Here is a 114176-nt window from a genome sequence, read left to right as displayed (position 1 = left end):
CCACGGTTATGAAACCGGTGGCTGGTATCCGTTTAACAAGAAAGGATGCATTGACGATCCGAAATCGACAGCCGTTGTGGGGGCGATGCTGTGCCTGTTAGCGGAGAAATCCAGGCTCAACAACTTCTTCTTCCGCACTGCGAACTTTAAGCCTTATTCAACCATCCGCTATGTCGGGATGCTTGATGGAAACAATGTGATTAAAGACAGCAATGTCGCCTATCGCGACGTTGATTTGGACTCCGCTGATTTCCAGTTACCGGAAGGGAAAGGCTTTGAAGCACGGGGGAAGTGCGTATCGGTTTCCGCCAGCTTGATAACGAACGCTGGCCATCGACCGCACTTTACACCCTAAAAATTACCAGTGCGAACCTGGCAAGCGAGCTGTCGGGTGATGCTGTAATAAGCATCGGTTTAACCGCAGAACAGGGACGTGGACGTAGTAGCGAAGAACCGGTCAGTCCGGAGCGCTTCCAGATTGGCTCGATGGAAATGAAAAACGCACAGCGCGGCTATGGTCGTAGAGATGTTGCATTCCAGTTGAACACAATGGTCGGTAATGGGCTGAGTGAAACCCATTACTGGCTGGATAGCGGGAGTATTAAAAGCTAATGAGCACTATTCATCCCAACACCATTATCCAGGGCTGGAATGGCGTCGAACAAGGTGCAGGCCGGGCCATTGACTGGATCGCAAGCGTTCGTCAGGACGCGCCGCGCCTGAACACTGAAGCCGATCGCCTGACCATGAACTTGCGCCGCAGCCGTAACAAAGCACGCAGATTGGCGCAGGCCGCAGCGAAACCGATGACAATCGGCTTCTTTGGCTTGTCGCAGGCAGGCAAATCGTATCTCATTTCCGCGCTGGCTGCGGGTGAAAACGGAAAGCTGGAAACACGCCTCGGCGGCAATCAGCTCGATTTTCTGACCCACATCAACCCGCCTGGCGGCGGCAAAGAGGCGACGGGTCTTGTTACCCGGTTTAGCCGCAGTGCTCAGAGCTCAGACGACCGCTGGCCTGTCACGTTACAGCTCTTCAACGAAGTGGAAATGGGGAAGATCCTCGCCAACGCATTCATCCATGACTTCAACCAGGAAAAATTTGACTGGCAGTTCGATGAAAAACGCATCAGCGATCTGTTAACGTCCCTGTCGAAACGACGCCTGACCTCCCGCAGCCCTGGCGTGACCGAAGATGACGTAGTTTCTTTTTGGGATTACCTCATCCGCCATGCTGAGAAAACGCAAAGCCGTTTTGCCCTGACCTACTGGCCACAGGCAGTAAGCCTCGCACCATGGCTTTCTGTTGAAGATCGCGGCCAGCTTTTCTCCGTTTTATGGGGCGAAGTACCAGAACTAACCAATGCCTATATCCGTTTTGCCAACACGCTACAGCGTCTCGGTGGAGTGCAGGAGCTGCGTGCCCCGCTGAGCACGCTGGTTCGTAACGAAAACGGCCTGCTTATCCAGCGGGATAGCATCATGAACGTCGATATGCTGGAGCGGCTGAATACCCCGTCGGATCAGACTATTGAAGTCTGTCCTGTGGTAAATGGGCAAACGGGTGCGTCTATTTCGCTATCGCTGGCAGAGCTCACTGCGCTTACCGTTGAATTGCATATCCCGTTAATGTCTCCGCCTCGCGAAACAATCTTCGAAGCCGTCGACTTGCTTGATTTCCCGGGTTATCGCGGCCGTCTGGCGGTGGAGTCCATGAGTGATGTCACTCGCGAGGTTAAAAATGCAGAGAGCAACCCGCTAGCGCAGTTAATTTTGCGCGGAAAAGTGGCCTATCTTTTTGAACGCTACACCGAAAACCAGGAGATGAATGTCCTGGTGGTGTGTACGGCCTCAACAAAACAGTCCGATGTCAAAGAAGTGGGCGGCGTTCTGGACGAGTGGATCCGTTACACCCAGGGCGCCGATGCCGACGCGCGTGGTCGTCGCTTACCTGGCCTAGTCTGGGCATTAACCATGTTTGATCTGCGCATTAGCCAAAACCTTTCCCATGACGAAGCACTTCTTCGCCAGTCCTGGGGGCTTGGCGGGATGATCAAAATGGCGATGACCGAGCGTTTTGGCCAGTACAAATGGATGCAGGAATGGAGCCAGGGTCAGGCGTTCAATAACACGTTCCTGGTACGCAAACCGCGCCAGCAAACGCCCTTTATCCGCATGAACGCAGGTAGTGAAGCGGCTTTCAACGACGACAATGGCGGGCAGCTCGCACTGATGCGGAAAACCTTCCTTGAAGATGAAGCTGTCGCTCGCTACATCGCGAACCCTGCTGAAGCCTGGGATGCGATGCTCACCCTCAACGACGGTGGTATGCGCCGAATGGCCGATTATCTGGCCCGCGTCGCCCGCCCTGAACTGAAACTGGAGCGGATCGCAGAACAGCTCGACGAGATCCGCCACGAACTGGTCGAAGGGGGACTGGGGAACTGGTACCAGCCGGACGGCGAAGAAGAGCTGTCCAGAAAATCCCGAATTGCGCAAGAGATCCTTGCCACCCTGAAAAAACGCAGCGGCATGCACGGCGAACTGCTGGCGCGGTTGGTTCCGGCACGCCGCGATCTCCATGCACTTTACATGCAGCAAACGACCCTGTCTGCGCCTGAAGCAGAAGAAGAAGATGCAGGATTCTTTGATATCGGTGTGGAAGATGCTTTCGAAAGCAGCGCAACTGCGGTGACGACGCACAGCCATGAGATCGCTTTCGCGCACCAGAGCGTTCAGCTCTGGATTAACCATCTGCGCGGCCTGCCTGAAACCGCCGCCATGCTCAACTACATCAGTCTTCCGCGCCCGATTGCCGAAGCGCTGGTAGACGAATTGATCACGGGGTTATTGCGTTCACGTGTCGAGGACGCGCTGGTCAATGCAATGAAAAATACCGAGCAGGCTGGCGTTCGTCGCGAACGTATGGTCGAGCGTCAGGTTTCACGCGTGCTTCACGTGATGAGCGATTTCATCACCTGGCTGGGCTATCAAAATATGCCGGAATCGAAACGCCCGGCCCGTCTCAACCAGCCCGAACAGCCGATCTTTACCCGTCCACCAACGTGCGACAGCGTGGTCTGGAAAGGTGATGAACGCCTGGCACGCCTGACGCCGCAACAGCTGAACTACAGTGCCTTCTTTATCATCGACTGGCTGGTTGGCCTGGAAGCACTCATTACCGAAAACGCAGGTCATTCTGCCGGACGCGAGATTAGCGTCGCGCAGAACGAAAATCTGGGCGTCATTCTCCGCCAGATTAAATTGGCAAAGGAGTAACTGGACGTGATCAAACCTGAACTTAAGACGCTGACCCCTATACAACCAGGATTCGCATTGCTCTTGTTGAAAGGCTGGAAAGGCGATGCCGAGGGCGTCACAATCTCGGTAGTACGTAATCAGGATCGCCTGTATCTGGATAGCCACGGTGATTGGGTCAGTGGCGAGATTTTCCTCGCCCTTCCTCCACTGATACAAAATGAGGAGACGCCCTGCGTTCAGGTCGGCCCTTCTCTGATCGATCCACTACTCGCCAACCGCCAGGCGGCCTATCGCATCACCATCAAAGATGGAAGTAATAAGGATATGGGGATTCTGACCATCGCTGAAGGGCTACTCAGCTCCCAGGCCGGTGGTGAAAACCCACTCCCGGAAAATATACAGACGCTGAATGATACCCCCATCGTGCAGCCGATGTCCGTTCAAGAACCGGAACCTGTCGTTTTAGAACCTGTCGCAGAAAAGCCTGTATCTCAACAGCCGCATAAGCCGAAAAGTAAGCTGCCGTTATTTGCGGGATTAGCCATTCTATTGCTCCTGCTGGCCGCTGCTGGGTGGTGGTTTACCCGTAAGCCAGAGCCTGCAATTCCAGCGGCACCTCCCGCGCCCGTCGCGAAAACTACCGGGCCGTGTGGTGATGAACAAATGGCGAGCGGCAATGAAATGGCGTTCGTTAAAGGGTGCCTGCGTAGCCAGCCAAGTAGTGCACAACTGCTGGACGTCATCGCAAAAGCGAAAGCGGCAAAACATTGCGATATCGCTCAGCGCCTTTACGCCTATAAAGCCCAGTCCGGCGATACGCAGATAGCTGTTCGTTATGCACAAGAATATGACCCGAAAACCGCAAAACCAGGGGGATGCTTCAATCCTGACGCAGAGACAGCGGCGTATTGGTATGAATCGGTTGTAAATCAGGACCCGCAGAATAACGAGGCCAAAGCCCGTTTAGCTGAGCTGAAGAAATAGGATAAACAATGAAATACATGCATTGGTTCAGTAGCCTGGTGTGTGCCGCAACGCTGGCATCCCCCGCCTGTGCCGCGGGTAAACAGCCGCTTTTGCAGGAAGGTAAACATGCGTTATTCCAGCGGGTACTGACTTACCCAGGCTGCCAGCTGTCCGCCAAAGCAGGTGAAGCAGGTAAAGAGCAGCCGGCCTTTAGTCGATTCTATGTTTACCAAAGGACAACGCTGGGTCAGGACACGTGGCTGCAGGTTGGGCCGGACAGCTTTGGTCATACCGCTGGCTGGATGAAATCCTCCTGCACCGTTGACTGGAAAATGCAGCTGACGCTGGCGTTTACCAATCCTGCTGGCCGTCAACCGATGCTGTTCTTTAAAGAGAAATCCGACGTTGAGTCTCTTCTGAACAGCAAAAACCCTGCGGCAACATTGCAACCAATGCTCAACAGTTTGAGCAGCCATAAACCGGTCCCGCAGGTTCTGGCACGCGAGCCTGATTACATGGTGGATCAGTTAAAAAACTTTTATCTCTTACCTGTTCTTGGCTCAGATGATGTGTTTACCGATACCGGCTTCCAGGTACGTGTACTCAACGTTGCCTCCGTCAGCGAAAAGTCGCCCGCAAAAAAGGCCGCGTCCGCTGCTGATGAAAAGAACATGATGAAAGGGTTCTCCGCCTCGGTTGTCTTTGTGATCGACTCCACCATCTCGATGGGGCCGTATATCGATCGCACTAAAGAGGCGATCGATAAGATCTACAAGAGGATCGAGAAGGAACACTTACAGGATCAGGTCAAGTTTGGCCTGGTAGCTTTCCGCTCCAGCGTGAAAGCGGTTCCGGGTCTTGAATACGACAGCAAGATGTATGTCGACCCCAATACCGTTAAAGATGGTAAAGACTTCCTCGCTAAAGTACATGACCTGAAGCAGGCTACCGTTTCCAGCAGCAAGGTTGATGAAGATGCTTACGGCGGGGTCATGACAGCGCTGGACAAAGTGGACTGGACGCAGTTTGGCGCCCGCTACGTTGTACTGATTACTGACGCAGGCGCGCTTGATGGCACAGATAAGCTCTCGTCAACCCATCTGGATGCCGCCCAGGTGCGTCAGGAAGCCGCCTATCGTGGCGTTGCGCTGTATGCGTTACATCTGAAAACCTCTGATGGTAAGAAAAATCACAGTTCTGCTGAAGCCCAGTATCAGGAGCTGACGTTAAATCCATTCCTGCACAAACCGCTCTACTATCCTATTGATTCAGGTGATGTAAATAGCTTCGGTAGTATGGTCGATAACCTGGCGAATGCCATTACCGGCCAGATTAAAACAGCCTGGAGCGGCGAAGAAACGGCGGGGAGCGCGCTGGGGGCAAGCCCTAAATATGCCGGTAAGAAAGAAGATCCCCTGCTCAGTGATGCCGACAAGTTAAGTAAGGCAATGCGTCTTGCCTATCTGGGTGAAAAGCAAGGCACCACGGCACCACCGGTATTCAAGTCATGGATAAGCGACCGCGATCTGATTGACCAAAACATCCCGGCGACCGAGGTGCGCGTACTGCTCACGAAAAGCGAGCTCAGCGATCTGAGCGATGTCATGAAGAAGATCGTCAATGCCGCCAATGAGGGGATGATCTCTCCGGATGACATGTTTGCCAGCCTGCGTTCTCTGGCGGCAACCATGGGCAACGATCCAAACCAGGCGAAAGGGAAAAATGCGACCCGCCTAGGAGAGATGGGGCTGCTTGGTGAATATATCGAGAGCTTACCTTACCTCAGTGAAGTATTGAGCCTGGACGAAGAAACCTGGAAAAGCTGGGATGGCCTTGAGCAGGAGCGTTTCATCCGCAGGCTGAATACCAAGCTTAATTACTATCAACGCTACAACCAGGATGTAGACCGTTGGGTGGCATTAGCGCCCGATAGCGACCCACGCGATAACGTTTATCCGGTACCTCTGGAGAACCTGCCCTGATGTTGAGGATCCGCGATATGGAGATCAGCCGGGGCGGAACGCATGGCTATAGCGTCGCCCTCCCGCACCTCTCGTTGAAAAAGGGAGAGGTGGTCGCTCTAACCGGGCCTAGCGGGTGCGGTAAAAGCACGCTTCTGGAGATGATAGGGGCGATCCTCCGCCCAGCGCATCTTGCCGAATACCGGCTCGCCGGTCGCGATATTTCAATACCGCTCATGGCTGAAAACGAGCCTGTCCTGGCCGCGCTTCGCGCACGCGAGCTTGGGTTTATGCTACAGCACGGCGGCTTGTTGCCCTGGTTACCCGTGATAGAAAACATCACTCTGGTTCGCAGGCTGGCAGGACTTAGCCTACAGTCAGCCTGGCTCGATAAGGCCATCGACAGCCTGGGCGTGCGGCCGCTGCTGACAAGAATGCCTTCCCGGCTTTCTATCGGCGAGCGCCAGCGCGTTGCCTTCATCCGTGCGATTGCCCACCAGCCACGCTTACTCCTTGCCGATGAACCGACTGCGGCGCTGGATCCTGATAATGCAGACCGGCTGTTTGACCTGATGATCGGCATGGTGCGCTCACTGGATATGGCAGCCATTGTTGTGAGCCACGACTGGCAGCGCGTGACGCATTTTGGGATTGACCGATATCAGGCCGTGACCGGAGAGGGAAAAAGTGTCTTCTTACCCAGCTGATATGCCAGCGTCAGGCACCCTGCTATGCCGTATGGCTCTGCGCGATCTCATTCACGATCGCAAGGTCGCGCTGTGCATCATCTTCTCTTTGATTGCCGTTATCGCACCGTTATTGCTGCTGTTCGGATTGAAGAATGGCATTGTCAGCCAGCTTCGCCATCAGCTTCTCGACGACCCTCGCACCCGGGAAGTACGTATAACGGGTAATGGTAATTATGATTTTGCCTGGCTTGATAAGCTCGCCCGCCGTTCAGAAGTCGGATTTTCGATTCCGTTAACCCGTTCGCTGAACACTCAGGCCGATCTGGTCCGGGACGGGCAACACTTTGTCCCGGGTGCTGAAGTGATCCCGACGGCCAAAGGCGATCCTCTTTTGCAGGATGTCAGAGCACTGGTCAAAGACAGCGATACCGTACTCAGCGCCAGTGCGGCACGGCGCCTTGGCGTGCAGCCAGGAGATATCCTGCGCCTGATGGTGAGCCGAAAAAGCGAAGGGAAAAACCAACGCGCCACGTTCGCTTTAACCGTTACCGGCGTGCTGGATGACGCAAAATTTTCACGTCAAGGTGCCTTTATTACATTGCCTTTGCTTGTTGCTCTGGAAGACTACCGCGATGGCTTTCAGGTTCCCTTGCTGGGGGTCAGCGATGGCAAGCCGCCCAGAGAGAGAACCCGCTATTCAAGAGCACGTATCTATGCCAGTTCGATAGATGACGTTTCACTCCTCGCGCGGTGGCTGGAGACGCAGAACATTGAGGCTATCACTCAGTCAGCTCAAATTGAGTCTGTGCGTGCCATCGACCGTGTGCTGGGGATTATCTTTGGCGTGATTGCCTGGATCTCTGCATCAGGGTGCATCGCCTCGTTAGTCGGTGCCTTCATCGCCAACATTGATCGTAAGCGCAAAGATATGGCCGTGCTGCGCCTTCTGGGTTTTCGCCGTCGCGCTGTGACGCTTTTTATTATTATTCAGGCGCTGTGTTTGACCGGCGTCTCATACGGACTGGGTGTGATCATCTACCTGCTGGGCAGCGCATTGTTCAACCATGTGTTGGGCAGTTCTTTACCGGACCAGGCATTCGTCTGTCACCTTGACCCCCTTCATTTTATCGCCGCATTGCTCTGTGTCCTTGCCGTGGCGTTAGGCGTGGCCGCTATCGGAGCACTGCGCGCACTGAAAATCGAACCTGCGGAGAGTTTACGTGAAATCTAAACTGGCGATGAGCCTGGCTATCATTGGACTCGGGTACGCCTGCGCGGCGAATGCCACCTGGGATGAAAAGTTCTGGAACCCAAAACCTCTGGCCGATGACGTGATATTGCCTATGCCGTGCGACGGTGCCATGGCATTTCGCAAAGTCGCTATCCCGCTGAATAAACCGCTGGAAGATTACAACATCACGCTGGGGCAAGAAGGCGACGACTGGGGATACGTTGAACAATCTCGCCAGGAACACATTGCAGGCAGTTTCCCGGAGAAGGGTGGTAAGGGCCGTTATTACCTGATGGCCAAATATGAACTGAGCGACCTGCAGTATCGCGCGCTTTCTGGGGAATGCCCGACGACGGATATGAAAGGACGTTTACCGAAGGTGAGTATTGGCTGGATGGATGCCATGGTATTCGCAAATCAATACAACCTGTGGTTACGAAAAGAAAAACTTTCTGCACTGCCTGAAGATGATGGTCAGGCGGGATTTTTACGGCTTCCGACAGAAACCGAGTGGGAGTTTGCCGCACGCGGCGGGCTCGCGGTTTCCCCCGCAGAGTTCCGCGATCGCCACTTCCCCATGCCTGAAGGATTAAACGGTTATGTCTGGTTTGCGGGGGCACAGTCTGCAAATGGAAAACTTCAGCTTACCGGCCTGCTGAAACCTAACCCGCTCGGATTGCACGACATACTGGGCAACGCAGCAGAGATGATGTTTGACCCGTTCCGCCTGAACAAGCTCGATCGCCTGCATGGTAAGGCTGGGGGCTATGTCGTTCGGGGGGGCAGTTATATGACTCCTCAGGCGGATATCCGCAGTTCACTGCGTGGAGAGGAGCCGTACTATGCCAATGCGGGCGAGAATACAACCAAAAGCACCGGTGTTCGTCTGGTTTTAGTTTCCACAACCCTGACATCACGCGAGCGGGTGAAAGAGATTGAAAAAGAGTGGCAATCATTAGGCACGGGTAAAAAGGAGACACCTGCAGGCAAAGCTGATGATTCGCTAAAAAACCTGAATGCTATCTCGGCAAAAGTCCAGGATGACGCGCTGAAGAAACAACTTGAGCAACTGCGCGGTGAGCTGCGCGCAAATAGCCAGCTTCGGGATGAACAACGGGATCAGGCAATACGCACATCGTTACAGTTGGGCGCCTTTTTGTGCACAAAAATGAAAGATGACGGCGAGTTTTACGATCGTCTCAACCAGCTCTTCACCAAAACCTGTGCCGCAGGCAGCCAGCTTGATGCTAATTGCTCCCGCCGTCAGGAACAGCTTGGTCAACATCAAAAAGCCCTTGATTTTATTACCAGTTATTACGCTGACACCCTGGTAGACATGGGCACAACCTATGACAAACCCCTCATCGAACCGCAGGTCGCTGTCGTATTGCAACAGATGGCTGCACGCGGAAAAACCAACCTTAACGGTTATCTCGATACCTACTGGAAGAACCTTCAGGGGTACTGGAAAGATGGAAAAGTTGCGCGCGAGGCGTGGCTTAGTTCATGTAAAAAAAATAATTAAATAGTTCAGGAGATTGGAATGTTAAAGGTTATTCGCACAGCAGTGATAGCAGGAATGATGGTATTTCTGGCGGGGTGCCAGAATGGCAGTACGGGAAGTAGTGGCGGCGTCGACCCGCGCCTTGCCAATAATCAGGACGTTGAGTTTTTCAATAAATCAGGCTGGCAGGCCTGTGCTGGCGGCGCGGTAATCGGCGCACTGGCTTGCGCTGTCAGTAACTCCAGCAACAAAGCGGTATGTATGGCCGCCGCCGCTATCGCCGGTTGCGGTGTGGGTATGGGGGCTAACGCCTATCTGGATAATCAGCGCAAAAAATACGCCTCCCAAGAGCTGCAGTTAAACGCAACGATTAAGGATGTTGAAGCCGAAAACAAACGCATTCAGAACGCAACCAGCGTTGCAAAATCGGTTATCGACTCTGATAAAAAGACCCTCGCTCAAATAGAAAAAGATATGGCTGCAAACACGGTGAAAAAAGACGCCGTACAGAAGCAAATTAAAGGAGTGGATGCCAACATTGCTTACCTTCGCGGCACCATCACCGACATGAAAAAACATGAGAAGCAGTGGCAGGACGTTTCTGCAGACATGAGCAAATCCGGCAGTGATACCCAAAATCTGGATAGCGAGATTGCGTTGATGCGCGACAAAATTGGCTCTCTGCAGGGCGAGCTCGATAGCCTCTATACCCAGCGCACCGCGCTGAAAGTCGGTTGAGGGGAATAGCAATGCGTTATATTTTTCTTGCACTCAGCGCACTCATATTAGCCGGCTGTGCCACTAACGCGCGAGATTGTGACCCGACAACCGGTGATGTCAGCATTATTACCAAATTTAACTGCAACTACTCCGGCACCTGGGATAAGCGCGTTGAAGATAAACAAAAAACGCTGCAACACGATCAGGAACTGAATAAAGAGTTCAAAGCGGTGAATGATGCGATTGAAAAAGAGAAAGCACTGAGCAATGCCAACGTAGCCAGTAAACAAAAATCGCAGCAAGAACTGCAAAAGTCGATGAACAATCTGGTCGCCCAGTTGAAGAAAAAAACAGCTGGCCGGGCTGATGCTCAAAAGCAAGTTGCAGACCTGGAAAAAAGTATGAAGGAGGCGCAAAACAAACCAAGCGCTTCCGAATTGCAAAAACAGATGGAACTGCAGAAGCTGCAGGGACAGCTGAATGAATTACAAGAAACACTGGCTTCACAATAATAAAATAGCAGCCGGATTACCGGCTGCTTTACCTGCTAAGGAAAAATAACGTTGAAATCTCAATTACTCTCTGCTGGATTATTGACACTTCTGGCGACAACTCCAAGCGTTCATGCTGCACCGCCTGAGCCTGAACTTATTTTCAACTGCGAACTCACGAACGGAAAATACGTTATCGTCCGTCTGGATCACGATGTTCCTACTTATTATTACGGCTCACTTGAAAAAGTAGAAATGACTCTCCCCCAAAATGAGGGAGACAAAACGCAGGTTCGCCTGGGTGAAATGACGTTCTCAGGTGGAGGCGCTTATTATTATCGTTTCATCAATGGCAACTACAGCTATGTTGTTTATAGCGGTACGGGAAAAGGATGGGATTATACCGGCCTGAAAGTATATAAAAACCAAAAGCTCATCATGAAAAAAGAGTGCACTAATGGGGGGTTTTTACCTAATGAATATCGCGGTCAAGGCCTCGTAAAAGAAGCGGACACCGGTGATGATGCAACATACGGTTATGTTGATTAATACATCATTTTCAGGATGGTAAAATATGATGAGCCGTTACTTACACTGTAGCACAGTATTCGCATGTCTTTTATTCGCTGCTCCAACTCATGCGATTGAGATCTGGCACTCAAACACCGTCTGGGCAAATCAAGGGATGTGCAGCGCCACTTTCACGCTGGACAGTGGCATGGAAAGCGTTGGTTCGTTAGAGGTAGGCTTTGACCTCGTTGATGCAAAAAATAACCTTGTAGCTCATGATACTTTGCAGGTAGACCCATTCGGCGATTCTGATGCCACGCGATACCAAACGGCTTTCGCCGAAGGCGAGCATTATTGCGAAAGCAATCTCACGCTGCGCCTGACGTCACTGGCATTAGTTAACGGAAAGACCAAACAGCCTTTACCTCTCAGTTTGCTTACACCAAGGGCATTTATTCCATTCCCTATCATTAACCCACAGGCAGATCACTAATATGTCTATAGACGCTGAAGCAAACTCAACACCTGACAATAATGGACCTGGCCTTTGCTTTTTGTTATTACTTATCTTTGGCGGGTTCGTTTTCTTTATACCTGCAAGCGTTGTGGTCGCCTTCCCGGCCGTTCTCGCCGGTTCCTTCCTGTATTTTATCTGGTATCTTATTTCGGAAGGGCATTTAGGCAATATTCTTGGCAGTATGATCGTCAGCATGATACTAATGGCTATCGCCGCAGCTATTCCTGTCATTGGCTGGATATTGTTACTTCTATGGATCTTCTACAATATTGCGAAAGCCTTTGAGACGATAAAAACATTACTTCCCGATGCGCTCTTTAGCGCTGTTCTCTATGGATGTTTGCTCTTTCCCGTTATCCAGGAAATGGCAATGGACGGGGAGAGCAACATGGCTGCCACTATCGCTTGTGGTGTCGTGTACGTGATAACTGCAGGGCTTTATTGTTCCAGGTTAACGCAGCTGGCAACCAACACTAAGCAAAGTATTTTCTATTTTTCAATTATGTGGCTTTCGGTCCCACTTATCGCACTTCTGATCGTCTCGATTGTGGCATCCTTACGCGCGGCATTCAGAACCGTGCTGACCCCGGTGCAGACCGTGGTCAAAACCCCGCAAAACGTATCAGCGCATATGCGAGGCGGGAGCCATGTCAACGCTTACACCCGAACTGTGACCACCATTCAACATAGCGTGACCTCCCAGACGCTTCCGGGGATGGGAGCTGTTGGTGCCTCTATGGTTGGTTCCGTATCGGAGGCAACGATAACAACACCACAACAGCCACAGCAAACCTTGCCAGCGCTGGAACACAAACCAGCCGGGGGTGAATTAACACAGTATGCGACGAACAAAGACCACAACTTTTACCGCTACGACAATCTCAACGCGAAAAAAATAAGCAATTTCGTCCAGGCGGCCAGTCATCGTCAATCGCTGCCTCCTCTCACGGAAGATGCGATCCTGTTCTACTACGACGAAACGGTTTTCGGCCAAGGGGATCATGGTGTGGTATTAACCGATGACGGTGTTTATTGCGTGTTGGGAAAATTGTATGAAACTTTCTACGCCCGCTTCAACGAAGTCAGTAGCGTAGTCATAAAAGGATCCTTTAATAAAAAAATTGTCCTGCATATGAAGAATGGCCAGAAACATAATATTGAACTGACTCAATCAAATGCCGGGGCAAAAAAAATCTACGAACTTATCAGCATCGCAGCCCAGAATTAAGTAATCCTCCAGGCACCCGCTCAACGGGTGCCTTTCAGACTTCTGCATGACACATTCTGACAGTTTCACGCTTTATCGTGATCGCCATATTTACAGCGGCTTATATCGTTACGTTAAGAGAGAACTGTCATGAGGCCTGAAATGAGCGATTTCACTGAACTGCCGGTCACTGGCTTTGTTAAGACCAAAACAGCGGTCTACACGCGTAAACAGAACCCCTCGGTATTCTCGCCCGTGGCGCGTGAACTCCCTGCGGGAAGCCAGCTGACGGTGCAGGCTGCGGTGATGGGGGATGCTGTGGAAGGCAACGCGCACTGGTATCGCATTGATGAGGATACATACATCTGGGCGGGGGCATGTACACGGCTCGATCCTTACCCGGCGTTTCCGCCAGGCACGCGAACGAACTGGATGGCGGTGGTGTTCGAGGTACGCTAGGTCCGGCGTAGGTCGGGTTAGGCGAAGCCGTCACCCGACTCAAACACGCCGCGAAAACTTAATCCAGCTTCAGCTCGTCATAATGGGTAATCAGTTTACCCACGATGCCGTAGTCCAGCGCTTCTGCCGGAGACATCCAGAAGTTGCGGTCGGTGTCTTTTTTCACTTTTTCCAGCGGCTGGCCGGTGGCGTCAGCGATCAGCTTGTTCACGCGATCCAGCATGCGGATGATCTCGCGCGCTTCGATCTCAATATCCGTCGCCTGACCGCGCACGCCGCCCAGCGGCTGGTGGATCATAAAGCGGGTATTTGGCAGCGAGTAGCGGTGCTCTTTCTTCGCCGCCAGGAAGATGGTGATCCCGGCGCTCGCCACCCAGCCGGTGCCGATGACGTGCACTTCCGGGCGGATGAACTTGATGAAGTCGTGGATGGTATCGCCCGCTTCCACGTGGCCGCCCTGGCTGTTGATGTACAGCTTGATCGGATCGTTGCTGACGCTTTGCAGCAGGATCATCTGGGTGATGACCTTCTGCGCCAGCTCCTGGTTGATCTCACCGGAGATCACAATCGAACGAGACTCCAGCAGTTTTTGCTGCAGAGCGCCCGCGCCGTTTGACCCTTCCGCTTTTTCCTTGTCGCTATCTTTCAGTGTGTAGTGCATTGTTATTTCCTCAGCTTGTCGCGCTCAAAACCAGAGTGTAGCCTGTTTTACCGGTGAAAGTCCTCACAGACAAATAACGAGGGAGCTTATGAATATTGCCCATGTCGCACTCTGGACCCGCAGCCTGAACGCGCAGGTTCAGTTCTGGGAAACGGTGTTTGGTGGCCGCAGTAACGAACGCTACGTCAGTAAAAATCGTCCCGGTTTCGAATCACACTTTATTACGCTGGATGACGGGCCGACCATCGAGCTGATGACGCTACCGGATCTGCCCGACGCCCCTGCGCACCCGGAGTTTATCGGCTGGGCGCATATCGCCATCAACGTCGGCAGCAAAGCGCAGGTCGACAGCATGGCCGAGCGGGCACTGGCCAACGGCACGCTGCTCAGCGCCCCTCGCATGACCGGGGACGGCTTCTATGAAGCGGTAATTGCGGATCCGGACGGCAACCGCATCGAGCTTGTGGGTGCATAAAATCAGCGTTTCGTTGCTTAGCCGCCCCGGTCACGGATCGCTATACTTCATCTTCATACGGTTATCATATTGTTAAATGATAATGATAGTTAATGTGTTAAGATGAAAGTCAGCATAAACAGTCCCTTACGTAACCGGCGGGATTGTTTGCATCCTCGACATGTAAATCAGCACCGGGGCGGTGAATGGAACACATTGTGTATGTGGTTGATGACGATGACGCAGTCAGGCAGTCCGTGATCGGGCTGCTGGATTCGGCGGACCTGAACGCCGTCGGCTTTTCATCGGCAGAAGCGTTTCTTCAACACCGCTTTGAAGAGCTCCCGTCGTGCGTGGTCCTCGATATGCAAATGCCCGCCATCTCGGGCTTTGAGGTGGCTGACGCCCTAAAGGACAGCGGGCGCGAGATCCCGATTATTTTTCTTACCGGCCACGGCACTATCCCGATGTCGGTGCGCGCCATTAAAGGCGGCGCGTACGAATTTCTCACCAAGCCCGTCGAATCCACCGCGCTTATCGACGCCATCGAGTCCGCGCTTCAGCTGGCGGAACACAACGCCGTGCGCAATAAAGAGCACTACGCCCTGAAGCAGCGCCACATGTCCCTCACCCCGCGCGAGCACGAGGTGCTGACGCTGGCGATAAGCGGCATGCTGAACAAGCAGATTGCCGCCGAGCTGGGCGTCAGCGAGATCACGGTGAAGGTGCACCGCCGCCGCGTGATGGAGAAAATGCAGGTGCGCTCCGTGGCGGAGCTGGTCAGGGCCGTTGAGCGCCTGACCAATAGCCAGCCTGCGGAATAACCTTTACCCTTCCTGCGCCGCCAGCGGCAGCGCAAACGCAAACACCGTGCCGTACGGCTCCCGGCGGCGCGCGCTCAGCTTCCCGCAGTGGCGCTCAATGATGCTGGCGCTGATGGTCAGCCCCATACCCATCCCCTGCACCTTGGTGGAGTAGAACGAGTCAAAAATCTGCTCCAGCCGCTCGGGCTCAATGCCGCTCCCGGTATCGGCGATCTCGACGATCACTTTTCCGTCCGCGTTGGCGGTGCTGAGGGTTATGGTGCTGGCGCGATCCTTCACCTCGGCCATCGCCTCTACCGCATTCATCACCAGATTGAGCAGCACCTGCTGGATCTGCACGCTATCGCCGGTGATAAAGCTGTTCTGCGCCTGTAACAGATAATCAACGCTAATGTGTCTCTGCTCCAGCTCGCTGCGGGAGAGCGTGATGATATGGTGGATCAGGTAGTGCATGTCGATGCGCGAGAAGGTGGGATCCTGCTTGCGCGTCAGGGACTGGATGCTGCGAATGATCTCCCCCGCCCGCGCGCCTTCCGCGGCGATCTCCTCCAGCCCTTCGCGCACTTTATCCAGCCGGGCGGGCTCGCGGTTGAGCCAGCGCAGGCTCGCCCCGGCGTTCGAGACGATCGACATCAGCGGCTGGTTGATCTCGTGGGCGATGGAGGAGGTCAGCTGCCCGACGGTGGTGGCCCGGGACACCCGCGCCAGATCCGCCTGCGCGACCCGCATGGCATCCTCCGCCGCGCGCTGGCCGGTGATATCGGTGATGATGCCGTAATACTCGTTCACCTCGCTGCCCACGCCCACCGGATCGCCAATCCCGAGTATGTAGCGCGTTGAGCCGTCGGTACGCTTAACGCGAAACTCCGCGCGCATGGAGAGCCCGTCGCGCACGCTTTGGGTGACGATGGCGCTGATGCGGGCGTAATCGTCCTCATGGACGAAGGTCAAAAACTCCGCCATGGAGATCGTCTTTTGCTGCCCGGGCAGGCCGAGAATGCGGGCGTACTCTTCCGAGACAAACATCAGATCCTGCTCCAGCTCCCAGCGCCAGCTGCCGGTGTGGCTGATCTGCTCGCCGAGCATCAGCGAGGTCTGGCTGGATCGCAGCTCTTTCTCCACCCGTCGGCGCTGGATGTTCTCCGCCAGCAGCTCGGCGTACAGCCGCGCCGTCTCAAGGGATACCGCGGCCTGCGCGCCCAGCAGGCTCACCACGCGCGAGTGCTCGGCGGTGAAGACCTCCGGCATCAGGCGGTTTTCGAGGTAGAGCACGCCTACCAGCCGCGCCTGTTTGAACATCGGGACGCACATGACCGCCGCCCCCGAGGTCACCAGATAAGGGTCCTGGCTGAAGGGATGGAACTCCTCCGGCCTGCCGGTGCGGATCTCCTGCCCGGTGCGGATCACCGCCGCCAGCACCGACAGCGGCAGGTCGGTCGCCGTCGGCACGTCTTTCAGGATCCGCACCCGCACGCCCTCGGTGCTGGTCCAGGCGCTGGCCTCAATCTCCGGGATGAGGCTCTCGCTCACGCGCAGCAGCAGGCCGCGCTGCGCCCCGGCGCGTTCGAGCAGGATGGTCATCAGGTTTTCGATTAAGCGCTCCAGGTTAATCTCTTCCGACAGCGCGCGGGAGGCTTTGATGACGCTTTGCAGATCGCGGATGGTCTCATTCTGGGCGAACGCCACCGTGTCGTAGGCGCTGGCCTGCCCGGAGGCCAGCAGGTGCGGGAAATCCTGCTCCAGCTGGCGCACCTTGGCCTGCGCGCCCGCGCGGCCCCAGGCGGCAATCGAGCCGCGGAAGTGCGCGTCCGACGCTGTCGGGTAGCCGCAGGCCAGCGCAAAGCGCCCCGCCAGCTCGTGGGCCAGGGCGTTGATCGGGTTAAACCCGCCCTCGCGGGACAGCCGGACCGCCTTCTCATACTGCTCGAGCGCAATGCTGTTCATTCCGTCCAGACGCACGATTTCGGCGTAAATCAGCGCCTCTTTATCCGCGAACGTGCCGGGATTAACGCGCGCCCAGAGGGCGATTTTGTCGTAGTGGGCGTGAATGCTGCGGCGGTGATTCGCCGAGAAGGTCTCCGGCGTCAGCTGACGGGAGAGCGCCAGGGCGCTGTAGAGATGGTAATCCAGCAGATGGATGTGGCCCGGCGCAGACCACGCGTACCAGCCCGCCATCTCGAGATCCGCCTGCGCGTCGGCATATTCGCCGCAGGTAAAGTGCGCCATGCCGCGATACAGCCAGTACCAGAAGAGCATGGTGGAGTTCTTCTCCGGCGCCTGCTCCGGCGACGCGGGAAGCAGCGCCTCCGGCAGCACCTGCGACGCGGTCCAGGTGCCGATGACCGGCGTGCGCAGGAACTCAACGTAGCCGCGCTGGACCATCAAAATGGTTTCCACGTCCTGGAAGTGGGTTTTACGCACGAACGCCAGGCCGCGATCGATGCTGGTCAGCACCCCGTCCAGGTGATCGCCCCGCGAGAGGAAGTTAATCACCTGGTGGCAGGCCGCAAAGCAGGCCATCGTCATATCCCCGTGGGTCACCGCCGAGGTGAAGCAGGCCTTCGCGCACTCGATGGTAAACGATAAAGGCTGGGTCCAGACGCTGAGCTGGTCGAGCGGCAGCAGGGTTTTGGCTTCGAACGCGTCGTAGCCGTGGCGATTGACCAGCTCGCGGGCCAGCGTGCCGTACTGGAACCCAAGGCGATACTCGGCGTAGCGGTGGCCAATCAGCACGCCAAACCAGGCCATCGCCGTGGTGGAGGCGCCGGTAATGCCGTGGTCGAGAGTCAGGTGCATCATGCGGCAGAGCAGCAAAAAGTGCAGGCGCGGGCAGATGAAGCTGGCGCAAATGCTGGCGCTGTAAAGCAGGTTCATCACCGCTTCGGTTTCCGGGTTATCCATCCGCGACAGCTGGGCAAACAGGGTTTGCGGCGCGTCGGCCGTGCGGTTGCAAAACAGCGCCCAGGCCTCGTCGCAGTCGGCATCTTCCGGATAGCGGCTAATCTGGATCCCGAAAATCCCCAGCCAGCAGAGTGCCGCCTCCAGCGCCAGACGGCTGTCCGACTGGCGAATGTACACCTCCACCAGCAGGTTGGCCGCCAGCGCCTTTTCGGTCAGCCCGCCGGGGCAGCCGAGAATGGCGTCACACAGCTCGCGGGTGCGCTCCAGATGCCCCAGCGCAAACTCGCAGCCCGCCTCTTCGATATCGAGCATAAAGTCCGACACCGTCCCGGCGTTGCCCAGTGCTCTGGCGGTCTGGATATAGCCGAGCGCCGAAGGATAATCCCCCGAGCGCTTCGCGCGTCGCGCGGCCAGAAGGCTCAGCTCGCGGAACATCTCGCGCTGCGGGGCGGGCTGGATGCTGTCCAGCGCGGCCGTGACGTGGTGAACGGCGCGGAACAGCAGCTCGTTCCCCGCCGCCTGACGCGCGGCGTCGGCCAGCAGGCTGGCGGTGGTCAGGTGAATATGGCTTCTCTCATGCCGATCCAGCAGCGCAAAGGCGGCCTCCTGCACCCGGTCGTGGGTGAAGGCGTACTTTTTTTCCGCCAGCACGATGAGCTGGGCCATCACCGCCGGGTGCAGCGCATAGCGCATTTCCGCCATCGACATGCCGACCACGCGGCAGATCATCTCCATCTCGCCCGTGCCGCCGAGGCAGGCGATGCTGCCCAGCAGGCGGCGCGTCTCGTCGGGCAGCTCTTCAAGCTGCTCCAGCACCAGGGTGACGAGGTTTTCGGTGTAGTGCCTGGCGCGGATCGCCTGCAGATCGTAGTGCCACTTGTCCTGATATTTGTTGTGCACCACCAGGCCGTCATCCACGATGCGGCGGAAAAACTCGTGCACAAAGAGCGGGTTGCCGCCCGTCTTCTCGTGGATCAGCGTGGCGAGGTCGGTCGTCGCCGCGCTGCGGGTGCGAAATACCGTCGCCAGCCAGCGCGCCACTGCTTTCACGGAAAGCGCCTGCGGGACAATCTCGCTCGCGTTTTGCGCCGCCTCCGGCAGGCCCGCCAGCAGCGCCTGCAGGGCGGCGTCGGGCACGGCGCTGATATCCCGGTGGGCCGCCACCACCAGCAGCGGAACAGCGCCGCAGTTCATCAGCAGATATTTGAGCGTGTGCAGGCTGGCGGCGTCGCTCCACTGGAGATCGTCGAGCACCAGCACCAGCGGGCAGCCCTGCGAGGCAAAGGTTTTTACCAGCGCCAGCACCATATGGCTGAAGCGCGCCCGGGCATCTATGGAAAACGTATCGGCCGAGAAGCGCGGCTTGCTCTCCAGCAGCAGGCCCAGCTCGGGCACCAGGCTGACGGCCAGCGCCTCGTGCCCCTCCAGGGCGCGAGACAGGCGGATTTTCCACTTCGCCACCTCGTCTGCGGGCAGCCCCAGCAGGTGCAGCGTCAGGGTGCGGAACGCGGAGCTTAATACGCCGTAGGGCAGCGACGGCGAAAACTGGTCGACTTTGCCCACCGCCAGCAGCACCGTACGCTGCTGCAGCGTTTTGAGCGCCGTCGCGATGATCGAAGATTTGCCGATCCCCGACGGCCCGCCGATCGTCACCAGCTCCGGCACCAGGTTCTGACTCACCCGCTCAAACGCCGCAATAACGTCGTTCGCCTGCGGATGCGTCGCGAAGAGGGAGTCCGCCAGATGGATCGCCGGTGTGCGGTCCTGCTGGCCGGGGGTAAAAGCGACGATCTCGCCCTCGCAGGTCAGCGTCGCCTGGCAGCGGCGGAGGTCGGCAATCAGCCCGTCGACCGTCTGGTAGCGGTTATCGGGGTGCTTTTCCAGCAGCTTCAGGATGATGGTCGACAGCATCCCCGGCACGTCCGGGCGGATCGCGTCCGGAGCCAGCGGCGCGGAGGCAATATGGTAGTGCGCCCAGTTGGCCCGATCGTCCTCCCCCAGCTCAAACGGCAGGCGTCCGGTCAGGAGTTCATACAGCACCATGCCGAGGCTGTAGAGATCGCTGCGGCCGTCGACGGGGCGCTGGGTGCGGGTGGTGTGCTCCGGCGACATATACGCAGGCGTGCCCCCTGAAACGGCAAGCCGGGTCTGGGTGATGGCATCGGAAAGACTGCTGGAAAGGCCAAAGCTGCCCAGACGGCAGGTGCCGTCGTGATGAACAAAAATACTGCCGGGCTTGATATCGCCGTGGATCAGGTTTTGCAGATGCATCTGGCGCAGGGGAACGCAAATCTGGATCGCCATCTCGAGAAAGCGCGTGATGCCCGAGATCGCCCTGCCCGCGCGCCGCGCCAGCAGTTCAAACGAAAACGGGGCATACACCAGCGCGAAGCGCCCCCGGTACTGCGTTGACGCAACGGCGAGAATGGCCCAGCTGTCCTGCAGCACGTCGCGCAGCGCAAACTCGTTTTTGAGCAGCCGGGTGGCCCGCTCTTCCTCTTCGTCGCTCACCGCGGTGGCGATAATGAACGAGCCGCCGGAGTGAGGATGTCGCGCGTGCATCCAGGCGATTCCGCCCTCCTGCGCCAGCACGGTAAAAATCACATCCTCTTTAAGGACAAAAACCCGCCCCTGGTGAAGATTCACCTGGGCGGGCCAGAATGCAGGCTGCTCGTGTTCGTTCATCCGCGATCCTTATTGTCGGCGGGCCATCTCCCGCTGAATATGATCCAGCAGAATATCGATGTTAATAGGCTTACGCAAAAATGCAGCGGCGCCCAGATCAAGAGCGTACCGCTGCATATTTTCATCAGCATGACCGGAGATAAAGAGCACGGGCGGAGGCGGTACGGCCAGCAGCCGCAGCTTTTCAAACAGCTCCAGGCCGCTCATGCCCCGCAGCTTGATGTCGGTGATCACCAGCGCCGCGCCGGACAGGGCGAAAGGATGGCTCAGAAACACCTCTGCCGAATCAAACGTATCGGCGGCATAGCCTTCCGACTCCAGGAGATTACTCAGCCCGCTGCGGACGGATCGTTCGTCATCAATGATGGCAATGCGCCACGGCAGCGTCATGCTCTCTTTCCTCTCACAAATCATTAAACGTCGCGATCGTCCTTCGCGGGCGCAGGGGGCGCCGTGCCGCTGATTTTCGGCACGCATTCGTGACGAAACCAGGCGAGGGTAAGCGGTTCGCGACTCAGTAAACGCCGTCCCACCGGGATGAGCTGTTCGCCCACCAGCATGCCAAACAGGCCAAGCAGGGCGACAACCGGCGGCGCCGGGGAATGGACGTCGAGCAGAGCGTAAATTACCCCAGCAACCACGCCGCACACCAGCGAAATTATCCATGCTTTCATGACGACGCTCCCGTCTGCGAGTTGGCCTGCGGAACGGTCACCTGAGGAGGGGGCGCAGCGTCGCGGGATAACAGATGGCGCGTCGCCTGTTCGCCCGCCAGCATCCCCAGCAGGCCAATCAGCGCCAGCGCGGGCGGCGCGGGGGAGCGCACCTTCAGCACGGCATACATCAGGCCAATCAACACGCCTGCGGCAAGGGATATCAGCCCAGTACTCATTGTGAACTCCAGAGAAAGAGGCAGCGGCGAGCCGGATGAGGGACCAGCCCGCCAGCGGAACTTAGCGAGCCGGGACCGGCGCTAAGGTGCGGTGCTCGCTCTTCTGGCGAGACGGCGCTTTGTGCACCATGGTATAGGCGTAATCCACGCCCATGCCGTACGCGCCGGAGTGCTCGCGCACGATATCCATCACCGCGGTGTAGGTCTCTTTACGCGCCCAGTCGCGCTGCCACTCCAGCATCACCTGCTGCCAGGTCACCGGGATCACGCCCGCCTGGATCATGCGCTGCATCGCGTAGTCGTGGGCTTCTTTGGAGGTGCCGCCTGACGCGTCCGCCACCATATAAATTTCGTAGTCGCCTTCCAGCATCGCGCACAGGGCAAAGCTGTTGTTGCACACTTCGGTCCACAGGCCGGCCACCACCACCTTCTTCTTGCCGTTAGCCTTCAGCGCGTCGCGCACCTTCTGGTCGTCCCAGGAGTTCATGGAGGTACGCTCCAGGATGTCCTGGCCCGGGAACACGTCCAGCAGCTCCGGATAGGTATTACCGGAGAAGCTTTCGGTCTCAACGGTGGTGATGATGGTCGGGATGTTGAACACCTTAGCCGCTTTCGCCAGCGCCACGGTGTTGTTTTTCAGCACCTGACGGTCAATAGACTGCACGCCAAACGCCATCTGAGGCTGGTGATCGATAAAGATGATCTGACAGTTCGCAGGGGTTAACACTTCGAGCTTTGAAGAGGTCATAGCATTTTCCAGTGGTTAAGGGTGAAATCGCCGCGAGCGCCGCGACGATAAAGTCACCCTCATCCTGCGGTTTTCCGTCTTTGCGCGTAATTATCTCTTCGTATAGTTAACCTTAGGTATAGTTATACTTTGGTATACCTATCCTATTGTATAACTGGATCTTTGCCGAAACCGGTTCCCATAATCCTGACCATTCCCCTCTCAGTCAGGAGCACGTATGGTTACCCTCGGTAAAGCCGATCTCATTCTGGTTAACGGCCAGTTTCACACCGTCGATCGCGAGAACCCCGTCGCGGAAGCCGTTGCCGTGCGCGACGGAAAATTTCTGGAAGTGGGTACCGTCGCCGAGGTGATGCAGCACCACTGCGACGGCACCAAGGTGGTCGACTTAAAAGGCCACACCGCCATCCCCGGCCTGAACGACTCGCACCTGCACCTCATTCGCGGCGGGCTGAACTACAACCTCGAGCTGCGCTGGGAAGGCGTGCCGTCGCTGGCCGACGCCCTGCGGATGCTGAAAGAGCAGGCCCTGCGCACGCCGTCGCCTCAGTGGGTGCGCGTGGTGGGCGGCTGGACCGAGTTCCAGTTTGCCGAGCGCCGGATGCCGACCCTGGACGAGATCAACGACGCCGCGCCGGACACCCCGGTCTTCATCCTGCATCTGTACGACCGCGCGCTGCTCAACCGCGCCGCGCTGAAGGTGGTCGGCTACACCAAGGACACGCCAAACCCGCCGGGCGGAGAGATCCAGCGCGATGCCAACGGCAACCCGACCGGGATGCTGATTGCCCGTCCGAACGCCATGATCCTCTACGCCACGCTCGCTAAAGGGCCGAAGCTGCCGCTTGAGCAGCAGGTCAACTCCACGCGTCAGTTCATGCGCGAGCTGAACCGTCTGGGGCTGACCAGCGCCATCGACGCGGGCGGCGGCTTCCAGAACTACCCGGAAGATTACGAGGTGATTGCCGAGCTGCACGAGAAAAAGCAGATGACCATCCGCATCGCCTACAACCTGTTTACCCAGCGTCCGGGCCACGAGCTGGAAGACTTTGAAAAATGGACCGACATGCTCACGCCGGGCCAGGGCAGCGACTTCTTCCGCCACAACGGCGCGGGCGAGATGCTTGTCTTCTCCGCCGCCGATTTTGAAGACTTCCTCGAACCGCGCCCGGACCTCGCGCCGGGCATGGAGGACGAGCTGGAGCGCGTGGTGCGCCATCTGGTGGAGCACCGCTGGCCGTTCCGCCTGCACGCCACCTATAACGAATCCATCAGCCGCATGCTGGACGTCTTCGAGAAGGTGAACCGCGACATACCGTTCAACGGCCTGCACTGGTTCTTCGACCATGCGGAAACCGTTACCCAGGCCAACATCGACCGCATCAAAGCGCTCGGCGGCGGCATTGCCGTCCAGCACCGCATGGCGTTCCAGGGCGAGTACTTTGCCGAGCGCTACGGCATCGAAGCCACCCGCCACACGCCGCCGGTGGCGAAAATGCTCGAGACCGGCGTGCCGGTGGGCTTAGGGACGGACGCCACCCGCGTGGCGAGCTACAACCCGTGGACCGCGCTCTACTGGCTGGTCTCCGGCCGCACCGTCGGCGGGATGCAGATGTACGACCATAGCGCCCGTCTGGATCGCGATACCGCCCTGATGCTCTGGACCCAGGGCAGCGCGTGGTTCTCCAGCGAGCAGAACCAGAAGGGGCAGATCAAGGTCGGCCAGCTCGCCGACCTGGCAGTGCTCAGCAAAGACTTCTTCCGCGTGCCGGAAGAGGAGATCAAGGGCATCGAGTCCGTCCTCACCGTGGTCAACGGCGACATCGTTTACGCCGCTGGCAGCTTTGGCCCGCTCGCGCCGCCGGCCATTCCGGTCCTTCCCGAGTGGTCCCCGGTGGTCAAGGTGCCGGGCCACTACCGCAGCGCGCCGCCGCAGGCAGCCCGCGTCGGGATGAGCGCCGTTCATCACTGCAGCGGCCCGTGCGGGGTTCACAGCCACCAGCATGATTTCGCCCGCACGTCAGAGATGCCGGTGTCCGACGATAACGCTTTCTGGGGGGCGCTGGGCTGCAGCTGCTTTGCATTCTGATGAAAAACACCTTTGCTCTGCCCCGGGTCGACCTGGGGCTGTTCTTCCTGCGCCTGACCGGCAGCCTGCTGCTGCTCTACGTGCACGGCCTGCCGAAGGTGCTGCACTTCAGCGACGAGCTGACGCGCATTGAAGATCCGTTCGGCTTCGGGCCCTGGGCGAGCCTGATCCCGGCGATTGTCGCCGAGGTGATTTGCCCGCTGTTTATCATTGCGGGCGTGTACACCCGCCTGGCGTGCCTGCCGATTATCGCCGTGCTGCTGGTGGCGATGCTGGTGGTCCACCCGAACTGGTCGATTGCCGAAGGGCAGTTTGGCTGGCTGCTGCTGATTATCTTCACCACTCTCGCCCTCACCGGGCCGGGCCAGTGGCGGCTGCAGCGTAAGGCAGCGGAGAGGTTCGCATGACCCAGGTTAACGACGTTCGCGACGCACACGTCGAGACGACGCCCGCATCGACGGTTTCGCCCTGGCAGCCGCTGAGCCAGCCGGTGTTCCGCATGCTGTGGATCGCCACGGTGGTCTCTAACGTCGGCTCATGGATGAGCGACGTCGGCATCAACTGGAGCATGCTGACCCTGAGCGCCGACCCGCTGGACATCGCGCTGGTGCAGGCAGCCAGCAGCCTGCCGATGTTCCTCTTCGCCCTGCCGTCCGGGGTGATGGCGGACATCGTCGACCGACGTAAATACCTGCTCTTCTCCCAGCTGTGGGTGTTCATCGCCGCCGCCGGGCTGACGGTGCTCTCCTTCACCGGACACGTCACCCCCGCCGTTCTGCTGGTGGCGACGTTTCTGCTGAGCGTGGGCGCGGCGATGAGCTCGCCGCCGTTCCAGGCCGTGGTGCCCGATCTGGTGAGCAAGCCGGAGCTGGGCGCCGCCGTGGCCCTCAACTCGCTCGGGGTGAACATCAGCCGGGCGATAGGCCCCGCGCTGGGCGGTTTCCTGCTGTCGCTCGCCGGGCCGTGGATGGTGTTTGCCCTCAATGCGCTCTCCGTGGTCGGCGTGGCGTGGGTGCTGTGGCGCTGGCGTCCGGCGCCGTCCATTCAGCGTCTGCCGCCGGAGCACTTCTTCTCCGCGGTGCGCTCCGGGATTCGCTACGTGCATGCCGCCCCGGTGCTGCGCAACGTGCTGGTGCGCACGGTGGCCTTCTTCGTTTTCGGCAGCGCGGGCTGGGCGCTGCTGCCGCTGGTGGCGCGCCGCGAGCTGGGCTTAGGCCCGGCGGGCTACGGCGTGATGCTGGCGTGCATTGGCCTGGGGGCGATTGCCGGGGCCATCCTGCTGCCGCGCCTGCGCCAGCGGCTGAACGCCGACCGCCTGATGGTGGCCGCCAGCCTGACCTTTGCTCTCACCATGCTGGCGCTGGCGTTCGTGCGCCACGTCTGGCTGCTCAACCTGTTTGAGTTCTTCACCGGCTTCGCGTGGATTGCGGTGCTTTCAACGCTGAACCTCGGCGCGCAGCGCAGCGCCGCCCGCTGGGTGAAGGCCCGCGCGCTGGCGGTCTACCTGACGGTGTTCTTCGGCTCGATGACCGCGGGCAGCGCCATCTGGGGGCAGATCGCCTCCCGCTTCGGCACACCGACCTCGCTGGTTGTCGCCACGCTGGGGATGGTGCTGGCGAGCGCCACCGTGTTTCGCTGGAAGCTGGGGAAAGATCCGGACCTGAACCTCGACCTCAGCGGCCAGCCGCTGGACGGCGTGGAGATCGATCTGCCCAACGAGCGCGGCCCGGTGCTGGTATCGCACGAGTACATCATCGACCCGCAGAACACCAGGGCCTTCCTGGAAGCCGTACACGAGCTGCGCCGGGTGCGCCGCCGCGCCGGGGCAATGAGCTGGGCGGTATACGAGGATATTGAGCGCCCTGGCCTGTTTATCGAGACCTTCCTGATGGGCTCGTGGATCGAGCATCTGCGCCAGCAGGAGCGCCACACCATGAATGACCTCCTGCTGCAGAGCCGCGTTCTGGCTTTTCATCAGGGCACAACATCACCGGCAATACGCTACCTGGTCGCGCCGGTATAACCCTAACCATCACCTGCACAGGAACACACTATGGCAACGTTTAAGGCAAAAGACGGCACGCAGATTTACTACAAGGACGGCGGCGCGGGCAAACCGGTTCTCTTCAGCCACGGCTGGCCGCTGGACGGCGACATGTGGGATAGCCAGCTGAACTACCTGGCGGAGCGCGGCTTCCGCGCCATCGCCTTTGACCGCCGCGGCTTTGGCCGCTCGGATCAGCCGTGGAACGGCTACGACTACGACACCTTTGCGTCCGACATCAACGACCTGATTACCACCCTGGACCTGCAGGACGTGACGCTGGTGGGCTTCTCCATGGGCGGCGGCGACGTGACCCGCTACATCAACAACTACGGCAGCGCGCGCGTGGCCGGTCTGGCACTGCTGGGCGCGGTGACGCCGATCTTCGGTAAATCCGACTCCTTCCCGCAGGGTGTGGATCAGAGCGTGTTCGACGGCATTCGCGACGGACTGCGTAAAGATCGCGCCCAGTTCATCAGCGACTTCGCGACGCCGTTCTACGGCATCAACGCCGGGCAGACCGTCTCTGCCGGTGCCCTGACCCAGACGCTGAACATCGCCCTGCTGGCGTCTTTGAAGGGCACCATCGACTGCGTGACCGCGTTCGGCGAAACCGACTTCCGCCCGGATATGGCGAAAATCGACGTGCCGACGCTGGTGATCCACGGCAGCAACGACCAGATCGTGCCGTTTGAAAGCACCGGCAAGCTGGCGGCGGAGATGATCAAAAACGCCACGCTGAAGGTGTACGACAACGCGCCGCACGGCTTCGCGCTGACCCACCAGGACCAGCTTAACGAAGATCTGCTGGCGTTTGTGAAGTCGCTGTAATTTTTCCAGGCCGGGTAAGGCGCAGCCGCCACCCGGCGCTTTCGCTCCGCCAGCGGCACGTAGCCAGTGATCGCTGAGACAGGACCTGCAGGCTGAAGGTGCGCGCCTCAAGCCTCTTCTGAGGTAAACACCATGCCCGCATAGGGCTTCTCGCGACACGCCGCCAGCCGCGCGGCGAGACTACCCACGTGCAGCTCCAGCTTGTGCCCGTCCGGGTCGAGAAAGTAAAACGACGCCCCCTCGCTTTTGTTCTGCTTCCAGACGGTGACGCCCGCCTGCTCGAGCCTGTGCGAGAACGGTTCAAAATCCTCCTCCGCCACGGTAAACGCGTAGTGGGTGTAGTCGCTCTCCTGCGGCGGCACGTGCTGGCGCGCCTCGTCGTACGACAGGCAGACCCACAGTTCGCCGCAGGTGAGATAGGCCCCGGTATTCCAGCGGGCGTGCAGCGTCAGCCCCAGCAGCTCGTGCCAGAAGGTGACGCTTTTTTGCAGGTCGCTGACCGCGAGGGTCAGGTGGTTGAGTGATTGCAGCATGACGTGCCCTTTTGTTTTTCGCGCCGGACGTGGTACGGTAAAGAGATGAACATAAACCACGCAGTGCTCACCGTAAACCGCTGGTGGCTGCCTTCTTAAAGGCGGCACGGAGTAGTTTTCCCCATTTTCAGATTGCCGCCGAAAGGCGGCTTTCTCACATTTAAGACCCCTTTCGGCATTACAACGTTAAGGAGTCTTTATGAACGCACCAACCATCCTCACCGGCGACCGCCCAACCGGCCCGCTGCACCTCGGCCACTTCGTCGGATCGCTGCGCCAGCGCGTGGCGCTCCAGCAGACGCACAGCCAGTTTGTGCTGATTGCCGACCTGCAGGGGCTGACCGACAACGGCAGCAACCCGCAGAAAATTCGCGACAACATCCCCGAAGTGCTGGCCGACTACCTCGCCGCCGGCCTCGACCCGAACCTCACCACGATCTGCCTGCAGTCCGCCCTGCCCGCCCTCGCCGAGCTGACGATGCTGTATATGAACATCGTCACCGTCGCCCGCGTGGAGCGTAACCCGACGGTGAAAAACGAGATTGCGCAGAAGGGTTTAGCCCGCTCGCTGCCGGTCGGGTTTATGGCCTACCCCATCAGCCAAGCGGCGGACATCACCGCGTTTAAGGCCGAGTGCGTGCCCGTCGGCGACGACCAGCTGCCGATGATTGAGCAGACCAACGAGATTGTGCACAAGATGAACAGCCTCCTGCCCGCCCCGGTACTGCGCCACTGTAAGGCGATGCTGAGCGACACCAGCCGCCTGCCCGGCATCGACGGCAGCGCCAAGATGTCGAAATCGCTGGGCAACACGCTGCACCTTTCGGCCAGCGAAGAGACCATTCACCGTGCGGTGAGCGCCATGTACACCGACCCGAACCACCTGAAGGTGAGCGACCCGGGGCAGATTGAGGGGAACGTGGTGTTTACCTACCTCGACGCGTTTCATCCGGACAAGGAGAAAGTGGCGGCGATGAAGGCGCACTATCAGGCGGGCGGGCTGGGCGACCGGGCGTGCAAGAACGAGCTAGAGGCATGCCTGCTGGAGCTGATTGCGCCGATGCGGGAGCGGAGAGCGATGTATATGCAAGACAAGGGGGAGCTAATGGCGATGCTGAAGCGCGGGACGGAACGGGCGCAGGGGGTGACGCAGGCGACGTTGAGGGAGGTGAAGGTTGGGCTGGGGGTGCCGGTGTTTTGATAAAGTGAGTTGATTGAGATTGAGCGGTGGAGTGCGTGGGATAGGCATGAAGCCGCGTATTATCTCATTTAGATAATATTAATGCCGTTAATAATTCTTAATCTATCGTTTAGATAAAATAAATTGCTTTAATCGCATAAATATCACATTGATATTATCCTTTATAATACAATTAAAGGGATACTATGGCTGATGTAGAAGATATAGCCCGAAGGTTATGCAACATAATCGCTTCTCCTGATACAGTTACTGGGCTTATAAATGGAGGGCTATCTGTACCGTTAGATTATGGATATCTGGTTTATGGTATCTTTGACACGGATACAAGATATGCTCGTAAAACTCAAAGAATACGAATGTTCACTGCCATAAAAAACGACATCTTGAATTATGAGAATATAGTCAACGCTGTAAAAATCATATTTAAAGAATTCAATAGATATTTAACTGAAGCGGAGCAAGATAAATTATACAGAACTATAATAACTTCAATTGCAGGTAGAATATCAACAAATATTATCGCATCAACTATCGCGAAGCATGTTATTGAAAGAACGTCTTTTACGTTTGTTGTTTTTAAAGGGAAAGGCAACCCAATCACGGCACTGAGCACACTCCTTTTGTTTGGGGGGATGGCTGAACGATCAATTAGAACATCTGACAGACTCAAATCAGATGCACCGGAGGTATATGAACTTCTGAGACACAGAGACTATGACCTATTTTATTTTCTGTTCGCTGATGCCGTCCAACCCTTTGTAGATGCTATCCATGCAGGTTATTCAGAAGGGAAACCTGTATTTAATCAAATCATGAAGAAAGTTAATGAAAAACTAAATGCACACACTATGGCAGGTGTGTATGGATAAGTTTATCATCCCAATTATAAACCTGCTTCTTTGCTCATATTTAGTTTTAGCCTATACCCTTAGCTGGGTTGAATTCGAAACCTGGCATGATAAAACAATCGCCTTTTGCATCACTACCATAAGCTCCTACATTATTTCATTAGTAATGAATAAATTCCTGCCAGGAAGGATATATATTTTTGGTGGGATCCTTGATGTATTATCAGGCCCTTTGCTCGTCGTAGGTGCATTTGCTTGTATAGCTGTCCTTGAACCATGGCCTCTGAAACTTATTGGCTTGTTCATATGGGTCGTGGCGATGTTGCACCTACCTTCTTTTGTAAAAATAGATGAGGAATAATCATGTCAAATCCAGCATATCTTTGGTTAACCGATGCTAATGGCTCACCAGTCCCAGGAGGTTCCATGGTGTCCGGTAGGTTAGGCGCTATTGAATTAAAGGCGGTCGCTCATCACCTCACCATTCCTGTGAGTGGAAATACAGGCCGACTAACAGGTACCCGTGTACATACACCGATTGCCGTTCAGAAAGAATTTGATAAAACGACACCGATTCTCATCAAGGCACTGTGTGAAAACCAAACGCTAAAATCGGCTACGATCAAAATGTATCAAATTGATGATGCAGGAATCGAGAGAGAATATTTCAACATTATCCTGGAGAATGTAAAAATCACGGGTATCACGCCAAATCTGTTCCCCGGTTCTGGAACAGGAACACATACAGAGACGATCGAGCTAAGATATGAGGCAATCACCTGGAAACACTGTGACGGGAATATAGTTTACAGAGATGCCTGGAATCATATGGCGATAGCCTGAACTTACTTTAAAAATTCTCGGGCCGAGGTAACGTTGTGCTTGTCGGTCCGATCAAGCGGAGCACCGCCGGGAAGCACTGGAGATTATTTCCACCGCATTAAAGGAGAGGATCATGATGGAACCCACTCTCTCACAAGTCATTGAGGTTGTTCGAAACTCCTCAGGCGAGCATCGTAAACCTATCGATAGGAATACGTTGATTGAGGCCGATTTGCATATTTGCGGTATCGATGGCGAAGACCTACTGGAAGACTGCGAAGAAGCTTTTGGTGTTCAGCTTGCCACGGAAGAAAATGGCTATATGAAAACGTTCTCTCTTGCTGAGAACGAGTATCTGTTTACGGGTGAGGGTATAGATTTTTTTGGTATCTGTCGGTTTATGCGCTGGGTACGTGGCATACCCGAACCTGTTATACGTGATTTAACTGTGGGTGAACTTCACGCTGCGCTGGTTAACGCGGTGAAAGAGCAGGTTAAGCACGATTGATTTTTACTTAAAACGGGCATGGGATGACATGCCCGTATCGTTTTATTGCTTCAAGGATTACATGAGGTGGGAAGCACGGTTACTCCGAAATCGCCTGCCCTGTTCCACGCTTAACAGCCGGTATATCGCCGGTATCATTTAGCGCTCCCGGAAACGTTTTTAACCACTGCGCGACTTTCTGCTTATTGATATTCACCACGCTCATCCCTTCCAGGCACCCCCATAATTCTCTTGTATGCTGCGGCGTAATCACAATGCAGTCTTTCATGGCGCGAATTTTTACGGGCATGCCGTTGATAAAGCCTGCACGGGTTAACCAGTCGCCGCCCAGCAGAAGATATTTCATGTCTATGCGTGCATAGAGTTCGCAGCAGGCGGCACTGTCCTGCGGCGTTTCTGCGCGGGGATGAACGGGCGCGGTATCAGGCGGGTTGCCGTGCAGACGGCGGGCGCTGTTTTTGCGTACCAGCTCGCGGTTTTCAATCATGCCGGTGAAAGCATCTGATTCTGTTTTGCAAATAGTAAACTCTGGCTTAAAATTCGTCGCAGCCATTTTCAACTCCTTCATAGTTGTTTGTGGTTAGCGGTATGGGGGTGTTGCAGCACCTTCATATCGCGAATTCCTCGTTAAATTCTCTGTGGTACTTCTTTTGCCTTTCGGCGTAATTTCTGATGCTCATTATACAGGGCTGAATATAAATACAGCGGTTTGGGGTGGGGTAAATTTGGAATTTGCGAGGGAGGTTCAGGAAATAATGTTATGCACGGTAAGGTCATGTTTTTGTTAGTTGCGGGTTGATTGGTCTGGGTTTTGCGAGCATCATCGCAATTATTTACCTTCTTTCGTAATGCGATGGCTTCCAGCAAAACTCTCGAACAGGCAATTGCCGACATCACCATCTGGCGCAAAGGCGAGCAGCGTGCACCGCATAAGCCATTATTGCTTCTTTACGTGCTGGCGAACTATCAGCAGGGACATGCGCGCCTGTTTGATTACGGAACCGAGGTCCACGAGCAGTTGCTTAGCCTGTTAGAACGCTTTGGCCCGCAGCGGAAGGCGCATTATCCGAATATGCCCTTCTGGCGGCTCAAAGGGGATGGTTTTTGGGATTTAAAGAACACTGAGTTCTGTTCAACCACTGGCAGTAAGCAACCGCCTGTTAAAGAACTTGTGGAACATAACGTCGCAGGCGGGTTTGATAAAGAACATTTTGCGTTGTTGAGTAAGAACAAAAACCTGATCGGCTCGCTGGCGCAGCAGATCCTTGAAGGGCATTTTCCGGAAAGCATTCAGGAAGAGATCGCGGATGAGATGGGTTTTGATATCCGGCAGATCCGTAAGGTTCGCGATCCGCTGTTCCGCCAGCAGGTGCTGCGGGCTTATAACTATGAGTGTGCAATCTGCGGGTTTAACATGCGACATGATAACGCCTCTGTTGGACTTGAAGCCGCGCATATCAAGTGGAAGCAGTTTGGTGGACCGTGTGAAATCCCGAATGGACTGGCGCTGTGTGCGATTCATCATAAGGCGTTTGATAAAGGATCGATTGGGCTGGATGAGAGTATGCGGGTGCTGGTGTCTGAGGCGGTGAATGGGAATGGGATTGTTGGGAGGCTTTTTTGGGATTTTGCCGGGAGGCAGATTGCTTTGCCGATGGTGAAAGGGAATTATCCAAGGGAAGGGTTTGTGGAATGGCATCGGAGGGAGGTTTTTAGCGGATAAGTGCGAAGGCCGGACTCGAATTTCACACCTAATAGACTGATATAAATATTGTTTATAAACAGGAATGAATAGTTATACCCGAACTTGTACCCACAAGTTAAAATCCGTACAAAAAATAGACATTACAAGTGTGTATAAAGCCATACCAAAAGAACACCGATATGGCTATCAAAGCAAGATTCAGGCAGGAAGGAAAGTTTTCTTCAGAGGCACCAAAAGTTTGGTCTCGATATCGACTTGCTCATAGTTCTCAATAAGCGCACGGACGAGATCATCAAGCGTCCAGAGCGTCAGAGGTATCGTCGAACGGTCGGCTTCATAGCGAGCATCTTTCGTAAAGCCCCCCGTACTGACATAAAGCCCGCGATCGTCTTTATGGCGACCGCCGATAAAGCTGCGAATCTGCTGACTCCCCATTTGCTCCCTGCGATGTTTTACCTCAACGACGATACGTGGATTCTCAAATCCAAATCCATCAGGTGATGCGATGATATCCTTCCCACGATCTGGACCCACAGGAGACACCTGTGTTTTATATCCCATGCTGCGTAAAACTCCTGCAACCAGATACTCCATCTCCTTCGGATCGAGCCCATTAACTCGATCTTTAATACCTTCACGCGCCAACGACTCCACATCGCGAAGCGGATCAGAAACGACCTCATCTTCATCTGTCGCTGTTGGATTATGAGTAATAGCGTCTACAGTGGGTTTCTTATCCTGTAAAAGCTCTTCTGATGCATATTCCGGAAGCTGGAAAACCGTCAGCGTAGAGCCCAATGTGTTTTTGGTAGCAACAGACAATCGATCGCGATCGATTTCTTGAGTATTCCACTTGACCTGCCGAGCAATACCCATCCCCTCTTCCACCCATTCAGGATGATATTGGAAGTCGGATGTGACTTTGCCTAGCAAATAAGTACGGTTGGCTGGCGAATAGGTAATAACCCAATCACCCTTTTGGATCTCATTCACAAAACGCCAGACCTGCGATGCACCAGAACGCGCAGTTCCCAGCTTTGTTAAGGGATCTGCCTCCTGGTATAAGGCGAGCAACTGGGCTCGGGACAGGCCGGGTTTGACTAATGGAGCCAGCTGAGACCAACCGATGCCTACAATTTGCTTATCGCGAAAATCGTCATAGAGTTTGCCGCCGTCACCGCGAATCATCCACATTCTGTTGCCCATACCCGTCCCTTCATGAGGAAAAGAAATTATGCTGGATCATAAGCTTGTTAGCCGTAGGCGTCAAAATTATCCAAAATTACTTCGCTAACATTCCTGGGTAGTGTTTGGCGATAATATCGTTCATCCTCTCGACCAAATCCAGGCGCTTAAAAGTCAAGTGCGCAGTGCCCTTCTGAAAGTAGCGAATCAGGAAGAACTCATCTTCATAAACATCCTTATCCGAGTTATCTCGAATATGCGCCATCAGACAATTAGTGACATCTCCGCGGTTGTCAGGGATCGGTTTACCATCCAGCAAAAACAGCATTCGTTCCAGGTCCGCTAATTGATCCCTCCGCCAACCCCAGTTCAGACTAAATCCCCAGCGGTTGTGGCTCACCAGATTATTGATGATGATCTTCTTACCAAAGCTGCAGGGACTATTGGTTTTATAATCCCAAGACAGGCCTTTGAAGACGTTAATAATCCCGCGCTCAAAGACTTCCATTTTGTTAAGATGTAACAGTTCAAAAGTACTGAGAATGTTCGCCTCACTGATAGTAGGAAGATCCCCTTCCTCCAGGCTCTTGTGCCACTGGTCGCGAGCCTGTGCATCCATTAAGGCCATCATGCCGGATTTCAGCATCAAATCGCGCCAGATACTACTGTCGATATTGCGGGTGACGGCAGGCATCGCTTTATCTGCCTTCTCAGTTAGCCAACTATCGTAGCGGTGCCCTGGCTTCATCGCCCAGTCTTGCGCTGTACCACTGCCAATTTCTGAGGTTAACCGTGAAATGGCATCAAGCTGTTCAATGAGTTGTTCTATCTGTTTTAGTGCGGAATCGCGTCCAGTGACTACACGTTCGATACTGGTCGAAAGAATGAGCTCATTGTGTTCCGTCAACACTTCTGGTTCTGTTTGCATCGTTAATCGTCCATAAAAGCAAACACGCCTGCCGGGAGCGGCAGGCGCATTATGCGATGAATAAAAAAGGTGGGAAGTTCAGATGTAAAAATCAGTAATGGGGCTCGAAGAAATCAAGTATTTATTAATCCGGTAGCTCGCCTGGCTCTGAGAATATCGGTGGCGGTCAGGAATGGTGTTTGATCTTGCCAAGTGAATCCCTTACGGTCAGTGCGTACCAGTTCATAGCGTTCCACTAGGAAATTCACTGCATCAGCAAGTGTAATACCAGCTTCAATATGCTCTTGGATGGCCTCGTCGTCTTGAAATGGCGTGTCGTTAAGTGTCAGGCCGTAATGGTGTTCCAGCAGATACGTTAACAGTTGCTGCCAGACCTGTACGGGCGACAGGCGTGACGAAACCGGCACCGTGGCCGGTACAGTTGAAATGTGCATAATTTGGGTCCTGATAAAAGAAGAGAGAAGACGTTATTGGGCGGGATAAACAGTGAGGTAAACGTAGCCCCAGCTACTAAGAGTATCAGCTATACAAGTTAGACCTGTAAGCTGAATGGTCATCTGACGTTGCTGCTGTGGATTTAGCTCACCGGAACGCAACATATTTCCTAACTGCTCTATAAACAGTGGGAAAGCATTTTCCAGGCTTTGTAGCTGCTCTGGGCTAAAGCTTCCCGTCAAACTAGCCCTGTCAGCCAGGTAATGCAGCCGGTTGCCTTCCTGAACTAATCTTGCGCCAAATCGTTGGGTTATATCGCTTTGTATCCCCCATCCATGGGATAGTGTGAATGGCATGAAAACCTCCGTTTAAAGCAACCCCTGCTCAGCAAAAGAAACCACTTCATTCCCAACAACCAAATGATCCAACACTCGCACTTCTACCAGTGCTAACGCTTTCACTATCAGCTGAGTGATGTGTTTATCCTGCTGACTGATTTCTGTCGTACCTGACGGATGGTTATGAGCCAGAATGACTGCAGCAGCATTGTGCTTCAGTGCCAATTTAACCACTTCGCGGGGATGAACTTCGGTTTGGCTGAGTGTGCCGGTAAACAGTGTTTCGCATCCCAGCAGGCAGTGCTGATTGTCGAGATACAACACCATAAAAACTTCACGCTCCTGATGAGCCATCTGTAATTGCAGCCAGGTTTTAGTGAAGCTGGTGGAAGTAAATGACTCACTCGGTTGACGCTGATATTTCTCCAGCAGTCGTAACGCCCGACGAATGATGCGTTGCTCGTTTGCAGGAAATATCGGGGATAAATTGAATACAGACATATTTGCTCCTTAAAACAAAAAGCCTCGCCGGTTTATTGGCAAGGCCTAGCGGAAGGGATAATAAAAAGGTTCATGAAACAAGCTGCAGCATATTCTCAGCCATCACCCACAGAGCACGGTTGAGCTTTACATCACCGTCGATACCCTTAACAGCGCGTGTATGGGCGCGTTTACCTTTAGTGGTTCGTACAGACAGACCGCCTTTAATCAGGTTTTCCTGAATGCGCTGATAAGTGGTCCACAGGTCGTTACTTTCATCCTGCCAGCGGCGTGGGGATAGGATTTGCGATTCCGTCACCGGCTGATGCTCTTCACCAAAGCGATAGGTTAATGCTGCTTTCGCCATCGCCTGTTGTGCTGGCGGCGGTAACAAAAGCGACTGCATTGCATTGCGCTTCTCCTCCACCCGGTCAAATATCCCCAGTACCTCGTAAGCCCCTTCAATGACTTTCTCCACCACGTTACCCTTATGGGGAACACGCACTTCACCAAAACTCTCACCGCAAATCAGCCCATTTTGGCAAACCGATCTAAATAGCCCTGGCAGCATCTGGTATGAGCTGGAACCGTCATGGCTATTAAGCAGAATAATTTCCGGCACTTGCTTGCCAGTGATTTGGCCTTCGCGGCGCAGGCGCAGCATATGTTTAGTGTGTTCACGCTTGCTCTGATCCCGCACACGAGTCTGGCAGGCGAAGAACGGCTGGAAGCCTTCTCGCTGCAGGTTATCGAGAATGGTTATGGTTGGGATGTAGGTGTATCGGTCACTACGTGATTCATGCTTTTCTTCACTAAAGACACTCGGTACGTAATGCGCCAGTTCATCATGGGTTAGAGGACGGTCGCGGCGAACCAGGTTGACCGCACCAAAGCGGCTGGCTAATTTCATGATAATTTCCTTAGGTTTTGGGGCATAAAAACAAAAGCCCCTGCTCCGTAAGGAGGCAGGGGCGATATGCAGGTTCAGTGATCGTTGCAGCAGAAGGCGGCTCAGAAGTTGTCCAGGATCCGTAATATCTGCGCCATCAGGGCAGTTATCAGCGCGGTCACCAGCAGCGTGGCTGCTTCTCTGGCTGCATCTATGCTGTCGTCATCGCGACCGGCCTGACGAAAGCGGATTTCAATAAATTGTCGGGCTTGCTGACCGCCGTACCAGGTCAGAACCTGACCCAAAGCGGTCACCAGCATTTTCAGAAAAATCATAGGGTTTGCTCCGGACTGCCTGACGGCAGTCCGTTGGTGATGTGACATCTTTTATGGAGGGAGATGAAACATAGAGACTACTCAGTTATAGGTGTAGCGCCACGCCCCTCTGTCGGTGGTGACTACCACTTCAGAAGCCACGCACTCATTATAAAAATTCACTTTGACGGACTGCCCGTAGCGCAGAGTGATCGGCAGAATGGTTTCCTTGTTAACGGAGGACATAAACTTTTTGTTGTCGATGCGGCAGTTGCCCCGATTAACGTCAATGTTTTCAACTTTCACACTGTCATCCAGCGAGGTGACCACTACAGTGGCGTAGCGTGTTCCGGCAGGATGAACATAATCACTGGTCTCCACTTTTATTGGAGAAGCTGGCTCGGCCAGCGCCGAAGCAGACAATAAAAGCAGTGCGGGTATCAACCATTGTTTGATTTTCACAGCGTATTCCTTTTAAGAGTAACGTATCGCCGGAACACGAATATCATCATTCATTACCAGCAACAGAAGGTAAAAACAGGTACAAATCAGAGTGAGGCCTTTGCCACACAGCCGTGTGTGCCAAACTCTGGCAGCACCTTCGCAGCCCCAGCTAGCGTGAAGGTAGCTGGATTAACACCTTCGCCGGATACCGAGACTTGTTTGCCGTTACGCAACTGTGTCCAGGCCAGCACCAGGTTATTGCTGCCGATACGACTGCCAGACTCACTGATATCAATGGCCTCTCCACCGTCAATGCTGACCTGAAGGTTTTTATCCTCATCCATACTGACTTCATGCCCGTTAGCGTCCGTAAATATGACCGTAGCCGGCTGTGAGCCATAATCCTCACAGGATAGATATAACTGTGACTGACCTTTCCCCTTGATAACAAACTCTGATACGCCTTGGCCCCAACCACTGGACCAAGTTTCCTTATTTCCAAAAGCCTGCGCCATGACCGGAACAAGGCCACAGACCAGCACCAACGCGCTGAGTGATGAATTTTTCATGAATGTATCCTTCTGTAAGTAAAGCAAATTGTCCTGACGGACTGGAATACGGGCTCATTCCCTGATGAGCCCGCTGATATATTGATAATGCGGCAGGGCCTGAATGAATCTCGGGTCCTGAAAAATGCGAGTGATATGGCTGTTTCGCACAAAACAGCTGAGGGTCATCACCACATCAGTGATGGCTGAAAGGGTGAACACCTGAATGCGATCTTTCGATACGCCCACCAAGTACCACTCCCCGTCCAGACAGATAAGCCGGTAAGGGGCCACTGCAGACTGCTGATGACCTTGATGCAGAAAGTGAACACGGCGATTACGGATGATGGCCTGAACGATAGCCTGGAAACCACCAAACAACGCAGGTGCCTGACGTGGCGGGTCATTCCAGATAATACATGGAGAATCCTGACCACTGTCGAGCAACACCGACAGCAGCCTGGGATCCAGAGTAGGAAAGTAATGTGCAACGCTGGTTATCCGGGCAAAGCGGAGAATGTCGCTGTTGGTGCGAAAGGGACCCCGTGCGTCCAGGAGCCGGAAGCTTCCACGGGAATATTCGATGTCGAGATAGCGCAGACGCTCACGCAAGTCGCGCTGAACGGTGCGCTCAGAAACGCCAAACTCCTGAGCCAATTGTCTGACGCTGAGTGATTCGCCCATAAAGAGGCGACTGACCAGGATGGCGAGACGGTTGGCCAAACGATCATAGCGGTGTCCCTGTTCAGGCATGGAGTGTACTCCCAGCAGAAAATATTGGTACCAGTCATCTGCTGGCAGTGAAAAATGGATTAACGGGAAAGACGTTGCTGCCGGAGCCAGGCTACGATGATGCAGGCCGGTATGGTGACCCGGTAAGCCGGACCCGCAATATCGGAAATCATCCACGCCGAACTGAGCGCAATGGCTACGGGACCGGCGATAACGGACAGCGCTCTGGATGCCACCACCACAGTGCCCCAGGTGGCAATCCCCCCCAGTGATGTAATGACGCTGGCGGACAGCACGGTGGCAAGCTCCAGTGCAGCCAGCGAGGAGGTACGTATGGCTGCCTGTACTGCCATCAGAATGAGCTGAGGGGTGGGGTTGGTCAGGTCGAGTTGCATATTGCGAGAAAAAGTAGCCAGTTCTTCCGGTGTCATCTGGTCCAGGCTTTTCTCCAGCACCTTCATCAACAGGCACAACTCAATGGTCTCGGTGGTGCTTTTCAGGTTGTAGTTCACATTAAGCTTATCGCAAACATCCTCGAGGATTTCCCGGTAGGTCACGCCCTGCCCCAGCCGAATCAAACTTACCAGCGTATTGGCCCCGTAACGCTGAAATTCAGCCGCTATCAGTTGCCAGTAGCGCCGGTGTTCCGGTGCCAACAGACGGTATTCAGGGGTACTGGTCAGGCTCTCTGTCCAGCGGGTGTCGCCATCACGAGGGTCAGTGATCAGAATAGAAACCAACAGTTGCAGCTCTTCATTGCTGCACTGGCCCAGCAGGTTTAAATCGGGGTCGTTACGGTAGACAGCCATTGTTCTTCCTCAGTCAATGTGGTGAGAGGTCACACTGTAAGGGGGGCTGTTGCACAGATAGGTCTTATGAAATGGTGAATTTTTACGCGGATGGAGTTGAATGCGACACTGAGTGTCATAGTCCCGTGACAACTACGACTAAAACATACCCACTGAGGTTGGGAGCTGCCGTCATCCATTATGATAATATATGTCTGATTTTATGATGAATTACTGCATTTGTTCGAACAAAGACTGTATAGCCAGATCCATCAGTTCTGAGTGGCCCATACTGTGTTTTTTTGATAATTCCTTAAGCATCCTGATGCTTTCTTTGCTCAAGCCAAGAAGTTTGGCAGTCTGTTTTTTATCCGTCTCTTTTCTTTTTTCACGTACCTTCTTTTGTGACCAAGCTTTAGTCAACGAGGTGACTAACTCTTTAAAATTGTCTTCTCTTGTAAGCAGATAAAGCTGTGTGATTAATACGTATTTATTATCACTCTCCGTGAGAGGTTCTAAATCAGCCAGGAACTTATTCTTTTTCTTTAAGTAAAAAATTGAAAAAGAAACCGACTCTTTGCTTTTCATCAAAGAGGTGATATTAACCTCACGCCTGCATATCTCTTTAGCTCTCTTGTAGTTACAGGATAAATGTGAAATCAGAAGATTTATTTCAGTGTTTTTGAATGGCAACAAACTTAATAAGATCAAAATTGATTTGTAGCGTTCTTTATGCCCGCCTACTGCCCTGGGCAGACAAAATGTATCAGAAACGTATTGAGCTTGCGGGTTATCCCCCACATCACTATAGCGATGTATATTATCCGCTCTAAGTAGTTTAAACACATCTCTCCATCCGAGCTGCATCAGATTCCACCAGAAATAGTGGCATGCCTCGATATCATTTTTAAGCCATACAATACAACCATCGGAGAAAGCGTCACTTTCTACATCTTTTACAATTTTATTTACCTTATCAAAAGGAGATTTTATCTTATCAGAAGCAACACCAGAACAAATAAAACCTATTAATTTCGAGTCATCATTGGCTATTTGAGGGAAAATTGAGTTTGCTACCGTCATATCGAGCGAAATTAATATCCGCCTCAGTAGGGGCAATGGAAAGGTTGAAAGGTATTCCCTTATCAGCATTGGATCATCCCCTGCCAATTCCTGCGCAGATTTAATTCTCATCCTTTTTATACACTCATCATTCATGTCCAGTTCCTTCTATCAAACCTCCTTTTAGGATAACTTAAACCAAGGTATTAATGAAGATTATTCGTGTTAAAAATGATGCTCCATAGAGGAAAAAACAAGGAAAAAACGTTCCATTCATAGCGCACAGCCCCTGTAAATACTGGGACAAATGGTACTTTAGTGACATAGTTAAGCAACTTCCCCTACAACGTTAACTCCAGAGCGACTGAAGGACTAGCCAGGAGCACGCTGATGGTGCATGGCCCACCGGATGCACATACTTTACATAGCTCAAACTGTCGGATTGGTAATATATACCTGACACATCCTCTCTCTGTTACGCTTAAAGCTATGGGTTACCTTCATAACCCTTCTGTAATCAGAAATTATTTAATCAAGATAGGTTGAAACATCAAATCTCAGTTTTAATTATCTGAAGCATTATTTTTAAGAGTATTTTTTTACAGCTCCAGTCATTGATGTGAAAAACAAACCACTGGAGATTTCAACAATGAACAACACCTTTAATCCTTTCTGGCAACAACGTATTACCGACACCTTACTGAACGCCCTTAAGGCTTATCCGCGAGTATTAATGTTGAGGGTTGATCTACGACTACCCAATGCTCCTGCATCTACAGATGCTGCTGTTATTTCCCGATTTATAGACTCTCTGAAAGTAAAGATTGCAGTATACCTGCTTCGTAAACACCGCGAGGGCAACCGAAAACGCATGACCGACCTGCGTTATATCTGGGCAAGGGAATATGGAGAACGCAACGGTAAAAAGCACTACCACGTGGTGTTGTTGCTTAATCGCGAAGTCTGGTGTTCCGCAGGTAACTATAACGATCCGGCTTCACTGGCAGGGTTAATCAAACAGGCGTGGTGTAGCGCCTTACGGGTGGGTACTTCGGAGTATGCAACGCTGGCACACTTTCCGGAAAGCCCTGTGTACTGGATTGACCGCGGGAATAATGAGCAACTACAGGAGGCGTTAGTACGGGCTTCATATCTTGCAAAAGACCATACCAAAGTCACCGGTGATGGCGAACGTAATTTTGGATGCAGTCAGCGCTGATTTTCCCGTCAAGATTCACCCCAGCCTATCGGGGCCGATAAGGCTCTCAGGTATTTTTTTACTGGCAATCCCTATCCTCTGAAGGAGTACTGGCGTGCAATGGAACTCAACCACGCCGGACTCCTCCCATCATTAATTTTCAGAGGGAGAGATTCCATGGCTACTATCAACAACCCCATTCTTAGTGCTGAAGACCCGCTTATCGATATGACATTCATCACCACATACACCGGCATGACAGATAAGTGGTTCTACAAGCTTATTCAGGATGGCGAATTCCCGAAACCCATCAAACTGGGACGGAGTTCCCGTTGGTATAAAAGCGAAGTGGAAACCTGGATGCTACAGCGTATTGCTGACTCGCGGCGGATAGAAAAAATATGAAACGTACTACAGTACGAAACTGGGATTATCTATCCCTTCCAGACAGAGGTAACCATAAGCGTCAATACGGTGTGTATTGACGCTTATCCAGAACTAATATTTACTTTCTATGGAAGCAGAACGACGACAGCTGCAAGACTGCTTTGTGCTCATCCTGCACATGTACCCTCAACCGAGCTGCTCATTTCCTGCACAACTAACCATTACAGTGTCAGGTTTTGGAGACGGTATCCGCGTCATGCATCAGCGTATCTACCAGTGATTTAAAGAAGGACGGCAGGGGGAGTGGCTCACCTTCTTCATCCACATTGTGACAGTCAAACCAGACTCCGTTCTCATGTGCGATAAAGAACGTTTCCTCTTCACTTACCGTAAGCTCTATACATGGCCATTCATCACCATAGACTGAGTGATAGGTCACGGCAGTGAAAGGCGCGTTTCCATCCTCTCTGCGAAGAAGGGCCAACAACCTTTTCGAGAGCACCCAACTGTGCAGCTCCCGGAAATAGCCGCGAAGGTTTGTCTTACTTAGCAGATACACCTGGTTATCTAATTTGTCGATAATCTTTTCCGAACAGTAGCGAATGGTCTCAGGGTCTTTCACGACCAGTTCGCGCCAGCCACCCGGGTTTGATTCCTGAATAATTTCTCGGAGTGTATTTGACATATTTTCTTTTTTATTCAGCTTATCCAGCAGCTCAATAAACACATTTTTCTCTGTCACCCTCAGCCAGTTCTCATTACGCTCACGCCAAGACTGATGTAAAGGAAGGCAAAAGGTGTACCGTTGTCCTTTCTGCCATATCAGATAATCTCCCAGTGACAGCAGCGCACGTTCAAGTAAGTGCTCGTAGTTATGCAGAACCTGTTCGTTAAGCACCCAATAGGTTTTCTCTGTCAGAGATATAAATCGGGTAAGATCGTAACCGCTATTATCAGCATTTTTGGCCCCCTTGAGCAGCCCCCTTACGCGACCTTTAAGATGAGGGTGAGATTCTGCCCGAATTAAGGCAGGCTCCCATTCACTATCCAAAGTAATCAGCGTTGCTTTAAGGGCTTCCTCATCCCACTGCTCGTTAAAACCCAGTCGAACGTCAACTGTACTCATATAGCTGTAAATGTTACCAGCATATGGGGCCAGTTCATCCAGAGAACGAATAACCCCCACTGCAACCTGATTGCTGTCAATACGCATGGTGTACAGGAAGTTATCGGTGACACGACTCCATTGAGCGTGCTGCTCAGCGAAGTAGGCGTGGCTGGACGATTTCTTATAAGTAATAAATGCGCAGAGTGCATAAAAACGACATGCTCCAAGTAAGTCAGAGCCCGTTAGAAACTCCATCAGCAAGCTGCGGTGTTCACGGGTTGCATGCTGGGAGCAAAGGAAATCTAGGACGGATGAGATGATTTCGATGTTACTGGGGTTGAAGGTATCCTTCGCTTCGAATTCTGAGGAACTAAAACCTTCACGGATGCTTCTCAGGGCGCTGAACCAGGTCGCATTTAGGTTTGCCAGCAGATATGCAGGTTCAGATGACTGACCGCATTCAAGAAGAAATGCCATCCGCTTAAAAAAGCGCAGAAAAAGGGTATCAAAGCTTTCGGCCCTTTTTTTGCTCAGATTCCAGAACATATCAGTCCAGGCCTGATCGATTTTCTCTCCAAATATCACGGCACCAGGCTGCTGGCTCATTCTGCCTGAGAGCCAGGCTTTGAAGTTTTCGAAATCGGTAAGCGCTTTCCCCCGCGAATTCATTTTGATATAGAGATCGTCAGAAAGTCCAAATGAGGACAGGTTTAAATATTGGAATACCACAGGCTGCGAGTCAGAACTGCACAGTTTGAAATAAAGCCCACTCGGTGCGTCATCGAAGCATGATTGAATCGCATTCAGCATCGTCAAGCAGGCTGAAACCGTAGGGTCCTGAAGCCAGGAGTGATAAAACCAGCGGCTGTCCGTTATCTGTTCCCTAAGGTCAGGGGCATTCTCTGCAAACTGTAGACCACTGTTGTCGGCTCGCACCAGCGCATGGAAAAACTCCGTTGCGGCGGTGCGGGTCTGATATGTGAAACGGGATTTGCCCAAATGAGTGAATCGCTCAATGAAATCAGCATATTTACCCTCTTTGTTCGCCAGATACCAGTGAAGCAAGAAGAGAGTTGTAAGGCGCTGCTGGCCATCAAGGACCGAAAGGGTGGGACGCTCCTCAGTGCTGAGGTTTCCATAAATAAAATCGAGATCAAGCGGTAGTGTGCCAACAGGAGCTGTTAACGCCTGACTGAGCGACAGGAGAAACTGATCGCGAATCTCCCATGCGTCCTCGCGCCCCTGAGCATAGTCACGCTGTATGATGGGGATCTCAACGTTGCTTACTTCGCTGAATAAACTGGCGAATGTGATGACTTTACCTTGCTGCATACATTGCTCCATCAAAAAATACGGTCAGGGCATCTGTAATTGCGCGCCGGTAGCTGTCCTGATCCTGGCTACTCCAGAAAGTCATTTCGTGGACGTTACTGCTGTAGTATTTAAGAAATACGTTTCTTGTACCGGGAGGGACAAAAGTTGACGCTTTGTCCGCTTCAATAATGCGATTACGCTTCACCGGAAAGATGGCATTGCGATAGCTTCTGTTAGTTGACTGATCCAATAGCGTAAGGTTTCCAATGCTGTCATCCCTGTCCAGTAGAGGCATCTGACTATACTCATGCAGAATGTCGCTGAAATAGACTTCAAATTTTTCACTGTCAAAGGGTTCTTCCAGAAGCAAAGCTTTTGCACGCTCAAACAGTACCTGTTGTGCCGAACTTACCTTATCGGTTCCTTCTTCCGATAAATTGTAAGGACGAAAATGCTCACGCATCACTTCTGTCCAGGCCTTCTGTCCGCTGATATTTTCCGGCATTTGTGAGCTGACTGAAGTAATGTGCTCAATATCCCAGGCGTCGAGCTTGTAATGCCGGAATGGGAATCGGGTAGATGAATTTTTGTTAGCCAGCAAAATGGCAATATTAAAAAGCAAAAGCACAGGACGCAGCGAACGCTCAGGATACGTCAGAGCAGAGAGTGTGGCGTCAATCTGGCTGCTGCGCTCGCCCCGTCCCTGGCTCAACGGGCTCGCGAGTCCTGGCAGGGCAATACGTAGTATTCTTTGCTTCAGTACGGCAATGAATTTCGATTTAGTCTCACAGCTTTCAGATTCGCTGATAAGCTGAGGAATGACGCTCTCACTATTACTAATGAGGTAACCGACAAGATGATAAGTCATGCGGCCTTGGTACCACTCATCGAGTAACATAAAACGCTGTTTGATCCGCAGCCACACTTTCTCTATGCGCTCCGGATCCTGATGCGTTTCTTCCAAGTAATGAGCGAACGACAGGAATATGTAGTGTGGATCCTGGCGGGAAACACCAGACTTCAGTGAATCTGCGACCAGTCCGAGTATAAACTCTATGCGGTTGCTCTCACGGGGATGATTACTGATGAAATACCAGAAGTCCTCTTGCTGAAGACGGCGTTCTGTTTCATCCCACTCCTGCGCAATCCTGAGTTGGTGAAAGCGAACGTTGAGATCTGTTGCATGGCTGAAGTTCCCGGCATTAAGCAGCAGTGCTTTAACCAGCTCTGCGTTGGTTAGCGGGATTTTTCCACGATTAAGTCGGGAAAATACCTCAGTCACGTTTGCCTGCTCGCTTAGCTGATACCAGATCACTTTTACATTTTTACCAGCCTCATCATCATTCAGCAGAGTCTGCAAAAAGCTGAACTTATAGACAGGCGGTCGTGAACTGAACCATGCATCTATTACTTCCCGAGCCTGATTCATATGATAAAAATCAATATTATCATCTGCGTGATCGCTATTGATATTGCTAAGGAAATTTGCACTCTCAGGACGGGTTTCGTAGCGCAGAGAGTACCCTGAATGTCCAAGCATAGCGGCAATGTCCTTCAGATAATGAAGGATAATGCAGATAGTTGTCAGGCGCTGCTGACCATCAACCAATTCCCATTCTTCGCCACACTGCTTAATAACAACAGGCTGTAGACAGTAGAAGGCTTTGCGGGAACTTGACTCGCTGTTTTTCTGAAATTCCGCGATGTCATCCAGCAGATCTGTTACCTGCCTTTGCGTCCAGCGGTAGCCCCGCTGGTATGAGGGTATGAAAAAACGCTGTTTCATCAGGTCGCTAATTGGCCTAAGGAGAAGTTCATTGCTCGTGGTCATGTGCCTCCCTGCATGCCTGATTTTTCCGGCCGCATGTTAAGTAGTTTAAGTCAGTTATAACAGTAATTGGCCTGCTTCGCTTTTTGCACATGGTGCGCAGCGGTACATTATCTTTTCCCTAAGGAAGGTAAACCGCCGGAGACAACAATCCTGCGCCCGCCAATGTATTGGTCCATAATGTCTCGTGACTTGGCATTTTTGGTTTTTTTACCCTTTGCCGCTACTTTCTTGTTTTTGCTCGATTTGCTCTTTGCAGCAAGTCTTTTCTTGGCATGGGCAAGCAGAATGAGCCGCCCTGACATCAAGCTCTGTCTGGAAGTATCCGCCGCATCATAACCATTCACGATGGTCACTATTTCTTTTTCAATTTCAGATAACGTTTTTTCAGTAACAAATTTCTCAACTACAGCGGAGTATTTTTTATCGAGCGGTTGAGTTATTGCCCACTGATAGGATATCGTCGTTACACTGTTTTTCTTTGAAGGGTTGCTACTGATGGGAGAAGAGCTTGGCCTTTCTGAATGGGCTTTATTTATATGCTTTTCTAATCTTTTCGCGTCTTTGAGAGAGACGTTACATACTGGACATTTGCAGCTTTGACGGGCAATAAGTGGTGCCTCTGCTACCGGCTTAGCAAGATGAGGGACCATCTTCCAGCCATGATTGGTTAGCAAATGGCTGGACAGCACCGTCACCTCAACTGCGGTATTACACAGAGCACATATAATTTTTTCCAAATTCTCCTCCCTCAAGCGATGGATGCTACAGGGCAGAAGCATCGCACGCTATTATGTTTAGCTTGTCATTATCATCCCAGCCATCCCGTCCAAACACTTTTTGGTCTTCTCCCAGTCAGGCATTACCTGCCCCATGAGCCGGTAGAAGCGTTCGCTATGGTTATGCTCGGCCAGATGGCAGAGTTCATGCAAGATAACGTAATCGATACACTCACGCGGGGCCTTTACCAGGTTGGGATTCAGGGTCACCCTTCCATTGGGGGAACAACTTCCCCACTGAGTCTGCATGGTAAGAATGCGCAATGGTGGTGAGTCACTGACCCATAACGCTTGCTCCAGCATAGCACTCAGCCTTTTGGCGAAGACTTCGCGGGCTCGAGCCTTATACCAGTCAGTCAGCAACTGCAGAACCTTTTCAGCGCTCTTATAGCGTAAGGTGACTTCCAGCTTGCCACGCAACATTTTTACACCCTGAGTGTCAGAGGGAGCCACTATCACCTTAAGCATGTACTGTTTGCCCAAGTAATAGTGGCTCTCACCGCTGATATACTGTCGTGGAGTTATATATTCCAGCTGCTTACGGAAGTCCCGTAGCTGCTGATAGATCCAGCGCCCACGCTTTTCAACGGCATTCAGAACCTGTTGATCATCGGTATCCTGCGGCGCCGATACTACAACCCGGCAGTCGGGGTGAACTTTTATCAGGATGCGTCCATTCACCAACGGTCGTGGTTTACACTCGAAGGTAATACGTTCATCACCGTAAATGAAGCTCATTGCTCTTTCGCCCACAATTTAGACTCCGCTCAGCCCTACACGGGTAATCTGGACGATCATTTCCACAATCTTTTTCGCCTGATCCATTCCGCCACCTATTGCCTTACACTCTTTAAACATCATCGGCAGAAGCTTCTTGCGGATGTCAGCCTCGATATTTTGCGGATTGATCGAGTTCTCAGCCACTGAGATATCAACAGCCTGGTCTACTTCAAAAGCAAGCTTCACCCATTTATCGATGACCTGAGGATCAGTAACGGCAAAAACCTCCGGCAGTACTTTTTTGTATACGCCAAAGTAAGCCTGTGCATGGTGATGACCGGCAAACACGTCGGGTATGTCGTTCAGCCGCCGTTCCTGTACCTGCTCCTCAAATTCACGAAATAGCATGTACTGCTTGAGAGGGTGATCAAACAGTTTTTCCGCCTCTTCAATAGCCAGACGCAGTAACTTCGAGAAGGCTTCCTGGGCATAAGGATCATCACGTAAATCCTGCTCAATCATGCGGGTTACACGGGTTTTGATAATATCCGTTTCGTTGCGAGTTTTATCCTCACTCCACTCTTCGGGCCGTTGTCCCATTTTGCTGACTTCATACACTCCATCAGGCTCGCGGACTTCTACACCAACAACGTGTTTATCCAGCAGCTTTTTAACCTGTTCCGTGTACTGATCATAATCTACCGTCTCACCGGCATCCTGCTTCACCAACTGACGCAGGCTGGTAAATTGCCTGAGCGTCTCTTTATAGTGCTGGCGGTCTTCTTCGCTGAAACTCTTATCCTCAAAGAAGGTAGCCGACTGCAACGCCACTTTCAGGCAGCTGGCAAATTGCGTGAGTGCCTCATAAAAGTCTTCACGGACTTTAAGATGCACATCAACCATCTCGCCATGCTTTTCTTCCGTGCGCGGCACCAGCACCTGACGGAGTTGCTCAATATCGTTTTTGTTTTTTACACCTGCGAAAATCGCCCACAGATTTTTATACAGCTGGGGAAGGCGCTTGTACTCCGTACTCATCTGGCCGTACAGCCCCACCAGATCGTCGATGTCAAACCCGCCCTGCGTGCGGGATGCAAGCTTCTGGTAATCCTCAATAGTGGTATCCAGCTCTTTGAGAATGCCCCGATAATCGATTAGCAGACCAAATTTTTTCTTAGGGTGGAGGCGGTTAACACGGGCTATTGCCTGAATAAGGTTATGCCCTTTAAGAGGCTTATCGATGTAAAGCACGGCATTTTTGGGTTCATCAAATCCGGTAAGTAACTTATCAACCACAATAAGAAGCTTCAGCGAATCATCTTTATCAAAACGCTCAATGACATTGCGCGTGTAAATCTGCTCATCCTGAGAGCCGACATTATCTTGCCACCATTTGGTCACATCAGGGATACCAGATTCATCCACTTCGGTATTACCTTCACGCGTGTCAGGAGAACTAATGACCACTGCAGACTCAAACAGCCCGGCTTCATCAAGGTACTTTTTGTATTTTATCGCTGCTGCTTTACTGTCACAGGCAAGTTGCCCTTTCAAACCATCATCAATGTTTTTGACAAAATGGTTGGCGATATCCAGTGCAATAAGGTGGATGCGATCATCTGCATTATAGACTTGCCCTTTATTAGCAAACTTACGCTTCAAGTCGGCTTTTTGTTTATCCGTTAACCCCTCGGTGATACGGTCAAACCAGCTATCTATAGCTCGTTCATTAACATTCAGCTCGGGGGGACGCTCTTCGTAGAGAAGCGGAGTGACAGTCTTGTCCTCTACCGCACGCTGCATGGTGTAAGCATGAACGATGGGACCAAATTTATTAGTGGTCTTATCATCTTTCAGCAACGGTGTACCGGTGAAAGCAACAAAGGCCGCGTTTGGTAGAGCCAGCTTCATGCGTTGATGACTCTCACCGCCATGGCTACGGTGGCCTTCATCAATCAGCACAATGATATCGGGGCTGGTATTCACGCACTCGGGCAGGCGGGTGGCCGTGTTAAATTTCTGAATCAACGAGAAGAGAATGCGCTCAGTCCCCCTGCCTATCTGTTCGGCTAAACGTCTGCCAGAGGTGGCAATGGCATCGGCTTTATCCCTTTTACCTGCCAGTTCCCCGGTTGAGATAAAGGTGCGACTGAGCTGGTTTTCCAAATCGACGCGATCGGTTACCACGATGATGCGGCACTGTTTGAGAGTTTCACTCAGAATCAGCGCCTTGCTGAGGAAAACCATCGTCAGCGACTTACCAGAACCCGTGGTATGCCAGATAACCCCACCGTTGCGGCTACCATCAGGATTCTTCGTTTCGATACGCTGCAGCAGTCGTTTGATACTGAATACCTGCTGATATCGGGCAATGACCTTACCGGCTTTCTTATCAAATAGCGTGAAGAAACGAGCCATATCCAGTAGACGTTCAGGTAAAAGCAGACTGATAAGTAGCTGGTCCTGGCCCGTTAAAGCCAGTTCACCCGCTGCAATCAGGTTCTGATACCATTTCAGGCAGGCAACCGGACGATGGCTGAAGATTGACTCCATCTGCTGTGCTATGAGCTTGCGGTTTTTGATGGCAAGCATCTCCAGATCGGAGATATCTTCTTCCCGCCATGTCGCCCAAAACTTAGTCGGTGTTCCGCAAGTCCCGTAACGTCCATCATGGCCGTTTATCGATAGTAAGATCTGGCTGTAGGCAAACAGTCGTGGAATTTCATCATGACGCTGGTTTCGCAGACTTTGAGAGATCCCCTCGTCAATAGTCGGCCCTTTTTTAGCATTGCCGTCCGGGCGCTTAGCCTCGATAACAACCAGCGGAATACCATTCACAAAGCAGACAATATCGGGCCTGCGTGCCTCAATACCGTTAGCGCGTGTCACGCTGAACTCTTCTGTGAAAACAAAGCTGTTGTTACGCGGGTTGTTCCAGTCGATCAACGAGATTGTTGGATTCGCCCGTTTGCCATCGATAAATTCCGTCACTGAAATGCCGTACAACAGATGGTTGTACAAGTGTTCATTGGCGGTAATTAATCCCTGGTTTAATGCCGGGCTATTAACTTCGGCGATTAGGCTATCAATCGCTTTATCGGAAATGACATGCTCTTTACCGGCAAAGATAAACGTTCTCTTGGCTAACTGTTCACGCAAAATCTGGTTTAAAACCACCTGATCTGCCTTGCCTGCTCGCGCAGACATGGCTTGCTGAGGTGAAATATATGTCCAGCCTAAATTGCTCAAGAGAGCCAGCGCCGGGAGCTTGGCGCTGTACTCTTCCTGGAATTTTGGCGCGATCTGCATGCTCATGATGTTCCCTTATCTTTATCGGCTTTCCAGTGCAGTAGCTCGGTAATATCCTTTTCACCCTCAGCCTCTTTTAACAAACGCCGCTGCTCTGCAAATCTTGCATATTCACCCTGAGCTTTTTCATCTGCCATTTTCTTACTGACAGTCCCAGCGCCCTGTAACACATTGCGGTCGTTGAACTGCAGGAATTGATCCAGCTTCTCCTGCCAGTCCTGCAAAAAAACCTGCTGACGTCGCAGCGCCTGATCTTCGGCATAGTCCAGCCACATATTCACTACACGGTTCAGCTCACTGACTTCTTTTTGGGTCAGATAATTCTTAGCAACCGTGACATCACCTTTTCGCACGTCATTGCCTTTATAGCTGGTGAGCCCCATATGAGGCTGGCTGGCATCTGCCCGCTGGTGGATTAGCTCAGCGGCTGTACGCCCAGTGCAAGCAAAGTGCAGTTTGTTCTGGATGGTTTGAAAGAAGAGGGTGGTCTCTTTCAGAGTCGGCTGATAATCAGCAGCCAGCGCGAAAATCTCCCGCACACGCAGATAGACGCGCCGCTCGCTGGCACGAATATCTCGGATACGTTCCAGCATCTCGTCAAAGTAGTCGGGCACCACAGAAGAGCCAACGGGCGGATTCTTCAACCGCTCGTCATCCATCACAAACCCTTTAATCAGATATTCCTGTAGGGTTTGCGTGGCCCACTGACGGAACTGAGTCCCCCGAACTGAGCGAACACGATAGCCTACAGCCAGTATGGCTTCGAGACTGTAGTGCTCTATCTCTCTGGAAACCTGACGCTTTCCTTCCTGGCGAACTATCCGGAATTTCCGGATAGTTGAATTTTGACCAAGTTCGCCTTCTGAAAAGATGTTGATAAGGTGCTCGTTGATGGTACGAACATCCTTATCATATAGCTCAGCCATGGATGCCTGAGTGAGCCAAAGCGTATCTGACTGAAAGCGACACTCAACGCGTGCGCGGCCATCTTCGCTTTGGAACAGCAGGAATTCACCTGCTGGAGGTTGAGGTAAGTGTTTATCAGTCATGCGGCGTCCACCTTAACCCGGCGTTTGCCGGTAAGCAATTGCTGCATCAGGGCTTTTTTTTCTTGTTTTAGGTAGCTGAGCTTTTGCTCTAGTGCTGTAATTTCTTTATCCGATCTTGATAAAAGATCGGCAATTTTTCGCTGCTCATCTACCGTCGGAAGAGAAAACTGTGCCTTGTTAATCCCCCCTATTGACAGCCCGAATCTTGTAGCACCTGTAGCTAAAGTGAAGAAGTAGTATCGTGTCTTCGGCATTGAAAAGAGATAATTAAGAAACGCACCAGAGACAGTAGATTTATTTGGCCTTATAATTGCCAAGTGATATCCACATAGGACACCGTTTAATTCCTCAGAAACTAGAGCCGGAACAGCAATATCTCCTGGCGTCTCAGAGTCTTTGGTAATTATCACATCATCAATCTGCAACATGTATTTTTTTATTTCACTACTGGTCGCTGTTGCTTTCATAAATTTGATATTTTTCGTTATTTCATTATTGTAATAAACATCAGTATAATTACAAAGCTCCACAGAAACCTCACCACTAACAGTTTTTTTATCTACAGGGCTGACAATAATTTTAGTAATATCTGATAGTTGATATTTTTTCCATTCATCGTTAAAACCATGGAGACGTTTAGTACCCGTGAGTAGTTTTTGCATCAGGCCCTTTTTCTGCTTTTTACTAGCTCTGATTAATTTATCAGTATTCATAATAGCCTGATCCCATATAGAGAGTATTTTGGCAATCTTTGTTTGCTCTGGCTGTGATGGTATTAATATCCTTAAGGACAATAGCTCTCCTTTTGTGATATTCTTCATTGAGCCACTAGTTCCCGTGGCCAATTTTGAAAGAGTATATCTAACATGCTCAGATGCTAAAACATAGCTTAACCATTTCATGTTAGCATCAGGTTTTGGAACGGTTTGCCATAGTTTGTCTGGTAAGAAAAGATCTTGATAATCTTTATCGATATATGCACTAGCGCCAACAAGTGATTCCGTATTACTTCTGCTAACTATAATTTGACCCGCACGAGGTTTTGTTTTAGCTCGTGATATTTCTGCTTTATCAATAACTTTAGATGCTTTTGGGTCAAAGCAACCATAAGACACAGCGCTCACCTTGAGCACTGATTTCTCACCAGGTTGAGCAAGACGATCTTCGCCGTTAACACTTACACCAGATTCCAAACCAATGAGTAAGTCTCCAACACATCCTTGAACCCAACCCTTAGGCACCATATCCCAACTCCTTCAAATACTTTTCCATTTCCACTTCAAGCTGAAATAGCTGCGTTTTTAATTGTTCACGTTCTGCACGCACAGCAATAAGATCTATTTCCTCTTCTTCCTCAAAAGTATCTACATAACGTGGAATATTCAGGTTGTAGTCGTTGTCGCGGATCTCCTGCAGACTGGCAAGATAAGCATATTTTTCGACGCTATCACCTTCACGGTAGATTTTAACGATTTTGGTAATATTTTCAGGGCTTAGCTGGTTTTGATTTTTACCTGATTTAAACTCACGACTGGCGTCGATAAACAACACGTTATCGTCCACTTTATTCTTTTTAAAGATCAGGATTGCAGCAGGTATACCTGTACCGAAGAATAACTTTTCTGGCAAACCAATCACCGCATCAAGGAGATTTTCTTCAATCAACTTCTGACGGATTTTTCCCTCACTGGAACCGCGGAACAACACTCCATGGGGAACCACCACCCCCATACGTCCGGTTTTCGGCTTCATGGTTTCGATCATATGAAGGATAAACGCAAAGTCACCCTTGGTTTTAGGCGGAAGCCCACGACGGAACCGACCATAATGATCGTCAGCCACATCATCAATCCCCCATTTCTCCAATGAGAAAGGTGGGTTAGCGGTAACCACATCAAACAGCATCAGATTGGCATTTTTATCGAGTAGCCTAGGATTGCGGATCGTATCACCCCACTCGATTTTATGGTTATCCTCGCCGTGCAGAAACATGTTCATTTTAGCCAGAGACCATGTTGAGCCAATCGCTTCCTGCCCGTAAAGTTCATAATTCTTACTGTGGTGTTGTTGAGCGACCCACTTACCACACTTCATCAGCAGTGAAGCAGAACCACAGGTTGGGTCACAGATAGATTCCCCTGGCTGTGGGTCAAGCAGCGCTGCGAGCAGATCTGACACTTCTGGTGGCGTGTAGTACTCTCCGGCTTTCTGGCCGCTATTCGCAGCAAACTTGCCAATCAAATATTCATAAGCGTTACCAATTACATCTAATCCCCCCACCCGGCTGGGCTTAAGATTCAGCTCTGGATGAGTGAAATCTTCGAGTAACTGCTTCAAAATCAGATTCTTTTGTTTTTCATCACCAAGCTTATTGGTATTAAATGAAATTTCCTGGAACACGCTCTTGCTGCCATCTTTCAGCTTAGTGCCGTTAGCTTCTTCAATTGCGTGTAGAGCTACATCGATACGTTCACCGTTACCCGCCTCACTTCGACGCTTATAGAGAGCATAAAAGCTAGCATCTTTAGGTAGAACGAAGCGTTCATTCTTCATCATCTCTTCAATTAGCTCTGGTTCATCCCCATACTGGGCTTTGTAGCCATCATAGTGATCCTGCCAAACATCCGAGATGTACTTCAGAAACAGCATAGTAAGAATGAAATCTTTGTAAGTATCAGGGCTGATAGTGCCACGGAAAGTGTCACATACGCCCCATAGCACGCGGTTGATGCGGTCCTGATCGATCATATTGCTCATAACAAGTTAATCCTTAAGTAATTTTTGCAAAATACCAAGCTCAAGCTGATGGCGATTTTCCTGTAACTTATTGATAAGTTCACCTTCTTTCTGCCATATACGCTGGAGCTCGATAAGCTGTAATTGAGTTTCAATAGGGGGAAGCGGGATAGCGACATCCAGCAGCGCTGATTTCGTTATTAACTGAATGTTGGTGCCACTCCGATGAAACCATTGCTGAATCATCGGATGGTTTAACAGCCAGCAAAGGTATTCGGGGGCAATCTCACTCTCTTTTCTTTTGAGACTAACAATCAGGAACTGGCTGGTAGCAACCACAGGAACCTGGCCACGATATACAACTGCCAGATTACGATTCCCTCTGGCGGCAACAACAATCTCCCCCTGTTCAAGAAATGGGGGAGCGATGCGTTGTTCCCACACGACAGTAGGTAATGCTTTGTCATTGAACTGCCAGTCCTGTTCAAGGTCTTTAATCTGTAACAGACGCACATCCCCTTCAGGGTCAGGCGTGATTGCTCCCCTTAGAGTGTGGCCTGAACGGATGCCTGCAATTTGACCTAACTTTTTTAAAGGTGTTGGCATACGGCCCCCCTGATTCATTGCACCATCCCTGGCGCATCCATTCTTAAGCGTGGCGATTATAAGTTGTTTTTAAGCCATTGAGAGATATTGTCAGAAAGCCCATACCACGCACTGTCTCCCCGCAAACCAGTGACGAGTAGACCATCATCGTTATCCATAAAGGCTTTGAGATAATCGCGAACTTGAGTTGCCGTTTGCTCGGTGACAATAATCCAGGTTGATTCCAGAGGATGACACCAGGTCCCATAAGACTTGATGCGCTCAATGAGCGGGGCATAGTCTTTCTGCTTTCGCAGATCGTAAGAAATTTGATAAGCTGACATAGATTTGATCTCCTAATTTAGACGTTTGGGTTTGAGTCAACGCGACAGATTGCAGTCTGTCGCACCTCACCACTCAACTCTGTAGTTCATGTACAGAGATAAAAATGGTGTGGTGAAGCTATGATTGAGCAAAAAGATCAGAATGTAAACTAAAAAATAATGCAGTAGCTGACCTACAGAGATGCATGCTCGTAAATCAGGTGCAAAAAAACAAACTTCTTACGACACAACCGATTGATTTTAAATCAATAAAAAATGATCGAGCATGAATGAAACATGCGCAAATATTTTTATGACTTGCGCACTTTTATGCTTTTTTTGTTAAATGTTCTGTGTAATATCATTCAACATTGACGCAAGATTATCCTATACACGTGCACCACACCCGTCTTCCCTCCAGATAGGCTGCATATTTATACATGCCACAAATGGCTTTCCGTTTGGTGAATACCAAATCGTTCTCGTTTGCTAAATTTACTTAGTCTTCAACTTAGCAAAGTCAAACGGACTAATTGATTTTTCTCGATTAATATCCAGATAATCAGCCCACCACTGCAACATCAACCTGCGCTCCCCCAAATGCTCGGCCTTATGAATATATGCCGCACGCACAGAGTTACGCTCTTGGTGGCTCATCTGCCGCTCTACTGCATCCCTCGACCACAATCCTGACTCAATCAGAGAACTACACGCCATCGTCCTGAAACCATGCCCACATACTTCCGTTTTCGTGTCATAACCCATCACTCTCAGCGCCTTGTTCACCGTATTCTCACTTAGGGGTTTACGTGGATCGTGATCACCAACAAAAATCAGCTCTCGATTCCCACTCATGCTTTTGATCTGTTCCAAAATGGCCAGAGCCTGCCGCGACAAGGGAACAAGATGTGGAGTACGCATCTTCGAACCTCGCTGAGAATGCTTGACTCCTTCCAGTGGCTTACGCTCACCGGGTATCGTCCACATAGCCGTTTCAAAATCCACTTCTGTCCAACGGGCAAAACGCAGCTCGCTTGAACGGATGAAAACCAACAAAGTGAGTTCAACCGCCAGTCGGGTTAACGGCCTGCCAGAATAGTGATCGATGCGGTGAAGCAATTCAGGAATGCGATTAAGTTCCAAAGCAGCACGATGCTGTCGTTTAGCTGTGGCGACCGCTCCAGCGATTTCTTGCGCAGGATTGTAATCGATTAAACCGCTCTGCACGGCAAATCGCATAATCGCGGTAGTACGCTGTTGCAAACGAGCCGCAACTTCGAGTCGTCCGGATGATTCCACCGCTTTGATGGGTACAAGAAGATCCCGCGTCTTCAAATCAGCAATGTTCCGCTTACCGATGGCAGTGAAGAGATTCTCTTCCAGGCTTTTCAATACACGAGCGCTATGTGATGCAGACCACTTCTGATTACTGGCGTGCCAGTCTCTGGCGACCACTTCAAACGTTATCGCTTCTTGCTCTTGCTCTACCTTAATAACTTTCTTATTTTCACTGGGATCAACGCCGCTAGCTAAGAGCTTACGAGCTTCGTCACGACGAGCCCTGGCATCAGCCAGCGACACTTCAGGGTATTTCCCTAAAGCCAGCATCTTCTCTTTACCGCCGAAGCGATAACGAAGACGCCAATATTTGGAACCGTTAGGGTGAACCAGCAAAACCATGCCTTCACCGTCAGTTAGTTTATAGGCTTTTGCTTCAGGCTTAGCCGAACGAACTTTCACATCACTTAGAGCCATGATGAGTATCCTTTCAAGGGTTCTGTGTGGGTACAAACATTATCGAACCGGGATATACCCGCAGTTGTACCCGCATCAGTAAGTTGATGTAGATTGAATCAGGTTGACTTAGGTTGAGTGAAAAAGCGAGGAAAGCCTTGCGGATACTGGATTTCAGGCACAAAAAAAGACGTCCGTTGACGTCTATTGATGTTCCGATGGTGCCGAAGGCCGGACTCGAACCGGCACGTATTTCTACGGTTGATTTTGAATCAACTGCGTCTACCGATTTCGCCACTTCGGCACTGAAGGGGATGCGGAAACGTTGTGGATTATACCTGTCGCGCGCCGCCATGCAAGCGACGACGCGCTAAACCCGCGCTAAGTGCCCAAAAAACCAGCGCCCTTCGTCACTCCAGTTCAGACACCGCCAGACGAATCACCCCCGCCGCCTTCTGCTCCGGCAGCGCCAGCACCTTCGCCCACATCTCCTGCACCATATCGCAGGAGAGCTTCTCTTTGCCCGCCGCCTTCTCCGGCATCTGCAGCAGCTGGATGTCCTCGCCGTACTTATCGGCAAGCTCCTTCATAATCGGTCGCACGTCCTCGACAGCCGCCTCGCGTTCGGCCGGGGTCACGGTGTGGCGGTTTTTGCCGTAGGCCGCGCGCATCATGTCGGCGTCTGCCTGCATGCGCCGCGCCATCAGGTCTTTATCCAGCATGCGCATCGGGTTCACGCCGCCCTTCACCGTCGGGTAGAGGAAGCGGAAGCAGGCGTCGTCGCTCACCTTCTGGATGGCGGCGGTCTGCTCCATGTTGATGGTCATGTAGTTCACCACGTTGGCGTCCGGGGCGTTCTGCAGGCGCGACATCTGCAGATGCAGGATCTGCGGCTGGATGGTGTCGATAATCTGCTGCTCCGGCTCGCCCGCTTTTTGCAGGGCGGCCATCTGGTCGAGGATGCGCTGATGCAGCGCGGGCTCCTGCTCCTTAATCACCTGCCAGGCGGGCATCGCGTTGAGGGCAGAATCCATCTGCCGTTCCGGAGCGCGCTGCCTGTCGAAGAACACCCAGAACGCCACGGCGGCGGCCACCACAACAACCATCACGGTACGGGTCCACGTTTTATTCATCTCGCATCCTTATCCTTGAATTATGCCGGTTTACACCGGCACACCGCTGTGGAAGCGAAACTCGTGGTCCGGTGTCGAGATAAGTGTGGCTTCAATTTCGCCAAAATGCTGTATGCGCGGAGAGATATCGTCGTCGCTCACCTGCTGGGCCAGCGTCAGGTAGTCCTGATAATGGCGCGCTTCCGAGCGCAGCAGCGAGAGATAGAACTTCTGCAGATCGTCGTCGAGGAACGGGGCCAGCGCGGCGAAGCGTTCGCAGGAGCGGGCTTCGATGTAGGCGCCGCAGATGAGCTTGTCGATCAGCGTCAGCGGTTCGTGGGTGCGCACGTCCTTCAGCATCCCTTTGGCGTAGCGGCTGGCGGTGATTTTGACGTACGGAATGTTGCGGGCCAGCATCGCCTCGCGCACCTGCCAGAAGTGGTGCAGCTCCTCTTTAATCAGCAGCACCATGCTGTCGATAAGCGACTGGCCCCACGGGTCATCGGTTTTGGGCATCACGCTTTTGCCAATCTGCCTGTGCAGGGCGACGAAGTCCGGCTCCGGGCCGTCGCGGAAGGTGAACTGTTCGTAGGGTTTGAGCCAGTCGAGCAGCGCGTCGGCACCGCTTTCGTCGGCGACGTATTTGCGCACCAGCAGCAGCGCAGTCTGGGCGGCCTTGAGCTCGCACACCATGTGGTCGGTGAGCAGCAGCGGCAGGTTCGCCGGGTCGCGGGCTTTATCAATCCATGCTTGCGGGGTCGGGCACTGGAGGAAGTTGAGTACGGGGGCGAGTATCTGCGGGTAATCCATGGTTCTGCCTTGAAAAAAGCGGTGGCGCGCGCCACCGCCTGAAACGCTTAGTGACGCACGCCGTCGTCGTCTTCGTCGATGTAATCTTCGTCGTCGCCTTCTTCGCCGTCTTCACCGTTCGGATCTTCGAAGTAGGTTCCCCAGCCGTCGTATTCCACTTCAAACTTCTCGGCCAGGTTCATCAGCTGTTCTACCTGCGCGTCGATCAGCTCCGCCTTCAGCGCGCCTTCGCTCAGGATGTCGCAGCAGATGACGGTGTCGCCCTCTTCCACTTCCAGCTCTTCCGGCTCGGTCACTTCGTAACCCAGCTTGAAGGCTTCCACGGCCAGTTTTTCCAGCGCGTCGAAATCATCCGCAGAGAAATGGTGCTCGATGGTGTACAGCGCGTCCGGATCGCTACCGTCTTCCAGCAGTTCTTCAATAATCAGACGCGTCTCTTCGCGTTGCTCTTCCAGGTGTTCCGGGTTTGCCATGGCTCAATCCTCTTTAAAGTGCGGCAGATACTTCTATTTTCACACACGGACGGGTTTGCCTCCACCTTTGTAAGAAAGAATTGTGAAACGGGGTTGCAAATGAATAATTACACATATAAAGTGAATTTTAATTCAATAAGTGGCGTTCGCCATGCGAGGATAAAATGTCCGATTTATACAAGAAACACTTTCTGAAACTGCTCGACTTTACCCCTGCACAGTTCACTTCTCTGCTGACCCTTGCCGCACAGCTCAAAGCCGATAAAAAAAATGGCAAGGAAGTACAGAAGCTTACCGGTAAAAACATCGCGCTCATCTTCGAAAAAGACTCGACCCGTACACGTTGCTCTTTCGAAGTTGCCGCATTTGACCAGGGCGCGCGCGTCACCTATTTAGGGCCGAGCGGCAGCCAGATTGGGCATAAAGAGTCAATTAAGGACACCGCGCGGGTTCTCGGGCGGATGTACGACGGCATTCAGTATCGCGGCCACGGCCAGGAAGTGGTCGAGACGCTGGCGCAGTACGCGGGCGTGCCGGTGTGGAACGGGCTGACCAACGAGTTCCACCCGACCCAGCTGCTGGCGGACCTGCTGACCATGCAGGAGCACCTGCCGGGCAAGGCGTTTAACGAGATGACGCTGGTCTACGCGGGCGATGCGCGCAACAACATGGGCAACTCGATGCTGGAAGCGGCGGCGCTGACCGGGCTGGATCTGCGCCTGGTGGCCCCGAAAGCCTGCTGGCCGGAAGAGAGCCTGGTGGCGGAGTGCAGCGCGCTGGCGGAGAAGCACGGCGGGAAGATCACGCTGACGGAAGACGTGGCGGCGGGCGTGAAGGGCGCGGACTTTATCTACACCGACGTCTGGGTGTCGATGGGCGAAGCCAAAGAGAAGTGGGCGGAGCGGATTGCGCTGCTGCGCGGGTATCAGGTGAACGCGCAGATGATGGCGCTGACCGGCAACCCGAACGTGAAGTTCCTGCACTGTCTGCCGGCGTTCCATGACGACCAGACCACGCTCGGCAAGCAGATGGCGAAAGAGTTCGACCTGCACGGCGGGATGGAAGTGACGGACGAGGTGTTTGAGTCGGCGGCGAGCATCGTGTTCGACCAGGCGGAAAACCGGATGCATACGATTAAGGCGGTGATGGTGGCGACGCTTGGGGAGTGAGCCTCTCTCTTACCTTGAGAGGGTGATTATCTGCTGAATTATTTTTCAGCAGATAATCATTTCCAGTTTACGCGCAAAAAAAATCATTTTACTGACGCATCCTCAGATAAGCATCAACCATGATATGTATTTATAATTTTATTAACCATTATTTATTAGATTGATGATGGTTAATATTAGATCATTATCAATTACAAACCATTGTAAATATCCGGTGTAATGTTTCCTTATTACTACGTTTCGTTAATAAAATAAGGATTATTTTATGTCATGGAATAAGCATGAAGCTGTGTCATATGCCCGCAGCCACGCACATCATAACAGTACGGGTTACTGCGCTCGCGCCGTCGCTGCAGCTATTCGTGCCGGAGGTTTGAAAATTGATGGTGCTGATGCAAAAAACTTCTGGCGCTCTCTTGAGAAGGCAGGATTCAGCAAGGTGTACGGCACACCCATTGAGGGTGATGTCGCAGTAATTGACGCATTACCAGGTGCGCATCAGAATGGGCATGCATGTATCTACGACGGATCGGGTACCTGGTATTCAGATTTTAAACAGAACAGCCTTTATCCCGGCCAGACATATCGTAAGATACAGCCAAAAATCACCCTTTACAGGCACTACTGATATGAAAAATATCTTACTGCTTCTCTTCATATTTTCTTTCTCTGTAATGGCTGGCCACTCTGACCCGATTGAGCGTGCTGTAAAATTTAACAGCTGGTACGTTAATCAAATCAACAAAGATGCATTTCCCATTACTGATGGAAACGAAATAGATAAATATGTCACAGCATCAACAATGAAAAAACTCCGTCATACGCAGGATCCGCGTTATGCCGACGAAGAGTTTTACGAAGCAGATATGTTTTTAAAAGCGCAATACGTTGGCGATGACTGGCCCCAGAATGTAACAGCCATAGCCGGGGATACCGATCCAGTTTGTGTCAACGTATACATTGCATTTGGCAAAAAGCAGGAGCACGTAGTCATAGACTGCATGGTTAAAGAAAACAACTTATGGAAGGTACAGTCAGTTTCTAATGCGGATTTTTCAAGAAATCTGGCTATCTCTAAATGAGCCAAACAAAGTTCTTATCACTCTAGTGGTTCAGTGCGCCTTTCTTGCCGGGTGGCGCTGCGCTTACCCGGCCTACTTTGTGCAACGATATCAATAATCGTAGGCCCGGTAAGCGCAGCGCCACCGGGCAAATCAAGCACCGATACGGCCCTCTCCCTGTGGGAAAGGGAGTAAACTCGTTTAGCCGATCAGCATCTTCACCACAACCTTGCGCACCTGCGCAGGCGCGCCCACCGCGCACAGCGGCTTGTGCACTTCACCCGGCCAGAACACCACAAAATCCCCTTCGCTCAGCACCACGGTTTTCTCCTGCTCGCCTTCCGGCAGGAACGCGATGTCTTTGTCCGTCAGCCAGTTGGTGTCCGGCGTGCCGTGCGGCAGGGTGCTGAACGTCATTCCTTCCTGACCCTTCATCACGATCTGGATATCCAGATAGCGCGCGTGGTACTCGGCGCGGCGATCGGCGAACGGCTGGGTCATATCTTCCGAGACCAGATAGAACAGGCTGCTGCCGTTGATGTCGTGCTTGCCGAGCGGCGTGGCGTCAGTGACGTGGGCTTTAACGTGCTCAATCGCCTGGCGCAGCTCGTCAGGCAGCCAGGGCTGCAGATGGTGGATGTTGCCGATAATCATGTGAAATCCCTCTACGTAAAACAACGTTTCATTTTTATCTTTTATACGAGAGTTAAGACTGCCATACCAGCCCTTTTTCGAAGAGGTTTGCGCGAGCGCATGTTTATCGGGAAAGGTGTTAACCCACTGTTAATCCTGTCCAGGCAATTATGCAGGGGTTATGCATAACCTCGATCAGCGCTTATCGCCCGACTCTTCTAACCTCTTGATCATGCTCTCTAATTAACAAAACCCGTTGCCGCCTCACACTTTACTATTTTGATAATTTGCTCTAAAAAACCATAATTATTTATTGATTTCTCTTAAGTCAAAAATAGTTAATTACGTTAATTGCATAGCCATTCTTTATTATAATATTTATCATTTAAAATCATCCACATAACGATATCTTTCACACTATTAAAATCTACAAAATAATAACAACCTCGAATAATGCCAGCGGATCCTGCTTAGCTATTCACCCCTCAATAATATGAAATTAATCATTATCTGACGCGAATCATGCAAATGAAAACAAACCCCTTAATATCCAGTTTCGCGTGAGCGATATCACAATACGGATTATTTAACTGCCTAGTATGAATCACGAAATCAATTGAGCTTAGCCGCCATGAAATTAAACACATCACATGGCGCATGCCCTTTTTATTCTGAAAAACAGTTAAAGGAATAATTATGGAAAAGCATTACGTCGGTTCTGAAATTGGTCAATTGCGTAGCGTTATGCTGCATCGTCCTAATTTAAGTCTGAAACGTTTAACGCCATCAAACTGTCAGGAGCTGCTTTTCGATGACGTGCTCTCGGTTGAGCGGGCGGGTGAGGAGCATGACATCTTCGCAAACACGCTGCGCGAGCAGGGTGTGGAAGTCCTGCTGTTGACCGACCTTCTGACACAAACCCTTGATATTGCAGAAGCGAAAGCCTGGCTTCTGGATACCCAAATCTCCGACTACCGCCTCGGCCCAACCTTTGCCGGCGACGTGCGCGGCTGGCTGGCGGATATGCCGCACCGCGAACTGGCGCGCAGATTAAGCGGCGGATTAACCTACGGCGAAATTCCGGCGGCCATTAAAAATATTGTGGTGGATACCCACACGGCGAATGATTTTATTATGAAGCCGCTGCCGAACCATTTATTTACCCGCGATACCTCGTGCTGGATTTATAACGGCGTCTCTATTAACCCAATGGCGAAACCGGCCCGTCAGCGTGAAACGAATAACCTGCGGGCAATATATCGCTGGCATCCGGCGTTTGCCGACGGCGATTTTATTAAGTATTTCGGCGACGAGAATATTAATTACGACCACGCCACGCTAGAAGGCGGCGACGTACTGGTGATTGGCCGCGGGGCGGTATTAATCGGCATGTCCGAGCGCACGACGCCGCAGGGCGTGGAGTTCCTCGCCAACAGCCTGTTCAAACATCGTCAGGCCGAGCGCGTGATCGCCGTTGAGCTGCCAAAACACCGCTCCTGCATGCACCTCGACACCGTCATGACCCACATCGACGTGGACACCTTCTCCGTCTACCCGGAAGTGGTGCGCAAGGACGCCCAGTGCTGGACGCTCACCCCGGACGGACGCGGCGGCCTGCTGCGCACCCAGGAAACCGACCTGCTGCACGCCATCGAGAAAGCGCTCGGCATTAACCAGGTGCGCCTGATCACCACCGGCGGCGACGCCTTTGAAGCCGAACGCGAGCAGTGGAACGACGCCAACAACGTGCTGACCATTCGCCCGGGCGTGGTGATCGGCTACGAGCGCAACGTCTGGACCAACGAGAAGTACGACAAAGCGGGCATCACCGTGCTGCCTATCCCGGGCGATGAGCTCGGACGCGGCCGCGGCGGCGCGCGCTGCATGAGTTGCCCGCTGGAACGCGACGGAATTTAAAGGAGCCATCATGGAACGAAAACCCACTCTGGTTGTGGCCCTGGGCGGCAACGCGCTGCTCAAGCGCGGCGAGCCGCTGGAAGCCGAAATCCAGCGCCAGAACATCGAGCAGGCCGCGCGCACCATCGCCGGATTAACAGAACAGTGGCGCGTGGTGCTGGTGCACGGCAACGGGCCGCAGGTCGGGCTGCTGGCGCTGCAGAACAGCGCCTACGACAAAGTCACGCCCTACCCGCTGGACGTTCTCGGCGCCGAAAGCCAGGGAATGATCGGCTACATGCTCCAGCAGGCGCTGAAAAACAATCTGCCGCAGCGCGAGGTGAGCGTCCTGCTCACGCAGGTGGAAGTGGACGCCGCCGACCCGGCCTTCAGCAACCCGACAAAATACATCGGCCCGGTGTACAGCGAAGCCCAGGCAAAAATGCTGGCCGCGGAAAAAGGCTGGGTGTTCAAGGCCGACGGCAGCTACGTCCGCCGCGTGGTGCCGTCACCGCAGCCGAAGCGCATCGTCGAGAGCGACGCCATCACGGCGCTGATCCAGCGCGATCACCTGGTGATCTGCAATGGCGGCGGCGGCGTGCCGGTAGTGGAGAACGCCAACGGCTATCGCGGCATTGAGGCGGTGATCGACAAAGACCTCTCCGCCGCCCTGCTGGCGCGCCAGATCGAGGCCGACGCCCTGCTGATCCTGACCGATGCCGACGCGGTGTACCTCGACTGGGGCAAGCCGACCCAGCGCCCGCTGGCGCAGGTGACGCCGGAGCTGCTCAGAGGCATGCAGTTCGACGCCGGATCGATGGGGCCGAAAGTGGCCGCCTGCCGCGAGTTTGTAGAAGCCTGCAACGGCATTGCCGGGATCGGCGCGCTGGCCGACGGCGCGGAGATCCTGGCGGGCGAGAAAGGCACGTTGATTCGTAACTGAGTCGTTTTCCCCTCACCCTAACCCTCTCCCTAAGGGAGAGGGAATGTAAGCCCCCCTCTCCCTGTGGGAGAGGGCCGGGGTGAGGGCATCAGACAGCTAATTTTTAAAAGGATTTCCCACATGACCATCAACCTGAAAAACCGCAACTTCCTGAAACTGCTGGACTACACCCCGGCGGAGATCCAGTACCTGATCGACCTCGCCATCGAGCTGAAGGCCGCCAAAAAAGCCGGGCGCGAAAAGCAAACCCTGGTCGGGAAAAACATCGCCCTGATTTTTGAAAAAACCTCCACCCGCACCCGCTGCGCATTCGAAGTGGGCGCGTTCGACCAGGGCGCGCAGGTGACCTATCTCGGCCCAAGCGGCTCGCAGATCGGCCATAAAGAGTCGATGAAGGACACCGCCCGCGTGCTGGGCCGCATGTATGACGGCATCGAATACCGCGGCTACGGCCAGGCCATCGTCGAAGAGCTGGGCGAATACGCGGGCGTGCCGGTGTGGAACGGCCTGACCGACGAGTTCCACCCAACGCAGATCCTCGCCGACCTGATGACCATGCTGGAGCACGCGCCGGGCAAAACCCTGCCGGAGCTGAGCTTTGCCTACCTGGGCGACGCGCGCAACAACATGGGCAACTCGCTGATGGTCGGCGCGGCCAAGATGGGGATGGATATCCGCCTCGTCGCGCCGAAATCCTTCTGGCCGGAAGCCGGGCTGGTTGAGCAGTGCCGCGCCATCGCGAAAGAGACGGGCGCGCGCATCACCCTCACCGACGACGTAGAAGAAGGCGTGCGGGGGACCGATTTCCTCTACACCGACGTGTGGGTCTCCATGGGCGAGCCGAAGGAAGCCTGGGCCGAGCGCGTCAGCCTGATGAAGCCGTATCAAATCAACGCGGACGTGATGAAGGCCACCGGCAACCCGAACGTCAAGTTTATGCACTGCCTGCCGGCGTTCCACAACGAACACACCAAAGTGGGCCGCGAGATCGAGATGGCCTACGGCCTGAAGGGGCTGGAGGTGACGGAAGAGGTCTTCGAATCACCGAACTCCATCGTCTTCGACGAAGCAGAGAACCGCATGCACACCATTAAAGCGGTCATGGTGGCGACACTCGGCGACTAATCACCGCCCGGCGCGCCGCGGGGTGCGCCGGGTTTAAGGAGAACATCATGGGCAAGTTTAAGTTTCCCTCCGCTTACACCATTCTCTTTTTCCTGATTGCCGTTGTGGCGGCGCTGAGCTGGGTCGTCCCCGCCGGTCAGTACCAGATGGCGATGAACGAAACCCTCGGTAAAGAAGTCCCGATTGCCGGAACGTACGCGCACGTGGCGGCACATCCGCAGGGGCTGGTTTCCGTCCTGATGGCGCCCATCGCCGGGCTGTACGATCCGGTCTCCGGCCAGGCCGGGGCGATCGACGTCGCGCTGTTTATCCTGATCATCGGCGGTTTTCTCGGGATCGTCACCAAAACCGGGGCGATTGACGCCGGGATCGAACGCGTCACTACGCGACTGCGCGGGCGCGAGGAGTGGATAATCCCGATCCTGATGGCGCTGTTTGCCGCAGGCGGCACGATTTACGGCATGGCCGAAGAGTCGCTGCCGTTCTACACCCTGCTGGTACCGGTGATGCTGGCCGCCCGGTTCGATCCGGTTGTCGCCGCGTCCACCGTGCTGCTCGGGGCGGGGATCGGCACGCTCGGCTCTACCATTAACCCGTTTGCCACGGTGATCGCCGCCAACGCCGCCGGGATCCCCTTAACTAACGGCATCGCCCTGCGCGTGGCGCTGCTGGTCATCGGCTGGGTCATCTGCGTGGCGTGGGTGATGCGTTACGCCCGTAAGGTGCGCCAGGATCCGTCGCTGTCGATCGTCGCAGACAAACAGGAAGAGAACCGCGCCCACTTCCTCGGCGACAAGGGCGAACAGTCGCTGGAATTCACCCCGGTGCGCAAAATCATCCTGGTGATTTTCGCCCTCGCCTTCGCGGTGATGATCTACGGCGTGGCGGTGCTGGGCTGGTGGATGGCGGAGATCTCGGCGGTGTTTCTCGCCAGCGCGATTATCGTCGGCCTGATTGCCCGCATGAGCGAAGAGGAGCTGACGTCGACGTTTATCAACGGCGCGCGAGATTTGCTGGGCGTCGCGCTGATTATCGGCATCGCGCGCGGTATCGTAGTCATCATGGATAAGGGCATGATTACCCACACCATTTTGCACAGCGCGGAAGGGCTGGTCAGCGGGTTGTCCACGGTAGCGTTTATTAACGTGATGTACTGGCTGGAGGTCGTGCTGTCGTTTCTTGTGCCTTCTTCATCCGGCCTGGCCGTTCTGACGATGCCGATCATGGCGCCGCTTGCCGATTTCGCTAACGTCAACCGCGACCTGGTGGTGACGGCTTACCAGTCGGCCTCCGGTATCGTTAACCTCGTCACGCCCACTTCTGCCGTCGTGATGGGCGGGCTGGCTATCGCCCGCGTGCCCTACGTGCGCTATCTGAAATGGGTGGCGCCGCTGCTGGGCATTTTAACGGTGGTGATTATGGTGGCGTTAAGTCTGGGTGCCTTGTTGTGATTTGCCGGATGGCGCTGCGCTTATCCGGCCTACGGATCGGTGCGGTGCCACCGGTTATTTCAGGAACTGATATGGGAACTATGATGGATTACGAAGAGTACTCTCCCAAAGAGCAACTACAGCTGACGGTCTGCCAGCGCCTGATCGCAGAAAAGAGCTATCTCTCTCAGGAGGAGATCCGCCGGGATTTGCAGGAGCGTGGTTTTGAGACCATCAGCCAGTCCACCGTTTCACGTCTGCTTAAATTGCTCGGCGTCATAAAAATTCGAAATGCCAAAGGGCTAAAGATTTATTCGCTGAATCCCCAGCTGCGCCCTGCCCCCGACGCCGCGCGTACCGTGTCCGAAATGGTGGTCAGCGTCGAGCACAATAGCGAGTTTATCCTTGTTCATACCGTCGCCGGATATGGCCGCGCGGTGGCGCGTATTCTGGATTATCACCAGCTGCCGGAAATTTTAGGCGTGGTGGCCGGTAGCAGTATCGTCTGGGTCGCTCCCCGGGTCGTGAAGCGCACCGCACTGGTGCATAAGCAAATTAATTATTTACTCAGAACGCATTAATATTCATAAAGAACCGTTTGCATTGAGTAAAGCGTGCATTAAATCGCTTGATCCGAAAAGCGAGCTGCGTATAATGCCCGACAATTTGCCGGGAGGAAGCATGGTCAAGCGTGTACGACATAACGTCTTACCGCGTCTGAAATCAGACGCTGGCCTGCCGTTTTTCTTCCCGTTGCTAAACCTATTCCCAGAGCCCCTCATTTGAGGGGCTTTTTTTTGCCCGGCGTCAGGAGATAAACATGAATCCGCTTTATCAAAAACACATCATTTCCATAAACGACCTCAGCCGCGAAGAGCTGGAACTGGTTCTGGAAACCGCGGCAAAACTGAAGGCCAATCCGCAACCGGAGCTGCTGAAGCACAAGGTGATTGCGAGCTGCTTCTTCGAAGCCTCGACCCGCACCCGCCTCTCCTTTGAAACCTCCATGCACCGCCTGGGCGCGAGCGTGGTGGGCTTCTCGGACAGCAGCAACACGTCGCTGGGTAAAAAAGGCGAAACCCTGGCGGACACCATTTCAGTGATCAGCACCTACGTCGACGCGATTGTGATGCGTCATCCGCAGGAGGGCGCGGCGCGCCTGGCGACCGAGTTTTCCGGCGGCATTCCGGTGCTGAACGCCGGTGACGGTGCCAACCAGCACCCAACGCAGACCCTGCTGGATCTGTTCACCATTCAGGAGACGCAGGGCAAGCTCGAGAACCTGAATATCGCCATGGTCGGCGACCTGAAATATGGCCGCACCGTCCACTCCCTGACCCAGGCGCTGGCGAAATTTAACGGCAACCGCTTCTTCTTCATCGCCCCGGACGCGCTGGCGATGCCGCAGTACATTCTCGACATGCTGGACGAAAAAGGCATTCAGTGGAGCCTGCACGCCAGCATCGAAGAGGTGATGAGCCACGTGGATATTCTCTACATGACCCGCGTGCAAAAAGAGCGTCTGGATCCGTCCGAATACGCCAACGTGAAGGCACAGTTCGTGCTGCGCGCCAGCGACCTCGAGGGCGCGCGCGACAACATGAAGGTGCTGCATCCGCTGCCGCGCATCGATGAGATCACCACAGACGTGGATAAGACGCCGCACGCCTGGTACTTCCAGCAGGCCGGGAACGGCATCTTCGCCCGCCAGGCGTTACTGGCACTGGTTCTGAATCGCGAATTGGCACTGTAAGGGGAAACGACCATGACACACGATAACAAACTCCAGGTTGAAGCCATCAAGCGCGGCACCGTGATTGACCACATCCCTGCGCAGGTGGGCTTTAAGCTGCTGACGCTGTTCAAACTGACCGAAACCGACCAGCGCATCACCATCGGCCTGAACCTGCCGTCGGGCGAGATGGGCCGCAAAGACCTGATTAAAATCGAGAACACCTTCCTGACCGACGAGCAGGTCAACCAGCTGTCGCTGTACGCGCCGGACGCCACCGTCAACCGCATCGACGAGTATGAAGTGGTCGGCAAATCCCGTCCGAGCCTGCCGGATCGCATTGAAAGCGTGCTGGTCTGCCCAAACAGCAACTGCATCAGTCATGCTGAGCCGGTTTCTTCCAGCTTTGCAGTGAAAAAACGCGCCGATGACATCGCGCTCAAATGCAAATACTGCGAAAAAGAGTTTTCTCATTATGTGGTGCTGGCCAACTAATTGAGGTTGGTAATGAAATCCCGGCTGTTATAATGGCCGGGAACATTCTTAACGCTGTAATTCTGGAGAAAACATGAGCAAAGTACTCGCGACGGAAAATGCACCAGCGGCTATCGGCCCTTACGTTCAGGGCGTTGATCTGGGTAGCATGATCATCACTTCCGGTCAGATCCCGGTGAACCCAAAAACCGGCGCGGTGCCGGAAGACGTCGCGGCACAGGCCCGTCAGTCGCTGGAAAACGTGCAGGCTATCGTTGAATCTGCCGGTCTGAAAGTGGGCGATATCGTGAAAACCACCGTTTTCGTGAAGGATCTGAACGATTTCGCGACCGTTAACGCCACTTACGAAGCGTTCTTCACCGAGCACAACGCCACCTTCCCGGCGCGCTCCTGCGTGGAAGTGGCCCGTCTGCCAAAAGACGTGAAAATTGAAATCGAAGCGATTGCAGTACGTCGCTAATTCGCTTTGGCGATAAAAAAAGGCAGCCCAGGCTGCCTTTTTTGTTGCTTGCTACTGATTCCGCGTCGCCCTGAGCAGCGTCTCCAGCGGATAGACCGCCGCAATCACCACCTCGTCCTTAACCTTCGCCGCGTTATCCAGCTCGCTCTGAATCGAGGCTATCTCTTTATCATCCAGCGTGCCCTGGCGCGCCACCAGATCCGTCAGCCTCAGGCCAATGGAGGCCAGCTTATCCACCTCCTGGATCACCGGCTTCATGGCCTTCAGCTGATAGCTGTTTTCGCTTAGCGCCAGCGCGTCGCTGGTGTTGCTCTGCCAGCGATTAAAGACGTGGCGCAGCGCGTCGGCGCTTTCCGCATCTTCCGCATCGCTCACCAGGCGGTCCGCCCATTTGTTCATCTGGCGCACGGTGGCGCTTTCGGCATTCAGCGCATCGGCGAAGCGGTTGAGCGGTTCGAACTGATGATAATTTCCCGCCTGGAACTTCAGGTGCTGGCGGGTGTAATACTGCGCGGGCTCTACCGCCTGAGCGAGGATCTGCAGCGGCAGCGTGTCGGCATTAACGGCAAGGCGCGTGAACTGCACCTGCTGCTGGGTATGCTGCTGCAGCCCGACAGACACCGTCGACCAGCTGTCCATCGCCTGCAGGCGGGTGTACATGTTGTCGACGTCGTTGACGTCCTGCGCGGACCACAGCCTCTCCGCCACCGCGAAGGTGCGCGGCCACAGGCGGATATCCAGCACCGGCGCCACCACGTTTTCCGCCCACAGCGCGGCTTCCCCGCCGAGCAGGTTGGCCTGATTCGCCACGTCCGGCACGACGGGCGGAATGCCTTTCGGCACCGCGTCCAGACGCGTGCCGCTGATTGGATAACGCGTATTCCCCACCAGGAAATAGCCGGTGAGTTTATCGTTATCGACGGAAACCACCGGGCGCGTCTCGCCCATCCACGTGTCGACGGTGAAGGTCACCTGGCTGTCGTCACGCCATTCAATATCCTGCACCGCGCGGCGGGATTTCCCGGCAAAATCAATAAACCCGCGCCAGCCTGAATCCCCTTTCACCAGCGTAAAACTCCCCTCTACCGGCTTGCCCTTCAGGCGCGGCATGGAGAAGGCCCAGCTCTGGACGCTGTCGGTGTCGGCAATCACATCCACGCCGTTCAGCCCCTGTGGGACAATTTCGTTGCGGTAGTGATAGGCGGTGGACTGGGGCTGGTCGAGATAGAAACCGGTCGAGAGAATGCCCTTGTAGCCGTTTTGCGCCACCTGCCCCAGCGCGTCCTGCCCCTGCCAGGACTGGATCAGAATGCTTTTCGGCAGGTCGGGATGATAGATCTCATCCCAGCCGACCATCTGCCGGTGATGCTTCTCAAGGATCGTTTCCAGCCTGCGGTTGAAATACGCCTGCAGCGCGTGGCTGTCCGCCAGCCTGTTGTCGCGCATGAAGTTCTGGATCGCGGCGTTCGCTTTCCACTGGCTGTCGTCGACCTCATCGCCGCCGATATGCAGATACGGATCGGGGAAGATCGCCGCCAGTTCGCTGACCATCGCGTCAGCAAAGGCGTAGGTTGCCTCTTTAGTGGGATCTAAAACCGGCTTCAGCACGCCCCAGTGGCGCTCCATGGCGTACGGCCCCGGGGCGCTCATCAGCTCCGGATAGGCTACGGCAATCGCCGAGGCGTGGCCCGGCATGTCGATCTCCGGCACCACGCGGATACCGCGCTCGGCGGCGTAACGCACCACTTCACGCATCTGTTCAGGCGTGTAGAACAGTCCGTCGCTGGCAAGCTGCGTCAGCTTAGGGTAGCGCTTCGAGCTGAAGCGCCAGCCCTGATCGTCGGTTAAGTGCCAGTGCAGGACGTTGAGCTTCGCCGCGGCCATGCCGTCGATCTGGCGCTTGATATCCGGCAGCGGAATAAAATGACGCGCCGAGTCGAGCAGCAGCCCGCGCCACGGGAAGCGCGGCGAATCTTCAATGGTGACCCACGGCAGCGAGGTGTTTTCCGCCCCGTTCTGCATCAGCTGAAGCAGCGTTTCCATGGCGCGCAGCGCGCCGAAGCGGGTGTTGGCGGAGATATCGACGCCGTCGGCATCCACCGTGAGCCTATAGCTTTCATCGCTGTCCGGCAGCGGCTGCGGTTTTACCTTTTTGGCAATCGCGATACGGATGGTCGGCTTTTCAGGCTTGTCGGCCTGGGGCTGCAGCGTCCAGCCGGTTTGCAGGGCAATGCGCTGGCGCAGGCGGTTGACGGCGTCACCGAGATCGTCCCCGCTGACGCTAATGGATACGTTGTTGTTGAGCACCAGCGCGCCCTGGGTCGTCGGGCGTTCGACCTTCGCAGGCCAGGGCATCAAAGGGAGATCGCCTGCCGGGGCGGCAAACGCAGAGGCGCCGAGCATCAACCCGGCGGTTAAGAGACTGTACCGTAACATGAATGTTCCTTATCTGACGGGCCAAATAAAGGCAAAACATTCTGTTAACATGCGCTCAATTTGTCGTCAAGCGAATGCGCCGACGGAGATCACAGGTTGTTGAATTTGGGAGGAAAGCCAGCCCCCTCACCCCAAAGGAGCGAGGGTGAAAGGCGACACCGAGCGGTCCCCTCTCCCTTTCAGGGAGAGGGTTAGGGTGAGGGTAAAAAATTACTGCCACCCGTACCGACGCGCATAGAATCCTTTCACCATCTGCGTCAGCACCATGTAGCCCGCGAGGATAGCCACCAGCCACGGGAAGTAGCTCAGCGGCAGCGCCTGCAGCTGCAGGTAGCCTGCCAGCGGCGAGAACGGCAGCGCGATGCCGAGCGCCATCACAATGCCCGTCATTACAATCAGCGGCCACGCGGCGCGGCTCTGGATGAACGGAATACGGCGGGTGCGGATCATGTGCACAATCAGCGTCTGCGACAGCAGGCCTACCACGAACCAGCCGGACTGGAACAGCGTCTGGTGTTCCGGGGTGTTGGCGTGGAACACAAACCACATCAGGCAGAAGGTCAGGATGTCGAAGATGGAGCTGATAGGCCCAAAGAACAGCATAAAGCGCCCGAGATCCGCCGGGTTCCAGTGCTGCGGCTTCTGGATCTGCTCGTCGTCCACGTTATCAAACGGGATAGCCACCTGAGACACGTCGTACATCAGGTTCTGGATCAGCAGATGCAGCGGCAGCATCGGCAGGAACGGCAGAAACGCGCTCGCCACCAGCACGCTGAAGACGTTACCGAAGTTGGAGCTGGCGGTCATCTTGATGTACTTGAGCATATTGGCGAAGGTACGGCGCCCTTCGATCACGCCCTCCTCCAGCACCATCAGGCTCTTTTCCAGCAGAATAATATCCGCCGCCTCGCGGGCGATATCCACCGCCCCATCGACGGAGATACCGATGTCCGCCGCACGCAGCGCGGGCGCGTCGTTGATGCCGTCGCCCATAAAGCCCACCACGTGCCCTTCACGCTTAAGCAGGGTGACGATGCGCTCTTTGTGCATCGGCGTCAGGCGGGCAAACAGCGTGGTACGCTGGGCAAGCTTCGCCAGCTCGTCGTCGGACAGGTGCTCAATATCGCTTCCCACCACCACGTCGCCCGCGTCCAGCCCCACTTCATGGCACACTTTGGCCGCCACCAGCTCGCTGTCGCCGGTGAGAATTTTGACGGTAATACCGCTCGCCTTCAGCGCTTTCAGCGCCGGCGCGGTGGTCTCTTTCGGCGGATCGAGGAAGGCGATGTAACCCTCGAGGATTAGATCGGATTCGTCGATACGCTGATAGTCACCCTCGCGCGCGGGCAGGAACTTGCTCGCGACCGCCACCACGCGCAGCCCCTGACGGTTCAGGTTGTCGGTGACGCGCTTGATGCGGCGCAGCATGGTGTCGTCCAGCGGCACGATGTCGCCGTTATAGCGAACCTGCGTCGACACGTTGAGGATCTCCTGCAGCGCCCCTTTGCAGATCAGCTGATGCACGTCCGTCTGCTCGCTCACCACCACCGACATGCGGCGGCGCTCGAAGTCGAACGGGATCTCATCCACCTTCTGCCAGCGCCCGGAGAGCGTGCGGGCGGATTCCTCATCCACCCCTTCCAGCACCGCGACGTCGAGCAGGTTTTTCAGCCCGGTCTGGTAATGGCTGTTCAGCCACGCGCTGTGCAGGACGCGCTCGCTGGTTTTGCCGGAGATATCGGTGTGGTTCTCCAGCACGATTTTGTCCTGCGTCAGGGTGCCGGTTTTATCGGTGCAGAGGATGTCCATCGCGCCAAAGTTTTGAATGGCGTCGAGGTGTTTAACGATCACTTTCTGTTTAGAGAGCTTCACCGCCCCGCGCGCCAGCGTGGAGGTGACGATCATCGGCAGCATTTCCGGCGTCAGGCCAACGGCCACGGAGAGCGCGAACAGGGCCGCTTCCCACCAGTCGCCTTTGGTGTAGCCGTTGATCAGCAGCACGATCGGCGTCATCACCATCATAAAGCGGATCAGCAGCATGCTGACGCGACCAATCCCTTTCTGGAAGGCGTTGGGCTCGCTCTCCTGCTCGCTGACGCGCCCGGCAAGCTGACCAAACCAGGTGTCGCCGCCAGTGGCGGTGACAATCGCCTGCGCGGTGCCGCTGACGACCGTGGTGCCCATAAAGCACAGGGTGTCGCACTCGAGCGGGTTCATCTGCTGCGGGTCGCGGCTGCGCGCCACCTTTTCAACGGGCAGGGATTCCCCGGTCAGGGAGGCCTGAGCGACGAACAAATCGCGTGCCTGGATAATGCGTAAATCCGCCGGGATCATGTCCCCCGCGGCCAGCTTCACCAGATCGCCCGGCACCAGCTGGTCGATCGGCAGCTCCACCCAGGCGTTTTCGCCGAGATCGTTAATCACGCGCGAGACGGTCGCGGTGTTGCTGACCATCGCCTTCAGGGCGTCCGCCGCTTTGGTGGAGCGGGCCTCCTGAATAAAGTTCAGCAGCGTGGAGATACCCACCATCAGGGCAATAACGCCTGCGGCAAACAGATCTTCCGTCGCGTAGGAGATGAGGCCGAGCACGGTCAGCAGCAGGTTGAACGGGTTGCGGTAGCAGAGCCACAGGTGCACCCACCACGGAGACGGCTTTTGCGCCGGAATCTGGTTATCGCCGTGCACGGCGCGGATTTTTTCCACTTCGGCCGCATTTAGCCCTTCCGGGTGTCCGCCGAACGCGCGCCAGACTTCGTTTTCATCCATCGCCGCCACGTTCAGGCAGCGTTCGGTCAGGGACGCGGGGATCGCCGCCCCCGCCATGTTTTTGGCGTTTGGCAGCGGGTCGCGCTGAACAAGACGGTGTGGCAGGTGGCGGCTCAGCAGCGCCTGCAGCTGCCGGGTGATATTTTTAAACATAGTCATTCCTCCGCATCCGCCTGGGCGGACGCAGCAATTCCTTCAGGCGTGGCAAAGCCGTACCTGAGAGGCACTCAATTTTTCAAGCAGGAACGTTTAAGACGTTGCTGCCTCACGCCGGTGAGACAGCAAAAGCTGGCTTACCGGAAAGAACGCATTCTCCCGTTCAGGAGAGGTGTGGGATCGGGATCCATGAAGCCTCCGGTAAGTAAAAAAACAGGGTGTCGCCGCGCAGTACAGGGATTTAGGCATACCCTTTATGACGATTCGGGCGGTATTATACCCCCCTGCAAATAAACCGAACGTAAACCAGACTTTGCCCATAGCGAAATCGCGCTATAGCATTAGGCTCAATTCACTACATCGTCGTTGTTACAGGGAATACAGCATGCAGAACCGCCTTACGATTAAAGACATCGCGCGTTTAAGCGGCGTGGGGAAATCGACCGTCTCACGCGTGCTGAACAACGAAAGCGGCGTCAGCGAACGCACCCGCGAGCGCGTTGAGGCGGTTATGAATCAGCACGGTTTTTCCCCTTCCCGCTCCGCGCGCGCCATGCGCGGGCAGAGTGACAAAGTCGTCGCCATCATTGTTTCTCGTCTGGACTCTCTGTCTGAAAATCTCGCCGTGCAGACCATGCTGCCCGCCTTCTATGAGCAGGGGTATGATCCGATCATGATGGAGAGCCAGTTCTCTGTGCAGCTGGTTGAAGAGCATCTGGGGATGCTCCAGCGGCGCAACATTGATGGCGTGGTGCTGTTCGGTTTTACCGGCATTAAGGACGAGATGCTGAAACCCTGGCAGCCTTCGCTGGTGCTGCTGGCGCGCGATGCCCACGGGTTTGCCTCCGTCTGCTATGACGACGAGGGCGCCATCATTACCCTGATGCAGCGCCTGTTTGACGAAGGTCATCGCCACATCAGCTTCCTCGGCGTCCCGCACGCGGACGTCACCACCGGCAAGCGCCGCCATGAGGCGTATCTGGCCTTTTGCAAAAAGCACAACCTCTCCGCCGTGGCCTCCCTGCCGGGGCTGGGCATGAAGCAGGGCTACGAGCAGGTCGCCAGCGTTCTTACGCCGCAGACCACGGCGCTGGTGTGCGCCACGGATACCCTGGCGCTGGGTGCCAGCAAATATCTGCAGGAGCAGCGCATCGATAATCTGCAGGTGGCGAGCGTCGGCAGCACGCCGCTGATGAAGTTCCTGCACCCGGAGATCATCACCGTCGATCCGGGCTACGCCGAGTCCGGCAGACAGGCCGCAGCACAGCTTATCGAGCAGATAAACGGGCGTTCAGAGCCTCGTCAGATCGTCATTCCCGCTCACCTTTCGTAACCCCTCTAAAACAGATTATTGTGATCTTCGCCTGATTTCGGGAACGTTCCCATTTTCGCCGTCACGCTGAAGGAGTAGGCTTGCGCTCAGGTCATTACACCCCCTCACCATCTGTCATGAGGTTTCATGATGAGTAAAGTCAAACAAGCAGATATCGATCGGCTGATCGTCCTGGTCGGCGGACGCGAAAACATCGCTACCGTCAGCCATTGCATTACCCGCCTGCGCTTCGTGCTGAACGATCCGGCCAAAGCCAACCCGAAGGCCATTGAAGAACTTTCCATGGTCAAAGGCTGCTTCACCAACGCCGGGCAGTTCCAGGTCGTTATTGGTACCGAAGTGGGCGATTACTATCAGGCTCTGCTGGCGACAACCGGGCACTCTTCTGCCGATAAAGAGCAGGCGAAGAAGGCCGCGCGCCAGAATATGAAGTGGCACGAGCAGCTGATTTCCCACTTCGCGGAAATTTTCTTCCCGCTGCTGCCCGCGCTGATCAGCGGGGGCTTAATCTTAGGCTTCCGTAACGTCATCGGCGATGTGCCGATGAGCGACGGCAAAACCCTGGCGCAGATGTATCCGGCGCTGAAAACCGTTTACGATTTCCTGTGGCTGATTGGCGAGGCGATCTTCTTCTATCTGCCGGTCGGGATTTGCTGGTCCGCGGTGCGCAAGATGGGCGGCACACCGATTCTCGGTATCGTGCTGGGCGTCACGCTGGTCTCTCCACAGTTAATGAACGCTTACTTACTTGGTCAGCAGGTGCCTGAGGTGTGGAACTTCGGCCTGTTTACTATCGCCAAAGTGGGCTATCATGCGCAGGTCATTCCGGCCCTGCTGGCCGGTCTGGCGCTGGGCTTTATTGAAACGCGCCTGAAGCGCATCGTGCCGGATTACCTCTATCTGGTAGTGGTGCCGGTCTGCTCGCTGATTCTGGCGGTGTTCCTGGCGCACGCCTTTATCGGTCCGTTTGGCCGCATGATCGGCGACGGCGTGGCCTTCGCGGTGCGTCACCTGATGACCGGCAGCTTTGCGCCAATCGGTGCAGCGCTGTTTGGCTTCCTTTACGCCCCGCTGGTGATCACCGGCGTGCACCAGACCACGCTGGCCATTGATATGCAGATGATCCAGAGCCTCGGCGGCACGCCGGTCTGGCCGATTATCGCCCTGTCTAACATTGCACAGGCGTCGGCGGTCACTGGCATCATCATCGTCAGCCGCAAGCACAACGAGCGTGAGATCTCCGTTCCGGCAGCCATCTCTGCTTACCTCGGCGTCACAGAACCGGCGATGTACGGTATCAACCTGAAATACCGCTTCCCGATGCTCTGCGCGATGATCGGTTCCGGTCTGGCGGGCCTGGTGTGTGGTCTGAACGGCGTGATGGCGAACGGGATTGGCGTCGGCGGCCTGCCGGGCATTCTCTCCATCCAGCCGGCTTACTGGCAGGTGTTTGCCCTGGCGATGGCCATCGCGATTATCGTCCCTATGGCGCTCACCACCGTGGTTTACCAGCGTAAGTTCCGTCAGGGCTCGCTGCAGATTGTTTAACTTCTTCTTTCGGGGCGCAGTTGCGCCCCTTCGCATTTGCAGGAACGCATTATGAATACCCTTCCTCACTGGTGGCAGAACGGCGTCATCTATCAGATTTACCCAAAGAGTTTCCAGGATACCACCGGCAGCGGCACCGGCGATCTGCGCGGCGTGACGCAGCGTCTGGACTACCTGAAAACCCTCGGCATCGACGCCATCTGGCTGACGCCGTTTTATATCTCCCCGCAGGTGGATAATGGCTACGACGTGGCGAATTACACCGCCATCGACCCGGCTTACGGCACGCTGGATGATTTCGACGAGCTGGTTGCCCGGGCGCACGAGCGCGGCATCCGTATCGTGCTGGATATGGTGTTTAACCACACCTCCACGCAGCACGCCTGGTTCCGCGAGTCGCTGAACAAAGAGAGCCCGTACCGCCAGTTCTACATCTGGCGCGACGGCACGCCGGAGCAGCTTCCCAACAACTGGCGCTCCAAGTTTGGCGGCAACGCCTGGCGCTGGCACGCCGAGAGCGAGCAGTATTACCTGCATCTGTTCGCCCCGGAGCAGGCGGATCTCAACTGGGAGAACCCAGAAGTGCGCGCCGAGCTGAAAAAGGTGTGCGAGTTCTGGGCCGATCGCGGCGTCGACGGCTTGCGTCTCGACGTGATTAACCTGATTTCGAAAGATCAGGATTTCCCGGACGACAACACCGGAGACGGCCGCCGCTTCTACACCGACGGGCCGCGCGTTCACGAATATCTGCAGGAGATGAGCCGCGACGTCTTCACCCCGCGCAACCTGATGACGGTGGGCGAGATGTCCTCGACCTCGCTGGAGAACTGCCAGCGGTACGCCTCGCTCGACGGACGCGAGCTGTCGATGACCTTTAACTTCCACCACCTGAAGGTGGACTACCCCGGCGGAGAAAAATGGACGAAGGCGAAGCCGGACTTCGTGGCGCTGAAAACCCTCTTCCGCCACTGGCAGCAGGGGATGCACAACAGGGCGTGGAACGCGCTGTTCTGGTGTAACCACGATCAGCCGCGCATCGTGTCGCGCTTTGGTGACGAAGGGGAATACCGCGTTCAGGCCGCGAAGATGCTCGGCATGGTGCTGCACGGCATGCAGGGCACGCCGTATATCTATCAGGGCGAGGAGCTGGGGATGACCAACCCGCACTTCAGCCGCATCACCGACTATCGCGACGTGGAAAGCCTGAACATGTTCGCCGAACTGCGCGCCAACGGCCGCGAACCGGATGAACTACTGGCGATTCTGGCGAGTAAGTCCCGCGATAACGGGCGAACCCCAATGCAGTGGGACGCTTCGCACAATGCGGGCTTTACCGAGGGCGAGCCGTGGATTGGGGTCTGCGATAACTACGAGACGGTGAACGCCCGCGCGGCGCTCGACGACCCGGATTCGGTGTTCTACACCTACCAGTCGCTGATCGGCCTGCGTAAAACCCTGCCGGTGCTGACGTGGGGAGATTATGAGGATCTTCTGCCGGAACATCCTTCTCTTTGGTGCTACCGTCGTCAGTGGCAGGGGCAGACGCTGATGGTGGCGGCGAACCTGAGTAATACGCCGCAGGAATGGCAGACAGACGCTCTCAGCGATAGGTCGCAGGTGCTGATGAGTAACTACCCGGCACCGCAAACGACGTCGCTGCGTCCGTTTGAAGCCGTCTGGTGGTTGCAGCAGTAATTCTCTCTACCGGGTGCGGCTCAGCACCCGGCTTACTTTACTGTTTTTGTTGAGTAAATAATCAGATTTTTCTCTCGCGCCTTTACAATCGCTGAATCGCCCGTCGTTTGTACTCTCGTCTTTTTACTTTGTTCTGCATCAAATAAATCGCAAACATGTTTGATGCAAATCACTATATGTAGCACTTAAAATGCACGCCGACCCAACATCTTGTATTTATCGTCTACTATTCCAACAACAAGACGGCGCTTACGCTGGCCGGAATTGTGGATAACACGAGCTGGGAACGCGGGAAGTCTTTGGCCCGGCGGGGAATACGCCCGGTTATGACTTCTCCACCTCTGTGGATAACCTGTTTTCAAAAAATGGAGTGATCATGACACCGCATGTGATGAAACGTGATGGCTGTAAAGTGCCGTTTAAATCAGAGCGCATCCAGGAAGCCATTCTGCGTGCAGCTAAAGCAGCGGGAGTCGATGACGCAGATTACTGCGCCACCGTCGCAGAAATCGTTAGCAGCCAGATGAACGAACGCAGCCAGGTCGATATCAGTGAGATCCAGACCGCGGTTGAGAACCAGCTGATGGCGGGGCCCTACAAGCAGCTGGCGCGCGCCTACATTGAGTACCGTCACGATCGTGACGTGCAGCGTGAGAAGCGCGGTCGTCTGAACCAGGAGATCCGTGGCCTGGTGGAGCAGACCAACTCCGCCCTGCTCAATGAAAACGCCAACAAAGACAGCAAAGTGATCCCGACCCAGCGCGACCTGCTGGCCGGTATCGTCGCCAAACACTATGCCCGTCAGCACCTGCTGCCGCGCGACGTGGTGTCGGCGCACGAGCGCGGTGAAATTCACTACCACGATCTCGACTATTCGCCGTTCTTCCCGATGTTCAACTGCATGCTGATCGACCTGAAAGGCATGCTGACCCACGGTTTTAAAATGGGTAACGCCGAGATTGAACCGCCTAAATCAATCTCCACGGCCACCGCCGTCACCGCGCAGATTATCGCTCAGGTCGCCAGCCATATTTACGGCGGCACCACGATTAACCGCATTGATGAAGTGCTGGCCCCGTTCGTGACGGCAAGCTTCAACAAGCATCGTAAAACGGCCGAAGAGTGGCAGATCCCGGACGCCGACGGCTACGCGCACTCCCGCACCGAGAAAGAGTGCTACGACGCCTTCCAGTCGCTGGAGTATGAAGTGAACACGCTGCATACCGCCAACGGCCAGACGCCGTTTGTGACCTTCGGCTTTGGTCTGGGCACCAGCTGGGAATCGCGCCTGATCCAGCAGTCCATTCTACGCAACCGCATTTCCGGCCTCGGTAAAAACCGCAAAACGGCGGTGTTCCCGAAACTGGTGTTCGCCATCCGCGACGGCCTGAACCACAAGTTTGGCGATCCGAACTACGACATCAAACAGCTGGCGCTGGAGTGCGCGAGCAAGCGCATGTATCCGGACATCCTGAACTACGATCAGGTCGTCAAAGTGACCGGTTCGTTTAAAACGCCAATGGGCTGCCGCAGCTTCCTCGGCGTGTACGAAGATGAAAACGGCGAGCAGATCCACGACGGGCGCAACAACCTTGGCGTCATCAGCCTGAACCTGCCGCGCATCGCGCTGGAGGCGAAAGGCAATGAAGCGGAATTCTGGACGCTGCTGGACGAGCGCCTGCAGCTGGCGCGTAAGGCGCTGATGACCCGCATCGCGCGCCTTGAAGGGGTCAAAGCCCGCGTCGCGCCGATCCTCTATATGGAAGGAGCCTGCGGCGTACGTCTGAAAGCGGACGATGACGTGTCGGAGATCTTCAAAAACGGTCGCGCGTCCATTTCGCTGGGCTATATCGGTATTCACGAGACCATCAACGCCCTGGCGGGCGATACGCATATGTACGACAGCGAGGCCCTGCGTGAGAAAGGCATCGCCATCGTTCAGCGCCTGCGCGACGCGGTTGACCAGTGGAAAGAGGAAACCGGCTACGGGTTTAGCCTCTACAGCACGCCGAGCGAGAACCTGTGCGACCGCTTCTGCCGTCTGGATACCGCCGAGTTCGGGATTGTGGAAGGCGTGACCGACAAAGGGTATTACACCAACAGCTTCCACCTCGACGTGGAGAAAAAGGTGAACCCGTACGACAAGATCGACTTCGAAGCGGCCTATCCGCCGATCGCCAGCGGCGGCTTCATTTGCTACGGCGAGTACCCGAACATTCAGCACAACCTGAAGGCGCTGGAAGACGTATGGGATTACAGCTATCAGCACGTGCCGTATTACGGGACCAACACGCCAATCGACGAGTGCTACGAGTGCGGCTTTACCGGTGAGTTCGAGTGTACGAGCAAAGGCTTTACCTGCCCGAAATGCGGCAACCACGATGCGGCTCGCGTCTCCGTGACCCGTCGCGTGTGCGGCTATCTCGGCAGCCCGGACGCGCGTCCGTTTAACGCCGGGAAGCAGGAAGAGGTGAAGCGTCGCGTGAAGCATTTGGGGAATGGGCAGATCGGGTAAGTTCTGCGCAGGGTTCTCCCCCTCACCCTACCCCTCTCCCTCAAGGGAGAGGGAACCGATCGAGCACATTGCTAAGCCTGACACCGGTTTTCTCCCTCTCCCTGTGGGAGAGGGGCGGGGTGAGGGCATCAGGTTAACGCTATGAATTATCATCAATACTACCCCGTCGACATCGTCAACGGCCCCGGCACCCGCTGCACCCTGTTCGTTTCAGGCTGCGTCCACGAATGCCCCGGCTGCTATAACAAAAGCACCTGGCGCTTAAATTCCGGCATGCCGTTCACCGCCGAAATGGAAGACCGGATCGTCAACGACCTGAACGATTCGCGCATCAAACGTCAGGGGATTTCCCTCTCCGGCGGCGATCCGCTGCACCCGCAAAACGTGCCGGAGATCCTGAAGCTGGTGAAGCGCATTCGCCGCGAATGTGCAGGCAAAGATATTTGGGTCTGGACGGGATATAAGCTGGATGAACTCAATGCGCAGCAAAGAGAAGTAGTGGATCTGATTAACGTCCTGGTCGACGGCAAGTTCGTGCAGGATTTAAAAGACCCAGCCCTGATCTGGCGCGGCAGCAGCAACCAGGTTGTGCACCATTTGCGATGAACGCTAAAGCCGTTTGTTTGCATCATGATAAACGGCTGATTTCTCTCGCTTACCGATAGCGATAACAAATACCGTTACAACGTTGTCCTGAACCTGATAGACCAAACGATAACCCTGCGATCTGAGTTTTATTTTGTAGCAATCCGGCAGACCATGCAGGCGGGCCGATTCGACCCTGGGGCTCACCAGCACGTCCGCAAGTTTCTTCTTAAACTGGTCTTTTACAGTCTGCCCCAGCTTGCTCCACTCCTTTAACGCCCTCGGGTCAAATGCCAGTTCATAAGTCATCCAGACTAACCTTGATTCCCTTTTGCGGATTCGCCAGTCGCTCCCGGACCGTCTGTATCAGCGCATCTTCGCTGTCGCTAATCGTGACCGTTTTCACCGGCATACGTCCCGTCTCCGCGACGTACTGAAACAGTAATCGCACGGCTTCCGTTGGGGTGATATTGAGTTTTTCCAGCACGGCATAAGCCTCGTTTTTGAGTTTGTCATCCAGACGGACGTTCAGCGTGGCCATTATGCCTCCAGTAAAATCGAATGTGTAATGCAGTTTAGCATTACATTCGCATTACATCGAATTCTGGATAACGCCTCTCAAAACCGACTCAAACTCTCCATCGCCACCGCCTTAAACCCGGCAAAGTCACCGCAGCTACAGAGCCGCGACATCGCCCGTTCACGCAGGAAGGTGACGAAGATATCGTAAATCGCCATCGCCTCTTCGTATTCGCTTTTGCTGATGGCGAGCAGGAAGATGACGTGCGCGGTTTCGTCTCCCCACTGAACGCCGTGCGGGGCGAGCACGGTATAGACTACCGTTTTCTGCGCCAGCAGGCCGAGGGAGTGCGGCAGCGCGATGCCGTCGCCGAGCATGGTGCTGACGATGGCTTCACGCTCAACGACAGAATCCAGGAACTCCGCGCCGACAAACCCCTCGCCTTCAAGCTGCGCGCACAGTTCCCGGAACAGAGTTTGCTGATCAACGGGCTTGTCGAGAATGCGGAAATGGGCCGCGTCGAAGTATTTATCCAGCATCCACGGGCGGGTGCGGTCCACCAGCACCAGCTTGCCGATCTGCTCTAACTGATAATCGGTCGGGAACGGGGCGATCATCACCACCGGTTTGGATTTTTCGCTCACGCGGGCGGTGGAAATGACAAAGTCCTCGCCGATCGAATCCGCCAGCTCGTACTCGCGCAGGGTGAGCGTGCGGGCCACCTCAATCTGCGGGTACTTGCGCTGGAGCACCGCCTCGATCATGCGGACCATAGCATTCCCGGCGTCGCATACCAGCAGCACCCGCGGCTGGCGCTGGTAGCCGATGTTGTAATGGCGCTCCAGCCCGACGCCGATATGCAGCACCAGGAAGCCGATTTCGTTTTCGCTGATCACATACGGCGTGTATTTTCCCCAGCTCGACACCGCCGCGAGGGTCATATCCCACGCCATCGGGTAGTGCTGCTTGATGTTATCCAGCAGCGGATTGGGGATCATGATTTGATACCGCACGCGGGTGATCATGGTTTTGATGTGCGTGAGCAGGTCCGCGTGCAGCTGCGCGTCGCTGAGCAGGTTGTAGTTATAGTGGGTGTTGATGTAGCGCAGGATGTAGTTGACCAGCGCTTCGTCGTCATCCGCGTTAATTGCGCTCGGGGCAATCTCCTGAATCTGCCGCGCCGCAATGTGCACGCACAGCCAGCTCTCCTCCGAAGGTGAAAGCGCTTTGCCCGCCAGCTGCTGGATAGTGACGGCGATATCCTTCGCCGCCTCGCGCACGTTCTCTTCCACGTCTTCGGCATGGAATTCCGGCAGCGGATAGCCCTCGCTGATGCGCCGCACCGACACCGCACAGTACAGGCGCAGGAACAGCTCGCCTTCGTCGGTCAGACGGATGTGATGACGCGTCAGCGCCTCGTGTAGCACGGGCACCATCTGCTCCGCCACGCCTGCATTCAGCGCCACGTCGGTCACCAGCGGGTTCAGGCTGTCCTGCTGCGCCAGCTCCCAGAGCAGATCGGTCAGGCAGGCGCGGGTCGACATCTCGCTGCCAAACAGCTTCATGCCGTGGCGCGGGCGCGTTTCCAGCGTCAGGTTATAGCGGTGAAACCACTCGCGGACTTCGGCCATGTCGCTCTGCAGCGTGGCGCGGCTGACGAACCACTCGTCCGCCAGATCCTCGAGCTTAAGAGAAAATGCCGAGGTGAGAAAACGCACCACCAGATAGTGCACGCGCTCCGGCCCGGTCCGGGGAATACGCAGCGCGCGCGGGTGGGATGCCTGCAGCTGCTGGTAGCGCTGGGCATCATCAATTTTGAGCTGATAACCGTTGCCCCGGCTCAATATAAACTGCGCACCGTGGCTTGCCAGCAGCGCGTTCAGGGCGGTGATATCGGCACGGACGGTTCGCGTGGAGACCGACAGCCGCTGCGCCAGCTCGTCCTGCGGCAGCGTCTCGTTTTGCAACAGATCGAACAGTTGCGCTAAACGTTGGTTCGGAAATCGCACGGGTTTGTCCTCTTACAGCTTAAGGTGAAATGACCATCTGGGATGGGCTGCCGACCGGGGTATAGTCCGGCTCGAAGCTCAATTTGCCGTCCTGCGCCACGCGGAAACGGGTGATGTTGTCGCTGCGCTGGTTCATGACGTACAGCCAGCGTCCCTGCTTATCGAGCGTCAGGGTGCGCGGGTAGTCGCCGCGCGTCCACACGTCGTCCTGATGCGTCAGCGTGCCCTCCGCTGTTACGGTAAAGTGCCCGATGCTGTTATGCAAACGGTTAGCCACATACAGCTGTTTACCGTCGGCGCTTAATGCGAGCCCGGCAGCAAAGCTGGTGCCTTTGTAACCTTCCGGCAGGGCTGAGAGCGTTTTGCCCTCTTTCAGGGTGCCGTTGGCGTTCACGGTATAATGGGTGAGCGTAGACGCCTCTTCGTTAATCAGCCACAGGGCATCGCCTTTTGGCGTAAAGACGAAGTGGCGCGGCCCGGCGCCTTTTGAGGAGGCGCTGATAAACGGCGGATCGTTAGGCGTCAGCTTCCCTGTTCGATCGTCAAAACGGTACTGGTAGAGGCGATCTAGCCCAAGATCGGTGGAAAACACGTATTTCCCGCTCGGATCGGCGGCGATCATGTGCGCGTGGGGGCCGTTGTGATCGCTGATGGCAAAGCTTCCTTCGACAGCCGCTTCCGGCTTCGCTGCACCCGGTTCGCCTTGATCCTGACGTTTATCCGTAGCCTCACCCAGGCTGCCGTCTGCTTTAACGGGCAGCACTGCGATAGATCCGCTGACATAGTTCGCCACCAGCAGATGACGACCGTTCGGGGTCAGCGACAGGTAAACCGGCCCCGCGCCGCCGGAGGCCACCTGATTCAGCTCGCTCAGCTCGCCGTTATCCCCCACCCGCAGCGCCTGCACCACGCCCTGCTCCACTTCGCTTGCCAGATAGAGCGTTTTGCCATCGCGTGAGACGGCCAGCTGCGCGGCGTTCGGCAGCCTGCTCACCAGCGTTTTATTCGCCAGCGCGCCGCTTTGCGGGTCAACGGTAAAGCGGTACAGCCCTTCGCCGTTGGGGTTGTAGGTGCCCACCCAGGCGTACTGCGGCTGGGCGATAGCGGCGGTGGCGAGCATTGAGAGTGAAGCAACAAGCAGGGTACGGGTGTGCATGGTGGCTCCTTCAGGTGTGTGCGGTTTGTTTTCCCTCACCCCGGCCCTCTCCCAAAGGGAGAGGGGGTAAAAGTTCCCTCTCCCTTTGGGAGAGGGTTAGGGTGAGGGCAGATACTACTTCACCAGCTTCTTCGTCATCGCAAGCAGCGTACGCACGTCTTCCGGGCGCGTGTCGCCGCTGGCTTTGTCGATAATTGAGCTGTAGATATGCGGGATGATTTTGCTCACGCCCGCGTCGAGGGCGATCTGCAGGATCTCCTCATAGTTTTCCAGATCGATACCTCCGGTCGGCTCCAGCCAGAAGTCGTGACGGGCGCAGGCTTCCGCCACCGCGTTGTACTCGTCACGGCACTTCAGGCCGCCCATCGGGAAGTATTTGATGGAGCTGCCGCCGAAATCCTTCAGCAGGGCAATCGCGGTTTCAACCGGCACAATGCCGTCCGGAGCGTTGCTGCTCAGCGGTCCGGTGGAGATTTTGACCATCCCCACGGTGCCGGTCGGAGAGACCAGGCCGTTGACCACCGACTCATTCTGCCCCAGCAGCGCGCGGCTGGTGGCCACGCCGGTGAAGACCTGGTTGACGTGCTGCGGCTGCACCTGACGGGAGATCTCGCTCACCATCGCCGACTGGTTCGGATCCCCCGCGCCGAGGCCGACGGAGAGTGCGTTATCGATCAGCGCGGCATATTCACGCATATCGGCAACGGCGCTCGCCACGTCCGGGTAATTTTTGGAGAGCACGCCCACCAGCACGTGACCTTCCGCCGCCTCGTAAATGGCGCTGGCGTTGGCTTTCGATCCTGCCAGTACGTTCAGGCAGACGCGGTCACGGTAAAAGTTGGGGGTCAGTTTCATGCTTTTTTCTCCTGTCCTAATACTTCGCTAATGCGGCGATACACGATGTTCAGCTGGTCAGCATTCACGCTGCGCACGTCCGCCTCGATAATCCCTTCGTTGGCCTTGTAGCCACGGAAGTAAATGGCATATTCGCCCTGCTTGAGCTTCGCCACCAGATCGCCCGTGCCGACGCCCGTTGCGGCTTCGTCGAACTTAATCTCGGTGCGCGCGATATCGCGACCGGCGCTGTCCCAGACCACGCGCGCGGTCACGCCGTTGAGGGTGTTGAGCGCCTCGATAAACGGCGTCATCTTCGCCACCATCTCGGCCCCGCTCTCTTTGGTCGCCGTCAGGTAGTGTTCGATGGCGCAGGTCAGGCCAAGAATGCCCTCTTTGCCCACCTTCATCGCGCGGCCAATGCCCGCGGTCTGGCGCTTCACCCACTCAACGTACTGGGTTTTGCCGATCACCAGCCCGCTGGTTGGGCCTTCAATCGCCTTCGCGCCGCTGTAGATCACCAGATCGGCACCGGATCGGTAGTACGCGTGCAGATCTTCTTCCGCCGCCGCATCGACGATCAGCGGGAGATCGTGCTTGCGCGCCACCACCGCCGCCTGCTCGACGCTGAGCATGCTTTTCTGCACGCAGTGGTGCGATTTGATGTAGAGGATCGCCGCCGTGCGCGGGGTGATCGCCGCCGCCAGCTGATCGGCGGAGCATTCGTTGGCGTAGCCCGCCTCCACCAGCTTGCCGCCGCCCAGCGCCACCATGGTGCCCACCGGCGCGCCAAAGTTCACGTTGTGGCCTTTCGGCAGGACGATTTCGTTGTTCTCAATCGGGGTCACGTGCAGGTTTTCCAGCAGCCAGTCGCTGTCTTTGACCAGCACCGCCGCCACGGACTGGGCTATGCCCGCCGACGCGCAGGAAACCACCGTCGCGCCTTCCACATCCAGCAGCTTCGCGATGTACTCCCCGGTTTTATTGACCAGATCCTTCATCTCGAAATAGTGATTCATGCCGTCCATCGCCGCCTGCACCACTTCCGGGCGCGGCGTGGAGACGCCCAGCGCCGTCATGCGGCCAGAGGTGTTGATAACCTGCTTTAAATGGTACTTCTCATAAATCGAAGGCATGTTCCGTGCTCCCTTGTTCGGTCATGTAGCCCTTGCCCGCGCGGATCGCGGCAAGCGGCACCAGAATGTGTTCAGCCTGCAGGCTGTCGTTTTCGGCGTCCGTCAGCACCGTCGGCTGGCGTTTAATTGTGAACAGCGTCAGGTCGGCGTCGAGACCCGGCTGGATGCGGCCCTTGCGCGCCAGGCGCAGGCCGTCGGCGGCGTTGGCGGTCACGCAGGCAATCACCTGCGGCAAGGACATGCCGATGGCGAGAAACTTCGACATCACGCTTGCCAGCGAGCCCACCGGGCCGTTGATGCGGTTGCGGCAGTAGATATCCGAGCTGATGGTGTGCGGCAGAATGCCCCTCGCGATGGCGCGTTTCGCCACCTCAAAGCTGAAGCTCGCCGTGCCGTGGCCGACGTCCAGACGCACGCCGCGCTTCAGGGCGGAGGTGATGGAGGCGCGCAGCTCGCCGGAGGGCGTCAGAATGCGGTTGGGTTTGCCGTTGTAGCAGTGGGTGATGATGTCGCCGGAGCTCAGCAGCTCGGCAATTTCGTCGAGGTTCGGCGGGTTGTTGCCGATGTGCACCATCAGCGGCAGGTCGCCGTTCTCTTTCTGAATGGCTTTCGCGCGCTCCAGCGGCGTGATGCCGTTTTCACCGACCACGCTGCTGCTCATGCGCGCCTTCAGGCCGACGATAAAATCAGGGTGGCGCTTCACCGCCTGCTTCACCGCGTCGGCGTCGATATTCGCCATGTTGGCCAGCTCGTTCTGGGCAATCAGCCCCACGCGGGAGATGTTCAGCAGGGCAAACACCTCGGTGGAGGCCCTGCGGGTGATGTCATAGAAATCGTCCACGTCGTCGGCGCCGGTACTGCCCGCGTCCACCACGGAGGTGACGCCGGTGGCAATGCCCACGCTGTCCGGCTCGTCGTGGTAAATTGGAGAATTCGGGTAGCAGTGAACGTGGGAGTCAATCCAGCCTGCACTGACGAACACGTCGCCGTTCAGCTCAACCGTTTTATGCGCGGGGGCGTCAATGTCCCCCAGCGCCGCGATCTTCCCGTCCTGAATGGCGATATCGGTCAGGGTATCGTCGGCAAAGCGCGCACGGCGCAGGAGTAAATCAAACATGAGGATCTCCTGATAAGGCGGGCGCCTGAGCGCCCGCGGGTATTAAAGGGCGACCGGGAACAGCCAGCCCAACAGCATTGCGCCGAGGATCGCGCCACCGGTGATCGGCTTCTGCCAGATGTAGAACACCAGCGCACCCAGCAGGGAGCCGACGCCGATAGGAATGGAGGCGGTCATGGCGCTGAGGATAATCAACGGCCCGAGGAAGCGGCCGGAGGCGTTACCCGCGCCCATCATCACGTCTGCACCGTAGGTGGAGTTGCTCTGGTTGATGGTGAACTTACGCGCCAGGATGATGACGTAGCCAATCGCCAGACCAATCACCAGGCCGGTAATCAGCGCGGCAATGAAGTTGGTCACCGGGAACATGATGCCCGCGCCCAGCAGCAGCGCCGGAACGCCGAGGCCCACGCCGGTCTGGATGGCGCCACCGATGTCGAGAATACCCACCAGCGAGCCCTCGATAATGCGGGCGAACAGGAAGCTCGCGCCGAACGCCGCCACCGCGCCGTAAACCCCGGTATCGATCCCCGCTTTCAGCATCGCCACGAAGGCCACTTCGTTAAACGCGCCGATGCCGTAGAGGTAGTACATGTGCGTCCCGGCGAAAACGCCGGAGGAGAGCAGGCCAACGAAGATCGGGAACGACCAGTCGGCATACCAAAAACCTTTATTCTGTTCCATTTAGAGGCTCCTGTTATTTACCGCTGAGCGAGTTGTGGATCATGTCGAGCCAGTTCGGCACGGTCAGATGGAAGGATTCGATCATCTTCATGTCGAAGCCGCGGAAGAAGCCGCTCAGCACGAAGAGCAGGACGATCGCCGCCATCATCACTTTGGTGACGTGGTTCCAGCCGCTCTCTTCCACGCCTTTCCCGATCAGGATCCCCAGCACCAGGCCCGGTACGGCGTTGCCCATGATCAGCTGCGCCGCGCCGCCAAAGATGGTGGCCCAGAAGCCCGATTTTTTACCCGCGTCGATGGCCGCCAGCCAGAAGATCACCGGCATGACGGTGTTGACCAGCAGGTTTGCCGCCGGTACCAGCACCTTCACGGCGGTGACCTGAAGCGCTGCCGGCACGGAGGAGGCGGTCAGGTTCAGGAAGGTGACGACGAGCATGCCAATCACGCCGCAGGCAATTGCCATTTTGCGCGGGTCGTGCAGCGTTTCGCCGACGTTACGGTTTTTGATCATCAGTGCAGCAGCACCCCAGTTCGGGATGATGCGGTGGTCAACGTCCTGTGTGAAGGCACCTGCGGCCACGGAAGAGGCCCAGGCGTTAAAGAAGAAACCTAACCCAAAGGAGAAGTGGGACGCCGGATCCCCTTCACAGGAGTTCAGTTCCCCCAACGTACGAAACGCGCCCATACCCTGAGTGGTAGGCGCATGAAACATGCGTGCAGCCCCGGCGCCAACACCGACGCCAACCAGGCCGCCAATGATGAGCGATTTTATTAATATAATTAAGAACATCAGTCTGCCCTTTTATGAATAATCAGCGTTGCGTGACGAAATCCACCTGGTCAAGATTGATAGCGGTCACGTTGACGGTCACATCCAGCTCCACGCTGTAGGTGCGTCTTTCCCGGCGCAGAAAGAAGAACAGAAACGCTTCTTTTCGCACCGCTTCTTGCGCCTGAACGACCTGCACATCCTGTGGCTCAATACGCAGTAAGATATGCGGTGAGGCTTTCATCACCGCGGCCTGAACGTGGTTGAGCGCGTCGGCAAAGGCGCGCGCTTTGGCGTCGCCTTTGCCCTTCACTCTCACCGTGGTTGTGAACTGTTCTTTCATGCTTATGCGCCGTATTTCTTCTGCCACGCCTGTACCAGACGCTCGCCCAGCTCTTCTTTATCCATAAAGCCGAAGCCCAGCACGTTGCAGCCTTCGTTGATGGCGGTCACGCCCTCTTCCACGGAACGCATGCCGTATTTGGCCTTGTAGCCATATTTGGTTTGGGCAGTGATGGCACCCGCGCCGCCGCTGCCGCAGAAGGAGATGCCGAAGGTGGCGTTTTCCGCTTTCATCACGTCGCCGAGCTTCATGTCCGCCGCCATGCCCGGTACGACCACCGCGCGTCCACCTGCTTTTTCCACACCGGCAGCCACTTTCTGACCTTTACCCAGGCGATCGCCAATCACGACTGTAATCTGTTCCATGTGTTGCTCCTTAAAGGTTGTCTTTCGCGACTTCAAAGTGAACGGAGAGCAGCCAGGCTTCTTCATCAGGAAGATTGCCAAACTGCGCGACCACTTCACGGGCGAGCCGCATTGAATCCGGTGAAATTTCGTCAAACAGCTCTGCTTCAACCTCCGGCAGCGGCTCGCCGGTCACGGACCGGTGCGCCATTGCGCGCACGTGGGAGGTGAGCATCTGCTCCTGTACCGCATTGGGGATGATGTTGTTTCGGGCCAGCAGGGCATAAACCTGCTGCAGCATGGTGTTCGCGAGCTGTTCTGTTTGCTCCGCCTGTTCCCCAACGTCGTTCATTACCGCTCCGTTAATCACTGGTCTTACCCCGTTAATGGCTCTGGAATAAAACTAACGTTGGGGGGGAATTGTTTGTAGCGAGTTGTTTTCCACTTCGAAGTGGAAAGGCGAGCCGCAGCAGTGATCTGTGCCACATAAATGCGGTGAATCTGAATTAATGACGGTATTTGCGTGATGAATATCACGTATTCCAGCGGCAAAACGCGCGCCGGGGAAACGAAACGTTCAGGCGCGGTGACGCAAAAATGTGATGGCGATAGGGTTTACTTATTACCGCGTAAAAAAAACGGGGGCCGCTGGCCCCCGCTGGTTGTTTGTCAGATGCGCGATCGGTTAACGGTACTTCTTGTGGTAGGTATTACGGGTCGTCACAAACTGCTCGGCCGCCGCCTGGGCTTCCTTCACTTTGCCTTCGTTAGCCAGCTTCAGCGCGCCGTCGATCTGGCCGACCAGCACGTCAAAGCCGTGGCGGTAGTCTTTCATTTCTGCGCTGTCTGCCGCTTTGCTTTCCAGCTTCGGAGGCGTCGCTTTTTGTGCGTCCAGCGCCGCTTCACGCATTTTGGTCAGCGCGTCTTTCATTTCAGCCGCATTGTCGGTTTTCTGCACCACCTTCAGGTTTTGACCGAGGATGCCCATGTCGTCTTCAAGATCGGCAGCAAACGCAGAAGAGCCAAGAACCAGCGTTGAAGCCGCGACGATCGCTAACAGATGTTTACGCATTGCTCACTTCCTTTTTTATTATTAAAACGCCTTTACGGGTATTACTGACCGGCGATTTTCATTTCCGGCAGAAGTACAGAACCACACTGTATATTGCTACGTGTTTCAATATCGTTACCGACCGTAACGATATTGCGCCACATGTCCTTCAGGTTGCCGGCGATAGTAATTTCGCTCACCGGATACTGGATTTCGCCGTTTTCCACCCAGAAGCCCGCCGCGCCGCGCGAGTAGTCGCCGGTGATGCCGCTTACGCCCTGGCCCATTAGCTCGGTCACCACCAGCCCGGTGCCCATCTCTTTCAGCATCTGCTCAAAGTTCAGGCCCTGTCCGGCAATGCGCCAGTTGTGGATGCCGCCAGCGTGTCCGGTGCTTTTCAGCCCCAGCTTGCGCGCGGAGTAGTTGGTCAGCAGCCACTGGGTCAGAATGCCGTCTTTGATGATATCGCGACGTTCAGTGCGCACGCCTTCGCTGTCGAACGGCGTGGAGGCCAGCCCCTTCAGCAGATGCGGATGTTCTTCAATGGTGAGCCATTCCGGCAGGATCTGCTTGCCCAGCGAGTCGAGCAGGAAGGTCGATTTACGGTAAACCGAGCCGCCTGCGATAGCGCCCACCAGATGGCCAAACAGACCGGTCGCCACTTCGTTAGCAAAAATGACCGGGGCCTTCATGGTGGAGAGTTTACGCGGCGACAGGCGTGACAGCGTGCGTTCTGCACACTCTTTACCCACCCACTCAGGAGACTGCAAATCCCCCAGCGCACGGCCAATGGTGTAGGCGTAGTCGCGCTCCATGTCACCGTTCTCTTCGGCGATCACGCAGCTGGAGAGCGAATGACGGGTAGAGCAGTAGCCCTGCAGCATGCCGTGGCTGTTGCCGAAGACTTTGATGCCGTAATGGCTGTTGAAGCTGCCGCCTTCGGTATTGGTGATGCGCTTATCGGCCTGCAGGGAAGCCTGCTCGGCGCGCGCGGCGAGTTCGATCGCTTCGTCCGGGGTCACTTCCGCCGGGTGGAAAAGATCGAGATCCGGCGCGTCAAACGCCAGCAGGTCTTTATCCGCCACGCCTGCGTAAGGATCCGGAGAGGTATAACGGGCGATATCCAGCGCCGCCTGCACCGTACGGGCAATGGCATCCGGGCTGAGATCGGTAGATGACGCGCTGCCTTTGCGATTCTGGTGATACACCGTGATCCCAAGCGCGCCATCGCTGTTGAATTCTACGTTCTCCACTTCACCATAGCGGGTGCTCACGCTGATGCCGGTGGTTTTGCTGACCGCCACTTCGGCGCCATCTGATTTTTCTGAAGCAAGCATCAGCGCGGTGGAGACGGCTTCTTCAAGAATCTTACGCTGCGCTTCAACTTGTGAGGTTACTTTCATCGCAAATGCCATACTGTAAGAGAGAGTTATCTGAAGTCTAACAGAGAACCGTTTTTCAGTGCGCGTCTTAACTGGTAACATTAGCCTCTTTTTTTAAGGAGCCTGACATGACTAAGCAGCCCGAAGACTGGCTCGACGACGTTCCCGGTGATGACATCGAAGACGAAGATGATGAGATCATCTGGGTCAGTAAAAGTGAAATTAAACGTGACGCCGAAGAGTTAAAACAGCTTGGCGCAGAAATGGTAGAACTGGGTAAAAACGCGCTGGACAAGATCCCGCTCGACCAGGATCTGCGTGATGCCATTGAACTGGCACAGAAAATCAAGAAAGAAGGCCGTCGTCGCCAGCTTCAGCTTATCGGGAAAATGCTGCGTCAGCGCGACGTCGATCCGATCCGCCAGGCGCTGGACAAGCTGAAAAACCGCCACAACCAGCAGGTTGCGTTTTTCCACAAGCTTGAGCAGATCCGCGATCGCCTGATTGAACAGGGTGATGACGCCGTACCGGAAGTGCTGAACCTGTGGCCGGATGCCGACCGCCAGCAGCTGCGTTCCTTGATCCGCAACGCGCAGAAAGAGAAAGAAGGGAATAAGCCGCCGAAGTCTGCGCGCCTGATTTTCCAGTATCTGCGCGAGCTGTCTGAGAACGAAGAGTAATCTGTTCCCCTCACCCCGTAGGGGCGAGGGAGAAAAGAAAGTAGGCCCGGTAAGCGCAAGCGCCACCGGGCTTTTTTTTACTCTGCGGCTGCCGCTTCCGCTTTCTTCGCCAGACCGTCCAGCAGCTTCTGATGGATCCCACCAAAACCGCCGTTGCTCATCACCAGAATGTGGTCGCCAGGCTGTGCGGCTTTCACCACCATATCCGCGAGCGCATCCACATCCGCGCTCCAGTGCGCAGGCTGAATGCAGGCATCGGCCACTTCGGCCACCTGCCACGGAATATGCTGCGGCTGCAGCAGGAAGACCTCATCGGCACGTCCTAACGACGGCGCGAGATCATCTTTGCAGATGCCCATCTTCATGGTGTTCGAGCGCGGTTCCAGCACCGCCAGAATGCGGGCTGTCCCGCCGACCTTGCCGCGCAGGGCGGCAAGCGTTGCCAGAATAGCCGTTGGATGGTGCGCGAAATCGTCATACACGGTAACGCCGTGGGCTTCACCGCGCAGTTCCAGACGACGACGGGCGTTGATAAACGAGCCCAGCGCATTGGCCGCATCCGCAGGCAGAACGCCAACGTGACGCGCCGCAGCAATAGCCATCAGGCCGTTGTGCATGTTGTGCTCGCCCACCAGGCCCCACTTCACCTCACCCACTTTTTCACCGTCGAGCAGCACTTCCCACTCGGAGGCATCGGCGTTGAGTTTCTTCGCCTGCCAGTGGCCCTGCTCGCCCACCAGCTCCTGCTCGCTCCAGCAGCCCATCGCCATCGTCTGCTTCAGGTTGATGTCGTTCTCCGGCAGGATGATGCGCCCCTGGCCCGGAACAATGCGCACCAGGTGGTGGAACTGTTTCTGGATCGCTTTCAGGTCGTCAAAAATATCCGCGTGGTCGAACTCAAGGTTGTTGAGGATCAGCGTGCGCGGGCAGTAATGCACGAACTTGGAGCGCTTGTCGAAGAACGCGCAGTCGTATTCGTCGGCTTCGATCACGAAGAACGGGCTGTCACCCAGACGCGCAGAAACGTCGAAATTACCCGGTACGCCGCCAATCACGAAGCCCGGCTTGTAGCCGCAGGCTTCGAGGATCCAGGTCGCCATGCCCGCGGTCGTGGTTTTGCCATGGGTACCGGCAACGGCAACCACCCAACGGTCGCGCAGGACGAAGTCATGCAGCCACTGCGGGCCGGACATGAACGGAATATTGCGTTCCAGAACCGCCTCGACGCACGGATTGCCGCGGGTCATGGCGTTGCCGATGATCACCAGGTCTGGCTCGGGATCCAGCTGGCTGGCATCGTAGCCCTGAATTAACGAGATGCCCTGTTTCTCCAGAAGTGTGCTCATTGGCGGATACACATTGGCGTCCGAACCTGTCACTTCATGGCCCAGCGAGCGCGCCAGCATTGCCAGTCCGCCCATGAAAGTGCCACAAATCCCCAATATATGAATGCGCATACGTCACTATCCTTCTTCAATGTGGCGCACATTTTACTCACATGTTAGCGGCTGTGAAACGCATTTCAGGTAAATCCGTATGTTGCTGGCGCGATTCACCTCTGCGCTAATATTTGAATGTTTGTTAAGATTGTTGGGCTTTAGTCGTTTTAGTGAACATACAATCGCTCTACTCACAAAGATGCAGGGAAAGTGTTATGAAAACGTTAGGTGAATTTATTGTCGAAAAGCAGCACGAGTTCTCTCATGCTACCGGTGAACTCACTGCTTTGCTGTCGGCAATAAAGCTGGGCGCTAAGATCATCCACCGCGATATCAACAAGGCCGGTCTGGTCGATATCCTGGGTGCCAGCGGTGCCGAGAACGTTCAGGGCGAGGTTCAACAGAAGCTCGATCTGTTCGCAAATGAAAAATTGAAAGCTGCACTGCGCGCGCGCGACATCGTTGCGGGTATCGCCTCTGAAGAAGAAGATGAAATTGTTGTTTTCGAAGGGTGTGAACACGCTAAATACGTTGTTCTGATGGATCCGCTCGACGGCTCCTCAAACATCGACGTTAACGTTTCTGTCGGTACCATTTTCTCCATCTACCGCCGCGTCACGCCTGTTGGCACGCCGGTGACCGAAGAAGATTTCCTGCAGCCGGGCATTAACCAGGTTGCTGCCGGTTACGTCGTTTATGGCTCCTCCACCATGCTGGTGTACACCACCGGCTGCGGAGTTCACGCCTTTACGTACGATCCTTCACTGGGCGTTTTCTGCCTGAGCCAGGAACGCATGCGCTTCCCGGAGAAGGGCAACACCTACTCCATCAACGAAGGCAACTACATCCGCTTCCCGAACGGCGTGAAGAAGTACATTAAATTCTGCCAGGAAGAAGATAAAGCGACCCAGCGCCCGTACACGTCACGCTATATTGGCTCTCTGGTCGCGGATTTCCACCGTAACCTGCTGAAAGGCGGTATCTACCTCTACCCAAGCACCGCCAGCCACCCGGACGGGAAGCTGCGCCTGCTTTACGAGTGCAACCCGATGGCGTTCCTCGCCGAACAGGCGGGCGGCAAGGCGAGCGACGGTAAAGAGCGTATTCTGGATATCGTGCCGGAAAGCCTTCACCAGCGCCGTTCATTCTTCGTCGGCAACAACCACATGGTTGAAGACGTTGAACGTTTTATCCGTGAGTATCCGGACGCGTAATGCCTCTCTACAGGGGAGCCGTTCTGGCTCCCCTGTTCATTTATATATTTTACCGTATAAGTGTTTATAAAAAACATGCTTTAATATTCACCACTGCTCCTGCATTATTTCCATAACAGTTTGACAGATATTTCGTGGAGCAGAATCGCAATGAACAATTATTCCCGTGCTAATACCGGCATTGATTTAAATCTTATCCCTGTATTTATTGAAATCGTCCGCTGCGGCAGCATGGCTAAAGCCTCTTTGCGTCTGGAGATGTCACGTCCGGCGGTGAGTCTGGCCCTAAAGCGTTTTAATCAACTCTTTGATGAACCGTTATTTTTCCGCAAAGGTTTATATCTTGAACCGACGGAAAAAGCGTTAGCCTTAACCAGCTCACTGGAAATATTAATGGGTGAAATTCACGATAATATTGCGGCAGTTAATTCCGGAAAAAATAAAACCCCGGCACAGAACGTACCGGGGCTGGGTAATATTATGCAGCGGTCTGAGTCGTCACTTTGAATGATGACATGGCTTCCATCAGCTGACGCGACTGCTCCTCAAGAGAGCGGGTCGCGGCGGAGGATTGCTGCACCAGCGCGGCATTCTGCTGCGCGGTTTCGTCCATCTGATTCACCGCAATATTCACCTGCTCAATACCGCGGCTCTGCTCCTGAGACGCGGTCGCAATCTCACGCATCAGTTTGGTCATGCGCAGCACTTCTGTTGCGATTTCGTCCATGGTTTCGCCGGCCTGCTGGGCCAGCTCGCTGCCCTCGTTAACGTGGGTCTGCGAATCACTGATAAGCGATCGGATCTCTTTCGCCGCGTCGGCACTGCGGCTGGCAAGGTTTCGCACTTCGCCCGCGACGACGGCAAACCCGCGCCCCTGCTCGCCCGCGCGCGCCGCTTCCACGGAGGCGTTAAGCGCCAGGATATTGGTCTGGAAGGCAATACCGTCGATCACGCTCAGGATGTCGCCGATGCGCGCCGAGCTGCCGGAGATATCGCGCATTTTTTCAATTACGTAGCAAACCATTTCGCTGCCGTGATCGGCCGTGTCGGACACCGACTTCGCCAGCTGGTGCGCCTGCTCGGCGTTATCGGCGTTGAGCTTCACCGTCGCGGTGATCTGTTCCATGCTGGCCGCCGTCTGCTCCAGCGACGTGGCGGTGGATTCCGTACGCTCGGCAAGATCGCGGTTTCCCAGCGTCAGCTCGCGGCTACCGGTGTCAATTTGCGAGCTGGCATCGCGTACCCGCATAACCGAGTTCATCAGCGACTGTCGCATCTCCTCTATCACCGCGTTGAGGCGGTTAAACTCCTGGCTCGCGGGGGCATTCAGCGTATGGGTTAAATCCCCCGCCGCCACGTTCTCCAGCTGAGCGATCGATGCAGAGAGCGGCTTGAGCAGCATATGGCGCAGCACCAGCCACGCGAGCACGATAATGCCCGCCGTCAGCAGCGCTGCGACGATAATCAGGATCAGTACGCGGGTTTTACTCGCCTGCACGGCACTCACTTCCGCCTGACCACGCGCTTCGCTCCATTTCTGAAACGCCTGCATATCGTTATCAAACTGCTTCGCCACCGGAATCAGCGTCTTCTCCAGCAGATCGTAATACCCGTCCGCGCTCTGGTCATTCAGGGTTTTCAGCATCGGGTTGATCCCCTGCTGGCTATACGTCGCCAGGCTGGCCGCCACTTTATTGAGCAGCTGTTGCCCCTGCTCGTCAGCCACGCCGCCGTCGATCACGCCTTTCAGCGTTTTCTGGGCCAGGGCAACTTCCTGATTGATGTTTTTTACCGCTTTGGCCGCATCGTCCAGCATGCCGATTTCCATCATGCGGACGGCCTGACCCGCCTCATTGCGCGCGCGCAGGATCAGCGTGTAGCCTGAATTAAGCTGCACCATCTGCTCACCCTGAAGGTGATTAATACGCTGCAGTGAAGAAGAACTCTGTGTGAGGGCATAAATGCCAATGCCGCTGACAATCAGCAGCAGAAGGGTCATAACGGCCAGTAAAGAGAGCAAGCCGGTACGAATCGATAGCGTTTTAAGCATGATATTATTTCCGGTAGCGAGATATTTCTGGGCATAAAAAAAGAGTATCGGCCGCTACCGGAAAATGTTTAGACTTTAAGCAAATTCAGCGTGTTATCGCTCTGTTACCGATGTGTTTACGCGGGTAACAGGTGAGCTTTGGCGGTTCTCCCAGAGCACCGTAAGACCGCGCTGCAGGGCAATAAAGATAAACAGCAGAATGCCGATGGCGATCTTCGTCCACCAGGAGCTGAGCGTGCCGTCAAAGTTGATATAGGTTTGTATCAGCCCCTGGATCGCCACGCCGAACAGCGTCCCCAGCACCGTACCGACCCCGCCGCTCAGCAGCGTGCCGCCGATGACCACCGAAGCAATCGCATCCAGCTCAACGCCCACGCCTGCAAGGGCATAGCCCGCCTGGGTATACACCGAGAAGACGATACCCGCCAGCGTCGCCAGGCCGGTCGAGAGCATATAGATGCGGATGGTGGTACTGCGGGTGGAGATCCCCATCAGGTTTGCCGACGTGGCGTTACCGCCGATGGCGTAAACCTGGTTGCCAAACCGGGTACGGTGGGCGAGGAAGATGCCAATCACCACCACGCCCAGCATCAGCAGCCCCATCGCGCTCAGGCGGCCGCCGCCGGGAATTTTCCACGCCAGGCTGGAGAGCGTGTCGTACACCGGATGGTTAATCGGAATCGACTCTTCCGACACCAGGTAGCTCACCCCGCGCAGGAAGAACATCCCGGCGAGAGTAATGATAAACGCCGGGATTTTTAACGCGTCGATCAGCAGCCCCATAAAGGCACCAAACGCGCAGCCCATCGCCAGCACCAGCGGAAACGCCACCAGCGGAGAGATGCCCCAGAAGCCGATCGCCTTCGCGAGGAACACGCCCGTAAACGCGATCACCGACCCGACGGAGAGATCGATCCCGCCGGAGAGGATCACAAAGGTCATCCCGACGGCGATGATGCCTAAAAAGGCGTTATCGGTCAGGATATTGCAAATCACGCGGGTCGAGGCAAAACCGGGGAATTGGGTGAGGCAGTAGAGATACCCCAGCACAAACACGCCCAGCGTGATCATCAACGGTAAATTACGTTTTATCATGGCCACGGATCCCCTTAATGATGCTGACAAAGCGCGGCGACTGGACGATCAGCACGCAAAGCACGACCACCGCTTTCACCACCTGGTTGAGTTCCGGCTGAAACCCCGAAAGCAGGATCCCGGTGTTCATTCCCTGAATGATCAGCGCGCCAATCACCGAGAGCAGCAGGTTAAAGCGCCCGCCCATCAGCGATCCACCGCCGATCACCACCGCGAGGATCGCGTCCAGCTCCAGCCAGAGCCCCGCGTTGTTGGCATCGGCCCCGCGAATATCCGCCGCGACGATGACCCCGGCGATGGCGGCGCAGACGCCGCTCAGCACGTAGGTCAGCATCACCATCAGACGGGTGTTGACCCCGGCGTTGCGCGCGGCGCGGATGTTGATCCCGACGGCTTCAATGAACATGCCCAGCGCCGTTTTGCGGGTGAAAAGCCAGAAGACAACGAGCGTGACCAGGGCAACGATCACCGGCGTCGGGAAGAACAGAAGGTTGCCGCTCCCGATCCACGCCAGGCTCGGCGAGTTAAAGGTGACAATCTGCCCGGAGGTAATCAGCTGCGCCACACCGCGCCCGGCCACCATTAAGATAAGGGTGGCGACAAAGGGCTGAATTTTCAGCACCGCCACCAGAATGCCGTTCCATAATCCGGCCAGCACGCCGGTGCCTAAGGCCGCCAGCAGTACCACCGGCAGGCTGTGTCCGGACACGGTCATGGAGGCTGCCGTGGCCCCGGCGATAGCCATCACCGCGCCGACGGAGAGGTCAATCCCGCCGGTGGCGATGACCAGCGTCATCCCGATGGCCAGCAGCGCCACGGGCGCGGCACGGTTTAGAATGTCTATCGGGCTGCCAAACAGGCGGCCATCCTGCACGATAATCTGGAAGAAATGCGGCGCGACCAGGCTATCAACCAGCAGCACCACCAGCAGCGCTGCGATTTGCGGCGTGCCGGTTGGCCAGCTGAAGCGGCGCTTTGTCTCACCGGTTTGCGAAAGCGAACGGGGCATCACGATTTACTCCTTATGCCGCGATGGCATTCATGATCGCCGGAACGGACAGCTTATCCAGCGGGATCTCTGCCACCTGTTTGCGATCGCGCATGATGATGACGCGATCGGCATAGCCCACCAGCTCTTCCAGCTCGGACGAAATAACCAGCAGCGCCAGACCGTCCGCGCACAGGGTTTCGATAAGCCGGATAATTTCGGCGTGCGCCCCCACGTCAATGCCGCGGGTCGGTTCGTCGAGGATCAGGAACTGGGGTTTGGTCAGCAGCCAGCGGGAGAGCAGCACCTTCTGCTGGTTGCCGCCGGAGAGGAACTCGATAGGCTGTTCCGCGCTCGGGGTACGAATACCCAGCTGACGGATAAAGCGCTCGGCAATGGCGTTTTGCTCTTTACGGGGGATCGGGCGCAGCCAGCCGCGCTGGGCCTGCAGCGCCAGAATGATATTTTCCCGCACCGAAGCCGCGGCAATAATGCCGTCCGTTTTCCGATCTTCCGGGCAGAAGCCGACGCCCAGACAGGAGGCCTGATGCGGGGATCGCAGGGTTTGCGGTTTGCCCTTGATCAGCGCGGTGCCGCTGTCGGCCGGCTTGATTCCGAATATCACCTCGGCGGTTTCGGTCCGGCCGGAGCCCAGCAGGCCCGCCAGCCCGACAATTTCGCCAGGGCGGACTTCCAGATTAAACGGCGATATCACGCCTTTCTTGCCGTAATCGCTGAACGCGGCGACCGGTTTCTCGCTGAGCAGCGTGCGCCCGGCGCGCTGAAGGGCGTTGGTTTCCAGCTCGCGGCCCAGCATCATTTTCACCAGTTCGATCTGCGGCAGCTCGCGGGTTTCGCGGCAGCCGACAAAGCTGCCGTTGCGCAGCACCGTGATGCGATCGCTTACCTCATATACCTGATCGAGGAAGTGGGTAACGAAGATCAGGCTGACGCCCTGATCGCGCAGCTGGCGCATCAGGGTAAAGAGCATCTCAACTTCCTGGGTATCGAGGCTGGCGGTGGGTTCGTCGAGGATGAGTACCTTCGCGGAGAGATCGATCGCGCGACAGATGGCGACGATCTGCTGCATCGCCACGGAAAAGCGGTTCAGCGGCTCGCGGACGTCAAGGGAGAAGCCGTACGACTCCATCAGCTTTGTCGCCCGCGCCTCCATCTCTTTGCGGCGCAGCAGGCCAAAACGTCGCGGCTCACGGCCAATAAACAGATTATCCGCCACCGACATATTCGGCAGCAGGTTTACTTCCTGGTACACCGTCCCGATCCCCAGCAGCTGGGCATGGGCGGTATTTTTCGGCGAAATGGCGTTGCCTTCCAGCCAGATGGTGCCGCGATCGGCGTGATAAACGCCGGTCAGGGATTTAATCAGCGTCGATTTTCCCGCGCCGTTCTCGCCCAGCAGCGCCATAATCTCACCGCGCCGCAGGCTGAAATCAACGTTATCCAGCGCCTTTACGCCGGGGAAGAATTTACTCAAGCCCTCTGTGCGGAGGATTTCCTGGTGTTGTTCAGTGGTCATGGTTTTCCCCCTCACCCTGACCCTCTCCCCGGAGGGGAGAGGGGATTGATCGTGCCAATTGTTAATATCCAGCTCCGCCCTGCCTTTCTCCCTCTCCCCTCCGGGGAGAGGGCTGGGGTGAGGGGCGCGGGTCTTAGTAGCCCATATTTTTCTTCTTCTCTAACTCTTCTTTCGCCGTATCAGGCAGGTAGAGCGTGGACTTAGTGACCGTCACCTTCTCAGGCATCGTGCCGTCTTTCTTGAATTTCTCCAGCGCGTCGAATGCCGGACCCGCCATGTTTGGCGTCAGCTCCACGCTGGCGTTGGCTTCGCCGTCGATCATCGCTTTGTAGATGTCCGGCACGCCGTCGATAGAGCCGGTGAGGATATCTTTGCCCGGCTTCAGGCCCGCTTCTTTAATCGCCTGAATCGCACCGATCACCATGTCATCATTGTGGGCGTAAACCATGCAGATGTTCTTGCCGTTGTTTTCAGCCTTAATGAAGCTCTCCATGACCTCTTTACCTTTACTGCGCGTAAAGTCGCCGGACTGAGAGCGGATAATCTTGATGTTTGGCGCTTTAGCGATGGCCTCAGCAAAGCCTTTTTTACGGTCGATGGCCACGCTCGCGCCGACGGTGCCCTGCAGCTCAACGACGTTACACGGCTTGCCGTCGACCTGTTTCACCAGCCAGTCGCCAATCAATTGCCCTTCCAGCACGTTGTTGGCGGTCACGGTGGTCATATAGAGGGATTTGTCTTTGACGTCGATGGAACGGTCGAGCAGGAAGACCGGGATCTCAGCGTCTTTCGCTTCCTTCAGGACGGGTTCCCAGCCGGTCGCCACGACGGGTGCAATAAAGATGGCATCCACGCCCTGGGCGATAAAGGAGCGCACGGCTTTGATCTGATTCTCTTGTTTTTGCTGACCATCGGCGATTTTCAAGGTAATGCCGCGTTTCTGAGCCTCGCTTTTCGCAACGTTGGTTTCTGCCGCTCGCCAGCCAGATTCAGAGCCGACCTGCGAAAAACCTACGGTTAAGGGAGCGGCCATCGCCATAGACGACATGGCTGCCGAAACTGCTGTGACAAGAAGTAAGCGCTTCCACATATGAGCGTCCTCGTAGGGGTGTTTATTGTTGGTTAAAAGATGTTCTGCGAAATGACTATAGCCCATGAAATATGTAACGAATTGCGTTACATCACACTTCAGAAAAGTGAATAAAACGTTAATCACAAGTTTGTAATCGCTTTCATTTCACCATGAAAAATGCGGCTGAGTTTATGGATTTTTCTGTCATGGAAAGGGTCTGAAAAGTGGGAAAAGCGGGGAGAGAAAGCGAAAACAGGCGGAGACATTCAGCGCGAGTTGGCTATAATACCTGCCACTTGTTTACCATCCATTTTAAAGGACACCGACATGAGCTTACTCAACGTCCCAGCGGGTAAAGAACTGCCAGAAGACATCTACGTAGTTATCGAAATCCCGGCTAACGCAGATCCGATCAAATACGAAGTGGACAAAGAGAGCGGCGCCCTGTTCGTAGACCGTTTCATGTCTACCGCGATGTTCTATCCGTGCAACTACGGTTACATCAACCACACCCTGTCTCTGGACGGTGACCCGGTTGACGTGCTGGTCCCAACGCCATACCCACTGGAGCCAGGCTCCGTCATTCGCTGCCGTCCAGTTGGCGTGCTGAAAATGACCGACGAATCCGGTGAAGATGCGAAGCTGGTTGCGGTACCGCACACCAAGCTGAGCAAAGAATACGATCACATCAAAGATGTGAACGACCTGCCAGAGCTGCTGAAAGCGCAGATCACTCACTTCTTCGAGCATTACAAAGACCTCGAAAAAGGCAAGTGGGTTAAAGTTGACGGCTGGGACAACGCAGAAGCGGCGAAAGCAGAAATCATCGCCTCCTTCGAACGCGCTGCTAAGAAGTAATTCTTACTGCTGTTAATGAAGGCCCCGCGAGTCGGGGCTTTTTTATTTCCCTGGTTGAGAGTAGTACAAACTTAACTTTTAAGAATAATCCCATTCCTTTTGTTTTGGATATTAAAAACAAAAAAAGACTCCCTATCATTTATAGTGGGAGTGGTTGAATAGCCTGGCTGTTCACAACATACTGTCATGATGATCATTAATCCCCATTCATTACAGGATTCATATGTCATCCATTAACATTGATGTTGCCCGCCCAACTGGAATTTATTTTATCATTGAACGGTTGTATTCCCGCGATGGTTATATGCCTTCTATTGGGGAAATCAGCCCCTCTTTGACACAGGTGCACCGTACTGTCATTCAGCTAAAACGCAAGCAGGATATGTTTATGGATGGTGTTAAGGTTACCCCTAAAGATATTACCCTTTGGCAACAGATAAAATATATTACGGGTTCAAAAGTAACGACCAAGGATACAGATGCGTTAGTGTATACGACCGATTTTATCGGCTCCCTTGTTGCCACCACGCCTTTAGGTAATATTGAGCATGAAAATATTCCTCGCTTCCTCACGACAGAGTCTATCCACTCCCTTCCACAGGCGGTGAGTTATGGGCGTGATCCCATCCCACAAGTCCTTCTTTATGGTCGTAAGGATATAGTCTTCTTTATGGATAATGGTGGTAAGGGTACACCAACCGCTATTGCAAAATATAACCACAATACTCGTGACCTTGCCATAATCAAAGATCAGCTAGAAGCCAGTAAAACGATGAAGGAGCTGCTATCTAAGGGAGCAAAATTATGAGTAAGAAAAGCCATGTCATAAGCCTATTCGTCCTTATTATTGCCTCCTTTGTCTTTGGCAGAAGTACTTATGTTGAATATCTGTCATGGTACTATGGAAGCGATCATTTAATATTCAGTCAAATAAATAGCGCATTACTATCTGGTTTACTTAACGGACTTTACTTCGCGCTATCATCAAGCATTATTTATGCGTTACTCACTCTATTAAAAACAATTCCCAGAAATATCTTTTTTTCTTGTCTTCTGCAATTCTTTATTAACATAGGGCTATATACGCTTTTTGTTGCAGTAGATAAAGGTTATAGTAAATTGCATACTTTAGGCTCGGGTGCTACTGATATCACCCAAAGCTATTTTTTAGGGGCGTTGCTGATGAGCACACTCCTGACCGTCGCGATCGTGAGCGTTATACATGCTAAGTTTCTTTCTTCAAAGCATAAAGATGGGCTACATAAAGGCGTTTGACTGTTACGGTAAAGACAGTAAATGGCAGTATCTCTGCATCATGACATTCCAGCTTGCCTGGTTTTTGTTTTACTTATGGATCCCTTATCGAAGCGATTATGTGATTCTGCTGTTTTTACTGTTTTTCCTGCCCGTCATTTCAAGCAATACGCGGTGCATAAACTACTATGGCCGTTCACGCGCCTTGTGTTTTTTATGGCTTATTGCCCCGTACATCATGCTGTTCGTTCCTCTGTTTTTAACCCGACGCCGGGATACAGAAGAGAGTTGAAGGAATAAAAAAAACAACGCCACCTCACGGTGGCGTTGTTTTTTTCAGTACTGGTCTCTGTCTAACCAGTTACCGCTTACAATCCGCGTTAACCCTTCGACCGGACGCTGGTAGACGTACATCCACGCACTTCCGTACGGAGTCTGGATCAACTGGCGTGCGTATTCACCGCCCCTGGTGCGCAAGGCATCAAGTTCGGCAAGCGTCGCGTTATCAATACGATAGACTTCACCCTGTACTGTTCCTTCGCCCGGAACCGCGCCTGGATAGTGGCCCAGGCTGTACAACTGGTAGTTCTCGATATTGTAATTCCCCAGCAGCAGGGCATTGGTCATCCAGTGACTGTTGCCTTGCTTGGTTCGTAAACTGCCGTAGACAAATATTCGCATTGCTAAAACTCAAACTGATAGAGCAGATCAAGTGCCTGGTCTACGCCGGACACTGCTTCCAGATATAGCTTGGGCATCAGGCGATAGCGTAACGTGAGAGTTGCCAGTGAGTCAAAGATCCCCACACCATATTTTACCTGCAGACCCGGCAGTACATACCCGCTGACCACCACCTGCGAGGAGTCACCCACGCCCTGGGTGTCCAGCGCCAGATTGCTTACGCCGAACGTCTCGCCGATTTTACCCACAACCTGCCCACTTTGTGCAACCCCCAGACCCACTAACATCGAGGTCATCGCCGCGCTGTCGCTTTGTCCGCTGTTCAGACCTTGTCCACGCAGCAGATAAGAGAGGGCTTCCTGCTGCGACATCGCCGGGTCAGAGAAGATCTCCGCCTTCGGTTCGTCGGCGGAACCGGTGACGCGAACGCCAGCAATGACGTCATCTTCCGTCGCTTCCGGGTTACGAATCGCCTCGATGTTCAGCAGGGGCTGATCCGGTGGACCGGAGAACAGCAGCTCGCCTTTGCGCACAATCAGATCCTGACCATAGGCGTGGAAACGCCCTTCAGGAATAGTGATCTGCCCGTTCAGGCCAAGCCCTTGTTTATCCTGCGCGACTTTCAGGTCGCCCGTGAGCCTCGCCTTAAGCCCAAACGCATTCAACCGCACGTTATTCCCCACGTGCACGATGAGGTTACTATTGATCGGTATGCCCGCGCTCTTCTGTTCGACAGGTTTCAGATTTTCATTGAGCATCACTTCATCACTTGAGACGCCGACCGCGCTTTCCGGCACGTCGTGAACCACGATGCGCGCCCACGGCACGTCGACGCGTCCGTCAAGCGTGAAGAGGCTTGGCGTGGCTTCAAAGACCACATCAGGCGAGACGTCCAGGCGCACCATCGGCGGTACGGTGATGCGCACCTTGCTGCCCTTCGCGGCAATTCGGGCGCGCCAGTTGTCGAGCTGGCTCCAGTCCGCGTCGCCGCTCAGGTTGATTTGCCCTTGCTGCGTCAATACCGAGCCGCTCAGCGTCGAGCTCATGCCGTTGAAGTTCATCGCGATCTGGCTGGGCTGCATGTCAAACGGCATGAAGTTACCGTCGATATCCACGCCGCTGAGCCGCATCTGACCGAACAGCTGCGGGCTTTGCACGTTGCCGGCCAGCCGCAGGTTAGCGTTCAGCATGCCCTCCGCTTTTTCCCCGCGCGCGAAAATCGGGTTCACCATCGCCAGGTTGAAGTTACGGACGTTGACGTTGCCGCCCAGATTACGCCGTCCCTGCGGATCGGTAATCTGGACCTGCCCGTCCAGCTGACCGTTGTTGGTCAGGCGGATCGTCCACCCCAGCTGTGCGCGATTGTTATGCAGATCGGCACTCAGGTTCAGGGTATCGAACGCCACCGGCAGCGGCGCGTCGTTGACCTCCTGCGTCACCTTCACGTTACGCCCGGACAGCGTGACGCTGCCCTGCGGCAGTCCCTCTTTGGTGGTGTCCCAGGCGACATCGGCTTTCCCGCTGAAGACGCCGCTGGCCTGGGTCGTGTCCGGCATAAACGGCTTCAGCATGGCCAGATCGAAGCGGTTGAGATTGATCTGCGCGCGCCCTTCCGCACCCGCATCGATGGTCTGCGGCACGCACAGCTCCGCATTCGGGTTGGTCCAGCAGTGTGGCCCAATGCTTATCTTCTGCTCAGCGTTGCGGTAGTCGAGGGCAATGGATCGCGAGAGCGCCAGCGGCCCGACCGGCGTATTGAAGCGCGTGTTATCCAGCGTCCCTTTCCAGCGTTCTTCTTTGCGGTCGAAGCTGCCGGTAAGGTGAAGCTGGCCGGAGACCGGCTCGCCCTGCACGCGCAGCTGGAGGTCGTGCTGTTTCTCGTTCCCTTTGGCGTCCAGGGTGACCAGGTTAATGTTCACGTCCGGCTGAGAAATGCGCTCCACGCGCAGGTTCAGGCTACCGCCGATCTGATCGGTGGATTTCACATCCCCTTCCACGCGGACGCGGGCAACGCTCAGCTCCTGCCAGCGCAGGTTATTGGCGGTAATGTCCGCCAGCAGCTGCGGCGCCTCCACCGTACCGCGCACTTTCACGAGGCCCTTCGCCGTGCCGCCCAGCCCCGGCAGGGCGTTATCCAGATTCGGCGCGTCGATGGTGGCATCCAGATTGAGATCTTTCACCCCCAGCTCGCCTTTGATATCCGCCGTGTTGCGGCCCAGCGCCACGTGCAGCCCCGGGATAACCCACTGCAGATAGCTGTTGCCTTTCACCGAGCCTTCAACGTTAACCTTGTTCTGCTTCACGTTCCCGGTGAGCTTGATTTCCGGCACGTCCATCTGCCACGTACCGCCGTACAGGCTGCCGCGGGTTTTAATCAGGCCATCCAGCTTCGACGGCCAGTCCGGCACCTCTTTGGCGGTGTTAATACCCGTCAGCTTCAGCTCGCCGCGCCAGCTGATCGCCTGCTGCCAGTCGAGCAGCGCGGTCAGCTCGGTTTTGCCTTCCAGCGCCGCGACGGTCAGCTTGTCGAGGTTGACCTGCTGTTCGTTGCCCTTCGCATCCAGCGTGATGTTCGCGGGCGGCACGCCCTGTCCCTTCACCGCGGTGCGGAACGAGAGCGCGTAGTCGGTCATCTTGCCGCTCAGCTTCAGCTTCAGATCATCGGCCTGGAACTGCTTTTCGCCGGTGAACGGCCAGTAAAGCTGCTTGCTGACAACCTCCAGATTGAGCGGCAGCCCGGCTTCCGCCAGCTGCGTTTGCGCGCGCAGGACCATGTCCACCGGGCCGGAGAGATTCACCCCGACATCCAGCTTATCGCGCAGCGCACCGCCCACTTTGACTTTCACCTTTTCGCCTTTCAGCGGATCGATGTTGAGGGCACTGTTAAGCGTGATGTCCACCGGCCAGTTATCGCGCAGCAGGGCATTCCCTGACGCATTCACCGAGCCCTGGTTGGTGTCGATATCCAGCGCGTCGAGCTTCATGTTGCCGTCAATGCTGCTGACTTTCAGCAGCATGTTATAGACCGTCAGATCGGTATCGCCGGTCAGGCGCAGCTGCTCGCCTTTGAACTCCTCGATGTTGAGGTTCAGCGGCAGATGAACGTCGGTCATTTCCGGCAGGACAGGCTTCGAGAAGAGATCTTTCAGCGTTTCGCCCAGCGGCTTTTCTTCCGGCTGCGGGTTCTGGATCTTCGGCTCGACGATCTCTTCCTGCGCCACGTCGGCCACCTTCGGCAACGCGATCAGCAAGCCCTGCAGGGACGTCGGCGTCAGGGTGAGGTTTTTCTCCTGCCAGCGCAGGCCGGAGGTGAAATCCATCACGGACACGGTAGTGTCGTCGATTTTGATATTGACGTTATCAAGCGCGACCCGATAGAGCGCGATCGGGTACGGCGTGGAGAGATTCAGCGGGCCGCTGTCCTCTTCCTCGACCGGCGCAGACTTCGGCATTTTTTTCGAATCTATCGCCACGTTGACGTCTTTAAGCGACAGATCGTTGACGCAGAGCTTGCTGTCGCGCAGGCAGCCCAGCTTCACCGCCAGGTGGAACTCCCCGGCGTTCACCGCCACGCCCGGCTGCTCGTAGCGGATGTTCTTCAGACGCAGATCGCGCCAGCCGCCCGTTACCTGGCCAATCTCCAGCCCCGGCACCCAGCGGTTCGCGGCGTTAAACAGCAGATGCAGCCCGGTCGTCGTTCCCACCAGAAACGCCACCGTACCGAGCAGCAGCACGATAAAAATCAGCACCCCGAGGCTTATTTTCTTCCATAAACTCATAATTCAGGCCCCAGACCGATGTAAAACTGTAATCCGTGCTCTTCTTTGTCGCCGACAGGCACGGCGAAGTCGAGCTTGATGGGCCCGACGGGTGACTGCCAGCGTACGCCCACGCCCGCGCCGGTTTTGAAGTCGCTGCGGCGGATATCGTTCACCGCTTCGCCACCGTCAACAAACATGGCGCCCCACCACTTTCCGCTGACGTTGTACTGATACTCCAGCGATCCGGTCGCCAGTTTTGACGCCCCGGTCAGCTGGCCCTTTTCGTTCTCAGGCGAGATCGATTTGTACTTATACCCACGAATGCTGCGGTCGCCCCCGGCGAAGAAGCGCAGATCCGGCGGAACGCGCTCGAAGTCGCCCGTTTCAATCCAGCCGAGATTGCCGCGCATCACAAAGCGGTGTTTGTCGTACAGCGTGCGGATCCAGACGTTTTGCGCCTGAATCACCGAGAAATCCACGTCGGAGCCCCAGGCAGAGTTGGAATAATCGATGGAGTAGCGCTGTGAGTCGCCCCAGGTCGGCATCAGGCCGCCGCGCGAGCGGGTACGGCTGATCATCACGCCAGGATAAAGCAGCATGGTGGTATTGGTGACGTTGGCCTGGGTAAAGTGGTCCAGGCTCCAGCGCAGGTTAATGGCGCGCTGCCAGCCGCTGGAGAGATCCCAGAAGCGGGAGACCGCAAGGGTCGTAGAATCCTGCTTGGTGTCGTTCAAGTCGGTGCGCTTAAAACCGCCCTGCACAAGGTAATATTGCTCAAGCGGGTTTTTCAGCAGCGGCATTTTGTAGCTGAAATCCAGCTGCTGCTCGGGCGCAGAGAGGCTCAGGCTGGTGGTCAGGCTGTGACCGTACGAGTTCATCCACGGCTTTTTCCACGAGGTTCTCACGCGTGGTCCAACATCCGTCGAGTAGCCAACACCGGTCTCAATGGTGTTCTCGGTGCGCGGCGAGACAACGCCATGCAGCGGCAACACCTTCGTTTTGCGAGACTTATCAAATTCCGGTGCGACAACCACGGAGTTAAACCAGCCGGTAGCGGAAAGACGACGGTTCAGTTCCGCCAGGTCCCTCGACTGGTAGTAATCCCCTTTTTTGAACGGCACGAGGTTCTGCAGGTACTCTTCACGAATTTGCGAACCTTCAAACGTCACATCGCCAAAGCGGTAGCGTTCCCCGCTGTCGTAGTCGATATCCCAGAAGGCCTGACGTCGATCCAGCGCAATGCCCAGCTGGCTTTTATTGAACTGGCTGTCAAAGTAGCCCTTACGCAGGGAAACGTTCGTCAGCTCTTTTTTGAAATGGTCGTAGTCACCGTGGTTAAGCACGGTACCGATTTT

110 protein-coding genes, 1 tRNA gene and 2 pseudogenes (2 of these 113 cut by a window edge) are annotated in these 114176 nt (G+C 55.0%); 51 read left to right on the top strand and 62 right to left on the bottom strand.

Going from position 1 to position 114176, the window contains the following annotated elements; translation table 11 throughout:
- From EnteroDNA1_RS16780 to EnteroDNA1_RS16720, 13 genes and pseudogenes are all read left to right on the top strand, one after another.
- Window positions 1-612: pseudogene (locus EnteroDNA1_RS16780) on the top strand (virulence factor SrfB); it begins 2393 nt to the left of the window's first position.
- Window positions 612-3278 carry a putative virulence factor gene (locus tag EnteroDNA1_RS16775; protein ID WP_069303611.1) on the top strand — a complete coding sequence of 889 codons (2667 nt, stop codon included), beginning with the start codon at window positions 612-614 and terminating at the stop codon, window positions 3276-3278. Before EnteroDNA1_RS16780 ends, EnteroDNA1_RS16775 begins: the two are co-directional and overlap by 1 nt.
- A 6-nt stretch (window positions 3279-3284) precedes the next feature.
- Window positions 3285-4244 carry a hypothetical protein gene (locus EnteroDNA1_RS16770; RefSeq protein WP_033144533.1) on the top strand — a complete coding sequence of 320 codons (960 nt, stop codon included), beginning with the start codon at window positions 3285-3287 and terminating at the stop codon, window positions 4242-4244.
- An 8-nt stretch (window positions 4245-4252) separates the two neighbouring features.
- Window positions 4253-6208 carry a vWA domain-containing protein gene (locus EnteroDNA1_RS16765; protein WP_033144532.1) on the top strand — a complete coding sequence of 652 codons (1956 nt, stop codon included), beginning with the start codon at window positions 4253-4255 and terminating at the stop codon, window positions 6206-6208.
- Window positions 6208-6894, top strand: coding sequence for an ABC transporter ATP-binding protein (locus EnteroDNA1_RS16760; protein ID WP_087823597.1), 687 nt, complete (start codon window positions 6208-6210; stop codon window positions 6892-6894). The genes EnteroDNA1_RS16765 and EnteroDNA1_RS16760 overlap by 1 nt, the downstream gene beginning before the upstream one ends.
- Before the next feature lie 31 nt (window positions 6895-6925).
- Window positions 6926-8107, top strand: coding sequence for an ABC transporter permease (locus tag EnteroDNA1_RS16755; protein ID WP_231926978.1), 1182 nt, complete (start codon window positions 6926-6928; stop codon window positions 8105-8107).
- A 130-nt stretch (window positions 8108-8237) separates the two neighbouring features.
- The gene (locus tag EnteroDNA1_RS16750) at window positions 8238-9632 is read left to right on the top strand and encodes an SUMF1/EgtB/PvdO family nonheme iron enzyme (protein ID WP_223998095.1); all 1395 of its coding nucleotides are present in this window, start codon (window positions 8238-8240) and stop codon (window positions 9630-9632) included.
- 18 nt (window positions 9633-9650) lie between these two features.
- On the top strand, window positions 9651-10349 hold the full coding sequence (locus tag EnteroDNA1_RS16745; protein ID WP_033144530.1) for a hypothetical protein: 699 nt from the start codon (window positions 9651-9653) through the stop codon (window positions 10347-10349).
- 11 nt (window positions 10350-10360) lie between these two features.
- On the top strand, window positions 10361-10843 hold the full coding sequence (locus tag EnteroDNA1_RS16740) for a hypothetical protein (RefSeq protein ID WP_033144529.1): 483 nt from the start codon (window positions 10361-10363) through the stop codon (window positions 10841-10843).
- A 51-nt stretch (window positions 10844-10894) separates the two neighbouring features.
- On the top strand, window positions 10895-11371 hold the full coding sequence (locus tag EnteroDNA1_RS16735; protein WP_058840477.1) for a hypothetical protein: 477 nt from the start codon (window positions 10895-10897) through the stop codon (window positions 11369-11371).
- A gap of 25 nt (window positions 11372-11396) precedes the next feature.
- On the top strand, window positions 11397-11825 hold the full coding sequence (locus EnteroDNA1_RS16730; RefSeq protein ID WP_064673168.1) for an IrmA family protein: 429 nt from the start codon (window positions 11397-11399) through the stop codon (window positions 11823-11825).
- Window position 11826: 1 nt separating this feature from the next.
- Complete coding sequence (locus EnteroDNA1_RS16725) at window positions 11827-13077, top strand: hypothetical protein (protein WP_069303609.1); 1251 nt, start codon at window positions 11827-11829, stop codon at window positions 13075-13077.
- A gap of 141 nt (window positions 13078-13218) precedes the next feature.
- The gene (locus tag EnteroDNA1_RS16720; protein ID WP_048980634.1) at window positions 13219-13515 is read left to right on the top strand and encodes a hypothetical protein; all 297 of its coding nucleotides are present in this window, start codon (window positions 13219-13221) and stop codon (window positions 13513-13515) included.
- A gap of 58 nt (window positions 13516-13573) precedes the next feature.
- On the opposite strand, the gene EnteroDNA1_RS16715 is transcribed toward EnteroDNA1_RS16720, so the two are convergent.
- The gene (locus EnteroDNA1_RS16715; protein ID WP_023310243.1) at window positions 13574-14176 is read right to left on the bottom strand and encodes an ATP-dependent Clp protease proteolytic subunit; all 603 of its coding nucleotides are present in this window, start codon (window positions 14174-14176) and stop codon (window positions 13574-13576) included.
- Between the two features lie 88 nt (window positions 14177-14264).
- On the opposite strand from EnteroDNA1_RS16715, the gene EnteroDNA1_RS16710 reads away from it, so the two are divergent.
- Entirely contained in the window at window positions 14265-14651 is a 387-nt protein-coding gene (locus tag EnteroDNA1_RS16710; protein ID WP_069303608.1) for a VOC family protein, read from the top strand.
- A gap of 185 nt (window positions 14652-14836) precedes the next feature.
- Complete coding sequence (locus EnteroDNA1_RS16705) at window positions 14837-15454, top strand: response regulator transcription factor (RefSeq protein WP_033144524.1); 618 nt, start codon at window positions 14837-14839, stop codon at window positions 15452-15454.
- Between the two features lie 3 nt (window positions 15455-15457).
- Here EnteroDNA1_RS16705 and EnteroDNA1_RS16700 read toward each other — a convergent pair whose 3' ends face one another.
- The 5 genes from EnteroDNA1_RS16700 to EnteroDNA1_RS16680 all read right to left on the bottom strand — a co-directional run bounded on the left by EnteroDNA1_RS16700 (window position 15458) and on the right by EnteroDNA1_RS16680 (window position 22680).
- A complete protein-coding gene (locus tag EnteroDNA1_RS16700) occupies window positions 15458-21040 on the bottom strand; it encodes an ATP-binding protein (protein WP_069303607.1) in 5583 nt (1860 codons plus the stop codon).
- Window positions 21041-21049: 9 nt separating this feature from the next.
- Window positions 21050-21430, bottom strand: a complete 381-nt coding sequence (locus EnteroDNA1_RS16695) for a response regulator transcription factor (RefSeq protein ID WP_033144522.1) — start codon at window positions 21428-21430, stop codon at window positions 21050-21052.
- Window positions 21431-21453: 23 nt separating this feature from the next.
- Window positions 21454-21714: a XapX domain-containing protein gene (locus EnteroDNA1_RS16690; protein ID WP_010427264.1), complete on the bottom strand. Its 261-nt coding sequence runs from the start codon at window positions 21712-21714 to the stop codon at window positions 21454-21456.
- Window positions 21711-21932: a DUF1427 family protein gene (locus tag EnteroDNA1_RS16685; RefSeq protein ID WP_069303606.1), complete on the bottom strand. Its 222-nt coding sequence runs from the start codon at window positions 21930-21932 to the stop codon at window positions 21711-21713. The genes EnteroDNA1_RS16690 and EnteroDNA1_RS16685 overlap by 4 nt, the downstream gene beginning before the upstream one ends.
- 61 nt (window positions 21933-21993) lie before the next feature.
- A complete protein-coding gene (locus tag EnteroDNA1_RS16680; protein ID WP_008501349.1) occupies window positions 21994-22680 on the bottom strand; it encodes a hydrolase in 687 nt (228 codons plus the stop codon).
- Between the two features lie 217 nt (window positions 22681-22897).
- On the opposite strand from EnteroDNA1_RS16680, the gene EnteroDNA1_RS16675 reads away from it, so the two are divergent.
- From EnteroDNA1_RS16675 to EnteroDNA1_RS16660, 4 genes are read left to right on the top strand one after another with little or no spacing between them, the layout of a single operon-like run.
- Window positions 22898-24769, top strand: coding sequence for an amidohydrolase (locus EnteroDNA1_RS16675; protein WP_069303605.1), 1872 nt, complete (start codon window positions 22898-22900; stop codon window positions 24767-24769).
- Window positions 24769-25176, top strand: a complete 408-nt coding sequence (locus EnteroDNA1_RS16670) for a DoxX family protein (protein WP_069303604.1) — start codon at window positions 24769-24771, stop codon at window positions 25174-25176. The genes EnteroDNA1_RS16675 and EnteroDNA1_RS16670 overlap by 1 nt, the downstream gene beginning before the upstream one ends.
- Complete coding sequence (locus tag EnteroDNA1_RS16665) at window positions 25173-26792, top strand: MFS transporter (RefSeq protein ID WP_069303603.1); 1620 nt, start codon at window positions 25173-25175, stop codon at window positions 26790-26792. Before EnteroDNA1_RS16670 ends, EnteroDNA1_RS16665 begins: the two co-directional genes overlap by 4 nt.
- Before the next feature lie 30 nt (window positions 26793-26822).
- Window positions 26823-27644 carry an alpha/beta fold hydrolase gene (locus EnteroDNA1_RS16660; RefSeq protein WP_033144516.1) on the top strand — a complete coding sequence of 274 codons (822 nt, stop codon included), beginning with the start codon at window positions 26823-26825 and terminating at the stop codon, window positions 27642-27644.
- Between the two features lie 107 nt (window positions 27645-27751).
- On the opposite strand, the gene fosA is transcribed toward EnteroDNA1_RS16660, so the two are convergent.
- Window positions 27752-28177: a FosA/FosA2 family fosfomycin resistance glutathione transferase gene (gene fosA, locus EnteroDNA1_RS16655; RefSeq protein WP_069303602.1), complete on the bottom strand. Its 426-nt coding sequence runs from the start codon at window positions 28175-28177 to the stop codon at window positions 27752-27754.
- 199 nt (window positions 28178-28376) lie between these two features.
- Between fosA and trpS the strand changes: the two genes are divergently transcribed.
- The 5 genes from trpS to EnteroDNA1_RS16630 all read left to right on the top strand — a co-directional run bounded on the left by trpS (window position 28377) and on the right by EnteroDNA1_RS16630 (window position 31556).
- Window positions 28377-29378 (top strand): tryptophan--tRNA ligase, encoded by a 1002-nt coding sequence (gene trpS, locus EnteroDNA1_RS16650; protein ID WP_069303601.1) that lies wholly within the window; start codon window positions 28377-28379, stop codon window positions 29376-29378.
- A gap of 185 nt (window positions 29379-29563) precedes the next feature.
- Window positions 29564-30247: a hypothetical protein gene (locus tag EnteroDNA1_RS16645; protein ID WP_069303600.1), complete on the top strand. Its 684-nt coding sequence runs from the start codon at window positions 29564-29566 to the stop codon at window positions 30245-30247.
- Entirely contained in the window at window positions 30240-30587 is a 348-nt protein-coding gene (locus EnteroDNA1_RS16640) for a hypothetical protein (protein WP_069303599.1), read from the top strand. The genes EnteroDNA1_RS16645 and EnteroDNA1_RS16640 overlap by 8 nt, the downstream gene beginning before the upstream one ends.
- Before the next feature lie 2 nt (window positions 30588-30589).
- A complete protein-coding gene (locus tag EnteroDNA1_RS16635) occupies window positions 30590-31069 on the top strand; it encodes an Hcp family type VI secretion system effector (RefSeq protein WP_069303598.1) in 480 nt (159 codons plus the stop codon).
- Between the two features lie 115 nt (window positions 31070-31184).
- Window positions 31185-31556: a hypothetical protein gene (locus tag EnteroDNA1_RS16630; protein ID WP_029739309.1), complete on the top strand. Its 372-nt coding sequence runs from the start codon at window positions 31185-31187 to the stop codon at window positions 31554-31556.
- Window positions 31557-31635: 79 nt separating this feature from the next.
- Here the strand turns inward: EnteroDNA1_RS16630 and EnteroDNA1_RS22205 are convergent, their stop codons facing one another.
- Window positions 31636-32109 (bottom strand): SymE family type I addiction module toxin, encoded by a 474-nt coding sequence (locus tag EnteroDNA1_RS22205; protein ID WP_073001057.1) that lies wholly within the window; start codon window positions 32107-32109, stop codon window positions 31636-31638.
- Window positions 32110-32409: 300 nt separating this feature from the next.
- On the opposite strand from EnteroDNA1_RS22205, the gene EnteroDNA1_RS16620 reads away from it, so the two are divergent.
- The gene (locus tag EnteroDNA1_RS16620) at window positions 32410-33279 is read left to right on the top strand and encodes a phosphorothioated DNA-binding restriction endonuclease (RefSeq protein ID WP_069303597.1); all 870 of its coding nucleotides are present in this window, start codon (window positions 32410-32412) and stop codon (window positions 33277-33279) included.
- Window positions 33280-33459: 180 nt separating this feature from the next.
- Here EnteroDNA1_RS16620 and EnteroDNA1_RS16615 read toward each other — a convergent pair whose 3' ends face one another.
- The 12 genes from EnteroDNA1_RS16615 to EnteroDNA1_RS16560 form a co-directional block, all read right to left on the bottom strand.
- Window positions 33460-34467, bottom strand: coding sequence for a restriction endonuclease (locus EnteroDNA1_RS16615; protein ID WP_017880110.1), 1008 nt, complete (start codon window positions 34465-34467; stop codon window positions 33460-33462).
- Window positions 34468-34543: 76 nt separating this feature from the next.
- Window positions 34544-35374, bottom strand: coding sequence for a DUF4942 domain-containing protein (locus EnteroDNA1_RS16610; RefSeq protein ID WP_069303596.1), 831 nt, complete (start codon window positions 35372-35374; stop codon window positions 34544-34546).
- A gap of 113 nt (window positions 35375-35487) precedes the next feature.
- The gene (locus EnteroDNA1_RS16605) at window positions 35488-35808 is read right to left on the bottom strand and encodes a TA system toxin CbtA family protein (RefSeq protein ID WP_069303595.1); all 321 of its coding nucleotides are present in this window, start codon (window positions 35806-35808) and stop codon (window positions 35488-35490) included.
- Between the two features lie 33 nt (window positions 35809-35841).
- The gene (locus tag EnteroDNA1_RS16600; protein WP_069303594.1) at window positions 35842-36165 is read right to left on the bottom strand and encodes a type IV toxin-antitoxin system YeeU family antitoxin; all 324 of its coding nucleotides are present in this window, start codon (window positions 36163-36165) and stop codon (window positions 35842-35844) included.
- A gap of 12 nt (window positions 36166-36177) precedes the next feature.
- Window positions 36178-36648, bottom strand: a complete 471-nt coding sequence (radC, locus tag EnteroDNA1_RS16595) for a RadC family protein (protein WP_069303593.1) — start codon at window positions 36646-36648, stop codon at window positions 36178-36180.
- A 70-nt stretch (window positions 36649-36718) separates the two neighbouring features.
- On the bottom strand, window positions 36719-37540 hold the full coding sequence (locus EnteroDNA1_RS16590; RefSeq protein ID WP_069303592.1) for a DUF932 domain-containing protein: 822 nt from the start codon (window positions 37538-37540) through the stop codon (window positions 36719-36721).
- A 98-nt stretch (window positions 37541-37638) separates the two neighbouring features.
- A complete protein-coding gene (locus tag EnteroDNA1_RS16585) occupies window positions 37639-37851 on the bottom strand; it encodes a hypothetical protein (protein WP_049141565.1) in 213 nt (70 codons plus the stop codon).
- 81 nt (window positions 37852-37932) lie between these two features.
- Complete coding sequence (locus EnteroDNA1_RS16580) at window positions 37933-38292, bottom strand: hypothetical protein (RefSeq protein ID WP_069303591.1); 360 nt, start codon at window positions 38290-38292, stop codon at window positions 37933-37935.
- Between the two features lie 86 nt (window positions 38293-38378).
- Window positions 38379-38843, bottom strand: a complete 465-nt coding sequence (locus EnteroDNA1_RS16575) for a hypothetical protein (RefSeq protein ID WP_069303590.1) — start codon at window positions 38841-38843, stop codon at window positions 38379-38381.
- Window positions 38844-38897: 54 nt separating this feature from the next.
- Complete coding sequence (locus EnteroDNA1_RS16570) at window positions 38898-39575, bottom strand: helix-turn-helix transcriptional regulator (RefSeq protein ID WP_069303589.1); 678 nt, start codon at window positions 39573-39575, stop codon at window positions 38898-38900.
- Window positions 39576-39634: 59 nt separating this feature from the next.
- Window positions 39635-40363 carry a DUF3944 domain-containing protein gene (locus tag EnteroDNA1_RS16565; RefSeq protein ID WP_069303588.1) on the bottom strand — a complete coding sequence of 243 codons (729 nt, stop codon included), beginning with the start codon at window positions 40361-40363 and terminating at the stop codon, window positions 39635-39637.
- 210 nt (window positions 40364-40573) lie between these two features.
- Window positions 40574-41560, bottom strand: coding sequence for a hypothetical protein (locus EnteroDNA1_RS16560; protein WP_069303587.1), 987 nt, complete (start codon window positions 41558-41560; stop codon window positions 40574-40576).
- Between the two features lie 493 nt (window positions 41561-42053).
- On the opposite strand from EnteroDNA1_RS16560, the gene EnteroDNA1_RS16555 reads away from it, so the two are divergent.
- Together EnteroDNA1_RS16555 and EnteroDNA1_RS16550 are read left to right on the top strand one after the other, a co-directional pair.
- Window positions 42054-42623, top strand: a complete 570-nt coding sequence (locus tag EnteroDNA1_RS16555; RefSeq protein ID WP_069303586.1) for an inovirus Gp2 family protein — start codon at window positions 42054-42056, stop codon at window positions 42621-42623.
- 156 nt (window positions 42624-42779) lie between these two features.
- Window positions 42780-43007 carry a helix-turn-helix transcriptional regulator gene (locus tag EnteroDNA1_RS16550; protein WP_069303937.1) on the top strand — a complete coding sequence of 76 codons (228 nt, stop codon included), beginning with the start codon at window positions 42780-42782 and terminating at the stop codon, window positions 43005-43007.
- Window positions 43008-43218: 211 nt separating this feature from the next.
- Here EnteroDNA1_RS16550 and EnteroDNA1_RS16545 read toward each other — a convergent pair whose 3' ends face one another.
- The 15 genes from EnteroDNA1_RS16545 to rraB form a co-directional block, all read right to left on the bottom strand.
- Window positions 43219-45429 (bottom strand): DUF262 domain-containing protein, encoded by a 2211-nt coding sequence (locus EnteroDNA1_RS16545; protein ID WP_069303585.1) that lies wholly within the window; start codon window positions 45427-45429, stop codon window positions 43219-43221.
- The gene (locus EnteroDNA1_RS16540; RefSeq protein WP_069303584.1) at window positions 45416-47242 is read right to left on the bottom strand and encodes a DUF262 domain-containing protein; all 1827 of its coding nucleotides are present in this window, start codon (window positions 47240-47242) and stop codon (window positions 45416-45418) included. Before EnteroDNA1_RS16540 ends, EnteroDNA1_RS16545 begins: the two co-directional genes overlap by 14 nt.
- 107 nt (window positions 47243-47349) lie before the next feature.
- Entirely contained in the window at window positions 47350-47979 is a 630-nt protein-coding gene (locus EnteroDNA1_RS16535; RefSeq protein ID WP_156779522.1) for a hypothetical protein, read from the bottom strand.
- 57 nt (window positions 47980-48036) lie between these two features.
- Window positions 48037-48756, bottom strand: coding sequence for a M48 family metallopeptidase (locus tag EnteroDNA1_RS16530; RefSeq protein ID WP_069303582.1), 720 nt, complete (start codon window positions 48754-48756; stop codon window positions 48037-48039).
- 18 nt (window positions 48757-48774) lie between these two features.
- The gene (locus tag EnteroDNA1_RS16525) at window positions 48775-52053 is read right to left on the bottom strand and encodes a type I restriction endonuclease subunit R (protein WP_069303581.1); all 3279 of its coding nucleotides are present in this window, start codon (window positions 52051-52053) and stop codon (window positions 48775-48777) included.
- Window positions 52050-53096, bottom strand: a complete 1047-nt coding sequence (locus EnteroDNA1_RS16520) for a virulence RhuM family protein (RefSeq protein ID WP_069303580.1) — start codon at window positions 53094-53096, stop codon at window positions 52050-52052. Before EnteroDNA1_RS16520 ends, EnteroDNA1_RS16525 begins: the two co-directional genes overlap by 4 nt.
- Window positions 53093-54340 (bottom strand): restriction endonuclease subunit S, encoded by a 1248-nt coding sequence (locus tag EnteroDNA1_RS16515; RefSeq protein ID WP_069303579.1) that lies wholly within the window; start codon window positions 54338-54340, stop codon window positions 53093-53095. The genes EnteroDNA1_RS16520 and EnteroDNA1_RS16515 overlap by 4 nt, the downstream gene beginning before the upstream one ends.
- Entirely contained in the window at window positions 54330-55853 is a 1524-nt protein-coding gene (locus EnteroDNA1_RS16510) for a type I restriction-modification system subunit M (protein WP_069303578.1), read from the bottom strand. Before EnteroDNA1_RS16510 ends, EnteroDNA1_RS16515 begins: the two co-directional genes overlap by 11 nt.
- 6 nt (window positions 55854-55859) lie before the next feature.
- Complete coding sequence (locus EnteroDNA1_RS16505; protein WP_069303936.1) at window positions 55860-56438, bottom strand: restriction endonuclease subunit S; 579 nt, start codon at window positions 56436-56438, stop codon at window positions 55860-55862.
- Between the two features lie 56 nt (window positions 56439-56494).
- Entirely contained in the window at window positions 56495-56761 is a 267-nt protein-coding gene (locus EnteroDNA1_RS16500) for a hypothetical protein (RefSeq protein WP_069303577.1), read from the bottom strand.
- Window positions 56762-57235: 474 nt separating this feature from the next.
- Window positions 57236-58495 carry a tyrosine-type recombinase/integrase gene (locus EnteroDNA1_RS16495; RefSeq protein WP_069303576.1) on the bottom strand — a complete coding sequence of 420 codons (1260 nt, stop codon included), beginning with the start codon at window positions 58493-58495 and terminating at the stop codon, window positions 57236-57238.
- Window positions 58496-58693: 198 nt separating this feature from the next.
- Window positions 58694-58778: transfer RNA gene (locus tag EnteroDNA1_RS16490), tRNA-Leu, on the bottom strand.
- A 106-nt stretch (window positions 58779-58884) separates the two neighbouring features.
- A complete protein-coding gene (locus EnteroDNA1_RS16485; protein WP_032662492.1) occupies window positions 58885-59607 on the bottom strand; it encodes a hypothetical protein in 723 nt (240 codons plus the stop codon).
- A 30-nt stretch (window positions 59608-59637) separates the two neighbouring features.
- Window positions 59638-60396 carry a tRNA isopentenyl-2-thiomethyl-A-37 hydroxylase MiaE gene (gene miaE / locus EnteroDNA1_RS16480; protein ID WP_069303575.1) on the bottom strand — a complete coding sequence of 253 codons (759 nt, stop codon included), beginning with the start codon at window positions 60394-60396 and terminating at the stop codon, window positions 59638-59640.
- A 47-nt stretch (window positions 60397-60443) separates the two neighbouring features.
- Window positions 60444-60869, bottom strand: a complete 426-nt coding sequence (gene rraB, locus EnteroDNA1_RS16475) for a ribonuclease E inhibitor RraB (RefSeq protein ID WP_069303574.1) — start codon at window positions 60867-60869, stop codon at window positions 60444-60446.
- 99 nt (window positions 60870-60968) lie between these two features.
- Here rraB and argL point away from each other — a divergent pair, with 99 nt between their 5' ends.
- The 4 genes from argL to EnteroDNA1_RS16460 all read left to right on the top strand — a co-directional run bounded on the left by argL (window position 60969) and on the right by EnteroDNA1_RS16460 (window position 63120).
- Window positions 60969-61064 carry a putative translational regulatory protein ArgL gene (gene argL, locus EnteroDNA1_RS22590; RefSeq protein ID WP_213328991.1) on the top strand — a complete coding sequence of 32 codons (96 nt, stop codon included), beginning with the start codon at window positions 60969-60971 and terminating at the stop codon, window positions 61062-61064.
- Window positions 61034-62038: an ornithine carbamoyltransferase gene (gene argF / locus EnteroDNA1_RS16470; protein ID WP_023299201.1), complete on the top strand. Its 1005-nt coding sequence runs from the start codon at window positions 61034-61036 to the stop codon at window positions 62036-62038. Before argL ends, argF (EnteroDNA1_RS16470) begins: the two co-directional genes overlap by 31 nt.
- A gap of 265 nt (window positions 62039-62303) precedes the next feature.
- Window positions 62304-62666 (top strand): hypothetical protein, encoded by a 363-nt coding sequence (locus EnteroDNA1_RS16465; protein ID WP_033144509.1) that lies wholly within the window; start codon window positions 62304-62306, stop codon window positions 62664-62666.
- Between the two features lies 1 nt (window position 62667).
- Window positions 62668-63120, top strand: coding sequence for a DUF3828 domain-containing protein (locus EnteroDNA1_RS16460; RefSeq protein ID WP_069303573.1), 453 nt, complete (start codon window positions 62668-62670; stop codon window positions 63118-63120).
- Window positions 63121-63300: 180 nt separating this feature from the next.
- Here the strand turns inward: EnteroDNA1_RS16460 and EnteroDNA1_RS16455 are convergent, their stop codons facing one another.
- A complete protein-coding gene (locus EnteroDNA1_RS16455) occupies window positions 63301-63753 on the bottom strand; it encodes a YhcH/YjgK/YiaL family protein (RefSeq protein WP_069303572.1) in 453 nt (150 codons plus the stop codon).
- Between the two features lie 675 nt (window positions 63754-64428).
- Between EnteroDNA1_RS16455 and arcA the strand changes: the two genes are divergently transcribed.
- The 5 genes from arcA (at window position 64429) to EnteroDNA1_RS16430 (ending at window position 69707) form a co-directional block, all read left to right on the top strand.
- Entirely contained in the window at window positions 64429-65649 is a 1221-nt protein-coding gene (arcA, locus tag EnteroDNA1_RS16450) for an arginine deiminase (RefSeq protein ID WP_069303571.1), read from the top strand.
- A 10-nt stretch (window positions 65650-65659) separates the two neighbouring features.
- Complete coding sequence (gene arcC / locus EnteroDNA1_RS16445) at window positions 65660-66571, top strand: carbamate kinase (RefSeq protein ID WP_023334319.1); 912 nt, start codon at window positions 65660-65662, stop codon at window positions 66569-66571.
- 120 nt (window positions 66572-66691) lie between these two features.
- Window positions 66692-67696 (top strand): ornithine carbamoyltransferase, encoded by a 1005-nt coding sequence (argF, locus tag EnteroDNA1_RS16440; protein ID WP_023310201.1) that lies wholly within the window; start codon window positions 66692-66694, stop codon window positions 67694-67696.
- A 47-nt stretch (window positions 67697-67743) separates the two neighbouring features.
- Entirely contained in the window at window positions 67744-69147 is a 1404-nt protein-coding gene (locus EnteroDNA1_RS16435; protein WP_069303570.1) for a YfcC family protein, read from the top strand.
- 80 nt (window positions 69148-69227) lie between these two features.
- Window positions 69228-69707 carry an arginine repressor gene (locus EnteroDNA1_RS16430; protein WP_029739272.1) on the top strand — a complete coding sequence of 160 codons (480 nt, stop codon included), beginning with the start codon at window positions 69228-69230 and terminating at the stop codon, window positions 69705-69707.
- A 3-nt stretch (window positions 69708-69710) separates the two neighbouring features.
- On the opposite strand, the pseudogene EnteroDNA1_RS22380 reads toward EnteroDNA1_RS16430, so the two are convergent.
- A pseudogene (locus tag EnteroDNA1_RS22380) lies at window positions 69711-69828 on the bottom strand (hypothetical protein).
- On the opposite strand from EnteroDNA1_RS22380, the gene EnteroDNA1_RS22035 reads away from it, so the two are divergent.
- The 4 genes from EnteroDNA1_RS22035 (at window position 69808) to ridA (ending at window position 71813) form a co-directional block, all read left to right on the top strand.
- Window positions 69808-69912 carry a pyrBI operon leader peptide gene (locus EnteroDNA1_RS22035; RefSeq protein WP_022646880.1) on the top strand — a complete coding sequence of 35 codons (105 nt, stop codon included), beginning with the start codon at window positions 69808-69810 and terminating at the stop codon, window positions 69910-69912. The pseudogene EnteroDNA1_RS22380 and the gene EnteroDNA1_RS22035 sit on opposite strands and share 21 nt — an antisense overlap.
- A gap of 34 nt (window positions 69913-69946) precedes the next feature.
- The gene (pyrB, locus tag EnteroDNA1_RS16425) at window positions 69947-70879 is read left to right on the top strand and encodes an aspartate carbamoyltransferase (protein WP_023310198.1); all 933 of its coding nucleotides are present in this window, start codon (window positions 69947-69949) and stop codon (window positions 70877-70879) included.
- A 12-nt stretch (window positions 70880-70891) separates the two neighbouring features.
- Window positions 70892-71353: an aspartate carbamoyltransferase regulatory subunit gene (gene pyrI, locus EnteroDNA1_RS16420; protein ID WP_023310197.1), complete on the top strand. Its 462-nt coding sequence runs from the start codon at window positions 70892-70894 to the stop codon at window positions 71351-71353.
- Window positions 71354-71426: 73 nt separating this feature from the next.
- On the top strand, window positions 71427-71813 hold the full coding sequence (gene ridA, locus EnteroDNA1_RS16415; RefSeq protein WP_008501391.1) for a 2-iminobutanoate/2-iminopropanoate deaminase: 387 nt from the start codon (window positions 71427-71429) through the stop codon (window positions 71811-71813).
- Window positions 71814-71864: 51 nt separating this feature from the next.
- Here ridA and EnteroDNA1_RS16410 read toward each other — a convergent pair whose 3' ends face one another.
- Together EnteroDNA1_RS16410 and mgtA are read right to left on the bottom strand one after the other, a co-directional pair.
- Window positions 71865-74249 (bottom strand): beta-N-acetylhexosaminidase, encoded by a 2385-nt coding sequence (locus EnteroDNA1_RS16410; protein WP_069303569.1) that lies wholly within the window; start codon window positions 74247-74249, stop codon window positions 71865-71867.
- A gap of 210 nt (window positions 74250-74459) precedes the next feature.
- Window positions 74460-77168 (bottom strand): magnesium-translocating P-type ATPase, encoded by a 2709-nt coding sequence (gene mgtA / locus EnteroDNA1_RS16405; RefSeq protein ID WP_069303568.1) that lies wholly within the window; start codon window positions 77166-77168, stop codon window positions 74460-74462.
- A gap of 388 nt (window positions 77169-77556) precedes the next feature.
- On the opposite strand from mgtA, the gene treR reads away from it, so the two are divergent.
- From treR to nrdG, 5 genes are all read left to right on the top strand, one after another.
- Window positions 77557-78504 carry a trehalose operon repressor TreR gene (treR, locus tag EnteroDNA1_RS16400; protein ID WP_023310194.1) on the top strand — a complete coding sequence of 316 codons (948 nt, stop codon included), beginning with the start codon at window positions 77557-77559 and terminating at the stop codon, window positions 78502-78504.
- A gap of 129 nt (window positions 78505-78633) precedes the next feature.
- A complete protein-coding gene (gene treB / locus EnteroDNA1_RS16395; protein WP_069303935.1) occupies window positions 78634-80052 on the top strand; it encodes a PTS trehalose transporter subunit IIBC in 1419 nt (472 codons plus the stop codon).
- 51 nt (window positions 80053-80103) lie between these two features.
- Window positions 80104-81747 (top strand): alpha,alpha-phosphotrehalase, encoded by a 1644-nt coding sequence (gene treC / locus EnteroDNA1_RS16390; RefSeq protein ID WP_069303567.1) that lies wholly within the window; start codon window positions 80104-80106, stop codon window positions 81745-81747.
- 376 nt (window positions 81748-82123) lie between these two features.
- Window positions 82124-84262: an anaerobic ribonucleoside-triphosphate reductase gene (gene nrdD / locus EnteroDNA1_RS16385; RefSeq protein WP_045888490.1), complete on the top strand. Its 2139-nt coding sequence runs from the start codon at window positions 82124-82126 to the stop codon at window positions 84260-84262.
- A 141-nt stretch (window positions 84263-84403) separates the two neighbouring features.
- Window positions 84404-84868, top strand: a complete 465-nt coding sequence (gene nrdG, locus EnteroDNA1_RS16380; RefSeq protein ID WP_048980697.1) for an anaerobic ribonucleoside-triphosphate reductase-activating protein — start codon at window positions 84404-84406, stop codon at window positions 84866-84868.
- Between the two features lie 3 nt (window positions 84869-84871).
- Here nrdG and EnteroDNA1_RS16375 read toward each other — a convergent pair whose 3' ends face one another.
- From EnteroDNA1_RS16375 to pmbA, 14 genes are all read right to left on the bottom strand, one after another.
- Complete coding sequence (locus EnteroDNA1_RS16375) at window positions 84872-85156, bottom strand: type II toxin-antitoxin system RelE family toxin (RefSeq protein WP_033144499.1); 285 nt, start codon at window positions 85154-85156, stop codon at window positions 84872-84874.
- On the bottom strand, window positions 85146-85388 hold the full coding sequence (locus EnteroDNA1_RS16370) for a type II toxin-antitoxin system RelB/DinJ family antitoxin (protein WP_008501400.1): 243 nt from the start codon (window positions 85386-85388) through the stop codon (window positions 85146-85148). Before EnteroDNA1_RS16370 ends, EnteroDNA1_RS16375 begins: the two co-directional genes overlap by 11 nt.
- Before the next feature lie 77 nt (window positions 85389-85465).
- Window positions 85466-87376 (bottom strand): BglG family transcription antiterminator, encoded by a 1911-nt coding sequence (locus EnteroDNA1_RS16365; RefSeq protein WP_069303566.1) that lies wholly within the window; start codon window positions 87374-87376, stop codon window positions 85466-85468.
- Window positions 87377-87395: 19 nt separating this feature from the next.
- Window positions 87396-88532 carry a lactonase family protein gene (locus EnteroDNA1_RS16360; RefSeq protein WP_069303565.1) on the bottom strand — a complete coding sequence of 379 codons (1137 nt, stop codon included), beginning with the start codon at window positions 88530-88532 and terminating at the stop codon, window positions 87396-87398.
- Window positions 88533-88646: 114 nt separating this feature from the next.
- On the bottom strand, window positions 88647-89387 hold the full coding sequence (gene dagF, locus EnteroDNA1_RS16355; RefSeq protein ID WP_033144496.1) for a 2-dehydro-3-deoxy-phosphogluconate aldolase: 741 nt from the start codon (window positions 89385-89387) through the stop codon (window positions 88647-88649).
- Window positions 89384-90502, bottom strand: a complete 1119-nt coding sequence (locus EnteroDNA1_RS16350; RefSeq protein ID WP_045888480.1) for a DgaE family pyridoxal phosphate-dependent ammonia lyase — start codon at window positions 90500-90502, stop codon at window positions 89384-89386. Before EnteroDNA1_RS16350 ends, dagF begins: the two co-directional genes overlap by 4 nt.
- Complete coding sequence (locus EnteroDNA1_RS16345; protein ID WP_069303564.1) at window positions 90486-91619, bottom strand: amidohydrolase/deacetylase family metallohydrolase; 1134 nt, start codon at window positions 91617-91619, stop codon at window positions 90486-90488. Before EnteroDNA1_RS16345 ends, EnteroDNA1_RS16350 begins: the two co-directional genes overlap by 17 nt.
- A 42-nt stretch (window positions 91620-91661) precedes the next feature.
- Window positions 91662-92303 (bottom strand): DUF4310 family protein, encoded by a 642-nt coding sequence (locus EnteroDNA1_RS16340; RefSeq protein WP_023310183.1) that lies wholly within the window; start codon window positions 92301-92303, stop codon window positions 91662-91664.
- A 13-nt stretch (window positions 92304-92316) separates the two neighbouring features.
- A complete protein-coding gene (locus EnteroDNA1_RS16335; protein ID WP_023310182.1) occupies window positions 92317-93093 on the bottom strand; it encodes a DUF4311 domain-containing protein in 777 nt (258 codons plus the stop codon).
- 22 nt (window positions 93094-93115) lie between these two features.
- Window positions 93116-93415: a DUF4312 family protein gene (locus EnteroDNA1_RS16330; protein WP_006810338.1), complete on the bottom strand. Its 300-nt coding sequence runs from the start codon at window positions 93413-93415 to the stop codon at window positions 93116-93118.
- 2 nt (window positions 93416-93417) lie between these two features.
- Window positions 93418-93780 carry an SFCGS family glycine-rich protein gene (locus tag EnteroDNA1_RS16325; protein WP_023293430.1) on the bottom strand — a complete coding sequence of 121 codons (363 nt, stop codon included), beginning with the start codon at window positions 93778-93780 and terminating at the stop codon, window positions 93418-93420.
- A 10-nt stretch (window positions 93781-93790) separates the two neighbouring features.
- Window positions 93791-94129: a glycine dehydrogenase gene (locus EnteroDNA1_RS16320; RefSeq protein ID WP_025911967.1), complete on the bottom strand. Its 339-nt coding sequence runs from the start codon at window positions 94127-94129 to the stop codon at window positions 93791-93793.
- A gap of 315 nt (window positions 94130-94444) precedes the next feature.
- On the bottom strand, window positions 94445-94831 hold the full coding sequence (gene cybC / locus EnteroDNA1_RS16315; protein WP_008501412.1) for a cytochrome b562: 387 nt from the start codon (window positions 94829-94831) through the stop codon (window positions 94445-94447).
- A gap of 41 nt (window positions 94832-94872) precedes the next feature.
- Window positions 94873-96225 carry a metalloprotease PmbA gene (gene pmbA / locus EnteroDNA1_RS16310; protein WP_023310180.1) on the bottom strand — a complete coding sequence of 451 codons (1353 nt, stop codon included), beginning with the start codon at window positions 96223-96225 and terminating at the stop codon, window positions 94873-94875.
- A gap of 95 nt (window positions 96226-96320) precedes the next feature.
- Between pmbA and yjgA the strand changes: the two genes are divergently transcribed.
- A complete protein-coding gene (gene yjgA, locus EnteroDNA1_RS16305; protein ID WP_029739257.1) occupies window positions 96321-96872 on the top strand; it encodes a ribosome biogenesis factor YjgA in 552 nt (183 codons plus the stop codon).
- A gap of 77 nt (window positions 96873-96949) precedes the next feature.
- Here the strand turns inward: yjgA and mpl are convergent, their stop codons facing one another.
- Window positions 96950-98329 (bottom strand): UDP-N-acetylmuramate:L-alanyl-gamma-D-glutamyl-meso-diaminopimelate ligase, encoded by a 1380-nt coding sequence (gene mpl / locus EnteroDNA1_RS16300; RefSeq protein ID WP_029739256.1) that lies wholly within the window; start codon window positions 98327-98329, stop codon window positions 96950-96952.
- 197 nt (window positions 98330-98526) lie between these two features.
- Here mpl and fbp point away from each other — a divergent pair, with 197 nt between their 5' ends.
- Both fbp and EnteroDNA1_RS16290 read left to right on the top strand, forming a co-directional pair.
- Window positions 98527-99525 carry a class 1 fructose-bisphosphatase gene (gene fbp / locus EnteroDNA1_RS16295; RefSeq protein WP_023310178.1) on the top strand — a complete coding sequence of 333 codons (999 nt, stop codon included), beginning with the start codon at window positions 98527-98529 and terminating at the stop codon, window positions 99523-99525.
- 150 nt (window positions 99526-99675) lie between these two features.
- Window positions 99676-100032, top strand: coding sequence for a helix-turn-helix domain-containing protein (locus tag EnteroDNA1_RS16290; RefSeq protein ID WP_033144492.1), 357 nt, complete (start codon window positions 99676-99678; stop codon window positions 100030-100032).
- Here EnteroDNA1_RS16290 and EnteroDNA1_RS16285 read toward each other — a convergent pair.
- From EnteroDNA1_RS16285 to ytfQ, 5 genes are all read right to left on the bottom strand, one after another.
- A complete protein-coding gene (locus EnteroDNA1_RS16285; RefSeq protein ID WP_069303563.1) occupies window positions 100004-101575 on the bottom strand; it encodes a methyl-accepting chemotaxis protein in 1572 nt (523 codons plus the stop codon). The two genes, EnteroDNA1_RS16290 and EnteroDNA1_RS16285, sit on opposite strands and share 29 nt — an antisense overlap.
- 93 nt (window positions 101576-101668) lie before the next feature.
- Complete coding sequence (gene yjfF, locus EnteroDNA1_RS16280; protein WP_023293434.1) at window positions 101669-102670, bottom strand: galactofuranose ABC transporter, permease protein YjfF; 1002 nt, start codon at window positions 102668-102670, stop codon at window positions 101669-101671.
- Window positions 102657-103682: a galactofuranose ABC transporter, ATP-binding protein YtfT gene (gene ytfT, locus EnteroDNA1_RS16275; RefSeq protein WP_166670506.1), complete on the bottom strand. Its 1026-nt coding sequence runs from the start codon at window positions 103680-103682 to the stop codon at window positions 102657-102659. The genes yjfF and ytfT overlap by 14 nt, the downstream gene beginning before the upstream one ends.
- A 10-nt stretch (window positions 103683-103692) precedes the next feature.
- The gene (gene ytfR / locus EnteroDNA1_RS16270; protein WP_069303562.1) at window positions 103693-105195 is read right to left on the bottom strand and encodes a galactofuranose ABC transporter, ATP-binding protein YtfR; all 1503 of its coding nucleotides are present in this window, start codon (window positions 105193-105195) and stop codon (window positions 103693-103695) included.
- A gap of 133 nt (window positions 105196-105328) precedes the next feature.
- Window positions 105329-106285 (bottom strand): galactofuranose ABC transporter substrate-binding protein YtfQ, encoded by a 957-nt coding sequence (ytfQ, locus tag EnteroDNA1_RS16265; RefSeq protein WP_014882271.1) that lies wholly within the window; start codon window positions 106283-106285, stop codon window positions 105329-105331.
- Window positions 106286-106594: 309 nt separating this feature from the next.
- Here ytfQ and ppa point away from each other — a divergent pair, with 309 nt between their 5' ends.
- The 3 genes from ppa to EnteroDNA1_RS16250 all read left to right on the top strand — a co-directional run bounded on the left by ppa (window position 106595) and on the right by EnteroDNA1_RS16250 (window position 108400).
- The gene (ppa, locus tag EnteroDNA1_RS16260) at window positions 106595-107125 is read left to right on the top strand and encodes an inorganic diphosphatase (RefSeq protein WP_010427397.1); all 531 of its coding nucleotides are present in this window, start codon (window positions 106595-106597) and stop codon (window positions 107123-107125) included.
- A gap of 223 nt (window positions 107126-107348) precedes the next feature.
- Window positions 107349-107933: a hypothetical protein gene (locus tag EnteroDNA1_RS16255; RefSeq protein WP_032662463.1), complete on the top strand. Its 585-nt coding sequence runs from the start codon at window positions 107349-107351 to the stop codon at window positions 107931-107933.
- On the top strand, window positions 107930-108400 hold the full coding sequence (locus tag EnteroDNA1_RS16250) for a hypothetical protein (protein WP_064673135.1): 471 nt from the start codon (window positions 107930-107932) through the stop codon (window positions 108398-108400). The genes EnteroDNA1_RS16255 and EnteroDNA1_RS16250 overlap by 4 nt, the downstream gene beginning before the upstream one ends.
- 315 nt (window positions 108401-108715) lie before the next feature.
- Here the strand turns inward: EnteroDNA1_RS16250 and EnteroDNA1_RS16240 are convergent, their stop codons facing one another.
- The 3 genes in view from EnteroDNA1_RS16240 to tamA are tightly spaced (at most 2 nt apart) and all read right to left on the bottom strand, a layout consistent with a single transcriptional unit that may run on beyond the window.
- A complete protein-coding gene (locus EnteroDNA1_RS16240; protein ID WP_014830431.1) occupies window positions 108716-109060 on the bottom strand; it encodes a gamma-glutamylcyclotransferase family protein in 345 nt (114 codons plus the stop codon).
- Between the two features lie 2 nt (window positions 109061-109062).
- Window positions 109063-112839: an autotransporter assembly complex protein TamB gene (tamB, locus tag EnteroDNA1_RS16235; protein ID WP_064673134.1), complete on the bottom strand. Its 3777-nt coding sequence runs from the start codon at window positions 112837-112839 to the stop codon at window positions 109063-109065.
- A protein-coding gene (gene tamA, locus EnteroDNA1_RS16230) for an autotransporter assembly complex protein TamA (RefSeq protein ID WP_033144487.1) crosses the window boundary here: on the bottom strand, window positions 112836-114176 show its 3' portion. 393 nt of this gene lie beyond the right edge of the window; only the last 1341 of its 1734 coding nucleotides appear in the window; the start codon falls outside the window, past its right edge — the gene reads right to left on this strand; its stop codon occupies window positions 112836-112838. The genes tamB and tamA overlap by 4 nt, the downstream gene beginning before the upstream one ends.

This window comes from Enterobacter sp. HK169, assembly GCF_001719105.1.
Lineage (GTDB): Bacteria > Pseudomonadota > Gammaproteobacteria > Enterobacterales > Enterobacteriaceae > Enterobacter > Enterobacter asburiae_B.
The sequence above is the reverse complement of the archived record's forward strand: the minus strand, read 5'-3'. Positions and strand labels throughout refer to the sequence as shown.

Coding starts and splice junctions, on each gene's coding strand:
- EnteroDNA1_RS16775 (WP_069303611.1), top strand. CDS start 612: ATGAGCACTATTCATCCCAACACCATTATCCAGGGCTGGAATGGCGTC.
- EnteroDNA1_RS16765 (WP_033144532.1), top strand. CDS start 4,253: ATGAAATACATGCATTGGTTCAGTAGCCTGGTGTGTGCCGCAACGCTG.
- EnteroDNA1_RS16760 (WP_087823597.1), top strand. CDS start 6,208: ATGTTGAGGATCCGCGATATGGAGATCAGCCGGGGCGGAACGCATGGC.
- EnteroDNA1_RS16755 (WP_231926978.1), top strand. CDS start 6,926: ATGGCTCTGCGCGATCTCATTCACGATCGCAAGGTCGCGCTGTGCATC.
- EnteroDNA1_RS16750 (WP_223998095.1), top strand. CDS start 8,238: ATGGCATTTCGCAAAGTCGCTATCCCGCTGAATAAACCGCTGGAAGAT.
- EnteroDNA1_RS16745 (WP_033144530.1), top strand. CDS start 9,651: ATGTTAAAGGTTATTCGCACAGCAGTGATAGCAGGAATGATGGTATTT.
- EnteroDNA1_RS16740 (WP_033144529.1), top strand. CDS start 10,361: ATGCGTTATATTTTTCTTGCACTCAGCGCACTCATATTAGCCGGCTGT.
- EnteroDNA1_RS16730 (WP_064673168.1), top strand. CDS start 11,397: ATGATGAGCCGTTACTTACACTGTAGCACAGTATTCGCATGTCTTTTA.
- EnteroDNA1_RS16725 (WP_069303609.1), top strand. CDS start 11,827: ATGTCTATAGACGCTGAAGCAAACTCAACACCTGACAATAATGGACCT.
- EnteroDNA1_RS16720 (WP_048980634.1), top strand. CDS start 13,219: ATGAGCGATTTCACTGAACTGCCGGTCACTGGCTTTGTTAAGACCAAA.
- EnteroDNA1_RS16715 (WP_023310243.1), bottom strand. CDS start 14,176: ATGCACTACACACTGAAAGATAGCGACAAGGAAAAAGCGGAAGGGTCA.
- EnteroDNA1_RS16710 (WP_069303608.1), top strand. CDS start 14,265: ATGAATATTGCCCATGTCGCACTCTGGACCCGCAGCCTGAACGCGCAG.
- EnteroDNA1_RS16705 (WP_033144524.1), top strand. CDS start 14,837: ATGGAACACATTGTGTATGTGGTTGATGACGATGACGCAGTCAGGCAG.
- EnteroDNA1_RS16700 (WP_069303607.1), bottom strand. CDS start 21,040: ATGAACGAACACGAGCAGCCTGCATTCTGGCCCGCCCAGGTGAATCTT.
- EnteroDNA1_RS16695 (WP_033144522.1), bottom strand. CDS start 21,430: ATGACGCTGCCGTGGCGCATTGCCATCATTGATGACGAACGATCCGTC.
- EnteroDNA1_RS16690 (WP_010427264.1), bottom strand. CDS start 21,714: ATGAAAGCATGGATAATTTCGCTGGTGTGCGGCGTGGTTGCTGGGGTA.
- EnteroDNA1_RS16685 (WP_069303606.1), bottom strand. CDS start 21,932: ATGAGTACTGGGCTGATATCCCTTGCCGCAGGCGTGTTGATTGGCCTG.
- EnteroDNA1_RS16680 (WP_008501349.1), bottom strand. CDS start 22,680: ATGACCTCTTCAAAGCTCGAAGTGTTAACCCCTGCGAACTGTCAGATC.
- EnteroDNA1_RS16675 (WP_069303605.1), top strand. CDS start 22,898: ATGGTTACCCTCGGTAAAGCCGATCTCATTCTGGTTAACGGCCAGTTT.
- EnteroDNA1_RS16670 (WP_069303604.1), top strand. CDS start 24,769: ATGAAAAACACCTTTGCTCTGCCCCGGGTCGACCTGGGGCTGTTCTTC.
- EnteroDNA1_RS16665 (WP_069303603.1), top strand. CDS start 25,173: ATGACCCAGGTTAACGACGTTCGCGACGCACACGTCGAGACGACGCCC.
- EnteroDNA1_RS16660 (WP_033144516.1), top strand. CDS start 26,823: ATGGCAACGTTTAAGGCAAAAGACGGCACGCAGATTTACTACAAGGAC.
- fosA (WP_069303602.1), bottom strand. CDS start 28,177: ATGCTGCAATCACTCAACCACCTGACCCTCGCGGTCAGCGACCTGCAA.
- trpS (WP_069303601.1), top strand. CDS start 28,377: ATGAACGCACCAACCATCCTCACCGGCGACCGCCCAACCGGCCCGCTG.
- EnteroDNA1_RS16645 (WP_069303600.1), top strand. CDS start 29,564: ATGGCTGATGTAGAAGATATAGCCCGAAGGTTATGCAACATAATCGCT.
- EnteroDNA1_RS16640 (WP_069303599.1), top strand. CDS start 30,240: ATGGATAAGTTTATCATCCCAATTATAAACCTGCTTCTTTGCTCATAT.
- EnteroDNA1_RS16635 (WP_069303598.1), top strand. CDS start 30,590: ATGTCAAATCCAGCATATCTTTGGTTAACCGATGCTAATGGCTCACCA.
- EnteroDNA1_RS16630 (WP_029739309.1), top strand. CDS start 31,185: ATGGAACCCACTCTCTCACAAGTCATTGAGGTTGTTCGAAACTCCTCA.
- EnteroDNA1_RS22205 (WP_073001057.1), bottom strand. CDS start 32,109: ATGGCTGCGACGAATTTTAAGCCAGAGTTTACTATTTGCAAAACAGAA.
- EnteroDNA1_RS16620 (WP_069303597.1), top strand. CDS start 32,410: ATGGCTTCCAGCAAAACTCTCGAACAGGCAATTGCCGACATCACCATC.
- EnteroDNA1_RS16615 (WP_017880110.1), bottom strand. CDS start 34,467: ATGGGCAACAGAATGTGGATGATTCGCGGTGACGGCGGCAAACTCTAT.
- EnteroDNA1_RS16610 (WP_069303596.1), bottom strand. CDS start 35,374: ATGCAAACAGAACCAGAAGTGTTGACGGAACACAATGAGCTCATTCTT.
- EnteroDNA1_RS16605 (WP_069303595.1), bottom strand. CDS start 35,808: ATGCACATTTCAACTGTACCGGCCACGGTGCCGGTTTCGTCACGCCTG.
- EnteroDNA1_RS16600 (WP_069303594.1), bottom strand. CDS start 36,165: ATGCCATTCACACTATCCCATGGATGGGGGATACAAAGCGATATAACC.
- radC (WP_069303593.1), bottom strand. CDS start 36,648: ATGTCTGTATTCAATTTATCCCCGATATTTCCTGCAAACGAGCAACGC.
- EnteroDNA1_RS16585 (WP_049141565.1), bottom strand. CDS start 37,851: ATGATTTTTCTGAAAATGCTGGTGACCGCTTTGGGTCAGGTTCTGACC.
- EnteroDNA1_RS16575 (WP_069303590.1), bottom strand. CDS start 38,843: ATGAAAAATTCATCACTCAGCGCGTTGGTGCTGGTCTGTGGCCTTGTT.
- EnteroDNA1_RS16570 (WP_069303589.1), bottom strand. CDS start 39,575: ATGCCTGAACAGGGACACCGCTATGATCGTTTGGCCAACCGTCTCGCC.
- EnteroDNA1_RS16565 (WP_069303588.1), bottom strand. CDS start 40,363: ATGGCTGTCTACCGTAACGACCCCGATTTAAACCTGCTGGGCCAGTGC.
- EnteroDNA1_RS16560 (WP_069303587.1), bottom strand. CDS start 41,560: ATGAATGATGAGTGTATAAAAAGGATGAGAATTAAATCTGCGCAGGAA.
- EnteroDNA1_RS16555 (WP_069303586.1), top strand. CDS start 42,054: ATGAACAACACCTTTAATCCTTTCTGGCAACAACGTATTACCGACACC.
- EnteroDNA1_RS16550 (WP_069303937.1), top strand. CDS start 42,780: ATGGCTACTATCAACAACCCCATTCTTAGTGCTGAAGACCCGCTTATC.
- EnteroDNA1_RS16545 (WP_069303585.1), bottom strand. CDS start 45,429: ATGCAGCAAGGTAAAGTCATCACATTCGCCAGTTTATTCAGCGAAGTA.
- EnteroDNA1_RS16540 (WP_069303584.1), bottom strand. CDS start 47,242: ATGACCACGAGCAATGAACTTCTCCTTAGGCCAATTAGCGACCTGATG.
- EnteroDNA1_RS16530 (WP_069303582.1), bottom strand. CDS start 48,756: ATGAGCTTCATTTACGGTGATGAACGTATTACCTTCGAGTGTAAACCA.
- EnteroDNA1_RS16525 (WP_069303581.1), bottom strand. CDS start 52,053: ATGAGCATGCAGATCGCGCCAAAATTCCAGGAAGAGTACAGCGCCAAG.
- EnteroDNA1_RS16520 (WP_069303580.1), bottom strand. CDS start 53,096: ATGACTGATAAACACTTACCTCAACCTCCAGCAGGTGAATTCCTGCTG.
- EnteroDNA1_RS16515 (WP_069303579.1), bottom strand. CDS start 54,340: ATGGTGCCTAAGGGTTGGGTTCAAGGATGTGTTGGAGACTTACTCATT.
- EnteroDNA1_RS16510 (WP_069303578.1), bottom strand. CDS start 55,853: ATGAGCAATATGATCGATCAGGACCGCATCAACCGCGTGCTATGGGGC.
- EnteroDNA1_RS16505 (WP_069303936.1), bottom strand. CDS start 56,438: ATGCCAACACCTTTAAAAAAGTTAGGTCAAATTGCAGGCATCCGTTCA.
- EnteroDNA1_RS16500 (WP_069303577.1), bottom strand. CDS start 56,761: ATGTCAGCTTATCAAATTTCTTACGATCTGCGAAAGCAGAAAGACTAT.
- EnteroDNA1_RS16495 (WP_069303576.1), bottom strand. CDS start 58,495: ATGGCTCTAAGTGATGTGAAAGTTCGTTCGGCTAAGCCTGAAGCAAAA.
- EnteroDNA1_RS16485 (WP_032662492.1), bottom strand. CDS start 59,607: ATGAATAAAACGTGGACCCGTACCGTGATGGTTGTTGTGGTGGCCGCC.
- miaE (WP_069303575.1), bottom strand. CDS start 60,396: ATGGATTACCCGCAGATACTCGCCCCCGTACTCAACTTCCTCCAGTGC.
- rraB (WP_069303574.1), bottom strand. CDS start 60,869: ATGGCAAACCCGGAACACCTGGAAGAGCAACGCGAAGAGACGCGTCTG.
- argL (WP_213328991.1), top strand. CDS start 60,969: ATGAATAATTACACATATAAAGTGAATTTTAATTCAATAAGTGGCGTT.
- argF (WP_023299201.1), top strand. CDS start 61,034: ATGTCCGATTTATACAAGAAACACTTTCTGAAACTGCTCGACTTTACC.
- EnteroDNA1_RS16465 (WP_033144509.1), top strand. CDS start 62,304: ATGTCATGGAATAAGCATGAAGCTGTGTCATATGCCCGCAGCCACGCA.
- EnteroDNA1_RS16460 (WP_069303573.1), top strand. CDS start 62,668: ATGAAAAATATCTTACTGCTTCTCTTCATATTTTCTTTCTCTGTAATG.
- EnteroDNA1_RS16455 (WP_069303572.1), bottom strand. CDS start 63,753: ATGATTATCGGCAACATCCACCATCTGCAGCCCTGGCTGCCTGACGAG.
- arcA (WP_069303571.1), top strand. CDS start 64,429: ATGGAAAAGCATTACGTCGGTTCTGAAATTGGTCAATTGCGTAGCGTT.
- arcC (WP_023334319.1), top strand. CDS start 65,660: ATGGAACGAAAACCCACTCTGGTTGTGGCCCTGGGCGGCAACGCGCTG.
- argF (WP_023310201.1), top strand. CDS start 66,692: ATGACCATCAACCTGAAAAACCGCAACTTCCTGAAACTGCTGGACTAC.
- EnteroDNA1_RS16435 (WP_069303570.1), top strand. CDS start 67,744: ATGGGCAAGTTTAAGTTTCCCTCCGCTTACACCATTCTCTTTTTCCTG.
- EnteroDNA1_RS16430 (WP_029739272.1), top strand. CDS start 69,228: ATGATGGATTACGAAGAGTACTCTCCCAAAGAGCAACTACAGCTGACG.
- EnteroDNA1_RS22035 (WP_022646880.1), top strand. CDS start 69,808: ATGGTCAAGCGTGTACGACATAACGTCTTACCGCGTCTGAAATCAGAC.
- pyrB (WP_023310198.1), top strand. CDS start 69,947: ATGAATCCGCTTTATCAAAAACACATCATTTCCATAAACGACCTCAGC.
- pyrI (WP_023310197.1), top strand. CDS start 70,892: ATGACACACGATAACAAACTCCAGGTTGAAGCCATCAAGCGCGGCACC.
- ridA (WP_008501391.1), top strand. CDS start 71,427: ATGAGCAAAGTACTCGCGACGGAAAATGCACCAGCGGCTATCGGCCCT.
- EnteroDNA1_RS16410 (WP_069303569.1), bottom strand. CDS start 74,249: ATGTTACGGTACAGTCTCTTAACCGCCGGGTTGATGCTCGGCGCCTCT.
- mgtA (WP_069303568.1), bottom strand. CDS start 77,168: ATGTTTAAAAATATCACCCGGCAGCTGCAGGCGCTGCTGAGCCGCCAC.
- treR (WP_023310194.1), top strand. CDS start 77,557: ATGCAGAACCGCCTTACGATTAAAGACATCGCGCGTTTAAGCGGCGTG.
- treB (WP_069303935.1), top strand. CDS start 78,634: ATGAGTAAAGTCAAACAAGCAGATATCGATCGGCTGATCGTCCTGGTC.
- treC (WP_069303567.1), top strand. CDS start 80,104: ATGAATACCCTTCCTCACTGGTGGCAGAACGGCGTCATCTATCAGATT.
- nrdD (WP_045888490.1), top strand. CDS start 82,124: ATGACACCGCATGTGATGAAACGTGATGGCTGTAAAGTGCCGTTTAAA.
- nrdG (WP_048980697.1), top strand. CDS start 84,404: ATGAATTATCATCAATACTACCCCGTCGACATCGTCAACGGCCCCGGC.
- EnteroDNA1_RS16375 (WP_033144499.1), bottom strand. CDS start 85,156: ATGACTTATGAACTGGCATTTGACCCGAGGGCGTTAAAGGAGTGGAGC.
- EnteroDNA1_RS16370 (WP_008501400.1), bottom strand. CDS start 85,388: ATGGCCACGCTGAACGTCCGTCTGGATGACAAACTCAAAAACGAGGCT.
- EnteroDNA1_RS16360 (WP_069303565.1), bottom strand. CDS start 88,532: ATGCACACCCGTACCCTGCTTGTTGCTTCACTCTCAATGCTCGCCACC.
- dagF (WP_033144496.1), bottom strand. CDS start 89,387: ATGAAACTGACCCCCAACTTTTACCGTGACCGCGTCTGCCTGAACGTA.
- EnteroDNA1_RS16350 (WP_045888480.1), bottom strand. CDS start 90,502: ATGCCTTCGATTTATGAGAAGTACCATTTAAAGCAGGTTATCAACACC.
- EnteroDNA1_RS16345 (WP_069303564.1), bottom strand. CDS start 91,619: ATGTTTGATTTACTCCTGCGCCGTGCGCGCTTTGCCGACGATACCCTG.
- EnteroDNA1_RS16340 (WP_023310183.1), bottom strand. CDS start 92,303: ATGGAACAGAATAAAGGTTTTTGGTATGCCGACTGGTCGTTCCCGATC.
- EnteroDNA1_RS16335 (WP_023310182.1), bottom strand. CDS start 93,093: ATGTTCTTAATTATATTAATAAAATCGCTCATCATTGGCGGCCTGGTT.
- EnteroDNA1_RS16330 (WP_006810338.1), bottom strand. CDS start 93,415: ATGAAAGAACAGTTCACAACCACGGTGAGAGTGAAGGGCAAAGGCGAC.
- EnteroDNA1_RS16325 (WP_023293430.1), bottom strand. CDS start 93,780: ATGGAACAGATTACAGTCGTGATTGGCGATCGCCTGGGTAAAGGTCAG.
- cybC (WP_008501412.1), bottom strand. CDS start 94,831: ATGCGTAAACATCTGTTAGCGATCGTCGCGGCTTCAACGCTGGTTCTT.
- pmbA (WP_023310180.1), bottom strand. CDS start 96,225: ATGGCATTTGCGATGAAAGTAACCTCACAAGTTGAAGCGCAGCGTAAG.
- yjgA (WP_029739257.1), top strand. CDS start 96,321: ATGACTAAGCAGCCCGAAGACTGGCTCGACGACGTTCCCGGTGATGAC.
- mpl (WP_029739256.1), bottom strand. CDS start 98,329: ATGCGCATTCATATATTGGGGATTTGTGGCACTTTCATGGGCGGACTG.
- fbp (WP_023310178.1), top strand. CDS start 98,527: ATGAAAACGTTAGGTGAATTTATTGTCGAAAAGCAGCACGAGTTCTCT.
- EnteroDNA1_RS16290 (WP_033144492.1), top strand. CDS start 99,676: ATGAACAATTATTCCCGTGCTAATACCGGCATTGATTTAAATCTTATC.
- EnteroDNA1_RS16285 (WP_069303563.1), bottom strand. CDS start 101,575: ATGCTTAAAACGCTATCGATTCGTACCGGCTTGCTCTCTTTACTGGCC.
- yjfF (WP_023293434.1), bottom strand. CDS start 102,670: ATGATAAAACGTAATTTACCGTTGATGATCACGCTGGGCGTGTTTGTG.
- ytfR (WP_069303562.1), bottom strand. CDS start 105,195: ATGACCACTGAACAACACCAGGAAATCCTCCGCACAGAGGGCTTGAGT.
- ytfQ (WP_014882271.1), bottom strand. CDS start 106,285: ATGTGGAAGCGCTTACTTCTTGTCACAGCAGTTTCGGCAGCCATGTCG.
- ppa (WP_010427397.1), top strand. CDS start 106,595: ATGAGCTTACTCAACGTCCCAGCGGGTAAAGAACTGCCAGAAGACATC.
- EnteroDNA1_RS16255 (WP_032662463.1), top strand. CDS start 107,349: ATGTCATCCATTAACATTGATGTTGCCCGCCCAACTGGAATTTATTTT.
- EnteroDNA1_RS16250 (WP_064673135.1), top strand. CDS start 107,930: ATGAGTAAGAAAAGCCATGTCATAAGCCTATTCGTCCTTATTATTGCC.
- EnteroDNA1_RS16240 (WP_014830431.1), bottom strand. CDS start 109,060: ATGCGAATATTTGTCTACGGCAGTTTACGAACCAAGCAAGGCAACAGT.
- tamB (WP_064673134.1), bottom strand. CDS start 112,839: ATGAGTTTATGGAAGAAAATAAGCCTCGGGGTGCTGATTTTTATCGTG.